Consider the following 103,892-nt stretch of genomic DNA (forward strand, 5'->3'; position numbering starts at 1 on the left):
TGGGGGTGCGCTCCTCGGGGAGCTGGGCGAGGGCGTCGCGGATCGTGGCCAGGGGAATGCCGACGCGCTGTGCGGCCCGGATGAAGGCGACGCGGCGCAGGGTGTCGCGGGTGTAGCGGCGCTGGTTGCCGGAGGTGCGTCGGCTGCTGATCAGGCCCTTGGCCTCGTAGAAGTGCAGTGCGGAGACGGCGGCTCCGCTGCGCGCGGACAACTGGCCGACGGTCAGCTCGTGGATCTTCTCGGGAATCTGGGGCACCCCTCCGAGCCTACCGATGCGCGTCGGCGCACTCCTGCCCCGGTCCGTTGACATCGCCCTCCCGCCCGACCATGCTAAGCAGTTGCTTAGACACGCGAGTGGCACACGAGTGACACGCGAGCGAGAGGCCGGGAACATGGCAGAACCGAGGACCTTCACCTCCGCCGACGAGCTGAAGGCGGCCGTGGGCGAGCAGCTGGGGTACACCGACTGGTTGGAGGTCGACCAGAAGCGGATCGACCTCTTCGCGGAGGCCACCGGCGATCACCAGTGGATCCACATCGATCCTGAGAAGGCGGCCGCGGGACCGTTCGGGACGACCATCGCGCACGGCTATCTGACCCTGTCGCTGCTGCCCCTGTTCGGCCCGCAGCTGATCGCGGTCGAGGGGGTGCGGATGGGCGTCAACTACGGCACCAACAAGGTCCGTTTCCCCTCCCCCGTCCCGGTCGGCTCGCGACTGCGCGCCACGGCGCGGATCACCGGCGTCGAGGACGTCGCGGGCGGTGTGCAGCTGACGCTCGCCTTCACCGTGGAGCGCGAGGGCGGCGACAAGCCGGTGTGCGTGGCGGAGTCGGTGTCCCGGTACTACCTGTGACCGTGAGGACGGCCGGCACCGCGCCTCGCCCGTGACCGCGAGGGCGGCCGGCACCGCGCCTCGCCCGTGACCGCGAGGGCGGCCGGCACCGCGCGCCGCCCATGACCGCGAGGGCGGTCCGCACCGCGCGCCGCCCGTGACCGTGAGGACGGCCGGCACCGCGCCTCGCCCGTGACCGCGAGGGCGGTCCGCACCGCGCGCCACCCGTGACCGCAGGCGCGGCCTACTTCGCGCCCACCATCCGCAGTACGAGGTCGGCGTAGAGCGCGCCGACCTCCTCGGGCGTACGGGGGCCGTCCACGTTGAACCAGCGGGCGACGTCGATGCACAGGGACAGCACGGCGACCGTCGTGCCCTGCACGTCCAGGACGTCGAACTCGCCGTCGGCCACGCCCTCCTCGATGATCCCGCGCACCTCGGCGTCGACCTGGCGGCGCAGCGCGAGGATCTCGGCGCGTGCGTCCGGGCCGAGCGCGTCCAGTTCGTACTGCACGACCCGCGCGGTGGTCCGCCGCCCGGCGTGCCAGCGGACGAAGGAGCTGACGGCGTCGGCGAGCCGTTCCTTCGCGCTGCCGTCGCCCCGGGCCGCGGTCTGGAGGATCTCCAGCGCCCGGTCGTGGCCGATCCGGCTGATGCGGTGGAGCAGCTCTTCCTTGGTCTTGTAGTGGATGTAGAGCGCGGCGGGGCTCATGCCCGCGCGGCCCGCGATGTCGCGGGTCGTGGTGGCGTGGTAGCCGCGTTCGGCGAAGGCCTCCACGGCGGCCACCAGCAGCCGCCGGGCCGCGTCAGGGGTGACCTCCTCCCACGGCTCGACCTCGCCGCCGGCCGTCTCCTCCGCCGTACTCATCGCTCGCTCGCCCCTCTCGGTGACAGGAACACCACCATACCGCCGAAGGTGAGCGGGCGCTTAGTCTCGCCGCTCGACGGGGTACGCCGCTCAGTCCCGGCGCTCGACGGGGTACGCCGGTCCGGCCTCCTGGCGGTCCCGGACCACCTTGGCCAGGGTGAAGGCGGAGGTGACGAGGTAGAGGGCCGCGATGGCGAGGAAAGCGCGCACCCAGGCGTCGGCGCTGAGGCGGTAGATGCCGATGGCGGTCGCCGCCATGGCGACGGAGAAGGACGCGACGGCCTGGCCGTAGAAGGCGCCCGTGTTCTGCTGCTTGAGACGTGTCTCGCTCATGGGACCAGCTTCGGCGGACGTGACTGCGGCCACATCCGCCGAACTACTCAGGCGCCTACTCAGAACGCCGGCGCGCCCGTGCTCAGAACGCCGAGACCCCGGTCAGCGCCCGCCCGATGAGCAGCTTCTGGATCTGGCTGGTGCCCTCGTAGAGGGTCATCACACGGGCGTCGCGCAGGAGTTTGCCCGCCGGGTACTCGTCGATGTAGCCGTAACCGCCGTAGACCTGGAGGGCGTTGTTGGCGGCGCGGACGGCGGCCTCGGAGGCGAAGAGCTTGGCCTTGGAGGACTCGGTGGCGAACGGCAGTCCGCGGTCGATCAGGTCGGCGACCCGCCAGGTCAGCAGCCGGGCCGCGTCCACGTCGACCGCGATGTCGCTGAGCAGTTCCTGGACGAGCTGGTGGTGGGCGATGGACTTGCCGAACTGCTCGCGCTCGCCCGCGTACCCGACGGCCGCGTCGAGTGCGGCCTGGGCTATGCCGACGCAGCCCGCCGCCACCGACATCCGCCCCTTGGCGAGCGCGGACATGGCGACGGAGAAGCCCTTGCCCTCCGGCCCGAGCATCGCCGAGGCCGGGACGCGTACATCCTGAAGGGCCAGCTCGGCCGTCGCCTGGCCGCGCAGGCCGAGCTTGCCGTGGACGGTGCGGCGGGTGAGACCGGGGGTGTCGGTGGGGACGAGGAAGGCGGAGACGCCGTGGTGGCCCGGGGCGTCGGTGGAGCGGGCGAACAGCAGGACCACGTCGGCCCAGGTGCCGTTGGTGATGAACATCTTGGCGCCGTTGATGACGTAGTCGTCGCCGTCGCGCACGGCCCGGGTGGTGAGGTTGCCGGCATCCGATCCGGTGCCCGGTTCGGTGAGGCCGAAGCAGCCGACGTACTCGCCGGAGGTCAGCCGCGGCAGCCAGTGCCGCTTCTGCCGCTCGTCGCCCCATGCGGCGATGGTCTTGGCGACGAGGCCGAGGGAGACGGACACGATCCCGCGCACCGAGGAGTCACCGCGCCCGAGTTCCTCGGTGACGAGGCAGTACGCGAGATGGTCGCCGCCGGAGCCGCCGTACTCCTCGTCGACGGTGAGCCCGAGGAAGCCGACCTCGCCGAGCTTCTTCACGATGCCCCGGTCCACTTCCTCCGCGCGGTCCCAGGCGATGACGTTCGGGGCGATCTCGCGTTCCACGAAGTCCCGGGCGAGCTGCCGGACGGCGGCCTGCTCCTCGCTGAGCCCCAGGTTCACGACGAGATCACCTCACACCAGATAGACCTTGAAAGCCGGGCATTTAAATTAGCACTGCTAGTTTCCATTCGGCAGCCCTACTATGTGCGCCATGGCCCGACCGCGCAAGCCCCTCCTCAGTACCGACCGCATCGTCAGGGCGGCGCGGGAACTCGTGGACGCCGAGGGCCTCGCCGCGGTCTCGACGCGCCGGCTCGCCGCCGAGCTGGGCGTGAGCGGGCCCTCGCTGTACAACCACTTCCGCACCAAGGACGAGATCCTGGAGGCGGTCGCCGACTCGGTCAGCGCCCGGGTCGACCTGTCGATGTTCGACGGCGGCCGCGACTGGCGGACCGCGCTGCACGACTGGGCCGTCTCCTACCGGACGGCCCTGCGCGCCCACCCCAACATCGTCCCGGTCCTCGCGCGCGGCCCGGGGCGCCGCCCCGCCGCGCTGCGCCTGGCCGACGCGGTCTACGGCGCGATGGTGGACGCGGGCTGGCCGCCGGCGCAGGCCACGTCCATCGGCGCGCTGATGCGGTACTTCATCATGGGCTCGGCGCTCGGCTCGTTCGCCGGAGGCTTCGTGGACGACGCGAGCGCCTACGACCCCGCCGACTACCCCCACCTCGGCCAGGCCCACCTCCTCGCCGAGCAGCAGGAGAAGATCGACGAGCGGGCGTTCGAGACGGGACTGAGGGCGCTCCTGGACGGCCTGTCGCAGCAGTACGAGCAGATGGCGCGGCCCGCCTAGCATCGACGCCGACCCTTCGGCCGCGACCGAAGTGTCCGTGCTCCATCCTGGAACGCATGAGGAGCACCAAGAACCCTCAGGCCGCGGGCCTCGCCTCGCTCGCCGGTCTGGTCGCCGACGAGACGCGTGCCGCGTGTCTGCTGGCGCTGCTCGACGGGCGGGCGTGGACCGCCGGTGAGCTGGCCCGGCACGCCGGGGTCGCCGCGTCGACGCTGAGCGAGCACCTGGGCAAGCTGGTGGCGGGCGGGCTGCTCGCCGAGGAGCGGCAGGGGCGGCACCGGTACGTCCGGCTGGCGAACACCCAGGTCGCCCAGCTGATCGAGGACCTCGCCGGGCAGGTCGCCCCGGGCGGCGGGACCGGACGCCCGCGCTCCTTGCGGGAGTCGAGCGCCGGGTCCGCCATGGCCCGCGGCCGCACCTGCTACGACCATCTCGCCGGGCGGCTCGGGATCGCGGTCACGGACGCGCTGACCGAGCGTGAACTGCTCCGTCAGGACACGGGGTTCGCGCTCACGGACGCGGGGCTGGAGTGGTTCGCCGCCCAGGGGATCGCCCTCGCCCGCACCGGCCGGCGCCCACTCGCCCGAGCCTGCCTCGACTGGACCGAACGCCGTCCCCACCTCGCGGGGATCGCGGGTGCGGCACTGTGCCGCCACGCCCTGGACACGGGCTGGTGCGTGCGTATCGGTTCCGAGCGCGCCGTGAAGGTGACACCGGCGGGCGAGCGGGCGCTGTCCGAACTGCTGGGCATCGGAGCCGGTTCGCTGCGCTGACGCGCGCGGGACCGGCGTACGGCGTCTCGATCACCCCGTCCGAAATCCGCGAGCCCCGGGCCCCCTTCCCCTCCTAACCTCAGGAGCATGATGAACGCCTCCCCGTCCCGACCCGAGCCGCGTGCCGCCGCCGCGGCCTGCGTCACCGTGGTGCTGTGGGCCTCCGCCTTCGTGTCCATCCGCAGCGCGGGAAGCGCCTACTCGCCCGGTGCGCTGGCGCTCGGCCGGCTGCTGGCGGGGGTGCTGGCACTGGGGGTGATCTGGCTCGTACGGCGCGAGGGGTGGCCGCCGCGGGGGGCCTGGCGCGGGATCGCGATATCCGGGGTGCTGTGGTTCGGGTTCTACATGGTCGCGCTCAACTGGGGCGAGCAGCAGGTGGACGCGGGGACGGCCGCCCTCGTCGTGAACGTGGGCCCGCTGCTGATCGCCCTGCTCGGGGCCCGGCTGCTCGGTGATCCGATGCCGCCGCGGCTGCTGGCGGGGATGGCGGTGTCGTTCGCCGGCGCGGTGACCGTGGGGCTGTCGATGTCGGCCGGAGGCGGTGGCTCCTCGGTGCTCGGGGTGGTGCTGTGCCTGCTCGCGGCGGGCGCCTACGCGGGCGGGGTCGTCGCGCAGAAGCCCGCCCTCGCCCGGGGCAGCGCGCTCCAAGTGACGACGTTCGGCTGCCTCGTGGGCGCCGTGGCCTGTCTGCCGTTCGCCGGTCAGCTGGTCCACGAGGCCACCCGGGCACCTCTGTCCGCGACGCTCAACATGGTGTACCTCGGCGTCTTCCCGACCGCGCTCGCGTTCACCACCTGGGCCTACGCCCTCGCCCGGACGACCGCGAGCCGCATGGGCGCGACCACCTACGCCGTGCCCGCGCTGGTCGTCCTGATGTCGTGGCTGGCGCTCGGCGAGGTGCCGGGGCTGCTCACGCTGGCGGGCGGTGCGCTGTGCCTGGCGGGGGTGGCGGTGTCGCGGTCCCGGGCGCGGGCCTCCCAGGCCGCGGCGCCGGAGGCCGTGGTCGACGTGGCTCCGGAGCCGCGGGCCGAGAAGGCGGCCGACTCAGCGTGAACGGGCCCTGTTCGACAGGACCTTGATGGACGCCAGGGCGATGACCGAGAGCACGAGGATGTAGCCGGACACCGCCATCGAGGTGCCCGTCGCCTCCAGCAGCAGCACCATCACGAAGGGCGCGAGGCCGCCGCCGAACACGGCCGCGATCTGGTAGCCGAGGGAGGCGCCGGTGTAGCGCATCTCCGGCGTGAACAGCTCGGCGAACAGGGCGGCTTGGGGGCCGTACATGATGCTGAGGAAGGCGCTGGCGACGAACGTGGCGACCGCCAGCCACAGCAGCGAGCCTGTGTCGATCAGCAGGAACATCGGTACGGCCCACACCGCGATCCCGGTCGCGCCGAGGGCGTAGATCCGGATGCGGCCGATGCGGTCGGACAGGGCGGCCGCCGCCGGGATGAGGGCGAGCTGGGTGATGCTGACGCACAGCGAGACGGTGAGGACGGCGCTACGCTCCATCCCGAGGTCGCGGGTCGTGTAGTCCAGCACGCCGGTGATGAGGATGTAGAACGTCGCCGTGTTCACGGCGAAGGACCCGCCCGCGAGGAACACCGTGCCGAGGTGATCGCGCAGGATCGTGCGCAGCGGTGAGGTCTGCTCGCTCTTCTCCTGTTCAGCCAACGCCCGTTCGGCTGCCCGGAATTCGGGGGTCTCCTCGACGCGGGTGTGGATGTAGCGGGCGAGCGCGAGGACGAACAGGCCGACGACGAACGGGATGCGCCAGCCCCAGACGGCGAACGCGGAGTCGCTGGTGAACGCCCCGGCCAGCAGGAAGACCGAGTTCGCGGTCACCACGCCGATGGGGACGCCGAGTTGGACGAGGCTGCCGTAGACACCGCGCTTGCCCTCGGGGGCGTACTCGGTGGCCAGCAGCATGGCGCCGCCCCACTGGGCCCCGACCGCGATGCCCTGCACGACGCGCAGGACGACGAGCAGGACCGGCGCGGCGACACCGATCGTGGCGTACGTCGGCAGCAGGCCGATGCCGGTGGTGGCCAGGCCCATGAGCGTGAGCGCGAGGACCAGCATGGGCTTGCGGCCGTGCTTGTCGCCGAGGTGACCGGCGATGATGCCGCCGATCGGACGGGCGAGGAAGCCGACGGCGAAGGTGGCGAAGGAGGCCAGGACCCCGGCGGCGGGGCTGCCGGACGGGAAGTAGAGGCCGCCGAGAACGAGGGCGGCGGCGATGCCGAAGACGAAGTAGTCGTACCACTCGACGGCCGAGGCGAGCGCGGCGGCGGTGGCGACCCGGCGGCGGTTGCGGTCGGCCGGGGAGGAGGGGGTGGCGAGCGGCTGAGCGGAAGGTGCCGTGTCCATGCGTGCACACTCCGGGGGTCCGGGGACGGGCGGGGACGGGAGCGGGGGGCGGCTCGGGTTCCGGGAACGTACTGACCGGACGGTATGAGCGTCAACGGGTTGCGCAGCAGCAGTTTTTACCTGTACGTGGCATCGAAAAGGCGTGGGCGGGCATGCCGAGGGCCCCGGCCGCGCGGGGGCGACCGGGGTGAGTCGGGGGACGGGGTTAGAACACCACCAGCGCGCGGCCGCCCTTGCCCGCCAGCATGTTGTCGAAGGCCGCCGGGATGCCGTCCAGGGCGATGCGTTCGGTGACCATGGCGCCGAGGTCGAGGCGGCCGGAGCGCACGTGGTCGGCCAGGACGGGGAGGTCCCTCGCCGGGTCGGAGTTGCCGTACACGCAGCCGGACAGGGTGCGGCCCCAGTGGAAGATCTCCAGGGCGTTGAAGGTGACCTGCTGGTCCTTGCCACCGATGCCGACGACCGTGGTGCGGCCGCCGCGCCGGGTGGACTCCCAGGCCGTACGGATGGTGACGGCGCGGCCCACGCACTCGACGGCCACGTCGACGCCCTGCTTGCCGGTGAGGCCGCGGATCTCGCGGGCCGTGTCCTCGGAGGCGATCACGAAGTCGGTGGCGCCCGCTCCGCGCGCCAGCTCCTCCTTCTCCGGGGAGACATCGACCGCGACGATCTTCGAGGCGCCCGCGATCCGAGCGGACTGGAGGGCGGCGAGCCCGACGCCGCCGACGCCGAACACGGCCACCGTCTCCCCGGGCTGGACCCGCGCCGAGTGGTGGACGGCGCCGTAGCCGGTGAGGACGGCGCAGCCGAGGAGGGCGGCGTCGGTCAGCGGGACGCCCGAGGGGGCGGGGAGCACGCAGGACGCGGCGACGACCGTCTCCTCGGCGAACGCGGCGACGTTCAGGCCGGGGTGGAGGTCAGCGCCGTCGGAGCTGCGGTGGGCGTAGACGTCGGCGGCTCCGTTGAGCGCGTTGGCGCAGAGCCAGACCTCGCCGAGCTCGCAGGCGTGGCAACGCCCGCATGCGGGAGCCCAGTTGAGGACGACCTCGTCGCCGGGCGCGACGTGGGTGACGCCCTCGCCGACGGCGACGACGGTGCCGGCGCCCTCGTGGCCGAGGACGGCCGGGACGGGCACCCGCATGGTGCCGTTGGACAGGGACAGGTCGGAGTGGCAGACCCCGGCGGCGGCGAGGCGCACCCGGACCTGGCCCGGGCCCGGCTCGGGCAGGTCGATCGCGGTGATCTCCAGGGGAGCGCCGATGGCGGGCAGGACGGCGGCACGTACGGCCATGACTCGGAACTCCCTTAGAACTGGAGGGACTTGGTCTGGAGGTACTCGGCGAGTCCGTGCGCGCCGAGCTCGCGGCCGACGCCGGACTGCTTGTAACCGCCGAAGGGGGCGAGGGGGTTGAAGCGGCCGCCGTTGATGTCGACCTGGCCGGTGTCCATACGGCGGGCGAAGGCCACGGCCTCCGCCTCGTCGCCCGCCCAGACGGCGCCCGCGAGGCCGTAGACGGTGCCGTTGGCGATGCGCAGGGCGTCCTCCTCGTCCTCGTAGCGGAGGATCGTGAGGACCGGGCCGAAGATCTCCTCCTGCGCGATCGTCATCTCGGGGGTGACGTCGGCGAAGACGGTGGGGCTGACGAACCAGCCCTTGTCGCGCGGGGATTCGGGGCCGCCCGCCACCAGGCGCGCACCTTCCTCGACGCCCTTCTCGATGTAGCCGCGCACCCGCTCCTGCTGCCGGGCGCTGACCACCGGTCCGATGCGCTCGCCGTACTTCGCGGCGGCCGCGACGGCCAGCTCCACGGCCTCGTCGTACTGGTCGGTGTGCACGAGCATGCGCGTCCAGGCGCTGCACGTCTGACCGGAGTTGGACATCACGTTGGCCACGCCGACGCCCACCGCCTTGGCGAGGTCGGCGCTCGGCAGGATGACGTTGGCGGACTTGCCGCCGAGTTCGAGGGCGACCCGCTTGACGGCACCGCCCGCGACGGCGCCGATCCGCTTGCCGACGGCGGTCGAGCCGGTGAAGGAGACCAGGTCGACGTCCGGGTGCTCGGCGAGCGCCTGGCCCGCGACCGGTCCGAGACCGGTGACCAGGTTGAACACACCGGCGGGCAGGCCCGCTTCGTCGGCCGCCTCCGCGAACAGCTGGGCCGTGAGCGGGGTGTTCTCGGCCGGCTTCAGCACGACCGTGCAGCCCGCGGCCAGCGCCGGGGCGACCTTGGCGACGATCTGGTGGAGCGGGTAGTTCCAGGGGGTGATCGCGCCGACCACGCCGACCGGCTCCTGGTGGACGACCGAGTTGCCGACCTTCTCCTCGAAGGGGAGGGTCGCGGCGAGTTCGGCGTACGAGCCCGCGACGGCGATCGGCACACCGGCGTGGACCAGCTGCGAGAACGGCAGCGGCGAGCCGAGTTCGGCGGTGACCGTCTCGGCGATCTCGTCCTTGCGGGCGGCGAGGACGTCCCGCAGGGCCGCCAGGCGTGCGGCCCGTGCGGCGGGCGGGGTGGCGGCCCAGGCCGGGAGGGCGGCACGGGCGGCGCGTACGGCGGTGTCGACGTCGGCCGCGTCACCGGCTGGGACCCGGCCGATGACCTGCTCGTCGACCGGGTTCACGACCTCGATCACGCCCTCGCCTGCGGCGGGGCGCCAGGCGCCGTCGATGTACAGGCCGTCGTGTGCCTTCATGGTGCTTCCTCCCGGCGGGGCTGCGTCGTCCGGCTCACAAACTAGCGACGTTAGTTTTCTCGCGCCAGGGGTGTCCGGGGCCGGGTGGCGAGGTCAGGGCACCCAGGTCTCAGAAGTCGGCCTGCGCCTGCTCGTCCACCCGGCCCACCGCCTCCTGGGCGAAGGCCGTCCGGTACGCGGCGCGGATCTCCTCGATCCTCCGGTCGCTGACGTCCGCTGCCGCCACCGGATACAGCAGGATCAGCTCGTAGGACCGCTCCTTCTCGATGACGCCGTGCGCGTCCCGCCACTGCCCGCGCCCGCTCTGCACGGTGAGCCCGTCGGGGAAGCCCGGCGTGACCTCCCGGTCGACGAAGTTCGTGAACTGCCGCTCGCTGACGGCCGGTCCGCCGTCCGGGCGGGCGGTTCCGAAGAACAGATGCGTCTCGACGTACGGGTTCCCGCGCCGCGGGACGTCGCCGCCGAGGGTGCCGTACGCGGCGGGCGCGGCGGCCAGCAGCAGCCCGGCGGCGGCGAACGCGACGCGAGCGGGGGTGAGGTGTGTGCGCATACGTCCTGCCTAGCGGGCCGGGATCGCCGGCCACGGCAGCCGCGCCGCGTGCGTCACCGGGTGCGCTCAAGAGTGCGCGTGAGGTGGGCGAAGACGACGACATTGCCCGTGTAGCCGGTTCTGCGGTCGTAGGCGCCACCGCAGGTGATCAGTCTCAGCTCCGGCCGCCCGCGTGCGCCGTAGACCTCGCGGTCGGGGAAGTGCGCCTTGTCGTACGTACGGACCGCGTCCACCGTGTAGACGGCGCCGCGTCCGTCGGCGCGCCTGGCCTCGACCAGGTGGCCGGGCCCCAGGGCGGGGAGACCGGCGAAGACGGCGGGGCCGGTCTTCGTGTCGAGGTGCCCGACGGCGACGGCCGTACCCCTCTCGCCCGGGGAGGGCCCGTCGGCGTACCAGCCCACGAGCCTCGGGGCGTCGTCCGGCGGGGCGGTCATCCGCCGGTCGCGGTCGAGACGGAGGGTGCCGACCGGGGCGTCGACGCCGAGGTAGGGGATGGCGAGGCGGACCGCGCGGGAGCGCGGCAGGGGGCGCGGCGGGGCGGGCGGGTGCGCGGAGCCGCGCGCCGGACGGGCCGCGAGCGGCTGCTGCCCTCCGCGCGCGTCGGCACGCGTCCCGCCGGCTCCCGGATCCGCCGGGTCCGCGGCGGATCCGTCCGCTCCCCCGGCGCAGCGGACGCCCCCCACCACCAGGACGACGGTCAGGGCGACCGTCCTCGTCAGGCGGTAGGCGCGCGTCCGGTGCCAGGGCCTGCGGGGCCGGCGTCTTCGTGCCCCGCGGTGGGCGGCGGCCCGAGGGGAGGCCGACGGCCTGCGCGCCTGGTTACGCGGCGCCATACGGGCGGCGGCGGAGCCGGAACCAGACCGATCCCCCCACCGCGGCCAGCCCCACGGCGGCGGCACCGGCGACCGGGGTGAAGGCCTCGCCGCGGGCCAGCCCGCCGCCACCGGCCGGCGGCCCGCCGTTCGGGCCGCCGTGATGCCCGCCGCCCGGACCGCCCGGTGCGCCGCTCGGGCCGCCGCCGGGCTTCTCCGGGCAGTCGACCTTGAAGACCTTGTGCTTGCCCGCTCCGTTGCCTCCCTCGATGACCCAGGTCAGCTTGTACTGCCCGTCGGGCAGGGTGAGATGGGCCGTCGTCCCGGTGCCGGTGGGCAGGTCGAGGGAGCCTTCGAGTCGGGCGGAGCCCTTCTGCGCGGGCTGGGGCTCGATGGTCCAGTCGATCGCCTGGCCCGCGTCGAAGTTGAAGGCGTCGAGGTAGAACTCGCAGACCTTCGGCTGGTTGAGGTGCGCCTCGGCGGCCGTACCCACCACATGGACCTTGACGTCCCCGTTGTCACCGGGGGCGGCCACGGCCGGTGCGCCGAGGAGCACGGATCCCGTGAGGGTGAGCGCCGCCCATGCGGCGGCTTGGCGGGGCAGGGACGGGGTCGGCATGAACAGGCCTCCGAATCAGGTAATTATTCGTACAATCTGCTTTTCCTGACTCTGTGTCATGCCGGCCCCGCACGGCTCGGAAGCAACGCCGCGCGCCGCTCAGATATCGCTCTTCCGGCTCAACGAGGGGCGCACGCGACGGGCGCCCCCTGCGTCCTCCCGTCCGGCCACCGGCCCCGTCAGCGAGCGCCACGCGACTCCCGCCGAGAGCAGCAGCAACCCGCCCAGCATCACGAATGGCGCGGCCACGCCCGCGAGTCCGGCGACCAGGCCGGCCGCGGCGGGGGCGGCGACCTGGCCGAGGCGGTTGCCGGTGAGGCGCAGGGCGAGGGCGGTGGAGCGGGCGTCGTCCGGCGCGGCCTGGACGACCGTCGTCATGGACAGCGGCTGGCCGACACCGAGGCAGAAGCCGAGCACCGCGAGGACCAGGCCGAGCGCCCACACCGGCACCGGCAGGGCGATCGCCGCGCACAGCAGCGCCGCCAGCAGACAGGTCACCGTGAGCAGTACGGTCCGGCCGAGCAGCCGCAGCAGGGGCGTGAGGACGAGGCGGCAGGCGATGCTGGCCCCGGCGCGCAGGCTGAGCAGGACGCCGATCACCGCCGGCGCGATACCCCGGTGCTCGCCGACCACGGGGAGATAGGCGGTGAGGATGTCCGTGGCGGACAGCACGGACAGGCTGATGAGCATGCCCGCGGGCACGCCCCGGGCGCGCAGGATGCGGCCGACCGGGACGCGGTCGCCGTACGGGGCAGGGGACTTGGCGGTCGTACGGACCTCGATGCGCCACAGCGAGGTGCACGCCGCCGCCGCGCCCGCGCCCGCGACGACCAGGGCGAGCGCGCTGGTGGCGGCCATGTCGGGGCCGCCGATCAGGGCGCCGGCCGCGACCGGGCCGACGAGCTGGCCGAGCGAGGCGCCGATGGTGAAGTGGCCGAAGTTGCGGTCCTGTTCGTGCGGGGCGGACTGACGGGCCACGAGCGACTGGGCGCCGATCACGAAGCAGAGGTGACCGAGCCCCATCACCCCGCTCCACAGGGCCATCGCCCAAAGGGAGTTCGCGAGGCCGCTGAGCGCGCAGCCACCGGAGATGAGGACGACGCCGACCGGCAGCAGGGGCGCACAGCGGCCGCGGTCGGTACGGCGGCCGAGCGGTACGGCGGCCAGCAGCGGCAGCAGCGCGTACACGCCCGCGATGACGCCGACCGCCCGCCCGTCGGCGCCCAGCGCGAGGGCCCGGTAGGACACGGCGGGCCGCGCCATCGACACCGCCCCCTGCGCGAAGCCGAAGGCGATGACGAGCCGGAGCAGCCAGCCGCGGTGCCCACCGGGCCTCATGAGTACGTCCTCCCGCAAGGTCAGATGATGCCGAGGAGCAGTCCCGCGCCGAGCACGATCAGCGAGGTGAGGACGGCCCACTTCACGACGAACCGGGTGTGGTCGCCGAACTCCACCTTGGCCATGCCGACCAGGACGTACACGGCTGGGACGAGTGGGCTCGACATGTGCAGGGGCTGGCCGACGATCGAGGCGCGGGCGATCTCCAGCGAGGAGACGCCGTGCGCGTGGCCCGCCTCGGCGAGCACGGGCAGGATGCCGAAGTAGAAGCCGTCGTTGGACATGAAGTACGTGAGCGGGATGCTCAGGACGCCGGTGACGAGGGCCATGTGCGGGCCCATGGCGTCGGGGACGTGGCCCACCAGCCACTTGGCCATGTGGTCGACCATGCCGGTGCCCTGGAGGACGCCGGTGAAGACGGCGGCGGCGAAGACCATGCCGGAGACGTTGAGCACGTTCTCGGCGTGAGCGGCGATGCGGGCCTTCTGGTCGGGCATGTGCGGGAAGTTGACGGTGAGCGCGAGCGCGGCGCCGATCAGGAACAGCACCGGGATCGGCAGCAGTTCCATGATCATGGCGGTGAGCAGGGCCACCGTGAGCAGCGCGTTGAACCAGTACAGCTTGGGGCGCAGGGTGGGGCGGTCGGGGTCGAGGCCCTGGAAGCCCTCGTCCGCCGCGTCCTCGGAAGCGCCGGCCTCCCCGGAACCGCCCGCGTCCACGTCCGTACCCGTTCCCGCGTCCGCTCCCGCGCCCGAACCGCCGCTGTCCGCAGGCCCCTTGACCGCGCCACCGGAACCGGTACCCACCAGCACCGTCTCCGACTGCTCCACCAGCGCCTCGTCCAGCGTCAGAACGCCGAGCCGCTGCCGCTCGCGGCGGCCGAGGACGTACGCGAGGACGAGGACGCCCAGCAGGCCGACGGCGAGGGCCGGGATCATCGGGACGAAGATGTCGCCGGCGTCGACCTTCAGTGCGGTCGCGGCGCGGGCGGTCGGGCCGCCCCACGGCAGGGTGTTCATCACACCGTTGGCCATGGCGGCGACGCCGGTCAGCACGACCAGGGACATCTTCAGCCGCTTGTACAGCGGGTACATCGCCGAGACCGTGATCATGAAGGTGGTCGAGCCGTCTCCGTCGAGCGAGACGATCGCGGCGAGGACCGCGGTGCCGACGACGATCCGCAGCGGATCGGCCTTGCAGAAGCGCAGGATGCCCCGCACGATCGGGTCGAACAGGCCGACGTCGATCATCACACCGAAGTAGACGATCGCGAACATGAGCATCGCCGCGGTGGGCGCGAGGTCGGTGACGCCGTCGATGACGTAGTCGCCGAGTCCGGCGCCCTTGCCGACGAACACGCAGAACAGCGCGGGGATCAGCACGAGCGCCGCGATCGGCGACATCTTCTTCAGCATGATCAGGACCAGGAAGGTCGCGATCATGGCGAAGCCGAGGATGGTCAGCATGAGTGGATACCTAACGTTCGCCCTTGAACACGGCCCCTGAAGTGCGTCAGAGGCCGGCGGTGCGACGACGTTAGGTCCCGCAGAACGGCGTTAACAAGACGTTGACACGTGAGCAATAAGCGCGAAACTCCAGGTCACAACGTTGCCGTGAGCTCGACGGGTACGCCGTTGAGCACCGCGTTGCCCGACAGCGGGTCGAGCAGGGTGCCGTCGAGGAGCTGGTTGACGTTGACGCCGGGGTCTGCGGCGGCGTGGGTCAGCCGGGTCCCGGGGCGGTCGTGGCCCCAGCCGTGCGGCAGGCTGACGACGCCGGGCCGGACGGCGTCGGTGACCTCGGCGGGGGCGACCACCTCTCCCCCGGCGCCCTTCACCCGTACCTGTCCCCCGTCGCGCACGCCGAGGCGGTCGGCGTCGTCGGGGTGGATGTGCAGGGTGCAGCGGTTGGTGCCGCCGGTGAGGGCGGGGACGTTGTGCATCCAGCTGTTGTTGGAGCGCAGATGGCGGCGGCCGACGAGGACGAGACCGGCCGGGCGGTCCGCGAGCGCGGCGCGCAGCCGGGGCAGGTCCTCGGCGATCGGCCGCGGCAGCAGCTCCACCTTGCCGCTGCGGGTCTTCAGCGGCTGCGGCAGGCGCGGGCGCAGCGGCCCGAGGTCGATGCCGTGCGGATGGGCGAGCAGCTTCTCCAGGCTGAGCCCGTCGGGATCTGCGCCGAAGCCGTCGCCGTAGGGGCCGAGGCGCAGCATCATGTCGAGCCGTCGCTCGGGGCCGTTGTCGCCGGTGAGTTCTGCGGCGAGTTCCTGGGGGTCGCGGCCGTGCACCGGGGAGTGCGCGTCGGCGACCGCCTTGCCGAGGGTCTGGTCGATCACCATCTGGTCGACGGCCGCCGGCTCGGCCCCGTGCTTCCCCAAGCTCTCGGCTTCGCTCGAGCAGGGGAGACCCCAATCGGAGGCGGCGAGGATCAGCCGGGCCAGGATCTCGGACTCGGCCATCCGGCCCGCCTCCAGGGGCACGGCTGGGCGGGTGTAGCGGACCTGGTTGCGTACGGCGAGGGTGTTGAAGGCGAAGTCGTGGTGCGGGCTCTGCGAGGGCGGCGGCGGTGGCAGCACGACGTGGGCGTGGCGCGAGGTCTCGTTGAGGTACGGGTCGACGCTGACCATGAAGTCCAGTGATTCCAGGGCCTTGTCGAGCCGGTTGCCGTCGGGTGCGGAGAGCACGGGGTTGGCGGCGACGGTGATGACGGCGCGCACCGGCTCGCCCGCGTCGGTCGCGGTGTCGATCTCCTCGGCGAGGGCGGCGAGCGGCAGTTCGCCCTTGGCCTCGGGGTGCCGGCTCACCCGGGAGTGCCAGCGGCCGAGCGCGAAGCCGTGGCCGGCGCCGGCCGGGCGGGGCGTCCGGTCGGTGGCCGCCTGCGGGAAGAGGGCGCCGCCGGGCCGGTCGAGGTTGCCGGTGAGGATGTTGAGGACGTCCACCAGCCAGCTGGCGAGGGTGCCGTGCGGGACGGTGCAGGTGCCGATGCGGGCGTACACGGCGGCGGTGGGGGCGGCGGCCAGGTCGCGGACGAGGGCGCGGGTGACATCAGCGGGCACGTCACAGCCCTCGGCGACGGCCTCGGGGGTGAAATCCCGTACGGCCTCACGGAGTTCCTCGAGGTCCTGGACGTGCGGCGCGAGGTCCCCCAGGTCGGCCAGGCCCTCCTCGAAGAGGACGTACGTCATCGCCGCGAGCAGCAGGGCGTCGGTGCCGGGGCGGATCGCTATGTGCCGGTCGGCGAGGCGGGCGGTGCGGGTGCGGCGCGGGTCGATGACGGTGAGGGTGCCGCCGCGGGTGCGCAGGGCCTTGAGCTTGCCGGGGAAGTCGGGGGCGGTGCACAGACTCCCGTTGGACTCCAGGGGGTTGGCGCCGATGAGGAGCAGGTGGTCGGTGCGGTCCAGGTCGGGTACGGGGATGGCATTGGCGTCGCCGTACAGGAGCCCGCTGGAGACGTGCTTGGGCATCTGGTCGAGCGTGGAGGCCGTGAACAGGCTGCGGGTACGCAGGGCGCCGAGCAGCACCGTCGGGTAGAGGCCGCCGGCCACGGTGTGCACGTTGGGATTGCCGAGGACGACGCCCACGGAGTCGGCGCCGCAGCGCTCGACGACCGCGCGCAGGCCCGCGGCCACGGCGTCGAACGCCTCCTCCCAGGTGGCCTCGCGCAGTTCGCCGTCCTTGCGGACGAGCGGGGCGCGCAGCCGGTCGGTGTCGCCGTCGACGGCGCCGAAGACGGCGCCCTTGGGACAGATGAACCCCTTGCTGAACACGTCGTCGCGGTCGCCGCGGGCGCCGGTGACCCGGGTTCCCTCGACGGTGAGCGTCAGCCCGCAGGTGGCCTCGCACAGGGGGCAGATTCGCAGGGCGGTGCGGGACACGGGTCCTCCCGGAGGGCGGCGGCTTCGATGGCGCACGTTCGACGGTGAGCATACCGACCGGTATGCACGGTGGGGAGGGGTGCCGCGGATCCCGTGGGCGCGGACGCTTGCCGGTGGGGTCAGTCCAGCACGCGGGCGAGATAGGCCCGCAGCAGTTCACGGGCCTCGGCGATGATCGCCTCGTCGCCCTGCGGGGCTGCCCGGAACGCCAGGTGGATGAGCGTGTCGGCGGTCTCCACGGCGACCAGGAAGACGCGCCTCAGGTCCTCGTCGGGGGTGCGGCCGAGATAGCCGGAGAGCAGTTCGGTCAGGCGGGCGGCGACGCGGTAATTGGGCTGGCCATGGCGGGCGCCGACCGGTATCTGGTTGCCGAAGTCCACGAGGGCGAAGCCGGGGGCGGTGCTCTTCATCGCGAGGTACTCGTCGAGGACGGCGTCCAGGGCCGCGCGCCAGTCACCCGGCCGCGCGTCCCGCAGCCGCTGGGTGACGCGCTCGGAGTAGCGCTCCAGATTGCGCTGCGCGAGTGCGCCGACCATCTGCCGTTTGTTGCCGAAGAAGCGGTAGACCGAGCCGATGGGGACGTCCGCGCGCAGCGCCACCGCACGGGTGCTGAGACCGTCGTAACCGACCTCGCCGAGGAGGTCGGCGCAGGCGTCGAGGATCCTGGCCAGCCGTTCGGCGCTGCGCCGCTGGACCGGCGCGCGGCGAAGCGATGTCGCGTGGGGGACGGGCTTCATGATGCCTTTCCGGCGGGATCCGGTGAACGTCGTCCCACTGTACGAAGGCGGGCCTCCCGTGCACTCACCGCATCCGGCTTGCGGACGGCGCTCCCGGACAGCGCCCACGGACTGCGCTTCACGGAATGTGCGCCCACGGGCCGCGTCCCGTGCACCGCGCGGATCCGGCCGGAGCGCCGGGGACCTCTTGCGCCGGGGAACGCGCAATCCTACGGTTCTCCAGAGGAATCGGGTGCGCAAGGGAGCGACCATGAGCGGGGACGCGCGGAAGACCGCCGAGCAGCTGGACCATCTCTCCGGGTTCGGCAACGAGCACGCTTCGGAGGCGGTGCCGGGCGCCCTGCCTGAGGGCCGCAACTCGCCGCAGCGCGCACCGCTCGGGCTGTACGCGGAGCAGCTCAGCGGGACGGCGTTCACCGAGCCCCGCGCGCACAACCGCCGCTCGTGGCTGTACCGCATCCGCCCCTCGGCCGCGCATCCCGCGTTCACCCGCACCGGCAACGGCGCGATCCGCACGGCGCCCTTCACGGAGACGGTGCCGGACCCGAACCGGCTGCGCTGGAACCCGCTGCCCGAGCCCCCGGCCGGGACGGACTTCCTGGCGGGCCTGTGGACGCTCGGCGGCAACGGCGACGCGACGCAGCGCACCGGCATGGCCGTGCACCTGTACCAGGCCAACTCCTCGATGCAGCGCTTCTTCAGCGACGCCGACGGGGAGCTGCTGATCGTGCCGGAGAGCGGGGGGTTGCTGCTGCGTACGGAGTTCGGGCTGCTGCATGTGGAGCCGGGACATGTGGCGCTGATTCCTCGTGGGGTGCGCTTCCGTGTGGAGCTGCTGGATGACTTTGCGCGCGGCTATGTGTGCGAGAACTATGGGGCGCCGTTCCAGCTGCCTGACCTGGGCCCCATCGGCGCCAACGGGCTGGCGAACGCCCGGGACTTCCTGGCACCGGTCGCCGCGTACGAGGACGTCGAGGGGCCGGTGGAGGTGGTGAACAAGTTCGGCGGCAACCTCTGGACGGCGACGTACGACCACTCCCCGCTGGACGTGGTCGCCTGGCACGGCAACCATGTGCCGTACGTCTATGACCTGCGCCGGTTCAATGTGATCGGCACCATCTCGTACGACCACCCGGACCCGTCGATCTTCACGGTGCTGACGTCGCCGTCGGACACCCCCGGGCTCGCGGGCGTCGACTTCGTCGTGTTCGCGCCGCGCTGGCTGGTGGGCGAGGACACGTTCCGGCCGCCGTACTTCCACCGGAACGTAATGAGCGAGTACATGGGCCTGATCGAGGGCGCGTACGACGCGAAGGCGGAGGGCTTCGTGCCGGGCGGCGGCTCGCTGCACAACATGATGTCGGCGCACGGACCGGACCGGGAGACGTTCGAGCGGGCGAGCGCCGCCGAGCTGAAGCCGCACAAGGTGGACGACGGGCTGGCGTTCATGTTCGAGACGCGCTGGCCGGTGACGCTCACCCCGCAGGCGGCCGGGGCCGGACATCTCCAGCAGCGGTACGACGACGTGTGGCAGGGCCTGGAGCGCCACTTCCGCCCGTCGCACTGAACGACCTCGCACTGAACGGCACGGACTGGTACGGATACTCCGGTGACTCCCTTCGCCCCTGACTCGGTCGTCCTGAACCGCAAGCTGCCGCTCTGGTACCAGGTGTCGCAGTCCCTGCGCGCCTCGATACTCGGCCGCACTCCGCGGGACCAGCTGCGCCTGCCGACCGAGCAGCAACTGGCCGGGCACTACGGCGTGAGCGTGCTGACCATGCGGCAGGCGCTCAAGGAGCTGGAGGACGAGGGCCTGATCAGCCGGCACCGCAGGCGCGGCACGTTCATCGAGCCCGGTGCGCAACGCGGCGCGCCGGTACGGCTCCTGGGCTCGGTGGACGCGATCGTGGCCCAGCAGTCCGGCATGACGACGGAACTGCTGGACCGGGGGCGGACGCCGGTACCGGCGGAACTCGCCGAGTACTTCCCGGACGTGGCCGAGGTGGCGACGTACCACCGGCTGCGCTGCGACGAGAGGTCCGGTGAGCCGACCAACCACGCCCGCAACCACATCCGCCCGGAGCTGGGCGACCGCATCGACGCCGAGGACCTGATCCGCTGGCCGATGACGAAGGTGCTGCGGGACGTGGCCGGGGCGGCCATCAGCCGCATCACGGACACGGTGGAGGCACGGCTGGCGGACCCCGAGACGGCCCGGCTCCTCCAAGTCCCGTTGCTCAGCCCGATCCTGCACTACACCGGGGTGACGTACGACGGCGACGGTCGGGTGCTGGACGTCGCGCTGATCCACTACCGCGGCGACCGCTTCTCCTTCACGGTGACCTTGGACGCCACCTGACCCGACCGCCGCCGACGGCCCGTACGATGCCGAGCGTGACGCCCGACGACGCTCTCCCGCTCGCGGACCTCATGCCGTGGTCCGTGGAACCCCCGCGCCTGGGCCGCGCCTGGCCGACGGCCCCCGATCCGGCCTCGCTGAGGGCCCGCTGGGACGCCCTCCTGAAGACCGAAGGCCCGGACCAGGACGCCCTGTTCGAGCCGACCCGCGCACGCACGCCGCACTCGGCCGTCGGCCAACTCCCGGGCCGGTTGGGCGGGACGGAGAAGCTGGCCCGCGCCTCGGGTCCGTGCCCGGAGCCGGTCCGTGTGCTGGCGGCCCCGTTCGACGAGCAGTGGCTGATCCCGGACCACCGGCTGATCGACACGGCCCGCCCCGAGTTGTGGCGGGTGGCGGACTCCCACCAGGTGTTCGTCGTGGAGACGGCCACGGAGGCCTCGGCCCCACCGCTCCTGGCGACCTCGCTGCTCCCCCTCGTCCGTCCGGGCCGCGTCCGCCCGCTGTACCGCCGGCCCGGCGGCACCGAACCCAACCTGGCGCCGGGCCTGTTGACGTACGTCGGCTCGCGGCTGGGCCTCTCCCCCACCCCGCCGGACCTGCTCGCCTGGACGCTGACGGCGGTCCGCCCCGACCTCACGGTCCCGCTCCCGGCGGACCCCGGGCTCTGGTCCGAGGGCGTCCGCCTGGGCCACCGGATGCTGTGGCTGCTGCGCCGCGACGGCACCCGCCCCAAACTCCCCGGCGGCCGCCGCCCGTACGTACGCGCACCTCTCCCGCCCCGCCCGCGGACCCTCCACTACGACCGCGCCGGGGAGACGCTCCACCTCGACGAGGGCCGCGTCTCCCCGGTACCGCCCGAGGCCTGGGACTTCACGGTGGCCGGCACTCGCGTCCTGGAGTCCTGGTTCACCACCCGCACCACGGACCCCGAACCGCACACCCTCGCCGCGATCCGCCCGACGACCTGGCCCCGGCCCTGGACCTCGGAGCTCCTGGAACTGATCACGATCCTCACCCTCCTGACGGAACTCCGCCCACAACAGGCGTCGTTGAAGGTCACGAACCCCATCACCCCCACCGACCTCCACAAGGCAGGCGTCCTCCCCCTCCCTCGCGCGACCCGAGGCCCCGCCACGGTCCTGGACCACCACGAGGAGGGCCGGAGGGCCAGTTCGCGCTCATCTAGCGCGGGCAGCACTGACCGGCTAATGAGGTACTGAGCTACTGACAAAGGGGGCAGGTCCGGGTCATGATCGGTTCCATGGACCGGCTCCCCCTGCCCCTGGAGGGCATCACCGTCGTCGCCGTCGAACAGGCCGTGGCCGCGCCGTTTGCGACCCGGCAACTCGCCGACCTGGGGGCGCGGGTCATCAAGGTCGAGCGTGTCGACGGGGGCGACTTCGCGCGCGGGTACGACACCGCGGCCCGCGGCCTGGCCTCGCACTTCGTGTGGTGCAACCGCGGGAAGGAGTCGATCGCGCTCGACCTGAAGGATCCGCGCGGTCTGGAGGTCGTACGGAGACTGGTCGCCGGTGCGGACGTGTTCGTGCAGAACCTCGCCCACGGCGCCGCCGCCCGGCTGGGCCTGGACGCCGCCACGCTGTGCGCCGCGCACCCGCGGCTGGTCGCCGTGGACATCTCGGGGTACGGCGCGTCCGGTCCGTACGCGGACAAGCGGGCGTACGACATGCTCGTGCAGTGCGAGGCGGGGCTCGTGTCGGTCACCGGGACGCCGGAGCAGCCGGTGAAGGCGGGCGTCCCGGCGGCGGACATCGCGGCGGCCATGTACGCCTTCTCCGGAGTGCTCGCGGCGCTGGTACGGCGCGGGACCACCGGGCGGGGCGGGCCCGTCGAGGTGTCGATGCTGGAGGCGCTCGCGGAGTGGATGGGGCACCCGCTGCACTCCGCGCTCCACGGCGGAACTCCCCCGGCGCGCACCGGACTCGCGCACGCCGTCATCGCGCCGTACGACGCCTATCCGACCGCGGACGGCGGCCGGGTGCTGGTGTCCGTGCAGAACGACCGGGAGTGGCGGCGGCTGGCCGAACAGGTGCTGGAGCGGCCCGAGTTGGGGGTGGATCCGGACTTCGCGACGAACACGGCGCGGGTCGCGCGCCGGGAGCGGACGGACGAGCTGGTCGCGAAGGCACTGGGCGCGCTGGACGCCGACGAGGCGCTGGCGCGGCTGGAGGGCGCGGGCATCGCGTGCGCGCGCCTGAGGGACCTGGACGACCTGGCGGAGCATCCGCAGCTGGCGGCCCGGGAGCGGTGGCGGGAGGTGGGGTCGCCGGTCGGGCCGCTGAAGGCGTTGCTGCCGCCCATCACGCTGCCGGGCGGGGACGAGGCACGGATGGGGGACGTGCCCGCGCTCGGGCAGCACACCGAGGCACTGCTGCGAGCCGTGGGGATGACGGACGGCGAGATCGCAGCGCTGCGCCGGGACGGCGTCGCGGCCTGAACGCGGGCTGGTCGGTACAGGCGGGCGCTCCGTGCACGTGAGTTCCCAGGTACATCTCACACACACGCGGGCCTTCGGCGCACGCGAGCCGAGCGTGCGCGCGGGTGTTTCAGTGCTTGTTGCCGCCGAACAGCGAGCGGCGCAGTCGGCGCAGCGGCGCGAACAGCGAGACGCGGCTCACACGCGTGCCCCGGGCGCTGCGTTCCTGTGTGGGCGGACGCGAGGTCAGCTCACGCATCAGCAGCGTCGCCTCGGCCGTCTTCTGCTGCGGTATGGCGGGTCCCGCCAGCACCGAGAGGTGGCGGTCGAGGCGCGAACTGCTCGCGCTGCTCCCGCAGGTGATCGCAGGGACCCTCGCCCTGCTGCGCACTGTTATCTGCTCCATGTCACTCCCCACCCGTACGAGTCCACCCGGCCCGGGCAGGGTAACCCTATCGTCCCAAACGGGCACCCGTGTATCGCGGTCGCAGGATTCACCTTCCCCACAAGGAGGTTGACGATTACTCTCCGAATCCGACCGATTTCAGGGCGAGTTGCGCCAACGGCTGGCCAGTGGGGTGCGTTGATCCACCGTCCGGTTCGACGGTCACGGCGAGTGACGTCGCGGACGTGGTCAGCCCGGTCGCGACCAAGGGCGTGTCGCCCTCGAACACACCGAGGGAGCGCGGTGGCACATGGGGGCGCATCAGCCACAGCTGGTGGACGCGTCCGCCGGGCGGTGCGCCGTATCCGCCGAGGGTGACGACCGCCCTCCCCTCGGAGACGGAGGCGATCACGGCGATACTGCCGCCCCGGGCGCCCTTCCCGCTGCTCGCCCGGGCGTCGGGCGCCGCGAGCACGTGGGCGATCTCACGCGCCCGGGCCCGCTCGGCGTCCAGCCCGTCCTGCGTCCTGTGGGCCTGCACCGCGAACAGTCCGGCGACGACGAGCGCCGCCGCGGCGGTGGCCGTGGCGAACGGGACGAACAGGGGGCGCGTCCTTGGCGCACGAGTGCGGGCCGGCACGGGCTGCGTGCCCCAGACGTGCGGCGGGAGTTGTGTCCCGCGCGCCCGTGCGGCGGCCGGTCCCAGCGACGGGGCGCGCACGCCCGCCGGTTCCCGCCATGCGGCGCGGGCGCCCGCCGGTTCCTGCGGCAGCGTCCGTACGGCGGCCAGCACCCGGTCGCGCAACGCGGGCGGTGCCGGGGCGGCCGTCGACCAGGCCAGGCGCACCGCGTCCTCGGAGAGGGCGCGGACCTCGGCGGGGCAGCGGTCGCAGGCGCGCAGGTGCTGCTCGAAGCGGTGGCGTTCGGCGGGGCCGAGGGCGTCGAGCGCGTAGGGGGCGGCGAGCGAGTGGGGGTCCTCGCGGGGGAACAGCCGGGCCAGGATGCTCATGCGGCGCCTCCCAGGCACTGGCGCAGCCGGGTCAGCCCGTCGCGCATCCGCGTCTTCACGGTGCCCAGCGGCAGCGACAGCCGCTCGGCGACCTCACGGTAGGTGTACCCGTCGTAGTAGGCCAGCGTCACCGACTGGCGCTGGAGCGCGGTCAGCCGGTCCAGGCAGCGGCGCACCCACTCGCGCTCCAGGCCCGCCTCGACCTCCTCCGAGACCTGGTCGAAGGCGGGTGCCCCGGAGCGCAGGGCCTCGCGCTGCTCGCGCTCGCCAGCCGCGCGGGCGCTGCGCACCCGGTCGACGGCGCGGCGGTGGGCGAGGGTGAGGATCCAGGACAGGGCACTGCCCCGGGCGGGGTCGAACCGGGCGGCGCAGCGCCAGAGTTCGAGCAGCACCTCCTGGGCGACCTCCTCCGACTGGGCGGGGTCGCGCACCACGCGGCGCACGAGTCCGAACACGGGCCCGGACACCAGTCCGTACAGCTGCTCGAAGGCCGTGTGGTCACCGCCGGCCACGAGCAGCAGAAGCTCGTCCGCCTCCACTCGGTCCCCCTCTCCGCGGCCGCACCCCGGCCGTCCCGTCACACCAGGCATTCGCAACGAAGGCACCTCCGGACGGGGTTACGGATCCGGGCGGCGAAAACGCGGGTCGGGGACGGGGAAAAGAATTTCCGCGGTCGGCCAATCCGGGGCGCGCACCGCTTCGAATGCCCGGGTGTCAGGCAAGTTGACACCGAGGACGGACGGCATGACACCTCTACTTTCCAGGAGCGGTGCGGGACGCGCAGGCCTGGTCCAACTCATCTGTGGTGGGCTGGCCGCCGGGGGGGCTCGCGGCCGCCTCAGTGGCCACGCTGGAACCGGGGGCGGCCTCCGCCTCCTCGCACCGGGAGGCCCCGCTGATCTCGGGGACCCCGCAGTACGACAACACGGACGTGTACGCGTTCGTCAGCCCCGACAAGCCCGACACCACGACGATCGTGGCGAACTGGATCCCGTTCGAGGAACCGGCGGGCGGCCCGAACTTCCACATCTTCGCGGACGACGCCCAGTACGACCTCCATATCGACAACAACGGCGACGCGCAAGGTGAGTTGCTCTTCCGCTACACCTTCAGGACCCATCGCAAGAACGGCGACACCTTCCTCTACAACACAGGCCCGGTCACCAGCCTCGACGACCCGGACCTCAACATCACGCAGACGTTCGACATCGACCTCGTCAAGCTGAAGAACCAGCACGTGGTGTCGAGGACGAAGCTCGCGGACGACATCCCCGTGGCGCCGTCGAACGTCGGCAAGGCGTCGATGCCGGACTACGGCAAGCTGCGCTCGCAGGCTGTGTACAAGACGGCGGCCGGTGCCACGGCCTTCGCCGGGCAGGCCGACGACCCGTTCTTCCTGGACCTGCGCGTCTTCGACCTGCTGTACGGCGGGAACCTCTCCGAGGTCGGCCGGGACACGCTCAAGGGCTACAACGTCAACACGATCGCCCTGCAGGTGCCGAACGACATGATCCGCCAGTCTGCGCACCAGCCGGTCGTCGGCATCTGGTCGACCACGCAGCGCCGGAACGCCCGGGGCTCCTACACACAGGTCTCGCGCCTCGGCAGCCCCCTGGTCAACGAGGTCGTCAACCCGCAGAAGGACAAGGACAAGTTCAACGCGTCCGCGCCCTGGGACGACGCCCAGTTCCTGAAGAACGTCACCAACCCCGAACTGCCCAAGCTCATCGAGGGGATCTACAAGATCAAGGCCCCCGCCGAGCCCCGCAACGACCTGGTCGACGTCTTCCTCAAGGGCGTCAAGGGACTCAACCAGCCGCCGAACGTGCGCCCGGCGGAGGAGCTGCGCCTCAACACGTCGATCGAGCCGAGCGCCCACCCCAAGCGGCTGGGCGTGCTCGACGGCGACAACGCGGGCTTCCCCAACGGCCGCCGGCTGACGGACGACGTGATCGACGTCTCCCTCCAGGTGGTCGAGGGCGAACTGGTCGGCGCCAAGAACGACTTGGGCGACGCGGTCGACAAGAACGACAAGAAGTTCGAGAAGAGCTTCCCGTACGTCGCCCAGCCGACGTCCGGTTCGCGCGGCGCGCTCGCCCAGGGCACGACCAAGGGTGCCGACGTACGCAGCCAGCTCGGCGACGCCCTGAAGCCGGCGGGCTCGTCGGCCGGCGGCTCCGGGGACACCGTTGTGATCGCCGCCTCGGCGGCCTCGGGCGCGGCCGGGATCCTGCTGATCGGCACCGCCCTCGCCTGGTGGCGGCGCCGGCTGCAGCGCCCGTACTGACCCGGCCCGGCCCCACCGACCGGCGCGGCCCGCGTCCCCCACATCCCCCACGGCGCGGGCCGCGCCACCCCGCACGCGATCCCTCAGGCGACCGAGGAGTACAGGGCATGACCCCGCGCACGACCGGCAATGAGCCAGCAGAACCAGTCGAGTTGGCGGGCCCGGCGGCGATCCCGCCGTCGGAGGACCTGCCGCCCGCAGAGGAGCGGCACGCTCCTGCGAGCCGTCGCCCGCGGGCCGCCCGGCTGGCCGGGTGTGCGGTCCTGCTGGCCGTCGCGCTCACGGGCGGGGCCGTCGCCGTCGGGGCGGCACGGGACGACCGGCCGGCGGCGACCGTGGCGGCCGCGTCCGACGCCGTGCCGCCCGGGCTCACGGCCGGCGGCGACCTCGAATCCGCCATCGCCGCCCTCCAGGCCCACCTGCGCGGCCAGCCGAGGGACTCGGGAGCCTGGGCCACGCTCGGGCTCGCCTACGTCGAACAGGCACGGGCCAAGGGCGACCCGGCCCGCTACCCGCAGGCGGAGAAGGCCCTGGCCCGTTCGCTCCGCCTCGCCCCGGACAACGACCAGGCCCTGGCCGACCGCGCCGCCCTCGCCGCCGCCCGGCACGACTTCCCGTACGCCCTCACCGCCGCGGACCGGGCCCTGGGCCAGAACCCGTACAGCGAACGCGCCCTGTCCTCCCGCATCGACGCCCTGGTCGAACTCGGCCGCTACGACGAGGCCTCCCAGGCCGCCGACACCGCCGACGAACGCCGTCCGGGCATCCCGGTCTTCACGCGGTACGCCTACGTCCACGAGCTGCGCGGCGACGTACGGACCGCCCGCCGCGTACTGAAGCAGGCTCTGGCCGGCGCCACCTCCCCCGGGGACGTCGCGTACGTCGCCGCCCAGCTCGGTCAACTCGCCTGGAACCAGGGCGACTACGAGAGCGCCCTCTCCTTTCACGCCCGCGCTCTCGCCGCCGACGATCACTACCTCCCCGCCCTCGAGGGGCGGGCCCGCGCCCAGGCCGCGAGTGGTCAACGGGGCGCCGCCATCAAGGGGTTGGAGCTCGTCGTCGCGCGGTATCCGCTGCCCGGCCCGCTCGTGGAGCTCGGCGAGCTGTACGAGGCCCGAGGGGCGGACGGCGACCGGGCGAGGGCCCGCGAGCAGTACGCCCTCGTCGACGCCTGGATCGCGCTGGCCCGCGCGGGCGGCGTCAACGCCGATCTCGACACCGCGCTCGCCGCCGCCGACCACGGTGACAGGGCGGCCGCCCTGAAGGCCGCCCGCGCCGAGTGGGCCCGCCGCCGCACCGTGCACACGGCGGACGCCCTCGCCTGGGCGCTGCACGTCAACGGCGAGGACCGGCAGGCCCTCCCCTACGCCCGCCGCGCCACGGCCACCGGCTACCGCAACGCGTCGTTCCTCTACCACCGCGGCACCATCGAACTCGCCGCCGGTCACCGCGCGGACGGCCGCGCGTCTCTCACATCGGCTCTGAAGCTGAACCCCGGCTTCTCGCCGCTGGGTGCGCGCAACGCCCGTACGGCGCTGAAGAGTTCGGAGGCGGCCCGGTGAAGCCCCGTCGGCTGTTCGCCTCGGCGGCGGCGGTCCTCACGACCGCCTGCGCACTCGTGCTCGGCCCCACCACGAGCGCGAGCGCTCACCCCCTCGGCAACTTCACCGTCAACCGCTACGACGGTCTCGTCGCCGCTCCCGGCCGGCTCCGCGTCAACCACGTCGAGGACCTCGCCGAGATCCCGGCGACCCAGGCCAGGCCCGGCATCGAACGCCTCGGCCTGGCCGAGTGGGCGCGGCGGCGGTGCGCGGCGGCCGCCGAGGGCAGCACGCTCACGGTCGACGGCCGCAGGACCGACCTGACCGTCGGCGACAGCACCGCGCGGCTGCGCCCGGGGCAGGCCGGGCTCGACACCCTGCGCGTGGAGTGCCGGCTCACCGCGCGGCTCCCCGAGGCCGGCACCGTCACGCTCGGCTTCCACAGCGCGGGCGCCTCCACCGGCCCCGGCTGGCGGGAGATCACCGCACGCGGCGACCGGACGACGCTCACCGCCTCGGACGTCCCCGCTGGTTCGCGCTCGCGAGAACTCACCCACTACCCAACGGAGTTGCTGACGTCGCCGGACGACACCACCAGCGCCACCGTACGCGTGCGCGCGGGCGGACCGGCCCTCGGGGAGCAGCGGCAGGACTCCCCCGCCGCCTCCGTCCTGCCGCGTGGCGTCGACCGCTGGACGCGCGCCCTGGACGACCTCGTCGCGCGCCACGACCGCACCCTCGGCTTCGCCGCCCTCGCGCTGGTCATCGCGACCGGTCTGGGCGCGCTGCACGCGCTCGCCCCAGGCCACGGCAAGACGCTGATGGCCGCGACGGCCGCCGCCCGCGGTGGCCGGGCCCGGTTGAAGGACGTACTGCCGCTGGCCGCGTCGGTCACGGTCACCCACACCCTGGGCGTCGTCGCGCTGGGGCTGCTGGTCACAGCCGGTTCGGCGGCCACACCGTCGGTGATCGCCTGGCTCGGCATCGCGAGCGGGATGCTGGTGACGGGCGCGGGCGTGACCCTCGTACGACGGGCCTGGCCCCACCGGTCCCCCACGGACGCGCCTCACCAGCACGTCCACCATGCCGTTCCAGAACGCCAGTTGGCCCTGGTCGGAGCGCACGCCGGAGCTGCTCCACCGCTCCACACGCACACGCACGGCGGCCATACCCACACCCACCCCGTCGCGCCGACCCTGCGGGGCACGATCCTGCTCGGCTTCGCGGGCGGGCTCGTGCCCAGCCCGTCCGCCGTGGTGGTCCTGGTCGGTGCGGCGGCGCTGGGTCAGGCCTGGTTCGGGCTGCTGCTCGTCGTCGCGTACGGCGCCGGACTCGCGCTGACTCTGACCGCGGCCGGGTTCGCCGTCGTCAGGCTGGGTACGGGAATGACCCGGGTGATGGAGAGGCGCCCCCGCTGGACCACCCACCCCGTGGCCGCACTCGTACGCCGGACGACGCCCCTGGCGTCCGCGTGCGTCGTCGTGGCCCTGGGCGTCGGACTGGTGCTCAAGGGGGCGGCTTCCGCGTTCGGGTGAGCTACTTTGTCGAGAAATCGCGCGCGATGCCGTGGGGGGCTCCCGTGACCGAAGTGCCGGGCAGTGAACGTGTGATCGGTGGCCGCTACCGTCTCCTGTCCCCGCTCGGCGAGGGCGGCATGGGAACCGTGTGGCGCGCCCGTGACGAGGTGCTGCACCGCGAGGTCGCCGTCAAGGAGGTGCGGGCCCCGGCCGGGCTGCCCGCCCCGGACGTCGAGCGGATGTACGCCCGTCTGGAGCGCGAGGCGTGGGCCGCGGCCCGGGTCGCGAACCGCAACGTGGTGATGGTGTACGACGTGGCGCTGGAGGGCGGAAGGCCCTGGGTCGTCATGGAGTTGGTCCGCGGGCTGTCCCTCGCCGACGTGCTGGAGGCGGAGGGTCCGCTGTCCCCGCAGCGGGCCGCGGACGTCGGCGCGCAGGTGGTGTCCGCGCTGCGGGCCGCGCACGCCGCCGGGGTGCTGCACCGGGACGTGAAGCCGGGCAACGTGCTCCTGGCCAACGACGGCCGGGTGGTGCTCACCGACTTCGGCATCGCCATGGTCGAGGGCAGCTCACAGCTGACGATGACCGGCGAGGTGATCGGCTCGCCCGAATTCGTGTCCCCCGAGCGGGCGTTGGGGCGCACACCGGGCCCCGAGTCGGACCTGTGGTCGCTGGGCGTGCTGCTGTACGCGGCCGTCGAGGGCAGTTCGCCGTTCCGGCAGGACACCCCGCTCGGCACGCTGCGGGCCGTCGTCGACGAGGAGTTCCCGCCGCCGCGCCACGCCGGACCACTGACCCCGGTCATCGAGGGCCTGTTGCGCAAGGATCCGGCCGAGCGGCTGCCCGCCGACGTGGCCGAACGGGACCTGCGGCTCGTCGCGGCTGGGGGTGCCCCCTCTGGGGGAGGTACGCCGCGCGCGGGCGCCGGGTACGCGGCGGCACCGGAGGCCACGACGGTCGCGGCGTCGCCGCAGCCGCAGTCCCCGACCCCGCCGATGCCCCTGCCTGCCGGACCGGCGGACGCCTGGACCACGGGTTCCGAGCCGCGCCGCGACCGCCGGTCCGTCGCCGTCCTGGTCGCGGGGCTGCTCGCCCTCGCGCTCGCGCTGGGCGGGCTGACGTACGCGCTGCTGAACCGCGACGACAACCGCGGCGACGGGCGTGCGACCGGGGGCGATCCGAGCGTGAGCGTCAACACGCCCGCGCCCACTCATAGTTCCGAGTCATCGACGAGCGACGCGCCATCGAAGTCCCCGAGCAGCGATCCGCCGAGCAGCCGCCCCGCGCAGACGGTGCGCGTCACGCTGACGGGCGAGAACACCTCGTACTCCGGGCCCTGTCCGCCGCCGGCCGCGCACGCGCCGGCCTTCACGGCGACGTTCACGGTTGGCCGGCTGCCCGCGAGGGTGGAGTACCGGTGGGTGGCGAAGCACGGGACGGTGTCCGACCCGGGCTGGAAGACGCTGGCGTTCCCGGAGGGGGGCGGCGCGTCCAAGCGGGACAAGGTGGTCGTCACGACGTACGACGCGTTGGGGACCGTCGAGAACGAGATCCATGTGGAGGTGCGCGGTCCGGTGCGGACGGCGTCCGAGGCCGTCCCGTTCTCGGTGCGCTGCGAGACGACGGAGACCCCGACGGACGGGGCCTCCGCCTCACCTACGGCATCACCCTGAGGTTCGGGCGCCGCAGGTCTGACGTGACGGTTCAGCCCGCCGCGTTGGTGAGCACCGGCAGGTAGCCGTTGTTCTGACCGAGAGCGGTCGGGTGGTAGGACTGGCCGAAGTCGCCCCAGTCGACGCTGTGCAGCCAGTCGTCGCCGGTGCAGAGCTCGTGGCCGGCGAAGGTGGTGCGGACGTCACCGAAGACGAAGCCGTAGGCAGCGGCGCGGTTCTGTATGACGCCGTCTATGGTGTCGGCCGCACTGTTGATCGCGGAGCGCTTGGTCTCGGACAGGCCGACGCACCCTGCCACGTTGAGCTTGTAGAAGCGGGGGTAGCCGAGCACGACCACGCGAGCCGACGGGGCACGGCCGCGGACGGCCGAGTAGACGGTGTTGAGTTTGCCGGGCAGCGTGTTGTTGATGTACGCCTTCGCTGTGTTGATCCGGTTGACGCAGTCGCTGTCGGATCCGACCACGCAGGTCATCATGACGTCGGAGAAGCCCGCGTCATTGCCTCCGACGGTGACGGAGACGAGGCCGGTCGAGGAGTTGAGCGAGCCGAGCTGGTTGGCCATCACGTCGTCCGTCGTGGCGCCGGAGCAGGCGTTGAAGGCGAACGACGCGGGGTGGTGCGCCGCGTTCCAGGTGTACGGGTGCGCGTTCGTGCTGCGGTCGCACGAGCCGCTGGTGCTGATGTAGTTGCCCGCTCCGACACCGGACGCGTAGGAGTCACCCAGGGACACATAGCCGCCGGTGATGGCGAGTTGGGGGGACGCCTGCGCCTCGGCCGCCCCGGTGAGGGCGAAGCCGGCGGCGAGGAGGAGCGCGCTCACGTAAGCCGAAAGTCGGAAACGTCTCATGGAACCTCCCATTAGCAGGATCTCTGCCTCAACTGTGGTACCAACTACGCGCGTTGACGGGAAGTGTCCATGCCAAGACTTTTTTCAGGACTCAACAGCTTCCGTTACGAACCGGCCGCCTTGTCCGATTCCCTACGCTGCCAAATCCGGATGAGTCACCAACTGTGCTTCTTGACGGGCTCGTTGGCGCTGCGCGACATTGAAGCCCGGCATCCGGCACTTCGGGGGGCAAAGTCGGCCATGCAGACGTCGCGCATCAGGACACCTTCGGAAGTCGGTGCCGGGCGGCCATCGACGGGTCCGGGGAGGGTCCTGTCTCCGCTGCTCGCGGGGGCCGTGACGGCCACCTGCGCGGTGGGCGCGTTCCTCGCGCTCACCGACTCGGACGCGCCGTCACGGGTCCAACCGGCGTGAGCTGCGCCGCCGCGAGCGGCAGTCGCCGCTGCCGGGCGCGGCCGGCCTGGACGCCGTGCGGCTCGACGCGGTCGCGCTCGACTCGGCCGCGCTCGACTCGGCCGCGGGAGAGGTGTCTTGAGAGAGCCCGGCATCTCCGTCGTGATCTGCGTGTACACCGAGGACCGCTGGGACGACATCCTCGCGGCGGTCTCCTCGGTGCGCGCGCAGTCGTACCCGGCCGGAGTCGGCGCCGCCCTTGGCCATGGCGATCATCCCGGCGGCCTGGACGGCGTCGCGGTGGGGCTCGGACCAGCCCTTGCGCTCGTCGTCGGCGTCGGCGGGCTCGACGTAGCACTCGGCCCACCACAGCGGCAGGTCCCGGGTCCTGCGGCGCACCCAGTCGCCGACGGCCGTGAGCTTGTCGGTGGCCGCGAACTCGTCGAGCAGCAGTTCGTCGTCGTTGGTGTAGCTGGAGCCGTCGACGACCACGAAGTCGGCGCCCGCCTTGTGGGTGTTCCAGTAGTCGAAGGCGTCGAGGACCCGCTGGTCCATGGCGCCCCAGGGCCCCTTGAAGGTCTTCGAGGCGTCGCCCTGGCGCGGGTCGACGCTGTCCATGACGAGGTAGGGGCCGCCGACCATGATGTCTCGGTCGACCTTCTTCAGCGCCTTGTACACGAGGTTGTACATCGCGGTGTACCCCTCGTAGTCCCAGCGGCCCCTGACGTCGTTCCAGAAGCCCTTGAACTCGTTCCAGACGATGAAGTGGCGTACGTCCGGATAGCGCCTGGCGACCGTCGCCGCGAGGTCGGCGAAGTCCTGGTAGTGGGCGGGGGGCGGCGCGGTCTCCAGGGCAGCCTGGCTCCAGTCGGTGTCGCCGGCACCGGACCTGCCGCCCTTCATCCAGTCCGGCGAACAGCACAGGGTGATGACCGGGGTGCCCTTGGAGCGACGGACGAAGTCGATACGGCGGTCCAGCGCGCCGAAGTCGTAACGCCCCTTCACCGGCTCGGGGTTGTCGGCACCCCAGCCCATGATGGCCTGGTTCTGCGGCAGCCCCGCGCTCGCCGCCAGCCGCTCGGCGACACGCCCGGTGGCCGCCGCGCCGCCCTCGTCGGCGCTGTACTGGGTGTGGGTGAATCCCCAGCCCACGTACGGCTCCGCCCGGGTCGGCGGGGTCGCCGGCGTGCCGTGCGCCTTGTCGCCCTCGCGCGAGGTTCCGGCGGTGCTGCCGCCGTCCCCGGGAAGCGTGGCGATCAGGGTCACCATCAGGGCCAGTACGGCCGCGCCCACGCCGAGCAGAGCGGTGAGCCGCCACCGCCGCGTCGTCCCCGTACCCGCATTCCCCCCATGACGTGTCATCAAGGACAACAGTGTCGGCGGGAGCCGGGCGCCGGGCAGGTCTCGGCGACGCACGGCTTCGTCACGGCCGAAGGGGCGGCCGGCCGGTGCCGCGGCGACGCCACATCCGCCGCACGGAGCACACGACACTCAACGCGCCCTGGGGGAAACGGGGTGCATGCGCCGCCTGTGTGCCGGATCATGGCGGCATGTCTGCCAACCCGCACGACGCCCTGCCGATCCGGCTCCACGTCGACGACTCCGACTCGCCGTCCGACGTCGTCGACGCGCTGTTCCTCGGCCGGTTCGCGACGGGCGAGCAGCCGTACTCGCACGCGGTCACCATCGACCGGGTCCGCTCCGGGGCGACGCTGCTGCCGCACGGCGCCCGTGTGCTGCGTGTGGCCCGCGACGACGACCGCAGCGCGACCCTCGCGGAGGGCGACGACTGGACCCTGCTGATCTCGCGCTGGAACCGCGGCGCCGACGTCACGGTGACCGCGACCACCGCGGAGCTCGCGGCCCAGATGCTCGACGAGGCGACGGACGGCGCGGCGGACGAGCCGGAACCGCAGCCCGAGAACGTGACGATGGGCTTCTGGTACGTCTCCCCGAGGCGCGGCCCGCACCGTACGACCCGCCAGATCTCGGCGGGCACCTGGGACGAGGTGCGCCCCAACTACACGGCCCCGGTGGCCGAGGCGATGGACCGCCTGATGAAGACGACGCCCGAGGACATCGCGGGCCGGCTCCTGCTGCTGCACGGACCGCCGGGCACCGGCAAGACCTCGGCGCTGCGCACGCTCGCCCGTTCCTGGCGCGACTGGTGCCAGGTGGACTGCGTCCTCGACCCCGAGCGCCTGTTCTCCGACGTCGGCTATCTGATGGACATCGCGATCGGCGAGGACGACGCGACGGGAAAGGGCCGCTGGCGGCTGCTGCTCCTGGAGGACTGCGACGAGCTGATCCGGGGCGAGGCCAAGCACACGGCGGGCCAGGCCCTGTCCCGGCTGCTCAACCTCACCGACGGCCTGCTCGGCCAGGGCCGCAACGTCCTGGTCGGTGTCACCACCAACGAGGACCTGGAGCGCCTGCATCCCGCCGTGGTGCGCCCCGGCCGCTGCCTGGCCCGTATCGAGGTGGGGCCGCTGACCCGCCGCGAGGCCGTGAACTGGCTGGGCACGGAGGAGGGCGTGGCCCGCGAGGGGGCGACGCTGGCCGAGCTGTACGCGCTGCGCCGGGGCGCCTCCCCGACCTCGGTGCCGGGAGCCCGGGACGAGGCGGACGCGGGGCTGTATCTTTGACTTGCACCTCGGGCTGAAGCCCGAGGATTCTGGCCTTCCGTTCCATTCCCGTGCCGCTACGCGGCACGGGCTTGGGTCGGGAATCCGTGGCTTCCTGTTTCTTCGCGCTGTGCCAGAGCGAGTTCTGGTCTCATCGGCGCTCCGCAGGCCGATACCGCCAGTCCGGCGGCCGTCTTCACGTTGATCGCGGCATTGATGTCCCGGTCGTGGACCGCGCCGCAGGCGGCGCACGTCCACTCCCGGACATCGAGGGGCTTGGGTCCGTCTGGTAGGCACTGTGCGCATGGAGGAGATCATGCGATCCGTGTGCACGGACTTCGAGTGCGAGCTGGTGGAGTTCAACGGCGAGGACAACCACGTTCACCTGCTGGTGAATTTCCCGCCCAAGGTCGCCGTGACCAAGCTGGTCAACTCCCTCAAGGGCGTCTCCTCGCGCCGTCTGCGCCAGGAGTTCCCCGACCTGGTACGCCACTACTGGCGGGCCAACAAGCTGTGGTCCGGCTCCTACTTCGCCGGAACCGTCGGCGGCGCCCCGCTCACCGTGGTCAAGCAGTACATCGAACAGCAGAACCGGCCGGTGTGAGCACCGCCCGGCTCCGCCGGGACCAGCCCTCGCGACACTCCGCACCGCAGACGAAGAACTGCGGTGTCCGGCTCCGCCGGACCTTAAATCCGCGACGCTCCGCGTCGCCACCATCAGATTCGCTTCACCCCCGGCGTGAACGCCGGGGCACTGCGAATAAATCCCGGTAGCGCGCCCGGCGCATACGAGGGTGCTTTGATGGACGTATGACCCTGTACGTCGGGACGTCGGGGTGGCAGTACAAGTCCTGGCGGGGCGTCCTCTACCCCGCCGGCTGCCCGATGCGCCTGTGGCTGGAGGAGTACACCCGGCACTTCGACACGGTGGAGCTGAACAACGCGTTCTACCGGCTGCCGACGCGGGAGAACTTCGAGGGCTGGCGCAGCCGGCTGCCCGAGGGCTTCGTGGTGGCGGTGAAGGCGAGCCGCTATCTCACGCACATCAAACGGCTGCGCGATCCCGAGGAGCCGGTGCACCGGCTGATGAGCCACGCGGCGGGCCTCGGCCCCCATCTGGGCCCGATCCTCCTCCAGCTCCCGCCGAACCTGCAGGCCGACCCGCCCCTGCTGGACGCCTGCCTCGCCTGCTTCCCGTCCGGGACCCGGGTCGCGGTGGAGCCCCGCAACGACACCTGGTGGACACGGGAGACCCGGGACGTCCTTCAGGCGCGGGGCGCGGCCCTGTGCTGGGCCGACGTCCAGGCCCACCCCGTCACCCCACTGTGGCGCACCACGGACTGGGGCTATCTGCGCCTGCACGAAGGACGCGCCCGCCCGCGGCCGCGCTACGGCGCCCAGGCGCTGGAGACGTGGGTCGACCGGATCGCGACCACCTGGTCCGACGCCGACGACGTGTTCACCTACTTCAACAACGACTCGCGCGGGGCGGCGGTGAAGGACGCGGCGGCCTTCGCGCGGACGGCGGAGAAGGCGGGCCTGACGGTGACACGCACCCCCGCGGAACTCGCGGCGCGCTCCTGAGGCGTCGCTGCGCTGCCGGACGCAGCAGGTTCAGTCCTCGTAGGCGGCGCGCAGGGCGTCCCGTACGGCGGCGAGGGCGTCGGCCTCGCCCAGTCCGAGGCGCCGTACGCGCTCGGCGTAGGCCTGCGCGGCCGTCGCCGCCTCCCGGTCCGCGGCCTGGCCGGCGGCCGCGACGAACGTGCCGTTGCGCCCCCGCGTCTCGATCACGCCGTCCGTCTCCAGGGCCCGGTAGGCCTTGGCGACCGTGTTCGCGGCCAGCCCCAGCGACTCGGCCAGCCCGCGCACGGTCGGCAGCCGGTATCCCACGGGCAGCGCCCCGGACCGGGCCTGCTCGGAGATCTGGGCCCGCACCTGCTCGTACGGCGCTGCGCTGTCGTCGATGTGGATCTTCAAGGTCACGCAGCGATTGTCCCGCACCCGCCGGAAAATGGGAGGCATACCCGTTTGCCCGCGCCGTAACGTGCGTCTCCATGACAGTGACCGTGCGCGACCTCCGCCAGGAGGACCCCGCCGACGTAGGGGACTTCGCCCATGTCCGCCATCTCGCCCTTCCGTTCATCCTGTGGACGCCGGCCGCCATCCTCCACCGCCTCGTCCACACGTCCCCGAAGGCCCGCTTCCGGTCCCTCGTCGCGCAGGAGGACGGCGAGGTGATCGGCACGGCCCAGACCAGCCTCGCCCATGACAGCCCGGAGCCCGGCCAGGGCTTCCTCAACATCTACGTCCATCCGGGTCGCACCGGGCGGGGCGCCGGCACCGCCCTGGTCCGCGCCGCCGAGGAGCACCTGGCGGCGCACGGCGCGACCAAGCTGTTCGCCTGGGTCCTGGACGGGCCCGGCAACCGCGCCTTCGCCGAGCGGCACGGATACCGGAGCAGCCGCTCCGCCCACTTCCTGCGCCGCGACCTGACCAAGGACACGCTGCCGCCCCGGCAGCCCCTCCCGCCCGGCGTCGAACTGCGCACGGCCGCCGACTACGCGGACGACCCGCGCCCGCTGTTCACCCTGGACGCGGAGACGATGGCGGACGAACCGAGCGATGTCGACTCCGAGTTCACCGACTTCGAGGCGTGGGTCGAGGAGAGCTGGCAGCACCCGCTGCTCGACCGGGAGCTGACCTCGGTCGCCGTCGTCGACGGCCGCCCCGCCGCGTTCAGCGTGGCGTGGACCGACGGCGGCACCCTCCCCCACTCTCGACTCCGCTCGAGCGGGGGGACCCCCATCGCCACCGCCATGACCGGCACCGCCCGCGCCTTCCGCGGCCGCGGTCTGGCCAAGCTCGTGAAGAACGACTCCCTGCACCGCGCCCGCGCCGCCGGGTACACCGAGGCGCTCACGGGCAACGACACCGGCAACGACCCGATGCTCGTGGTGAACCGCTGGCTCGGCTACGAGATCTGTGGAACGGAGGTGCGCTATGTCCGCGAACTCGGCTGATCCCGCACGCCTTGTGGACGTCGTCCTCGTCAAGGGCGGCCGTACGAAGATCCGTTACGCGAGCGAGCTGCTCGACGACGACGGCACCCGGATCACCGTACGCGCCGCCTGGGCGGGGGCCGGCACCCGTGACTTCGGCTTCGTGCGCTTCGAACCCGGTGACGTCTTCACCGAGTACTACTGGCGCGACCGCTGGTACGCGGTGAAGGAGGTCCGCGCCGCCGACGGCTCCCTCAAGGGCTGGTACTGCGACATCACCCGCCCGGCCACCCTCACCGGCGCGGACCTGGTCGTCGAGGACCTCGACCTGGACCTGTGGCGCTCCGCCGACGGCAAGGACGTACGGCGCCTGGACGAGGACGAGTTCGCGGAGAGCGGCCTCGCGGACCGGGACCCCCAGGCGGCGGCCGCCGCCGTCGCCGCGCTGGACGAGCTGGAGTCCCTGGCCCGCACGGACGACTTCACGACGCTGCTGGCCTGACCGGCCGGCCGGGCTCACACCGTCGCCACCACCGCGTACCGCTCGTCGTCCACGTCCTTCCCCCACAGCCGGGCGTCGTCCGACAGCCGCTCCACACGCACGGACGCGGCGAGCGGTTCCAGCAGCCGGGTGAGCCGGCCGGCGGATATCCCGACCGGTGCGATCGTCCCCCACACCCCCTCGACCAGCACGAAACGCCCTCCGGGCCGCAGCAGTTCCCGCCAGTGCGCCAGCACGCGGTCGGGCAGCGTCCACAGCACATGCCGTACGAGAACGACGTCGAACCGCCGCTCCCCCACCGGCGGCGCGGCCGCGTCACCGTCGAGGAACACCGCCTGCCGGCCGGCCTGTCCGAACTTGGCGCGGGCCAGCTCCGTCATGCGCGCGGACCGGTCGACGCCGGTGATCCGGTGCCCCTGCTCGGCGGCGAGGAGCGACAGACTGCCGGTGCCGCACCCGAGGTCGAGCACATCGGCGGCCGGTGCGGGCAGCCACGCCGCGAGCCGCTCGGCCCATGCCGCACGGACCTCGGGGTCGCGCAGCCCGTGATCCGGCTCCTCGTCGAAGCCGCGCGCCTCGGCGTCCCAGTCGACGTCCACCCCTGCCACAGCCATGCGATCGCTCCCGTTCGTCGTCATGACCCAAGCGTGGCACCCGCCACTGACAATCGGCCCCGGCCGGTCAGTCGAGCCGCTTGCGGTAGTGGATGCGGTCGCAGGGACCGTCCACCCGCCGCTCCACCACCTCGTAGCCGTACCGCGGATAGATCTTCTGGTTCTCCCACATCAGGGCATTGGTGTAGAGCCGCACCTCGCTCAGCCCCAACTCCCGCGCGCGGACGTCCACGAAGCGCAGCAACCGCCCGCCGACGCCGGTGCCGTGCGCGTCGGGGCGGACGGCGATGCTGTCGAGAAACAGGTGGTCCGAAAACGCCTCGACCACGACGAGACCGATCACGGGCGACCCGGTGACGAACACCTTTCCGCCCGCCACGTTCGCCATGTGGTCCGCCTCCATGGGTTGTGGCACTACTCCGATGCGCTCGATGTAGTGGTGGTACGCCATGTCGGTCACGGCCTTCACGGCCGGCACGTCGGCGGCGACGGCCGCGCGGACCCCCGCGCTCTGGACCCCTTCATGTGTCATGCCGCGCACAGTACCCATCAAAGCCCGGGGCCTGACCGGCGGTTCGGCCGGTCAGGCCCCGGGGATGCGCACGACCTCGGAGTCGGCCTCAGCTGAAGACCGACGCGCAGGTGGTGGGGGTGGCGTGCGCGGGGTCGAGGGCGTTGGCGACCTCGTGGAAGGCGATCCGGTCGGTGGTGCCGATCGCCACGTGCTCGGAGAGGTCGAGCGAGCACAGGTCCTGGAGCAGGACGTTCTTGACGTCCGTTCCGCTCAGGAACTGGCTGCGCCAGGGGGTGACCACCTCGTCGTACTTGGTGGCGATGACGGTGTAGTGGACGCCGGGGACGGTGTCGCCGCCCGCGTTGAGCTTGGTGAGGAGGTCGGACCCGGTGATCTGGTCGGCCATGGCGGGGGTGGTGGCCTTGATCAGGTCCTCGGCGCCGGGGAAGTACGGCAGCAGGCTGGTGAGGCCGTTGAGGTCGGTGCCGTGGTTGCTGGGGGCGATGCCGACGAGGGCGTTCACCTTGGCGGCGCCGCCGAGGAACTTCAGGTAGTAGCGGGGCATCATGCCGCCCTGGGAGTGACCGACCAGGTCGGCCTTGGCGGCTCCGGTGGCACCGAGCACCTTGTCGACGTAGACCGACAGCTGCTCTGCCGACTTGTCGACGGGCCCGAGGCCGTAGAAGACGGGGACGCCGGACAGTTGCCCGTAGTCGAGGGAGAAGACGCAGTATCCGCGGTCCTTCAGATACGGCGCCAGTGACACCCAGTTGTCGACGGAGTTCCCCAGCGTGCCGTGGACCAGCACGACGGGACGGGGGTGGGCCGCGGACGGCCTGCAAGAGAAGTCGTTCCAACCACTGCTGGGCCCCGTGGATTCCGCGTTGGCGGTGGCGGCGGGTACGACGGCGACGGCAGCGGTCAGCAGGAGTGCGGTGAGGGGTCTGACCACTCGCTTCCAGGGCAGCATCGTGTGATCTCCTTGCGGCTCAAGGGAGGTGCGACGGCCGTACTCCCTGTGATCCGGATCACGAGGATGCTGTTCATTCGTCAAGTTACGAGCGAGTAGCCCCACTGTGAAGCTACGTGTCAGTAAAAACTTCCATCAAACCCGGAACACAGCCACCTGCCTACGGACCGTCACCAGACAGGCCTGACCGGACCGTAAGCCGCAATCCCCTCCAGACACTCCCGCAACACGCGTACCGAGTCCTCACCGAGGATGACGCCCCACGCCCCCACGACCTCGGCGGCCGCCTCCTCCGCCGCCCGGGTACACGCCCACCCCCGCTCGGTGAGCACGACCAGCCGCGCCCGGGCATCCTCGGGATGCGGTCGCCGCTCGGCGTACCCCTTCCGCACGATCTCGTCGACGAGTTGACTGGCCGCCTGCTTCGTCACCCCGAGATGCCCGGCGAGCTCGGTGACCGTGGCCCCGTCGGGCGCGAGCCGCGCGATCGTGACCCACGAGATCCATGGCCCCCGCTTCATCTCGCACGCCACCCCGCTCAGCGGCAGCAAGGAACTGTGCTCGACGGCCGCACCGAGCGCATCTCCGCGGGCGACACCGTGATCATCAACCCGGGCGCGACCCTCGCCGTCGAGAACCCGACCGAGCAGACCGCGATCTCATGGGTCACGACGTCCATCGGGCTGGAGGCCGAGCTGGCCGACGGGACGCGCATCACGCCGCCCTGGGCCAACTGACCACGGAATCACCGGCGTCACGCCGCCAACGTCCCCGGCATCACAGCCCGCGGCCCGAACTTCGCGCGGGCCCGGTCCGCGACCTCCTCGATGCGGCGGACCTTTTCGTCGACGGGGTCGAAGGAGAGCTGGCGGGAGGCCTGTTCCGCGGGGGCGAGGCCCTCGGCGCGGAGGGTGAGGGCGCGGACGCGGGCGCGTTGCAGGCCGAGGGCCTCGTACATGCCGTACGCCTCCCTCGTCAGCGCGGCGGAGTGCGCGGTCGGTTCGCCGAGGGTGCGGGTGCGGGTGGTCGAGGTGGGGGTCCCCCCGCTCGAGCCGGTTCGAGAGCGGGGGAGGTCGGCGTAGCGCACGGTGAGGGTCAGGGTGCGACAGACCTTCTCCAGGGAACGCAGTCGGGCACCCAGCTCGTCGGCGGACGAGAGCAGGGCGCGGCGATGCCGGAACGAGTCCACCTCGTCACGGGAGAAGGAGCGTTCGGCCGACACCGAACGGGACACCGCGTTCGGGGTCACCCGGTCACGGTCGATGCCGTTCGCCTTCTCGTGCAGCTCGCGGCCGGCCTTCGCGCCGACCAGCCGCTGGAGCGTGGACAGCGGCGCGCCGGCGACCCGGCCGAGGGTGTCGAGCCCGTACTCGCACAGGGTGCGGGCGGTCGCGGGCCCGACGCCGGGAAGCGCGATGACGGGCCGCCTGGCGAGGAACTCCGCGAGGGCGTCCGGCCCTTCGGGAACGACACAGGTCACCCCGGGCCGGGCGTCGCGCAGCGCCATGCGGGCCAGCATCGGCCCCGGCCCGGCGCCGATCACGCAGTCGACGCCGTACAGCGCGAGCGCCCGCACCCGCAGCACAGCCGCCAACTCGACGGCGCTGCGCCCGAAGTAGCGCTCGGCGCCCCGCAGATCGAGCAGCGCACCGTCGGGCGGCAGGGCCTCGACGACCGGCGTGAACTCCTCCAGCAGCCCGAGCAGCCCCGGCAGGGCGGCCTCGTACATCGGAGGCAGCTGGAAACGTACGCAGAGGATGGTCATCCCGCACTCCCCGGACTCTGGTGCCACAACTTCCGTACCTGTGAAGGGTCCTGGCCCGCCGGTCGCAGATCGGCCCACGGGTGCATCGCGTATCCGGTGGACATACGGATACGACGGCCATGGGTCGGGTCCCGGTCCCCGTCGGCCTCCTCCCCCACCGGCTCCGCCAGCCGCGCGGCCACCTCGCTCAGGCCGCCCTCGGCGCGCAGCTCGGTCAGCTCGGCGAGGTTCCAGGCGGCGGCGCCGACCACACTGAGACTGCGCGGACCACGCCGCTGCACCACTCCGCGCACCAGCAGCAGCCAGGAATGGAAGACGGTGTGCGCACACGCGTCATGGGAGTCGTCGAAGAAGGCAAGGTCGACCAGTCCCGTCCCGTCGTCCAGCGTGGTGAAGATGACGCGCTTGCCGGACCGGATCGGCGGCGTCTGGGTGGCCACCTTGGTTCCGGCGACCAGCACCGTCTCCCCGTGCCGCGCCTCCCGCAGCCGCCGCGCCGACACCACGCCCAACTCCCGCAGGAACTCCTGGTGGTCGTCCATCAGGTTGCGCGAGGCGTCCATGGACAGCACACCCAGCTCGGCACTGAGCCGCTCCGCCGCGGACAGATCGGGCAGCCCTGCAGAGGCAGCCTCCCGCCCTCCGCTCAAGGGCAGTTGACCACCACCGACACCTCGTGCCCCCCGATGCAACTCGGTCAAGTGAAGTTGCAGATCACGCCGATTGGCGCCGAAGGCATCCAACGCCCCCACCTGCGCGAGCCGTCCGGCCAGGGGCCGACTCGGCCGGGCCCGCTCCCAGAAGTCCAGCAGCGAGACATAGGGCTGCCCCTCCGCGATCCGAGCCGCCTCGGCCTCACTGATGCCATACACATCGGAAAGAGCCAGCCGAAGCCCCCACACCACAGGCGAATCAGACACCAGTTCGACCCGATAATCGACCGCCGACCGGTTCACGTCCAACGGCAGGATCGGCACCCCACGCCGCCGCGCGTCCGCCAGCAGCAGCCGCTTCGGATACATCCCGGGGTCATGCGTGAGCAGCCCGGCATAGAAGGCGGCCGGATGATGCGCCTTCAGCCACGCCGACTGATACGTCGGCACGGCAAAAGCGACCGCATGTGCCTTGCAGAACCCATAACTGCCGAACGCCTCGATGATCTCCCACGTCCGCCGAATCGTTTCTGCGTCGTACCCGCGCTCCTCCGCCCGCTGTGCGAACCACACCCGGATCCGCCCCTGCGACTCCGCGTCGGACAACCCCCGCCGCACCCGGTCCGCCTCACCGCGCCCACACCCGGTCATGATGGCGACGATGTCGATGATCTGCTCGTGAAAGACGACGACCCCGTACGTGTCCCGCAGCGGCCCCTCCAGATCCGGATGCGGACAACGCACCGGCGCCCGCCCGTGCCGCGCCTCGATGAAGGGCCGCACCATGTCGGCGGCCACCGGCCCCGGCCGGAACAGCGAGATGTCGACGACCAGGTCATGGAAAGTGGCCGGCTGAAGCCGCCCGACCAGATCCCGCTGCCCCGGCGACTCGATCTGGAAGCACCCCAGCGTCTCGGTGGACCGAATCAGCCGATACGTCTCGGCATCCCCGTCCTTCAGGGAATCCAGATCGATCCGCTCCCCGGTGGCCCGCTCCACCTCGCCCACCGCATGCGCCATGGCCGACTGCATCCGCACCCCGAGCACATCGAGCTTGAGCAGCCCGAGATCCTCGACGTCCTCCTTGTCGAACTGCGACATGGGAAACCCCTCCCCACTGGTCGGCACGACCGGCGTACGCGACAGCAGAGAGGCATCGGAAAGGATCACTCCGCACGGATGCATGGCCACACCGCGCGGCAGAGCGTCCAGAGCCTCGACCAGCTCCCACAACCTGCCGTACCGCTCCTTCTCCCCCGCGAGCCGCTTCAGCTCGGGCAGCTCCTCCAATGCGGCGCGAGCATCGCGCGCCCGGATATGCGGAAAGGACTTGGCGATGCGATCGATATCGGCCGGATCCATGGACAAGGCAGCGCCCACGTCCCGAATGGCATGCCGCACCCGATACGTCTCGGGCATGGAAACCGTGGCCACCCGCTCGGCACCGAACCGCTCGATGATCGCCCGATAGACCTCCAGCCGGCGAGCGGACTCCACGTCGATGTCGATATCGGGCAGGACAACACGCTCCCTCGACAGGAAGCGCTCCATCAACAACCCGTGCTCCATGGGATCGGCATGCGCGATACCCAGAAGATGATTGACCAACGACCCGGCCCCGGACCCCCGAGCGGCAACCCGAATCCCCATCTCCCGTACGTCATCGACCACCTGAGCGACCGTCAGGAAATAAGAAGCGAACCCATGATGGGCGATGATCCCCAACTCGTCATGCATCCGCTCCCAGTACTGCCTCCGCCCCTCATATCCCCGCGACACCATCCCCGCAGCCGCCCGTGAGGCCAGCGCCCGCTGGGCACTGCGCCGCCCGGCCCCCACCAGACGCGCCTCAGGGAAATGAACAGCCCCCATGCCCAGATCGTCCTCGGGATCGACCACACACATGGCGGCAACAGCCTCCACCTCCGCCAGCAGCCGAGGGGCGAGGTCACGCCGGTACCCCGCAGCCTCCACAACCCGCTCGGCGATCTCCAGCATGGCCCCGCCCCCCTTCAGCCAGGCCTCGCCGGAGTCCAGCTCCTTCCCGGGGTCGATCGGAACCAGCCGACGCGCGGCGTCCAGAACATCGGCCACGCCCCCCAGCCCCTGGTCGGCGTACCGCACGGCGTTGCTGAGCACAGGCCGGATCCCCTGCTCGACCGCGAACCCCACCGTACGAGCGGCAAGCCGCAGAGAACCGCTCCCGGTCCCCGCCCGCCCATGCCAGACGACCTCCAACCGCAGACCGTCCCCATAGACATCCCTCCAGGGCCCCACCAACCTGGCGGCACGATCCGGCCGCCCCGCGGCCAGAGCACGCCCCACGTCGGACTCAGGCCCCAGCAGCACCACCAGCCCGTCACCACGGTTGTCACCCCAGTCAAGCCGAGGCGCCCCGTCGCCGCCCCCATGAGCAGCGCTGACCAGCCGGCACAGATCGGCCCACCCCCGAGCCCCGTCACGGGCAAGGAAGGTCACGCGAGGAACGGACTCATCGACAAAGGCACCCCCACGCACAGGGGTACGACGCCGCTCCCGGCGCACAGGCTCCCCGACCGCCAGATCCACCCCGAACAAAGGACGAACACCGACCCGCGCACAGGCCTTGGCGAAACGAACCGCGCCCGCGAGGGTGTCCCGGTCAGTGAGGGCGAGGGCATCCATCCCCCGCTCCGAGGCGCGCTCGGCCAGCCGCTCCGGGTGCGAGGCGCCGTAGCGCAAGGAGAACCCGGAGACGGTGTGCAGATGCGTGAAGCCCGGCACCCACACCTCCCGTACTCATGAGCCCCAATCGGCTATCGAACATCAGTTCCACCTCCACCATACCCCCATTCCCGAACACCTGTACGATCCAACTCGACGCGCCCCTGACCTGCACAAACACGGACGGAGACCCGCGTACGGCGGGCAGGGGACGCGGCGGGGGTGTCCGCCCGCAGCGGCCGGCGAAACCCAGGGCTCCACCAAAGAGACAGCCCGCCGGACCGAGGACGGGGCCCCCGGTGCGGCCCGCCCCAGAACGGCCGAGAGCCGACCACAGGCAGACAGAGGCAGGCAGAGAACGACGAAGCCCGCCCCTCGCGCAAGGGGCGGGACTCCAGGTACCGCAGAGCGATACGTCAGCCGATCGAGGACCCCGTGGCCGACAGCGCCTCGGTGACCGGCTGGAAGAACGTCTCCCCGCCGGAGGTGCAGTCACCACTGCCACCGGACGTCAGCCCGATCGCCTTGTCACCCGAGAACAGCGAACCGCCACTGTCACCGGGCTCGGCGCACACGTCGGTCTGGATCAGCCCGCTCACCGTGCCCTCCGAGTAGTTCACGGTGGCGTTCAGACCGGTGACCGTGCCGTCGTGCACCTGGGTCGTCGAGCCGCTGCGGGTGACCTTCATACCCACGGTGGCCTCGGCCGCCCCGCTGATCGCTTGCGAGGACCCGTTGTACAGGTTGACCTCGCTCGGGTGGTCGACGCTCCCGGTGTACTTGACCAGACCGAAGTCGTTGCCCGGGAAGCTGGACTGCTCGTTCTGCCCGACCACGTTGCCGGACGAGTCCGACCAGCTGGAGATGGCATCGGTGCAGTGCCCGGCGGTCAGGAAGTACGGCTGACCGTCCTTGACCACGTTGAAGCCGAGCGAGCAGCGCCCGCCCGAGCCGGTGATGGCGTCACCGCCGGCGAGGAAGGGCTTGAACTCCCCCTTCGACCGCTGGAGTTCGACCTTCGCGCCGAGCCCGTCGGTCACCTTGCCGAGCTTGGCCCACGCGGCCTTGGAGACCGTGCGGTCCGCGGTGACGACGACCTTGTTGGTGACCGGGTCGGTCGCCCACGAGGTACCGGGGATGGTCGCGTCCTTGCTCAACGTGGCACGCGCGCCGTCGAGTTCGGCGAGGGAGTTCGCCACGACTCTGGCCTTGGCGCCAGCCGCCTCGACCGTACCGGCGGCCGACTCGTCGAGCACGTTCACGACGAGGCTCTTCGCCTGGGCGTCGTAGTACGCGCCCGCCGCGTCGGCGCCGAGGTCCCGTACGAGCGTCGAGGCGAGCTTTCCGGCCGCCGGCGCCGACAGGATCTGGGGCGCCGCGGCCTTCGCGGGCTCACTGGCGTTCGCACTCTGGAAGGTGACGCCCGCTGCGACGAGTGCGGCGACGGCTGCACCTGCCACGGCGGCCCGCCGCCTGGTTATGCGTCGATGCTTCAACTCACGTCCTCCTGTGGGGGGTCGGCCCAGGAGGTTATGGGGACCTCGTGAGCCGGAAGGATGGTTGACGGGCGCCTACTATTCCGAGGCCCACAGGGGGCACACAAGGTCGACTTCAGGACGCGCGTGCGACCCCACCGCACGCCCCCTCAACCCCCGCGCCACCACAACCGTTCGCAGTCGCCCCAGGAAGATTCGCACTGCAAACACATGCTCCACACAAGAAAGTGACATCCACGCTGGCTTGATTGCGCCCCCCAACAACCGAACCGGCACCCGAACAACGGCCGATCCCTCCCCAAACCGGCAGCCACACGAACAACAGATGGCCCCCGCACGCGAATTGCGCGCGGGGGCCATCTCGAATCAGACCCGACTGGACCTGAACCGGATCGTCAGGCCCGGCTAGACCTGGACCGGGTCAGTAGACGTGAACCCCATAGGCGTTCAGCGCCTCGGTGACCGGCTGGAAGAACGTCGTACCGCCGGAGGTGCAGTTGCCACTGCCGCCGGAGGTCAGACCGTACGCCCGGGTACCGCCGTACAGCGGACCACCGGAGTCACCGGGCTCGGCGCAGACGTTGGTCTGGATGAGCCCGTAGACGATGTCACCGCCGCCGTAGTTCACCGTCGCGTTGAGCGCCTGGACGGTCCCGCTGTGGATACCCGTCGTGGAACCGCGCCGGGTGACAGACGTACCCACGGACGGCGTGGACGCGCTGGTGATGTCCTGGCTGCCGACGGTGCCCGACTTGGTCACCGAGCTGTTGGTGTAGCTCACGATGCCGTAGTCGTTGCCCGGGAAGGAGGAGCCGGCGGTGGAACCGAGCGTCGTCGTGTGCGAGGAGTTCGACCACCAGGTGCCCGCACCGTCGGTGCAGTGACCGGCGGTCAGGAAGTAGTAGTTGCCCGCGGAGTCCTGGACGTTGAAGCCGAGTGAGCAACGCCAGCTACTCGCATAGATGGCGTCGCCGCCGGAGATCAGCTTCTGGAACTTGCCGGGCGTGTGCTTGATGGTCAGGGCCTCGGAGTTGCCACCCGCCTGCCGCTTGATCTTGGCGATCTCGGCCTGGGAGACGGTGCTGTCGACGGTGACGACGACGCGGTTGGTCTTGCTGTCGACCGCCCACGCCGTACCGGCGATGTCGGCCGCACCAACGGCGTCGCTCGCCTTGGTGAGCTGGGTGGCGCTGAACGTGTGGGCGTCGCTCGCGCTCGCGGTCGGCACGGCGAGCGCGGCCGCGGCCACGAATCCGGTGGCCACGGCGACGAGCCGGGTCCGTCTGGCGAGGCCGGTACGGGGAGTGGTGCGCTTGATCCTCACGTTTCGTTCCCTCCCGGGAAGTCGGGGGCCCGCGGGGGGTCGGGGCCCGTGAGGCGCAGTCAGGACACACGAAACGTCCGGAGTCCGGACACGCCGTGCCCCTGACAAGCGCTGAGGGGGAGTATTCGGCCGAACGGACGGTCGGCGCAAGGGGGCCTTTCGGTCGCCCGCCTGTGCGCGAGCTGTGTTGACGCTGTGTCACCCGGCGAAAGATCCCGAAATGCAGAGCTGACCGCCCGTCAAGTCCTCATGCACCCCAGGTCCGCACCTGGACCACACACCCCTCTCCCACCACCTCATATGTTCGGATAGTCGGCTTAGGTACACCGGACGGACCCCTGTACACGCCGTACGTCACCCATCCGCCGCGAAGAATCATATTTCACTCTCAGTCAGCAGCCGTACCCGCTAAGTCCCTTGGGGGGCCAGGGCTCTCGACGTACGGGTCGCGCACCAGTACCGTCACAAACCCCCCGCTCGGCGTCTATTCACTTGGCGCGCCATCCGCATCATGGAAGACCATAGGTGCGGAAAGGATGAAAGACCGCTGTGAGAGGAGGCGTCCATGGGATCGGTACGCAAGGCGAGTGCCTGGCTGGGCCTCGTCGACGACAACGATGACGAGCGTTACTACGACGACGACTACTCCGAGGGGACCGAGCCCGGGGATGCCTGGGTGACGGACCCGCGGGTCAAGGTGGCCGCGGACACCGCGGAGGAGAAGGGGCGCCGGATCGGCACGGTCACCCCGGACGGCTTCCGGGACGCCCGCGCCATCGGCGAGCTGTTCCGGGAGGGCGTCCCGGTCATCATGAACCTCACGGCCCTGGAGCCCACCGACGCCAAGCGCGTCGTCGACTTCGCGGCCGGACTCATCTTCGGACTGCGCGGTTCGATCGAGCGCGTGTCCACCCGGGTGTTCCTGCTGAGCCCGGCCGACACCGAGATCGTCAGCGGCGAGCCGGCCGGCCACCGCTCCGACGGCTTCTTCAACCAGAGCTGAGGCAGGGCCGCTCACCGGCCCTGCCTCCGCAGGTTCCCCCGGCCCGACCGGCGACCGGCGGACCGCCGTCTACCGGAAGGCGTCGAGCCCGGTGAGCGCCTTGCCCAGCACGAGCTGGTGCATCTCGACGGTGCCCTCGTAGGTGAGCACCGATTCCAGATTGGTCGCGTGCCGCATCACGGGGTACTCCAGCGAAATCCCGTTGGCCCCGAGAATCGTCCGCGCCGTACGGCAGATCTCGATGGCCTCCCGTACGTTGTTGAGCTTGCCGAAGCTGACCTGCTCGGGACGCAGGCGGCCGGCGTCCATGCGCCGCCCCAGATGGTGGGCGAGCAGAATTCCCTTGTGCAGTTCGACCGCCATGTCGGCGAGCTTGGCCTGGGTGAGCTGGAATCCCCCGATGGGCCGCCCGAACTGCTCCCGCGTCTTCGCGTAGTCGACCGCCGCCTGGAAAGAGCTGCGGGCCGCACCCATGGCGCCCCACACGATGCCGTACCGGGCGTGCGAGAGACAGCTCAGCGGACCGCGCAACCCCGTGCCCTCGGGCAGTACGGCGTCGGCGGGCAGCCGTACGTCGTCGAGGACGAGCTCGCTGGTGACGCTGGCCCGAAGCGACCACTTGTGCTTGATCTCGGGCGCGGAGAAGCCAGGCACGTCCGTGGGGACGACGAACCCCCGGATCCCGTCCTCCGTCTGCGCCCACACGACGGCGACGCCCGCGACGGACCCGTTGGTGATCCACATCTTGCGCCCGTTCAGCAGCCAGTCACCGCCCTCGCGCTTGGCGTAGGTGCGCATGGACGCCGGGTCGGAGCCGTGGTCGGGCTCGGTGAGTCCGAAGCAGCCGATGACCTCGCCCGCGGCCATGCGCGGCAGCCACTGAAGCTTCTGCTCCTCGCTGCCGAAGCGGTGGATGGCGTACATGGCGAGGGAGCCCTGCACCGACACCAGCGACCGGATGCCGGAGTCGGCCGCCTCGAGTTCGAGGCAGGCGAGTCCGTACTGGACGGCGGAGGCCCCGGCGCAGCCGTACCCGGTGAGGGACATGCCGAGGGCTCCCATGCCGCCGAGTTCGCGGGCCAGCTCCCGGATGCCGGGCAGCTCGCCGCGCTCGTACCACTCGGCGACGTACGGCAGCACGCGGTCGGCGGCCCAGGCGCGCACGGTGTCGCGGACGGCCAGGTCCTCGGGATCGAGCAGGTCGTCGATCCCGAGCGGATCGGTGGGATCGAACGGGGGCAGCGTCGAGGACGCGGACATACGGACCACCCTCCGGCAGCACACGGGGAAGCAGCAAAACTAGCAGCGCTAGTCACGAGGTCGCGGCTGACGTTACGTCGCCGGGTGCCGCACGTCCAGCCCCACCGGAGCGGGGCGCTCAGGCCGGGTCACGCGGAGACGCGCGACTCCGTGACCTCGACCTCCCGCGGCGAGGGCAGTTCCACGACCGCCGACTCCTCGCACTGCATGACCCGCGGCAGCCGCAGCGACATGACGGCACCGAGCAGCAGCAGTCCCGCGCTCACGAGCAGCGTCACATGGAGCCCGTGCACGAAGGAGTCGCGGGCGGCCTGGCGCAGGGCCTCTCCGGCCGCTCCGCCGAGCCAGCCGGCGACCTCGTAGGCCTCGCCGAGCGAGTGGCCCGCGGACGCGGAGGCCGAGGCGGGCACGCCGGGCACGGAGGCGAGCCGGGGTGCGTAGCTGGCGTTCATCACGGTGCCGAGCAGCGCGATGCCGATGCCGGCGCCGAGCTGGTACGCCGTCTCGCCGATCGCGGCGGCGCCGCCGGCGCGGTCGGAGGACGCCTCGCTGAGCATCGACTCGTACGCCCCGAAGAGCGTGCTCTCCAGGCCGAAGCCGAGCAGGACGAAGCCGAACAGCATGAGGGGCACGTTGTCGGTGCCGCCCAGCGCGGTGAGCGTCACCACGGCCGCGGCGGTCAGACAGAACCCGAAGCACACCATCCGCCGGGGTCCGAGGCGGCGCAGCATGCGCGCGCCCGCGAGGCCGGACGCCATCGCGGCGAGGGTCAGGGGCAGCAGCCGCAGACCCGTCCGCAGCGGGGAGAGCCCGAGGACCAGCTGGAGGTACTGGGCGGCGATCAGCTCCAGTCCGACCAGGGCGAGCATCGCCAGGACGATGCAGCCCACGGAGGTGCTGAACGCGGGGCGCGCGAACATGCCGAGGTCGATGAGGGGGTAGGGGCGGCGCCGCTGCCGGCGTACGAAGAGCACGATGAGGACCGCGCCCACCACCAGGGGCAGCAGCGTGAGGACGCTGGCCACGGGTTCCCCGCCGCCGAGCCGCTTGACGCCGAGGATCAGGCCGAACAGGCCGACCGCCGCCATCAGCGCGCCGACGACGTCCCAGGGGCCGTCGCGGTCGCCCGTCGACTCGGGCAGCAGCAGGCGGCCGACGGGCAGGCTCACCAGCATCAGCGGGATGTTGACCAGGAAGACCGAGCCCCACCAGAAGTGCTCGACGAGGAAGCCGCCGAGCAGCGGGCCGACGGCGGCGCCGACCGCGGCGACCGCGCTCCAGAGGCCGATCGCGAGCGCCCGCTCGCGCCGGTCGGGGAAGACCTGGCGCAGGATCGACAGGGTCGCGGGCATGATCATCGCGCCGCCGACGCCGAGCAGCGCGCGGGCCAGGATCAGTACCTCGGCGCTCGGCGCGAGGGCCGCGATCGCGGAGGCGGCGCCGAACAGGGCGTAACCGAGCAGCAGGATGCGTCTGCGGCCCACGCGGTCGCCGAGCGTGCCGAAGAGGATCATCAGCGACGCGCAGACGAGCGGGTAGACGTCGACGATCCAGAGCAGTTCCATGGCGCCGGGCTTGAGGTCCTCGGTGACCGCGGGCACGGCGACGTGCAGCACGGTCGCGTCGACGGCGACGAGCAGCAGGCTCACGCAGAGGACGACGAGGACGATCCAGCGGTTGGCACCGGCCCCGGCCGCCCGGCGGCGCAGCCGAACGGCAGCCGCGGTCGTCCCGGACATGTACGTACCTCCCAGAGTTCCCTCGCGTGCGGCGACCCGGCGGAATGGGGACTTACCGCCGTACGGCCGGAGGAGAGCGGGTCCTCTCCGGCCCGCGCCTACCAGCGCGAGTGACTCGTCAGCGTACGCGAGTTCGTACCCAGGTCACGTGGCGGACCTCTCAGACTCCCCACGGAAGTCATGTGGCGTACACCACTCCTTCTCGCCTTGATCACATCCGCGCGGACGGGCGGCTTCCGGGGCCGGTCGATAATCGAGCCCGTGACTCTGCTTGCGACCCGCGTGACTCCGTTCCGCGCCGGCTTCCTGAGCCGCGCCGCCCCGGCGCTGCTCGGGTACGCGGCCGTGCGGGTCCTCGGGCTCGTCGTGCTGGCGGTGTGGAGCGCGGCGCGCGGGCACGACGCCCACACGCTGCTGACCGCCCGCTGGGACTCGCTGTGGTACACCCGGGTCGCCGAGCTGGGTTACGGCTACCAGGTGGCCCTGCCGAACGGCGACGTCCACTCCAACCTCGCCTTCTTTCCGCTGCTGCCCTGGCTGGAGCGGCTGCTGCACGCGCTGACCCCGCTGTCGTACGCCGACGCCGGTTTCGCGGTCAGCCTGCTCGCCTCGCTCGCGGCGGCCTGGGGGATCTTCGCGGTCGCGGACCACGTCCACGACCGACGGGCCGGGGTGTGCGCCGTCCTGCTGTGGGCCGTGCTGCCCGTCGGGATCGTGCAGTCGATGGCGTACAGCGAGTCGCTGTTCACGGCGCTGGCGGCCTGGTCGCTGTACGCCGTGCTGACCGGGCGCTGGGTGACGGCGGGGCTGCTGGCGTCGCTGGCCGGGCTGACCCGGCCGGTGGGGATCGCCGTCGTCGCCGCGGTGTGGGCGGTGGGCGTTGCCCCGATCGTGCGAGATCGGCGCGCGGCCCTGGCGCACGGCGCGCGGCGCGGCGAACGCGCCCCCGATCCGGCCGACGAGAGCCCCGCCCGGCGCGTTCCGGCATGGGCAGGCGCGCAAGAAACGACGCGCGCCCCCGCTCCCGGCGCATCGCTCTGGCGCCGCGCCCTCGGTCTGCTGCTCGCCCCCGTCGGCGCCGCCGCCTACGTCCTGTGGGTCGGCCACCGCACCGGCCGGGGCCCGCTCGGCTATCTGGACGTGCAGGCGGGCTGGCGCAACGGCTTCGACGGCGGATACGCCTTCGCCTGCTTCATCGCCGGCAAGTTCACCTCACTCCCTTCGGCCCTGGCCGGGATCGGGCTGATCATCGGGATCGGCCTGGTGATCCTGCTGTACGTGACCTGCGTACGGCAGCGGCAGCCGCTCGCGCTGCTGGTGTACACGGGTGTCGTCACCGCGCTCGCCCTGTGCGCGTCGAGCTACTTCGGCTCCAAGCCCCGCCTGCTGCTGCCGGCCTTCCCTCTGCTGCTGCCGGCCGCGCCGGCCCTCGCCCGGCTGCGCACGTCGCGATCGGCGCTGGTCACGGCCGGGATCGCGGTGGTCTCGGCGCTCTACGGCGCGTTCTGGCTCAATGGAACCGGCCCGCCATGATCATCCCGGGCGGCCGGTGAGCGCACGGCGAATTGCGGCCCATGCCACGGTTAACGAATTCATAAGTGCCATAAAATCGCCGGCCGACCTGATCAAAGGAATTGACGGGCGCGATCACCCGGGATTGTTGATTACCGGTGAATTCGAGCCCGCCTGAGAGGTTTCCCACATCACATCGTCATCACAAAGCCCCTGATTCGACCGGGGCCGCAGCTCACTCGCTGTAACGTCCATTGGGTGCGTACCGAACGAAACCTCACCCGTCTGGACCGGGTGTTCGCCAGACTCGACCGTGAGCCGGAACGACCGGCCCACATCGATGTGCCGAAGATGAGCCGGCACCGGGTCGTGCTGTTCTCCGCGACCCTGGCTTTCTACGTGGCGATCGTGTGGGCCGTGGTGACCACCTCCTGGCTGGTCCGGCTCGACTGGCAGGTCATGTTCTTCCGGCCGTACCAGCAGTGGCCGCAGATCCACGCCTTCCTCGACTACTACGTGGTGCTCGGCCAGCGCGGCCCCACCGCGGTCATGGTCGCGGCGTGGCTGGGCTGGCGCTCCTGGCGGCAGCACACCATCCGCCCGCTGCTGACGCTCGGCGCCTCGCTGCTGCTGCTGAACATCACCGTCGGTGCCGCGAAGCTCGGCATGGGCCGGCTCGGACCGCACTACGCCACCACGATCGGCGCGAACGAGATGGTCCTGGGCGGCGATATATTCCCCAGCGGCCACACCGCCAACGCGGTCGTGACCTGGGGCATCCTGGCGTACCTCGCCACCGCCCCGCGCGCCCGCCGCTGGCTGTCCGCGCTGTCGGCGGTCACCTCGCTCGGCGTCGGCCTCACCACCGTCTACCTCGGTACGCACTGGCTGAGCGACGTGCTGCTGGGCTGGGCCGCGGGTCTGCTGATCCTGCTGGCGCTGCCCTGGTTCGAGCCGCTGATCGCCCGCGCCGAGACCGCGCTCTTCGCCCTGCGCGACCGCTGGCGCGCCCGCCTCGGCCGTACGGCTCCGGCACCCGCGCTCGACCCCGTTCCGGCGGGCGGAGCCGCCGTCCCGGTCACGGCGGTGGCGCTCCGGCCGCGTACCACGGCCGCCGAGCACCCGGCCCCCGCGCGCGAGCCCGCCGCCTCGGCGCGCTCACCCCGGGCCGCGATCCATCTCGCGCCCGGCCCGCACACGACCCGCTCGGAGCGCACCCCGGTCACTCCGGCGGGCAGCCGCCGCCCGCCGCACGCGGACCGCGTCCCGCGTGGCACCGCCCCGGCGGCCCGCCCCTGACGGCGCCCACCAGCGGCGGGAACGGTACGCACAACTTCGCGCACGACGAGGGCGAGATACGACGAGGGCCCCGGCTCCTGGATCCCCAAGGGATCGGAGCCGGGGCCCTCGTCGTATCTCGCGCCCGTAGAGGTACGGGGTGTCCGCTCAGCCCTTCCAGGCGCGCACCACCTGGCCGTCCTTCACCTCGAAGTTCAGCCGCCCGAAGCGGTACTCCATGGTGATGATCGCGCCCGGCGGCAGGGAGCGCACCGTTGACCAGCCGCGCTCGCGCGCGCGGCGCTCGGCCGAGGCCGCGTCGAGGCCGACGTACCCGTCCGGACTGTCCTGGGGCTCCGCCGGCGGAGGGGGAATCGATGCCATGCGGCCACGCTAGGCCCCATCCCGCGGCCAGGGAAGTGGGTTGCCGACGCGGGGTTCCGATCCGTTCGGATCCCTCCACGGTCACACTTCTGTCACAGGACGACAGCGCGTGTTTCGACCGAACTCCGTCACACGTACGAAGGGATCCGTACGCCTTACCGGCGCATTCGAACGTAATTCCCGCGTGTCGGCCGCGAGCCGCGAATTACCCCGAGGGAAAGGCCGGGGGTGCACGGATCGAGAACGTTTTCCGGACATCCTTTCTTTTCGAATCCGACAGAGTGCCGTGAAAGTCGGCAGCGTGCGGCGTATTCACGACTTCAGCACACGACCCCCGTATGCCCATGCCAGGGCGTACGGGGGTCGGAGCCTGGTGCCGCACCCGCGCTGTGGGGCGCGGAGGGTCAGAGTTCGAGGCGCTGGCCGGGGACGATCATGTCGGGATCGCCGCCGATGACCGCCTTGTTGGCGGCGTAGACGCGCTGCCAGGTGGTGCCGTGGCGGGAGGCGATGCCGCTCAGAGTGTCGCCGGTGCGGACGGTGTAGTCGCCGCGGGAGGCGCCCCGGTCGGCGTGGGCCGCCGGGCGTTCCGGCGCCTTCGCCGGGGTCGACGCGGCCTTGGGGCGCGCCGGAGCGGACGGGGCCCGCTTCGTGGCCGCCGTTCCGGAGCCGGAGGAGGCCGCCGCGGGCGCGGCGCCTAAGGCTCCGGCCCGCGTCGAGCAGACGGGCCACGCGCCCCAGCCCTGGGCGCGCTGGACCTGACCGGCGATGGCGATCTGCTGGCTCCTGGAGGCCTGGTCGGCCGTCGGGGCGTAGGCGGCACCGCCGTACGCCCGCCAGGTCCCGGCGGAGAACTGGAGCCCGCCGTAGTAGCCGTTGCCGGTGTTGATGTGCCAGTCGCCGCCGCTCTCGCACTGGGCGATGCGGTCCCACACCCCGCTGCCCGCCGCCGCGGCGCTGCCGGTCATGGCCAGCAGTCCGAGCGGGGCCAGCAATGCCGCACCCGCCAGCACCGCCGTCGTCCGCGCACGGCGACCGCCGCCCTCACGGGCGCTGTCGTCGCGAGCGGTCTCGTGACGGACGGTGTCGCGGGTGGTATCGGCACATTCGGACATGTAATTCCCTCTCCACTGACCCGGACTCCCCCGGACGAGGCGCGACCCCGCGCATGGACGCGGGTCTCACGCTCCGCCCCGTCCGCCTGAGCCGATGCTGCGTCGTGCTCTGCCTGGTGCGGCCGGCGGACGTTCCCGAGCGGTGCTCGTTGCACACGGCGGAGGAATGTAGGGAGCGAAGGGCACTCGTTTCAACCAATTACCTGTCACTCCAGGCCAGTTCGCGGTTACCGCTGGTATCGGCATTTTCCGGTCACCCACTTCATCCGGCGATTTCGCGATTTGTCGACCAACCGGGCGGGTGGGACGTGATGTACCTCACCGGAGTAAACGCCTTTACAGGCAAGGTAGTTGACGGTCCGTGAGGGAATCCGTCATGGAAGTCACCCTGTGCGATGGACGGTTCGATTCTGTGCTGTTCGAAGCGTGACTCCCGCCACAGGTCGCCCGTTGTCTCTTCATGAGCCCGGAACCCCGGGGCTCAGGGGCCGGGAGCCGCCCGGTCGCACCGCACCGCATCCCGAGGGAGCCACCGTGCCGCGCATGCTCGACGTCAGTGACGCCGTACGCGCCGAGATCGGCGACGAAGAAGCCGACCGGCTGCTCGCCGGAGAGAACGCCCCGGGCAGTTACGACTGCACCTCGTGCCGCACCCCGGGCGACTCCGAGCAGGAGCGCACCAGCACCGTCCTGTTCATCGGCGACGAGACCGCCGTCCTCGCCTTCGCCCACGCCGGCTGTCTGCCCTCGCAGGTCGTCCAGGTCACCGAGGAGCAGCTCCAGGGCGCCGTCCGCTCCATCAGCGGCGACGCGGCCCACGCCGGTGTGCCGCAGGCGGACCCCGCACAGGCCGCGCCGGGGCAGACCGGGCAGTCCATGCCGACGCAGGCCCCGCCCGAGCAGGCCGTGCTCGGGGTGACCAGCGGACTCGTGCTGATCGCCGGGGAGTTGCACCCGGCGCTCGTGGTGGAACCGACCGCGCCCATCGCGCGCCCCGGCTCGTTCGGGACGACCGGCGACGACTTCCTCCCGCTGCTCATCGAGCAGGGGTTCCTGCCGGTGGCCGAGCTGTCCTCGGTACCCCCGGTGCTGCACGGCTGGTCGGTGCTGCTGGCGGTCGGTCAGCTGCACGCGGTCCTGCAGCCGTCGGTCAGTGGCGGTCAGCCGGTGGCCTGGTGGCAGGCCCACCAGCCGCTCCAGGTCACGGACAGTTGGCGGGCGGCCGCCAACAAGCACCAGCAGGTGCTCTTGTTCGCGGCGCCGGTCGGCTCCATCGGGCGCCAGCCGCGCGAGGACCTGCTGCGCGACGCGCTGGACAGGGCTGCGGTGGCGGGGCGGCTCGTCGCGGCCACGCTGCCGCTCGCGGGCACCTGAGGGCACGGGAGTCGCGTCCCCCCGGGACGCCGCGCGGCCGCATCCCTTTGCCGACAGGGTCGTTTGGACATACGTGCACCCATACGACGTTCCTCCCCGGCGCCCGTCCTTCTCCTCCTCCGTCCCGCCCGCCCGGGTCGGCCAGGAGTCCGCAGGCCGCCCCTCGGCCACGCCGATCTACGACTCGCTCTACGCGGAGTGGGTCAGGACCTTCCGGACGCTGCCGTTCGACCGCAGCGGCGAGGAGAACCTGGAGTTCGTCGCCTTCGGGGACGCCCCGCACAGCACCGGGGCGTACGGCTCGAACTCGTACAGCGCGTACAGCGCGGGTGCCTACAGCGCCCGCCACGGCACGGGGCTCTCGCAGTGGCAGCGGGTCGGGACGCTCGGGCGGCAGGACACCGGCGTGCACCACGTCCGCCCGGCGCTGCCGCCCGCCCCGCGCCGGGGAGCGTGACGTACGACGGAGCGCGGAACGTGAAAGGGCGGACCCTGCCGACAGGGTCCGCCCTTTCACACGCTCTCAGGCGCTACTTCTTCTTCGCGCCGCGCTTCTCGCGCACCCGCACCGAGATGTGGATCGGGGTGCCCTCGAAGCCGAACTCCTCGCGCAGGCGGCGCTCGATGAAGCGCCGGTAGCCCGCCTCGATGAAGCCGGAGGCGAACAGGACGAAGCGCGGGGGCTTGGTGCCGGCCTGGGTGCCGAACAGGATGCGCGGCTGCTTGCCGCCCCGGACCGGGTGCGGATGGGCGGCGACCAGCTCACCGAGGAAGGCGTTCAGCCGGCCGGTGGGAACGCGGGTCTCCCAGCCCTGAAGGGCCTTCTCGATCGCCGGGACCAGCTTCTCCATGTGGCGGCCGGTGCGCGCCGAGACGTTGACTCGGGGCGCCCACGCGACCTGGCCGAGCTCGGTCTCGATCTCCCGCTCCAGGTAGTAGCGGCGCTCCTCGTCGAGGTTGTCCCACTTGTTGTAGGCGATGACGACCGCGCGGCCCGCCTCGACGGCCATGGTGATGATGCGCTGGTCCTGCACCGAGATGTTCTCGGAGGCGTCCAGCAGGATGACGGCGACCTCGGCCTTCTCGACCGCGGCCGCGGTGCGCAGGGAGGCGTAGTAGTCGGCGCCCTGCTGGAGGTGGACGCGCTTGCGGATGCCTGCGGTGTCGACGAACTTCCAGGTCGTGCCGCCCAGTTCGATGAGCTCGTCGACCGGGTCGCGGGTGGTGCCCGCCATCTCGTTGACGACGACGCGCTCCTCGCCGGCCACCTTGTTCAGCAGCGAGGACTTGCCGACGTTCGGGCGGCCGATCAGGGCGATGCGGCGCGGGCCGCCGACGGCGGTACCGAAGGTCTGCGCCGGGGCCTCCGGCAGCGCCTCCAGGACGGCGTCCAGCATGTCGCCGGTGCCGCGGCCGTGCAGGGCGGAGACCGGGTGGGGCTCGCCGAGGCCCAGCGCCCACAGGTAGGAGGCGTCGGCCTCGCCGCTCGGGCCGTCGACCTTGTTGGCGGCCAGCACGACCGGCTTGCCGGCCTTGCGCAGCAGGCGGACGACCGCCTCGTCGGTGTCGGTCGCGCCGACCTTGGCGTCCACGACGAAGACGACCGCGTCGGCCGCGTCGATCGCGTACTCGGCCTGGGCCGCCACGGAGGCGTCGATGCCGAGGACGTCCTGCTCCCAGCCGCCGGTGTCGACGACCTTGAAGCGGCGGCCCGCCCACTCGGCCTCGTAGGTGACGCGGTCGCGGGTGACGCCCGGCTTGTCCTCGACGACCGCCTCACGACGGCCGATGATGCGGTTCACCAGGGTCGACTTGCCGACATTGGGGCGGCCGACGACGGCGAGCACGGGGAGCGGACCATGGCCCGCCGCCTCGATGGCGCCCTCGACCTCTTCGATGTCGAAGCCCTCTTCGGCGGCGAGCTCCATGAACTGCGCGTACTCGGCGTCGCCGAGCGCCCCGTGGTCGTACTCGTGCTCGGCCGAGCCCTCGGGCTGAATCTGCTCGTTCATGAAGTCCGTACCTCGTCGTTGATCGTGGTGATCGGTGGAGCACCGCCGGTGCGGTGATCCACTACTCAAGTGTGGCCTAACGCCCGGTAAGGCGCCTGGCGTCTTCCAGGTGGGCGGTGAGCTGCTTCTGTATACGCACCGTGGCCTCGTCCAGCGCCTTACGCGTACGCCGTCCGCTGCCGGCGCCCGCCTGGAACGGGTCGCCGAAGACGACGTCGACGCGCGAGCGCAGCGGCGGCAGTGCCTTTATCAACCGGCCCGGCCGCTCAGAGCTTCCCAGCACCGCCACCGGGACGATGGGCGCACCGCTGCGTACCGCGAAGTACGCGAGCCCCGCGCGCAGCGAGGCGAAGTCGCCGTCGCCCCGGGTGCCCTCGGGGAAGATCCCGAGGACGCCGCCGCCGTCCAGGACGCCGAGCGCCCGTGTGATGGCGGTGCGGTCGGTGCCCTCGCGGTCCACCTTCAGCTGGCCGATGCCGGTCAGGAAGGCGTCGAGCGGCCCGACGAACGCCTCCTTCTTGATCAGGAAGTGCGTCGGCCGGGGTGCCACGCCCATGACCATCGGGCCGTCGATGTTGTGCGCGTGGTTGACGGCGAGGATCGCGGGTCCCGTCGCGGGGACCCTCCAGGCGCCGAGCACGCGCGGCCGCCACAGGCCGTACATCAGACCGACGCCGATGCGTCGCCCGACGTCGGCGCCCCTCTCGGAGGGAACGGGCGGCTGGGTCACCTGGCCGCCCGCTTCTCCTCGACGAGGGTGACGACGCACTCTATGACCTGCGTCAGCGTGAGCTCGGTGGTGTCCACCTCGACCGCGTCGCCCGCCTTGGCGAGCGGGGAGGTCTTGCGGCTGGAGTCGGCCGCGTCGCGCTTGATCAGCGCCTCGCGGGTGGCCTGGACGTCGGCGCCCTTCAGCTCACCGCTGCGGCGGGCCGCGCGGGCCTCCGGCGAGGCGGTGAGGAAGATCTTCAGGTCGGCGTCGGGCAGCACGGTGGTGCCGATGTCACGGCCCTCGACGACGATGCCGTCCTCGGCCGAGAGCGCGATCGTGCGCTGGAGCTCGGTGATCCGGCTGCGCACCTCGGGCACCGCGCTGACGGCGCTGACCTGCGAGGTGACCTCCTGCGTGCGGATCGGACCGGCCACGTCGGTGCCGTCGACGGTGATCGTCGGGGCGGACGGGTCGGTGCCGGAGACGATCTCCGGCTTGCCCGCGACGGCGGCGATCGCGCTGGGGTCGTCGAGGTCGATGCCGTTGTTCACCATCCACCAGGTGATGGCCCGGTACTGGGCCCCGGTGTCCAGGTAGCTCAGGCCGAGCTGAGCGGCGACGGCCTTCGACGTGCTCGACTTGCCCGTGCCGGACGGGCCGTCGATCGCGACAATCACGGGCGGGGCGGTCCGGGCGGCGCCGTTTTCCACGGAGGACACCTTCCTGGTGAAGGGTGGTGGGTCGGGTTGCGGGACGCGCATGCGCCCCCGCACAAGGTTACTGGCTCGCGGGAGGCCCGATGACGGGCGTTCCCCGGGGCCCCAGCGGCGGGCTCGGCCCGCCTCTCTGCGGCTCCGCGGCTCCGCGGCTCCGCGGCTCCGCGCGCCCACGCTACCGGGCACCGGACTTCGCTCGCGGGCGCCGACCTCCGGCTCCGCGCCCCCTTAGGGGGTGTCTCGTCGATCAGGCCGGGCTCGCGACGCCTGGCACCGCACCTCGCCGCGGGACCGGCCGCCTCGCCGCGGGACCGGCCGCCTCGCCGCCGCTGCCGGCCCCCTGGCACGGTCACGGTCCGGGCGCAGCCCCCTACGGGCCCAGGCGCCCAGCCGCGCTCACTGGCGCAGGGCCCAGCCCCGCTCGCGCAGCGCGGCGCCGAGGGCCGGCGCCGCCTTCGGTTCCACCATCAGCTGCACCAGACCGGCCTGCTGCCCGGTCGCGTGCTCGATACGGACGTCCTCGACGTTGACCCCGGCCCGTCCGGCGTCGGCGAAGATGCGGGCCAGCTGCCCGGGCTGGTCGTCGATGAGCACGGCGACGGTCTCGTACGCGCGCGGGGCGCTGCCGTGCTTGCCCGGGACGCGGACCTGCCCCGCGTTGCCCCGGCGCAGCACGTCCTCGATCCCGGCGCCGCCCTCGCCGCGCTCGGTCTCGTCGGCGGACTGCAGGGCGCGCAGGGCGCGGACGGTCTCGTCGAGGTCGGCGGAGAGTTCGGCGAGCAGGTCGGCGACCGGTCCGGGGTTCGCGGACAGGATGTCGATCCACATGCGGGGGTCGGAGGCGGCGATCCGGGTCACGTCCCGGATGCCCTGGCCGCACAGCCGTACGGCCGCCTCCTCGGCGTGCTCCAGGCGGGCGGCGACCATGCTGGAGACCAGGTGGGGCATGTGCGAGACGAGGGCGACGGCGCGGTCGTGGGCGTCGGCGTCCATGACGACCGGGACGGCCCGGCAGTGCGAGACCAGTTCCAGGGCGAGGTTCAGCACCTCGGTGTCGGTGTCGCGGGTGGGGGTGAGCACCCAGGGGCGCCCCTCGAACAGGTCGGCGGTCGCGGCCAGCGGGCCGGACTTCTCGCGGCCCGACATGGGGTGCGTGCCGATGTACGCCGACAGGTCCAGGCCGAGCGCCTCCAGCTCGCGGCGCGGGCCTCCCTTGACGCTGGCGACGTCGATGTAGCCGCGGGCGGCGCCCCGGCGCATGGCGTCCGCGAGGACGCCGGCGACGTGGGCGGGCGGGGCGGCGACGATCGCCAGGTCGACGGGGCCCCGCGGCGGCTCGTCCGTACCGGCGTCGAGCGCGGCGGCCGTACGGGCCTGCTCGGGGTCGTGGTCGGCGAGGTGGACGGTGACGCCCCGCTGGGACAGGGCGAGGGCGGCGGACGTGCCGATGAGGCCGGTGCCGATGACGAGTGCGGTTCTCACTGGGCGATGTCCTTGCGCAGGGCGGCGGCGGCGCCGAGGTAGACGTGGGCCATGTCGGCGCGCGGCCGGTCCGTCTCGACATGGGCGAGGACGCGGACGACGCGCGGCATGGCGCCCTCGATGTCCAGCTCCTGGGCGCAGATCAGCGGTACGTCGACGATGCCCAGCGCCCGCGCGGCGGCCGCCGGGAAGTCGCTGTGCAGGTCCGGCGTGGCCGTGAACCAGATGCTGATCAGGTCGTCCGCGGTCAGCTCGTTCCGCTCCAGGACGGCGGTGAGCAGGGCCCCCACCTTTTCGTCCATGTGGCCGGCGTCGTCCCGTTCCAGTTGGACGGCCCCCCGGACCGCTCGTACCGCCACGGCGCTGCTCCTTGCTGAGTCACGTGTCTGATCTCGGACCGTCCAGCCTAGTCAGCCCGGCGGGGAACCGATCACCGTGACCGCCGTACGAGACAGCACGGGACGTCAGAAGGTACCCGTTTCATGGCACTCCCTCCCGGTTCCTTCGTCTTCGATGGCTTCAGTGCCAGGATGCTGCGCACCCGGCAGGGAAGCCTGCCTCCCGTTCTCCCGGTACTTCCGCACGCTTCGGAGTGACGACATGACTCACAGCTCGACGCGTCGTACGGCGCTCGCGACGGGTGCCGCGGCGCTCGCCGCGGGCTGCGTGGGATGCAGCAGCAACGGCAACGGCTCCGCGTCGGCGGCGTCCACGCCCGCGTCCGGCCCCGCCTCCACGCCCGTCTCCCAGACCTCGGCCGCGACCTCGGCCGCGTCGTCGGACACCGCCGCCGGCCACGCCCTGACGACGACGGCCGACATCCCGGTCGGCGGCGGCAGGATCTTCGAGAAACAGAAGGTCGTGGTCACCCAGCCGAAGAAGGGCGAGTTCAAGGCCTTCTCGGCGATCTGCACCCACCAGGGCTGCACGGTGACCAAGGTGGCGGACGGCACCATCGACTGCCCCTGCCACGGCAGCAAGTTCGAGATCACGGACGGCGCGGTGGCCCATGGCCCGGCGACCCGGCCGCTGCCCGAGGAGAAGATCATGGTGGAGGGAAATTCGATCCACCTCGCCTGATCCGCCGCGTACGCTCCCGGGCACGCGGCCCGAGACCCTTGCGACCACACGGTCTACGCCTGTGTGACGGGTTCGCGCGCCTTCGGCCTGGCGACGGACGACAGCGACACCGACCGCCGGGGCGTCTTCCTCGCCCCCACTCCCCCTGTTCTGGCGCTTCGAGAAGCCGCCGACGCACGTGGAGGGGCCGGCGCAGGAGCAGTTCAGCTGGGAGCTGGAGCGCTTCTGCGAGCTGGCCCTGCGCGCGAACCCGAACGTCCTGGAGTGCCTGCATTCCCCCCTGGTGGAGCACCTGCACGCCACGGGCCGCGAACTGCTCTCCCTGCGCGAGGCGTTCCTCTCCCTCCAGGTGTACGACACGCTCACCCGCTACGCCCTGAGCCAGCGCAAGAAGCTGGAATCCGACGTCCAGCGTCACGGCGCCCCGCGCTGGAAGCACGCGATGCACCTCCTGCGCCTGCTCATGAGCGCCCGCGACCTGCTGCGCACCGGCGAGCTGAACGTCGACGTCGGCGACCAGCGCGACCCCCTGCTCGCGGTGAAGCGCGGCGAGGTCCCCTGGTCCCGCGTCGAGACCTGGATGACCGACCTGTCAGCCGAAACGGAGCGGGCCGCCCACCAGACCCCCCTCCCATCCGAACCGGATCGCCGCCGCGTGGAGGACTTCCTGATCCGCGTACGGCGCGACTCAGCCGCCCAGGCCTTCTAGGCGGGCCCTACGCATCCCAGAGCGCCCCCAGCGCCATCAGGTCCCCGCGGTATTCGATGCGGTCCGCCCAGGCGGCGGGCCAGGCGTCCTCGCCGAGGTGGGCGCCGGCGAAGGCGCCGGTGAGGCAGGCGATGGAGTCCGAGTCGCCCGCGGTGCAGGCGGCGCGGCGCAGGGCGGTGACGGGGTCGTCGGGGAAGAGCAGGAAGCACAGCAGGCCGGTGGCGAGGGCCTCTTCGGCGATCCAGCCCTCGCCGGTGGCCAGGCACGGGTCGGTCTCGGGGGAGCCGGTGTCCAGGGCCGCCTGGAGGCGGTCGAGGATGCGCAGGCACTCGTCCCAGCCGTGCGCGATGAAGAGCTCGGGTGACGAGGACTCGGAGCGGGTCCACAGGTCGCCGAGCCAGGTGTGGTGGTAGTGGGTGCGGTTGTCCTGGGCGTACGTGCGCAGGGCGGCGACGAGGGCGGCAGGGGCGGTGCCCTGGGCGAGCAGCCGTACGGCACGGGCGGTGAGGTCGGAGGCGGCGAGGGCCGTGGGGTGGCCGTGGGTGAGGACGGACTGCAACTGGGCGGCGCCGGCGCGCTGTTCGTCGCTCAGGCCGGGAGCGAGACCGAGGGGGGCGACGCGCATGTTGGCGCCGCAGCCCTTGGAGTTGATCTGGCTGGCGTCCTGCCACACACGGTCGTCCCGGAGGCGGCGGCACGCGACCATGCAGGTGTGTCCGGGCGCCCGGTTGTTCTCGGGCGAGCCGAACCAGTCGACGAACTCCTCGCGCAGCGGCCGCTCCAGGCGCTTCGGGGTGAGCACCCCGCGGTTCATGGCCGTCCGCAGGGCACGCCCCACGGCCAGCGTCATCTGCGTGTCGTCGGACACGCGCGCGGGCTCGGCCAGTTCCATCGTCCGCCAGGGCCCGTGCCGCTCCTCGATCCGCCGCACGTCGATGAACTCGGTGGGGTAGCCGAGCGCGTCCCCGAGCGCGAGCCCCAGCAGGGACCCGGTGGCGGCGCGTTTCCTGACGCTGGTCGTGGTGGTGGTCATGCGGGGCGTCCTTCCCGGGTCGGCCGGAGCAGGGGCGGGTGCAGGGCGGCGGCGGTCCCCGCGCGGTAGAGCGCGGCGGGTTTGCCACGGCCGCCGGTGAGCCGGGCGGCGCCCGGGACCGGCTCGACGAAGCCGGGTGCGGCGAGCACCTTGCGGCGGAAGTTGGGCCGGTCCAGCGCGGTGTCCCACACCGCCTCGTAGACCCGCTGGAGCTCGCCGAGCGTGAACTCGGGCGGGCAGAAGGCGGTGGCGAGGCAGGTGTTCTCCAACTGGGCGCCGATCCGGTCGCGGGCGTCGGCCAGGATCCGGTCGTGGTCGAAGGCGAGCGGCACCGCGCTCGCGTACGGCACCCAGCACGCCTGCGCCGCGTCACCGCCGCCGCGCGGCTCGGGAGGGTCGGGCAGCAGCGCGGTGAACGCGACGGACACGACGCGCATCCTGGGGTCGCGGCCCGGCTCGCTGTAGGTGCGCAGCTGCTCCAGGTGCAGCCCGGAGACGTCCGACAGGCCGGTCTCCTCGGCGAGTTCACGCCGGGCCGCCGTCTCGGCGGACTCGTCGGGCAGCACGAAGCCGCCGGGCAGCGCCCAGTGACCGGCGTACGGCTCCTGGCCCCGCTCGACGAGCAGCACGTGCAGCGCGCCCTCGCGCAGCGTCAGCACGGCGAGGTCGACGGTGACGGCGAAGGGCTCGTAGGCGTACTTGTCGTAGCCGTCCACGAACTCCACCCCCCTTTATGGTCGCTCTGACTATAAAGGGGGGTGGAGTTCGCTACAAGGCCTGCTACAAGGTCTACCGCAAGGCTTAGAGGTCGACTTCCTTCATCAGCATCCCGACCTCCGTGTTCGACAGGCGGCGCAGCCAGCCCGACTTCTGGTCGCCCAGGGTGATCGGCCCGAAGGACGTGCGCACGAGCTTCTCGACCGGGAAGCCGGCCTCGGCCAGCATGCGCCGGACGATGTGCTTGCGGCCCTCGTGCAGGGTCACCTCGACCAGGTAGTTCTTGCCGGTCTGCTCGATGACCCGGAAGTGGTCAGCGCGCGCGTAGCCGTCCTCCAGCTGGATGCCGTCCTTCAGGCGCTTGCCCAGGTCGCGCGGGATCGGGCCGACGATGGCCGCGACGTACGTCTTCTGCACGCCGTACCGCGGGTGGGTGAGTCGGTGCGCCAGCTCGCCGTGGTTGGTGAGCAGGATGATGCCCTCGGTCTCGGTGTCGAGCCGGCCGACGTGGAACAGGCGCGTCTCGCGGTTGGTGACGTAGTCGCCGAGGCACTGGCGTCCCTCGGGGTCCTCCATCGTCGAGACGACACCGGCGGGCTTGTTCAGCGCGAAGAACTGGTACGACTGCGTGGCGACGGTCAGACCGTCGACCTTGACCTCGTCCTTCTCCGGGTCGACCCGCATGCCCTGTTCGAGCACGATCTCGCCGTTGACCTCGACCCGCGCCTGCTCGATCAGCTCCTCGCAGGAACGCCGGGAGCCGTAGCCCGCGCGCGCGAGGACCTTCTGCAGCCGCTCGCCCTCCTGCTCGGCGCCCGGGAAGGTCTTGGGCGGCTTGACGTCCTTCTTGCCCGCGTACCGCTCCCTGTTCCGCTCCTCGGCCCGGGTCTCGTACTCACGCGAGCGGCCGGGAGCCGTACGCCCACCGCTCTGCTGGGCCCGCTTGGGGCCGCCCTTGGCGCCACCACGGGCCGCGCCGCCGCGGCCGGCCTTGGGGCCGTCCTTCGTGGCGCCGGGGCCCACGTCGTAGCGGCGCTCCTCGGGGCGGGGCTTGCTGGGACGGCCCTGCCCCTGCTGGCGCTCGTCCCTGTTGTTGCCCGCGCCGCGGTGGTTACCGCGCCCGCCGCTCTTGCCGCTGCCGCTGCTTCGCATCAAAGTTCCGTCTTAGTCGTCTGCGTCCTGACCGCCGGGCGCGTCGGGCGCGTCCGGGTCGAACGACGGTACGCCCTCCTGGGTCTCGGCCTCGATCGCCTCCGCCTCCGGGAGGAAGGGCGCGAGCTCCGGGAGTTCGTCCAGGCCGCGCAGGCCCATCCGCTCCAGGAAGTAGTTCGTCGTCCTGTACAGGATCGCACCTGTTTCGGGTTCCGCGCCTGCTTCCTCGACCAGACCGCGCTGGAGGAGGGTGCGCATCACGCCGTCGCAGTTCACTCCGCGCACGGCGGAGACGCGGCTGCGGCTCACCGGCTGGCGGTAGGCGACGACGGCCAGGGTCTCCAGGGCCGCCTGGGTGAGGCGGGCCTGCTGGCCGTCCAGGACGAAGCGTTCGACGGCGGGAGCGTAGGCCGGACGCGTGTAGAAGCGCCAGCCGCCGGCGATGAGGCGCAGCTCGAATCCCCGGTCCTGGACGGTGTACTCGTCGGCCAGCTCGCGCAGGGCGTCGCCGATCTGCCGCCTCGGGCGGTGAAGGATCCTGGCGAGGTGCTCCTCGGTCGCGGGTTCGTCCACGACCATGAGCACGGCCTCCAGGGCGGGCTTGAGGTCCAGCCCGGCGACGCCGCGCAGGCCCTCCGGAAGCTCGGTGGTCTCCTCGCTCACGCGATGCTCTCCTCCTCGGTGTCGTCCGTCTCCTCGGTCTTCTCGGCGGGCGGCCGGTCGAACTCGTCCGTCACCCTGGGCGCCTCGTCCCCGTCCCCGCCGGTCCAGCGCACGGTGAGCTCGCCGAGGGCGGCCTCCTGGTCGAGGGCGACGGCCTTCTCGCGGTACAGCTCCAGCAGGGCGAGGAAGCGGGCGACGACGGTCAGGGTGTCGTCGGTGTCCTCGACCAGGGCCCGGAAGCTGGCCTCGCCCAGGTCCCGGATCCGGGCCACGACGATCCGAGCCTGCTCCTGCACGCTGACCAGCGGCGCGTGGATGTGGTCGACGTACACCTGCGGCTTGGGCCGGGGCTGCATCGCCTTGACCGCGAGCTTGGCGAACCCCTCCGGACCGATGCTGATGACGACCTCGGGCAGCAGGTCGGCGTGGTGCGGTTCGAGTCCGACGGTACGAGGGTGACGCAGGGCCTCGTCGTCCAGGCGCCGGTTGAAGATCTCGGCGATCTGTTTGTACGCCCGGTACTGGAGCAGCCGCGCGAAGAGCAGGTCCCGCGCCTCGAGCAGCGCCAGGTCGGCCTCGTCCTCGATCTCGGCGGCGGGCAGCAGCCGGGCCGCCTTGAGATCGAGCAGCGTGGCGGCGACGACGAGGAACTCCGTCGTCTGATCCAGGCTCCAGTCGGCCCCCATCGCCCGGATGTGCGCCATGAACTCATCGGTGACCTTGGACAGCGCCACCTCGGTGACATCGAGCTTGTGCCGCGAGATCAACTGCAGCAACAGATCGAACGGCCCCTCGAAATTCGCAAGCCGAACCTTGAAGACACCGCCGCCGGCACGGTCTTCGCCACTGTCCTGACCCACGTCCGTGGTGGCTGAAGGAGACTCGGGACCGGCTTGCTGCGACTCGGCCGCAAGCAGTCCATGCCCGGGAGCGTCTTCGGGCTCACGCCCAGCCCCAGCCACCGCCTCGGACTCGCCTTCCGGCCCTGAACCGGGCGCCAGATCGCGCCGGCGCTCGGACGACTGCTCCACGATGGCCTGCGACGCCTCCCCCGTAAGCGAACCGCCCCGGGAGGCAACCTCGGCCGTATCCCCGCCGCCCGGCTCCGCCTCCAGCCCCGACGGGGGCAGCTCGACCGTCGGCGGCTGCTGCTTCGCAGGCGGCGGCGTCTCGTCGGCGGGAGCCGTGGGTGAGGGGGGCTGGACCCGTGGAGCGGTGGTGCGGGGGCCCTGCCCCAGGGGACGGCGGCGAGGGGCGTCGGTCATGGCCGTCGCAGGGTATCGTCTGGGCCCCCGCGGAGGCGGCTAGTGCCTGTCCAACGCGGATCAGGCGTCTAACTGCAAGGCGGAGGAGCGCGTCGGCAACCGACGGCAACGCCGCAGATGGGCGTTGCCAGACCCCACGTCCGCGGCCTGATCCGCCGGACAGGCCCTATAGGGGGTGTCTCGTCGATCAGGCCGGACCAGGGAGCGGCGTCTGGTGCCGTGCATCGCAAGGCGGAGGAGGGAGTCGATGCGGAGCGATGAGGGTGCCCCCTGCTCGAACGAAGCCGAGAGCTTGGGGGAGACCGACGACAACGCGGCTGGGGGTGCCCCCTGCTCGAAGAGCTTGGGGGAGGTGCCAGACGCCGCGAGCCCGGCCTGATCGACGAGGCACCCCCTAGCGGCCGCGCAGTCGGCGTACGAGGATGCTCGCGTCTCCGCGGGACTCCAGGTCGGCCAGGACCACGGCGACCGCCTCGCGCACGATGCGGCCCCGGTCGACCGCGAGGCCGTGCTCACCGCGGAGCACGAGGCGGGCGTGCTCCAGGTCCATCAGTTCCTCGGCGGACACGTACACGGTGATCTTCTCGTCGTGCCGCTCGCGCCCGCTCGGGCGGCGGGCCGCCGCGCGCCCCCGCTTGCGCGGCTGCGCGGCGGACGCGTCCTGCGTCCCCGAGCGCCGTGGGGGGCGGCTGCGGGACTCGCCGGCCTCGGCCGGGTCGGCCTCCGCCGCCGCGTGCTCCGCGCCCCCGCCGTCGCCGCCCTGCGCGGGCACCGACTGCGGCGCGTCCTCACCGGCGGCGGCGCCGTCGCTCTCCCCGGCGGGAGCCGGCACCCGGGCCTCGCCGCCGCCCTGGCGCCGGGGAGTGGACGCCTGGAGCGCCATCCCCCCTGTCGTACGGAACAGTTCGTCGGCTCCGGGCAGACTCACTCGGCGTGACACCGGGCGAGCACCTCCCTGGCGAGCTGGCGGTAGGCGGCGGCACCGACGGAGTTGGAGGCGTACGTGGTGATCGGCTCACCGGCGACCGTGGTCTCCGGGAAGCGGACCGTACGGCCGATGACCGTGTGGTAGACGTGATCGTCGAACGCCTCGACGACGCGCGCCAGGACCTCGCGGCTGTGGACCGTGCGCGAGTCGTACATCGTGGCGAGGATGCCGTCGAGCTCCAGCTCGGGGTTGAGCCGCTCCTGGACCTTCTCGATCGTCTCGGTCAGCAGCGCCACACCACGCAGCGCGAAGAACTCGCACTCCAGCGGCACGATCACCTTGTGAGCGGCCGTCAGCGCGTTGACCGTGAGCAGACCGAGCGAGGGCTGACAGTCGATCACGATGTAGTCGTAGTCGCTCATCAGCGGCTTCAGTGCCCGCTGGAGCGTCGACTCGCGGGCGACCTCCGAGACCAGCTGGACCTCGGCGGCCGACAGGTCGATGTTGGAGGGCAGCAGGTCCATGTTGGGGACCGCCGTCTTCAGCAGGACCTCGTCCGCGGACATGCCCCGCTCCATGAGCAGGTTGTAGACCGTCAGATCGAGTTCCATCGGGTTGACGCCGAGACCCACCGACAGCGCGCCCTGCGGGTCGAAGTCCACGAGCAGCACGCGCCGGCCGTACTCCGCGAGCGCGGCACCCAGATTGATGGTCGACGTCGTCTTGCCGACGCCGCCCTTCTGGTTGCACATCGCGATGATCTTCGCGGGCCCGTGGTCGGTCAGCGGGCCCGGGATCGGGAAGTACGGCAGCGGGCGCCCGGTCGGGCCGATGCGCTCGCGGCGCTGACGCGCGGCGTCGGGCGCGAGCGTGGCCGCGTACTCGGGGTCGGGCTCGTACTCGGCGTCCGGGTCGTAGAAGTGCCCGTCGGGCAGTTCCTCGTAGTCGGCGAATTGGTTGTGGGGCGCGCCACTCCCGTCGCCGGCCATGGCGTTCACGTGATGGCCATCCATGCTCTGGTGTGCTGGGTGAGTCACCCCTGAGGTCCGGTGACTCTGTTGGGCTGCGAAGGTGCGCACCGCGACGGAGCCGACAGCCTCGAACCCCGTGGGTCCCTGACCCCGTACCGGCGTTCCTGGGTGACCACCCCCGGGAGAAAATGTCGACTCATTCACAAGTCGTCTTACCTCCTTGGTGACCAGGAAACTTCTAGACAGGTCAGCGTGGCACCATGCCGACGATTGGCGACTCTATGGCGTGTCGGCGGTCCGCAGCAACACAATCCGCCGGACCCGGCAGGATGTGTCGACAATGAAACATCTCGCTGTCAAGGGCGTACGGCCGCGGTACAGCAGCTTTCACTGATGCGCGAATCGGTCGAAGCGTTGCGTTCGAGGCGAGTTGACCGAGCGTCGCAAAGTGACCATACACACATCCGGCCGGACCTTGTCGGGCAAGGTCCGGCCGGGTGCGCGAGGTTGACGAACCGTGTTGACGAATCGCCTTGTCACCGACGGCGACTTGGCCGCGGTGCGGGCGGCGGGTCAGCCGATCAGGGTCTCCAGCTCGATGGAGTCCAGGCCGTGGGCCTCGGCGACCTCCTTGTAAACCACCTTGCCGTCATGGGTGTTGAGGCCCTTGGCCAGCGCGGCGTCCCGGCGCAGGGCCTCGGCCCAGCCGTTGTTGGCCAGCGACACGATGTACGGCAGCGTCGCGTTGGTCAGCGCGTAGGTGGAGGTGTTGGGCACCGCGCCGGGCATGTTGGCGACGCAGTAGAAGATCGAGTTGTGCACCTGGAAGGTGGGCTCGGCGTGCGTGGTCGGACGCGAGTCCTCGAAGCAGCCGCCCTGGTCGATCGCGATGTCGACAAGGACACTTCCCGGCTTCATCCGGGACACCAGCTCGTTGGTGACCAGCTTCGGGGCCTTGGCGCCCGGGATGAGGACGGCACCGATGACCAGGTCGGCGTCGAGGACGGCCTTCTCCAGCTCGAAGGCGTTGGACATGACGGCCTTGACCTTCGTGCCGAAGATCCGGTCGGCCTCACGCAGCTTGTTGATGTCGCGGTCGAGCAGGGTCACCTCGAAGCCCATGCCGATGGCGATCTGCGCGGCGTTCCAGCCGGAGACACCGCCGCCGATGACGACCGCCTTGGCGGGCAGCGTGCCGGGGACACCGCCGGGCAGCACACCGCGGCCGCCGGCCGCGCGCATCAGGTGGTAGGCGCCGACCTGCGGGGCCAGCCGGCCCGCGACCTCGGACATCGGGGCGAGCAGCGGCAGGGCGCGGCTGGGGAGCTCGACAGTCTCGTACGCGATCGCCGTGGTGCCGGACTCCAGGAGGGCGTCGGTGCACTCCTTGGAGGCGGCCAGGTGCAGGTAGGTGAAGAGCGTCTGGTCCTTGCGGAGGCGGTGGTACTCCTCCGCGACGGGCTCCTTGACCTTCAGCAGCAGGTCCGCGGTGGCCCACACCTCGTCGGCCGTGTCCAGGATCTCGGCACCGGCGGAGACGTACTCGTGGTCCGGGATGGAGGAGCCGAGGCCGGCGCCCCGCTCGACGACGACCTGGTGGCCGTTGCGCACCAGCTCGTGCACACCGGCGGGGGTGATGGCCACCCGGAACTCGTTGTTCTTGACCTCGCGGGGGATGCCGACCTTCACGTCGATCACGGTCCTTGGCTCAGAGAGTGTGGGGGCATTACAAGACAAACCCAGGCATGCGGGCGCACACCGGGAGGCACCGCGGAAGAAGGTGCGGCAGGGCCAGTTTAATGAAGGCGTTCCGCCTGTCTAGCCTTTCATTGCATCAATCTCTGTCGGATGCGCTACGGATTTCGCAGGTGCTTGCACCGTGCTGCAGGGCAGGTTCCCGCTCCGGTCGCGGATCGGAGCCCGGCCCGGGGTCGACTCCGGTCTCCGGCCCGGCTTCACCTTCGGTTCCGGAACCGGCCTCCTGATGTTCCTGAGGCACCGGGAGCCCGGGAAACTCCTGGGGCTCCTCCTCCCCCAGCATGCGCTCGCCGGCGCTCCGGTGCAGTCGGGCGGCGGCCGGGTCGCCCAGGCGGTCGAGGGTGTCGGCGAGCCGGAGATGCAGGGCGGCCTGGAGCCGTACGTCGTCGGCGCGGCGCGCCCACTCGACCGCCTCCTGGCAGGAGTACAGGGACTCCTCGGGGCGTCCGGCGTACTCCTGGACACGCGCCAGCTCGCTCAGCGCCCGTGCCTGGGCCGCGACATCGCCCGTCCTGCGGTGTCCGGCGATGGCCGCGCGCCAGCCGCGCAGCGCCTCGCCGTAACGGCCCGCGTAGGTCTGGGCGGTGGCGATACGGCCGTAGAGCCGGGCGGCGTCGGCGCGCTCGTCGCGGGCCAGCCGCTGGGCGAGGGCGCGGCCGAACCAGTCGGCGGCCCGGTCGTAGTCACCCAGTTCCTGGTAGGCGCCGCCCACGGATTCCATGGCGCGGCCGGTCGCGTACGGGTCGCCGGCCGCGCGTCCGGCGTCGAGGGCGGCCCGGTAGCGGACCAGCGCCTTGGCCGTGCGGCCGGTCCGGACGTCCAGGTCGGCGAGGTTCAGCAGGGCGGCGGCCTTCTCGCGGTGCAGCTCGTGGCGCTCGGCCACGTCGAGGACGAGACGGTGGATGCCGTACAGGTCGGGGGCGGCCGCCTGGGTGCCGATGTGCGCCACCATGGCCCGCACCAGCTGCGACATCAGCCGGCGAGCCAGCGTGTCCAGGCCTCCGTCGGCGACCGCGAGGCGGGCCGAGGCGAGCAGGGCGGGCCGGCGGACCCGCAGCCAGTCGGCCGCGGCACGGGGGCTGGAGAAGCGCAGCGCGCGCGGCAGTCCCTGGACCTTCTCGCGGGCCTCGGCGCCGTCCGTCTCGGTGATCGCCCGGCAGGACTGGAGCAGCCGTACGGTCCGCTCCAGCATCCGGGCGCGGGCCAGCTGGAGTTCGCCGGGCCGGTCCTGGGTGTCGGCGAGGGCGCGCAGCAGGGGATGCAGACAGGCGGGAACCTCGTACTGCGGCAGCGGGGCGGGCACGGCCCGCAGCAGGCCGAGGGCGACGAACTGGTCCAGGGTGCCGCGAGCGCTGTCGACCGAGCAGCCGGCGAGAGCGGAGGCGGTGTGCGGGTCGACGAGGCCGGCCGGGGCCAGGCAGAGCAGGCGCAGCATCCGGGCGGACGAGGCGGGCAGGTGGTCGTAGACCAGCCGGAAGACGCGGGACAGGGGCGCGGTCTCGTCCAGCTCCGCGTGCAGGCGCTTGGCCAGGTGGGAGACGGCGGCCTGGGGACAGGAGGCGAGCCAGCCGCCGGCCAGGGTGAGGGCGGCGGGGTGCGCCTGGCAGATCTCGACCAGGCTCTCGGCGGCGCGCGGGTCGACGGTGATGCGGACCGATCCGGTGTACCGGGTGAGCAGTTCGATCGCCGACTTGGTGTCGAGGCCGCCCAGGGTGCACGGGCGGACGTCCGTGATGCCGGTGAGCGGGCCCTTGGACACGGCGACGACCAGGCAGTCGGGGGTGTCCGGCAGCAGGGCGTCGACCTGTTCGGGCGAGGCAGCGTCGTCCAGCAGGAGCAGCATCCGCCGCCCGGCGAGAGCCGTCCGCAGTACCTCGGTGAGGTCGTCGGCGGCGGCTCCCGGCGGGATGGGCAGGTCGAGGGCGGCGAGCAGGTCGGCGGCGGCGCGCTCGACCGGTACGGGTGTGCCGTCGGGTTCACCGAGCCGGGCGCGCAGTACCCCGTCGGGGTAACGGCCGGCGACCTGCTCCACGAGCTCCTCGGCGAGGGCCGTACGGCCGGAACCCGGTCTGCCCGCGATCAGCAGCACGCGCGCGCGTGGGGCCTTGCGGCCGGCGAGGGTGTCGAGGCCGGCGCGCTCGATGTCGGCGCGCAGCTCCTTCAACTCCCTTGTACGGCCCAGGAACTGACGCTCCACGTCCGCTTCGCCGGACAGCTTCACGCCGCCTGTGTTCACCGCCTCGTCCGCCACGGGCCACACTCCCGTTCCACCGCACCGCGAGCCCGCCGGGACTCCGGTACGGGCGCGTCAGAGCCTAGTTCACGCTCTGCGACGTTCCCTGCGGAGCGCGGCGGGCACGTCCCCCGATCGGATCAGGCGATCGTCACACCGGAGGCATCGCGGCGTGCGGGGCGCGAGGCGGAGGCGCGTGGCGGTCGCGTCAGGCTTCGAAGGGGCGCGCGGGCCACGGGGCCGCGGCCGGGCGCAGCTGCTCGACGCCGTCACCGGCGCGCGCCGCGACCAGCGACAGGACGCCCACGACGAGGCAGTTGTTGTGCAGCTCCCCGGCGAGCACGCCGCGGACGAGCTCGTCGAGCGGCACGCGCGCGAGCTCCATGTCGGCCTCTTCGTCCTCGACCTCGAAGCGCTCCCCCTCGGCCTCGGACAGACCCCGGGCCAGGAAGATCCGTACAGCCTCGTCGCAGCCGCCGGGCGTGGTGTACACGTCGGTCAGCACCCGCCAGTCCTCGGCCTTGACGTGCGCCTCCTCGTACAGCTCGCGCTGGGCGGCGTGCAGCGGGTTCTCGCCGGGCACGTCGAGCAGGCCGGCCGGGATCTCCCACAGCTTCTGCCGCACCGGGTGGCGGTACTGGCGGATGACCACCACACGGTCCTGGTCGTCGATGGCGAGCACGGCCACGGAGCCGGGGTGGACCTGGTAGTCGCGGCGCGCCACCGAGCCGTCGGGCATGACCAGGTCGTCCGTGCGGACGGAGGTCTTGTTGCCGACGAAGGGAGTCCCGGTCGCCCGGACCTCCCACTCCTCCGGGGTGTCCTTGATGGTCATGCCCTGTCCTTCCGCACGCTTTCAAAAAAGACCGGCCAAAAGAGAAAACCGGGATGCTCGCCTCCGGAAGGCGGGCACCCCGGTCACGGTACAACTCGTGGGTTACTCGGCGGTCTTCCGCTCGACCGCGGCCTTCACCAGGCCGGCGAAGAGCGGGTGCGGGCGCGTCGGCCGCGAGCGCAGCTCCGGGTGCGCCTGGGTGGCGACCAGGTAGGGGTGGACGTCGCGCGGGTACTCGACGTACTCGACGAGCTTGCCGTCCGGCGAGGTGCCCGAGAAGACGATGCCGGCCTTCTTCTCCAGCTCGGCGCGGTAGGCGTTGTTCACCTCGTAGCGGTGGCGGTGGCGCTCCTCGACGTACTCCTTGTCGTCGTACACCTCGCGCACGATCGAGCCCTCGGCCAGCTTGGCCGGGTACATGCCGAGTCGCATGGTGCCGCCCATGTCGCCCTCGCCGGCGACGATGTCCATCTGCTCGGCCATGGTGGAGATGACCGGGTGGTTGGTGGCGGCGTCGAACTCGGTGGAGTTGGCGTCCGGGATGTCGGCCAGGTTGCGCGCGGCCTCGATCACGATGCACTGCAGGCCGAGGCAGAGGCCGAGCAGCGGGATCTTGTTCTCGCGGGCGTAGCGGATGGCGCCGACCTTGCCGAGCACACCGCGGTCGCCGAAGCCGCCGGGGATGCAGATGCCGTCGACGTCGCCGAGGACGGCCGCGGCGCCGGCCGGGGTCTTGCAGTCGTCCGAGGTGACCCACTTGATCTTGACGCGGGCCTTGTTGGCGAAGCCGCCGGCGCGCAGCGCCTCGGTGACCGAGAGGTAGGCATCGGGCAGGTCGATGTACTTGCCGACCAGGGCGAGGGTGATCTCGTGGTCGGGGTTGTGGACGCGGTCGAGCAGGTCCTCCCACGTCGTCCAGTCGACGTCGCGGAAGGGCAGGTCGAGCTTGCGCACGACGTAGGCGTCCAGGCCCTCGGCGTGGACGACCTTCGGGATGTCGTAGATCGAGCGGGCGTCGGGGCAGGCCACGACGGCGTCCTCGTCGACGTCGCACATCAGCGAGATCTTGCGCTTGATGGCGGTGGGGACCTCGCGGTCGCAGCGCAGCACGATCGCGTCGGGCTGGATACCGATGTTGCGCAGCGCGGCGACGGAGTGCTGGGTCGGCTTGGTCTTCAGCTCGCCGGAGGGGCCGATGTAGGGCAGCAGCGAGATGTGCACGACGAAGACGTTGTCGCGGCCGACCTCGTGGCGGACCTGGCGGACGGTCTCCAGGAACGGCAGCGACTCGATGTCGCCGACGGTGCCACCGACCTCGGTGATGACGACGTCCACCTCGTCGGTGGCCATGCGGCGGATGCGGTGCTTGATCTCGTTGGTGATGTGGGGGATCACCTGCACGGTGTCGCCCAGGTACTCGCCGCGCCGCTCCTTGGCGATGACGGTGTTGTACACCTGGCCGGTGGTGACGTTGGCGGAGCCGTCGAGGTCGCGGTCGAGGAAGCGCTCGTAGTGGCCGATGTCCAGGTCGGTCTCGGCGCCGTCGTTGGTGACGAAGACCTCACCGTGCTGGAAGGGGTTCATCGTGCCGGGGTCGACGTTCAGGTACGGGTCGAGCTTCTGCATGACGACGCGCAGGCCACGGGCCTTGAGCAGCATGCCCAGGCTGGAGGCGGTGAGGCCCTTGCCGAGCGAGGAGGCGACACCCCCGGTGACGAAGATGTGCTTGGTCGTCGTGGATTTCGGCGGCATGGCCAAGAGGGGGCTCCCGTGGTCGCGATCTGGAGGGCGGTGCGGCTGCCGGCCCGGAGATCTCCGGGGGTGCCGTCGCTGCGGTTCGGGGGTCCCCGGTCGTCATTTCTGTCCGTCGGGGGCCCACCGGTCCACGGGCTACCAGGGTATCAGCGCCTCGGAGAGATGGCTTCCGGCCACGCTCCGCGCACGCGCCGACACGGGCGGCAGGCCATCACCCCTTGCTCACTCGTTCGGCCCACACAGGTTGCCCCGAGCGGCACGCAGATCATCTACGTGCGTCGTATCCTGCTCGGACACTCGCTGCCGAGCCCGGCCGGCATCTCGGCACACCCCCGCCGAATGCACCGGAGACAACGCGAGCTCGTCAGTCCGCTTGGCCTCGCTGAGCCAGGACCGCCGCTTCGCCCCAGGGCCGCGCGGCTGCTTCACTGGACCGTTCAACGAGGCACAACAACAACGACCCCTTGACCGCACCAGCGACAGCCCCCTTCCCCCGGGGGCGACGTGGCCGTTCGACTGGAGTTGCACGTGGCCGGGCGCATCGAAGACTACGCACTCATCGGAGACATGCAGACCGCGGCGCTGGTCTGCCGGGACGGCACAGTCGACTGGCTGTGCCTGCCCCGCTTCGACTCGCATGCCATCTTCGCCGGTCTGCTGGGCACCGAGGAGCACGGCTTCTGGCGGATCGGCCCGGCCCACGCGGACGACGCGAAGCCGCCGGTCGCGGCCCGGCGCACCTACCACGGCGACTCGCTGATCCTGGAGTCGGAGTGGGACACCCCGCGCGGCACGGTCCGCGTGACCGACTTCATGCCGCCGCGTGACGGCGCCCCCCAGCTGATCCGCATCGTCGAGGGCGTCACCGGCCGCGTGCCCATGCGTTCCGCCCTGAGGATGCGTTTCTCCTACGGCCGGATCGTGCCGTGGGTGCGCAAGGAGGACGGCCGTACGGTCGCCGTCGCGGGACCGGACTCGGTGTGGTTCGACACCTCCGCCGACACCTACGGCGAGGACCTGACGACGTACTCGGACTTCACGGTCGCGCCCGGCGACCGGATCGCGTTCACCATCTCCTGGCAGCCCTCGCACAAGGAGCCGCCCCCGCTGCCGGAGCCCGAGGAGTCGCTCCAGGCGACGGAGGAGTTCTGGCGCGAGTGGGTCGACCAGTGCACCTACCACGGGCCGTACCGCGAGGCGGTGATCCGCTCGCTGATCACGCTGAAGGCGCTGACGTACGCCCCCACCGGCGGCATCGTCGCCGCGCCCACCACCTCCCTGCCGGAGGACATCGGCGGCGTCCGCAACTGGGACTACCGCTACACCTGGCTGCGCGACGCCGCGATCACCCTGTCCTCGCTGCTGCGCACCGGCTACCGCGAGGAGGCCCGCGCCTGGCGCGAGTGGCTGCTGCGCGCGGTCGCCGGTGACCCGGAGAACCTCCAGATCATGTACGGCATCGCGGGCGAGCGCGAGCTCGGCGAGGCGGAGCTGGACTGGCTGCCCGGCTACGAGAACTCCGCGCCGGTACGGGTCGGCAACGGCGCCGCGCACCAGCTCCAGCTGGACGTGTACGGCGAGGTCACCGAGGCCCTGCACCTGGCCCATATGACGGGCCTGGCCCGCAGCGACTACGCCTCGCTGCTCCAGATGCGGCTGATCCGCTACCTGGAGGACCACTGGCGTGAGCCCGACGAGGGCATCTGGGAGGTGCGCGGACCGCGCCGCCAGTTCGTGCACTCCAAGGTGATGGCCTGGGTCGCGGTGGACCGCGCCGTGAAGCTGATCGAGTCCGGTGACGCCGACGGTCCCCTGGACCGGTGGCGCGAGCTGCGCGACGAGATCCACCGCGAGGTCTGTGAGAAGGGTTACGACAAGGAGCGCAACACCTTCACGCAGTACTACGGCTCCAAGGAGCTGGACGCCTCGCTGCTGCTGATCCCGCAGATGGGCTTTCTGCCGCCGGACGACAAGCGGGTCATCGGCACCATCGAGGCGATCCAGCGCGAGCTGTCCACGTCGGACGGCTTCATCCTGCGCTACCCGACCGAGGGCGACGACGAGGGCGTCGACGGCCTGCCCGGCGACGAGGGCGCCTTCCTCGCCTGTTCGTTCTGGATGGCGGACGACCTGGCGATGATCGGCCGCGTGGACGAGGCCCGCCAGCTGTTCGAGAAGCTGCTCTCGCTGCGCAACGACCTCGGTCTGCTCGCCGAGGAGTGGGACCCGCGTCTCAAGCGCCAGGTCGGCAACTTCCCGCAGGCGTTCAGCCACGTCCCGCTGATCGACACGGCCCTGCGGCTGACGGCTTCGGGGGCGTACGGCGGCTGATCTGTAGGGTCCCGTTTTCCGTGTCGTATTCCGCGACGTGATGTCGTCGCCATGTCGGATACGACACGGCAGCGGGATTCATGCCTCCAGCGCCGATAGTTCCACCCTTTGTGTATCGGATCACCCCGGTCGTCATCAATGCGTACGACCGGGGCATGCCAGCAGCGTCCGGCGGTGATCAAGCCGCCCTGAAGGACGGCGTGGCTTGGGGGTGCGATGAGCAGGGCGAATCCGGCGGGGTCGGTACAGCTGAGCGTGCGGCTGGCTGACCAGGGCCTGGACGAAGATCTGGAGCGGATTCTCCCCGAGCACGGTCAGTGCCCTGTTCGTGGCTTTCGGTGTTGCGTGTCTGGCCGGGGTGAGCATCACCGGGGCGCTTCTGGACCGCTTCCCTCAGGCCGCGCTGACCACTGCCGTTGCCACGCAGGCGGTGGGCACGCTCGGTCTGTACGCGGCCGGCACCCATCCAGTGGCGGCAGTGGTGTTCCTGGTGCTGATGGGCAGTGCACTCGGGCCAGTGTTCATGACCACCCAGAACGCGATGCTGCACTGCGCACCGGGCCGCACGGACATGGCCCTCGCGGCGAACTCCGGCTTATACAACGCCGGTATCGCGGCGGGCGCCGCGCTCGGAGGACTGATTCTCCCGCTCGCCGACGTGCGGGGCACCTTCCTCGCCGGCGGGCTGCTGACCGTCGGGGCGTGCGTGGTGCTACTCGGCGAGCGGCTTGGTTTTGTTCACGAGTAGTGGTTCTGGCACAACTTCTGTGAAGCGACGCCGCGCGTGCTCGTCCGCACGGCTGGCCCACCCCCTGACGTGCCCGTTCTCCGCCGTCACCGGACTGATCCGCCGAGCAGCGACGGTTCACCACGGAAGTTGAGCCAGAACCCGAGTAGTGACGGCGTTTGTACACGGGTTTGGGAGTCAGGCAAGCCTCCCGAGCATCGCCTGGGACTCGATGAGGCCGTCGTCGCTCGGTGCCTGATGCTCGTCGAAGACACGCGCCGCCTGGCGGGCCCGGATCTCGAGATGCGCTTCGGCAGGCCTGGTGTAGCCGTAGCGGTCACGGGCCTCCGTGGGCGTCAGGACCACCGGGTTCACGGGCTCCAGACCCTGCCAGTGCGGCTCGACGATGGGCAGTGTCTTGGGTGCCACGATGCCGAGGTACCAGCGCATGAGCGGGACGTTCCTGGCGACGAAAGCCATGTTGAGGCGCATGGCGAAGGTCACCAGTACGTCGGTGAGGCGGGACTGGCGGATGTCGGCCAGCTTGCGCATGTGGCGCGGCAGCGTGGCGATGGTGGCCCGTCGGATCATCGCGTTGGCGATCGGGCGCATCAGTCCCGGGACGCCCTTGCGTGGCATGACCTCCTTCGCACCGTTGAGGAGGTGGTGCATCATCCGCTGGGTGGCCTCGCTCGCGGCGAGCTTGGGCCGCCACTTCTCAAAGTACGCGCGCACCTCCTCGCGGTTGCGGGGGACGGCGGCCGGGTCACAGGTCTGGAACTCGGCGGCGATCGCGCACTCGGCCCAGAACTGCTCCACCTCGGCGTCGCTGAGCTTTCCGGGGCCGAACGTCTCGTAGGTCTTGAGCACCGAGTGCCAGCCCGTGATGAGGATCCAGAGCTGGGAGTCCGGGTCGTTGGCGTCGTAGCGGTTGCCGCTGACCGGTTCGATGCCGATCGCCTTCGAGTGGATCTTGACCAGGACGTCGGCCATCTTCGAGATGGTCCGGCTGTCGGAGAACGCGACCGCGGCGAAGTACTGGACGGTGCGGGCGTAGCGCGTCGGGAGCCGGTCGTAGTTCGCGCCCGTGTTGTGGACCGCGGCGAGGAGGTTGGAGTCCAGCTCCTCGATCGTCGTTGCGCGGACGATGCCCATCAGCGGCGCTGTGGGATATCCCCAGACTTTTCGGGTGACGGAGCCCGGGGCGAAAAAGCCGTAGTCCTCGTGCGGCTTGATCGCTGTCGTCGACTTCTTCATGTGAGCCTCACAGCTTCATTGCGTAGGTGTCGGCGGTTGCTCGTGCTTCGGCCCAGACCCGGGCGGAGCGCTCGGCGTCGTAGGCGGGGCGGCGCAGGCAGGCCAGTGCGGTCTTCTGCTGGTCGGGGGTGACCGAAGGCTTGTTGCTCAGGGTGAGCGCGTGCCCGGAGACGTCGCGGACAAGGACCTCGAAGATGCTGTCCAGGATGTCGTCACCGGCACCGGTGATCGAGGCCTGCTGCAGGATGAGTTCGGCGTACGGGACCGCGGTGAAGATGTCGCCGACGACCAGCAGGAGGTCGAGGTCCCGCATCTGTGCCTTGCTGAGCGGTGTGGTGCCGAGGAACGCCTGGAACGCATCGACCTGCTCCAGGAAGATCTTCACGTTGGGCAGCCGGGCGAAGTCGGCGAAGGTTGCGCGCCAGTCGTGGAAGGACACCGCGTCGAGGCCCTGTGCCGGGCCCTGGTGGAACAGGAACGCGTCGTCGACAGCGTCCCGGCGACGCGGCGGGATCACCGGGCCCTGGTCGGTCGGGCTGAAGAGGTAGCTCACCAGGAACTTCAGGGCCAGCGCCATGTTGACGTGGACGGTGCCCTCCAGACGGGGCAGGCCCATCATCGAGGTCGCGCCCATCGGGAAGTACATGTCGTTCTCGAAGCCCTTGGCCGAGATCGCATCGGCCATCAGCTCGTAGCACTTGGCGGCCTGGCGGGTGACGTTCATCTTCTCGATGGCGTCGACGAGCAGGTAGCGGCGGTCCTCGGCGGTGCCGGAGCGCATGTAGTCGACGGCACGCTCGCTGTAGAGGTCCATGGCGGCGAGCCGCACCCAGGTCTCGAGGAACAGCGCGCGTACCTGGGCGAAGTCGGTGACCCTGGTGTCGAAGAGCACCCGGCCCTCGTCGTGGGTGATCGCCTCGTGCCAGCCGTGCTGGACGGCGCCGATGGCGCCGAAGCCGAGGTTGAACTTGCCGACGTTGACGGTGTTGATCGCGGCGTCGAAGGCCTCCGAGCCGAGGTGGAGGATGTCGTCCTCGCGGACGGGGTAGTCCTCCAGGTCGAAGGCCGCGACGTACATCTGGCCGTCGACCACGTTCCTGTGCAGCTTGTACGCCGGGTGCCGGCTGTCGACGACGAAGAAGACGTAGCCGTCCTGCGTCTTGGGGCCGGTGGGGAGGCCCTCGACGCGGCCGAAGACCGAGACCATGCCGGCCTGGTTGCCGTTGCCGATGTAGTACTTGCCGCCGTTGGCCCGGTATCCGCCGTTGCCGTCGGGAGTCAGCACCATGTCGGTGGTGTAGACGTCGGCGCCGTGGGCGCGCTCGGACAGGCCGAAGGCGAAGATCGCGCCGGAGTCGAGCAGGCCGGCCGCCTTGCGCTTGGCCGCCTCGTTCCCGCTCTGCCAGATCGGGCCGAGACCGAGGATGCTGACCTGCCAGACGTACCAGTACGCCATTCCGTAGAAGCCGAGGATCTGGCTGTACTTGGTCACCCGCGCGGTGTCCCACCGCTTGTCCGGGTCGCCGTCGGCCTGTGCGGCCGGGGTCAGCAGAGTGGCGAACACCCGCTCCCGCTTCACGAAGTCGAGGAAGTCGGCGTACCAGACGTGGCCGCGGTCCTGCTCTTTGAGTACCCGCTTCCCGCGGTCCTCGAAGAACTCGATCGTCGCCTCGAAGATGCGACGTGTCTCGGCGTCGAACTCGCCGAAGTCAGGCTGGTGCGGATTGAACAGCGGCATGGGCCTCTCTCGTCTCTAAGGCGGCCCGCGCAGATTACTTCGCCGGTGTAGGAATTTGCTACAGCCGTGCAGGAACTTTCTCGAGCGCCTAGGATCGGGCCATGACCTCCAGCACAACCACGCGGACCACGCGACAGCGCGCCCCCCACCTGGGACCTGAACGCCGACGCCCGCAGGCGCTCGACGCCGCGCTGGCGATCGCCGTCCGCGACGGGATCGGCGCGGTGACCGTGGGCTCGGTGGCCACCGAGATGGGCGTGACCCGGCCCGTGGTCTATGCCTGCTTCTCGGACCGGATCGAGATGGTCGAGGCACTCCTCGATCGCGAGACGTCATCCCTGCTCGACATGCTCGTCTCCGCCCTGCACAGCACGGGCGGAATCGAGGACTCCGAACTGGCCTTCGTCAGTGGTTTCAAAGCGCTACTCACAGCAGCGGCCGGCGCTCCCGACACCTGGCGCCTCGTCTTCGCGGGCGACCCCGACCCGTCTGTCGCCGAACGCTTCCGCGCCGCACGTGCGCACCTCCAGGCCGAGGCAACCCGGTGGATCGCACCGGCAATGGAGGCTTGGTGGCACACGGCCGACCTGAAGCGGAAGCTGCCAGTCCTCATCGAATTGTTCATGGGGGCCTGCGAGTCTGCGGTGCACTCCCTACTCGACGAGAGCAACACCTGGAGTCCTGAGGACCTCGGCACCTTCGTCGGCAAGGCCGTGCACCGGGCGTTCAAGGACGCCTGAGCAGGCGTGAGTCCAACACGGAGCTCGGCGACCAGGCCCGGCAGGCGGCAGCGCGCGGCCGCTCGGACGGCTGGAGCCAGCTCGCTGTATGCGAGCAGATTCGGAGCATCGAACGCCGCGAAGGTCGCCGCGGACGTACGGAACAATTTCATGTGAGGGATGCTCTGCCGATCCTGCTGCATGGAAGCGTAGGAACTCCCATCGTTGCAGGTCAGCGAGCACCTCTTGCGGTTTTCCCGTCCACAGGGCCTGGAGGGTGGCGTCCGTCTAGGCTGGAAGCCGACACGTGCCCCTGTCCGAAAGGGGGCTGCCATGGCTTCCTTCTCGAAGGCGGGCTCGGCACTCGCCGCGCTGCGCGAGGATCTGGCCGGTGACGTGTTCGCCCCCGGGGACCCCGGCTACGACGAGGCCCGCTCGGTGTTCAACGCCATGATCGACCGTCGGCCGGCGGTGATCGCGCAGTGCATCGACGAGGACGACGTGATCCGCGCGGTGCTCTTCGCCAGGGAGCTGGACCTGCCGATCGCGGTGCGCGGCGGCGGCCACAGCGTGGCGGGCATGGCCCTGGGCGACGGGGCGGTGGTGATCGACCTGCGCCGGATGCACCAGGTGACCGTCGATCCCGCCGCCGAGGCGGCACGGGTCCAGGGCGGCGCCACGATGAGCCATCTGGACCGCGCCGCCCAGCCGTTCGGCCTCGCGACCACCGGCGGCCGGGCCTCGACCACCGGGGTGGGCGGCTTCGTCCTGGGCGGCGGCACCGGCTGGCTGGACCGCGTCTTCGGGCTCGCCGTCGACAACCTGCTCGGCGTGGAGCTCGTCACCGCCGACGGCGAGCGGACGCACGCGAGCGCGGACGAGAATCCCGAGCTGTTCTGGGCCCTGCACGGCGGCGGCGGCAACTTCGGCGTCGCCACCGCGCTCACCCTGGGGCTGCACGAACTCCCGGAGTTCTCGATCGCCTTCCTGTTCTTCCTGCCCGAGCGGGGCCCGGCGGCCATCCGCGCCTTCCGCGAGCTGATCCGCACCGGCCCTGACGAGGTGAGCGGCGCCGCGCTGTACGTCACCGCGCCGCCCGAGGATTTCCTGCCCGAGCACCTGGTGGGCAAGCTGGTATGCGCCGTGCTGGTGACATACGCGGGCGGCGAGGGGGACCTGCGGGAGCTCGTCGAGCCGCTGCTGGCGCTGCCGCACGAGGCGGAGATCGTCGGCGCCATGCCGTACGCCGACGTGCAGTGCATGATCGACGCCCCGCCCGGTCTGCGGAACTACTGGTCGGCGGAGTTCCTGACCGGCCTGCCCGACGATCTCGTGGACGTCTTCGCGGCCGCCGCGGACACCATGCCCGTGCCGAGCAACTCGCAGCACCTGCTGTTCCCGCAGGGCGGGGCGATCGCCGCCGCTCCGGACGACTTCCCGGTGCCCTACCGGAACGCGCCGTGGGCCGCGCACCCCTTCGGGATCTGGGAGCACCCGGCCGACGACGAGCGGGCGAAGGCCTGGGTCCGGGAGGTCCGCGCCGGTGTACGTCCGTGGAGCACCGGCGCGGTCTACCTCAACTTCGTCGGCGACGAGGGCCCCGAGCGCGTGGTCGCCGGTCTGGGCGCCGGGAACACCCTGCGTCTGGCGAAGGTGAAGCGGCGCTACGACCCCGACAACGTGTTCCGCTTCAACCACAACATCCCGCCCGTGTAGCGCGGGACCGAAGATGCGTACCTGTCGTCGAGGGGGTTCACGCGGGTAGCGTCCGCCGCATGGACAGCCGTACGGACAGCGGGCCGAGCAGCGGGCTCCCGGAGAGCGGGCCGGACAGCGGGCCGGGCAGCGGGATCGGTACTCAGGGCGCCGGGATCACCGTGGCCAGGGCGCTCGAACTGCCCGGGCTGCGCAGCGGGCTCCCGGAGATCCTGGCCGGCGCCGACCGGCTGGGGCGCACCGTCCGCTGGGTGCACGCGGGCGAGGTGCCGAACATCGCCTCGCTGCTGAAGGGCGGCGAGCTGCTGCTGACCACCGGCTACGGTCTCGGCGCCCGCCCCGCCGAGCAGCGGGCGTTCGTGCGCACCCTCGCCGAACGCGGCATCGCCGCGTTGGTCGTCGAGCTCGGCCCGCGCTTCTCCCGGCTGCCCGCGGCCCTGGTGGACACCGCTCGCGCCGCCGGGCTCCCGCTGGTCCAGCTGCACCGCGAGGTGCCGTTCGTGACGGTCACCGAGGAGATCCACACCGAGATCGTCAACGGTCACTACGCCCTGCTCCAGCGGGCGGAGGAGGTGCACCGGCGCTGCACCGAGGCGCTGCTGGGCGGCGGCGGGGTGCCGCAGGTGCTGGGCATCCTGGCGGACTTCGGCGGCAACCCGGTGTTCCTGGAGACGGCGGACGGCCGGCTGCTGTACGCCGCCGGGCCGGGGCCCGAGGGCGCGGACCCCTTGCAGGTGTGGGAGGGGTTGCGCGGACCGCACAAGGACGCGCCGCCGCCCGCCGGTTCGGTACTGGTGGACGTGCCGGGCGGCGGGCCGGGCACCGCTCCGGTGCGGGCCCGGCTGGTGCTGCTGCCGGTGCGCGGAGCGCTGGCGCCGGTCCACCGGATCGCGGCCGAGCGGGCCGCGGGGATCCTGGCGGTCGTGCTGATGCAGGCCCGGCAGGAGGAGGAGCTGGCGGCGCGCGGCCGCGGCGACTTCCTCACCGATCTCGCCGAAGGGCGCGTCACGGCCGGCGACGCCCCCGCGCAGGCCCGGGTCCTCGGCTTCAGGCCGGGCGACAGCCCGCTGCTGCCCGTGGTCATGCGGATCGACGACGCCCCCTCCCCCGGCGCGGTCGGCAGCGGCGGCGGCTGGGCGGTGCTGGCCCGCGCGGTCGGCGAGGAACTGGCGGCGGTGGGGGTGCCGGTGCTGCTGGGGGTGCGTCCGGTCGAGGGCCGCGTCCCGGTCCTCGTGGGCCTGCGCGCGGAGGCGGAGCGGCGGGCGGTCGCGGACCGGGTCGCGGCGGCGCTGCGGGCCGGGGTGGAGCGGGCCGGAATGCACCGGCCCGGCGTCCGGCCGCCCGTCGTGGTGGTCGGGGTGGCCGGCGGCTGGGCGGCGGCGTCGGCGGGCCTGCGGCACGCGGCGGAGACGGCGAGCGCGGCGCAGGGCCTGGACGACCGCCCCTGGTACGACGCCCGCCGCCTGGACATCGACCTGCTGCTGTGGCGGCTGCGCGACCACCCGGACCTGGCGGCCTTCGTGGACCGCGCCATCGGCCCGCTGCGCGCGCACGACCAGCGCTCCCGGCCGCCGCTGCTGCCCACGCTGGAGACGTACCTGGCGCACGCGGGCCGCAAGGCCGAGACCGCGCGCGAGCTGCATCTCAACCGCCAGACGCTCTACAACCGCCTCGCCCGCATCGGGGAGTTGCTGGGCACCGACCTCGACGACCCGCAGACCGTCCTGGCGTTGAGTCTGGCCCTGCGGGCACGCCGGCACGTCGCCTAGCCGCGCGTTCAGGGCAGCGGCAGGGGCTGGGTCAACTCGTCATACACGCTCAGGACTTGGGCGACGGTCTGGTCTTCCGTCGGCCAACTGGCCGCTTGTCGCGCGCCCTTCTCCTTGAGCAGCCGGCACCGCTCGGGGTCGTCGAGCAGTCGCATGACGGCGTCGGCGAATGCCTCCGGGTCGCCGTACGGGACGAGTTCGGCCGCGTCGCCCACGAGGTCGGGGATGCCGCCGACGGCGGTGGCGACGAGCGGCACGCGCGCGTGCAGTGCCTCCTGGGCGAGGACGGAGCGGGACTCCCACCGGCTCGGCAGTAGCGCGAGATCGGCCGCCGCGAGCAGGTCCGTCACGTCGTCGCGGCGCCCGAGGAGCCGGACGGGCAGTTCCTCGTCCTCGATCCGCCGTTGCAGCGCCGCACGCAGCGGGCCCTCTCCGGCGATGACGAGCAGGGGTGCGGGATCGAGCCGGCGCCAGGCGCGGGCCGCGTCGAGCAGGAGGCCGTAGCCGCGGCACCGGTCGAGGGAGCCGACGGCGAGGAGCAACGGGCGGTCGGTGGCCCCGAGTTCGGCCCGGAGCTTGGGGCTCAGCCGGTCGGGGTCGTCCGGGTCGTGGCCGGCGGGCGGCCGCGCGACGGGCAGGCCGACCCCGGCGAGCCGGGCGTCGCGCGCGCCGATCCCGCGGGCGCGGTCCACCAGGTCCGCGCTCGTGCCGAACACCACCGTGGCGGCCTTCGCGACGCGCCGCTCCAGCAGGCGCAGCAGGTGCGCGCGGGCCCCCTCGGCGCGGGCCCGGTTGTGCCAGGTGACGACGAGCGGGGTGCTGCGGCCGCTGAGCGCGAGCACGGCGCGGAAGGAGGCGTGCAGGCCGTGCGCGTGCACCAGGTCGGCGTCCGCGCAGACCGCCCGCAGTACGGCCACGGACGCCGGGTCGCTGCTGCGCGGCACGTGGACGTGGGCGGCTCCGACTCCCGTGAAGTCGTAGGCGCGGTCGGCCTCGCCGGGGGCGCACACGGTGACCCGCACGCCCCGCGCGACGAGCCCGGCGGCCAGGGAGCGTACGTGCGCACAGCTTCCGGCGTTGCCTCCGCCCACCACCTGCACGGTGCGCAAGGGCGACTGACCGTGCGGTGCGTTGCTGCTCAGGGGGCTCACGCGGCCGGGGCTCCTGGTTTCGGGGTCGGGCGGTCACGAAGAAACGTACAGAAGGTATCGGGCCCGGATACGCACCGCGCGCGCTTTCCGCACGGACCGCCTTCCCCCTCAAGGATGCCAGGGCGCAAGGGCGTTGCGAGCATCGCGGGTGGGCGCCACGCGCGGCGGCCGAAGGCAATGCGCCGGAGCGCGTCACCCACACGGGTGGTTCAAAGACCGCTCCGGGCGAACGGCGCCGAGGTGGAGGACAGCACGGAACCCGCCGACGATCCGGCCGACCTGCGCCGTCGCACGGACACCGACCGGGCCCGACGACGCGACGAACCGACGCCCCAGACGTACGCCCCCCCGAAGCGCCCAGGTCGCGCCGCGCACGCTCGCGTACGCCGCTCGGCACCGCGCCTCGATGCGACGGTGCGCCCGCCCCGGCGCACGGGCCGGTCCGCCTGCGCCCCGCCCGGTCGAGCCCGCGGCAGCCGCCCCCTACCCGACCGCTACCCGTCCGCTCTCGCCGCGGCGAGCAGTTCCTCCGCGTGAGCCCGTGCCGTCTCCGAGTCCTCCTGGCCGGCCAGCATCCGCGACAGCTCACGCACCCGGTCCTCGCCCTCCAGCACCTTGACGCCGGAGCGGGTGACCGAGCCGTCGTCGGTCTTCTCGACGAGCAGCTGCCGGTCGGCGAAGGCGGCGACCTGGGGCAGATGGGTCACGACGACGACCTGCGCGGTCTTCGCGAGCCGCGCGAGGCGCCGCCCGATCTCGACCGCGGCCTTGCCGCCGACACCGGCGTCGACCTCGTCGAAGAGGTACGTCGGCACCGGGTCCGTACCCGCGAACACGACCTCCACGGCCAGCATCACGCGCGACAGCTCACCGCCGGAGGCCCCCTTGGCGATCGGCCGCGGCGGAGCACCCGGGTGCGGGGCGAGCAGCAGCTCGACCTCGTCGGCGCCGGCCGGGCCGTACGCCACGGTCCGCCCGCCGACCTCGACGCCCTCGGGGTCCTCGGTCTGCCGGATGTCGAAGGACACGCGCGCGTGAGGCATCGCCAGCGAGGCCAGCTCGGCGGTCACGGCGGCCGCGAACCGCTCGGCGGCCTCGGTGCGGGCGTCCGTCAACGCCTGTGCGAGGACTCCCAGTTCGCCGCGGAGCGCGTCGCGTTCGGCGGTCAGCTCGCCGATCCGCTCGTCGTCGCCGTCGAGTTCGGTCAGCCGGGCCGCGCCCTGCTCGGCCCAGGCGAGTACGGCGTCGATGTCCTGGCCGTACTTGCGGGTGAGCGCGGTGAGGGCGGCGCGCCGCTCCTCCACGGCCGCCAGCCGCAGCGGGTCGGCGTCCAGGTCGTCGGCGTACCCGGCCAGTTCGCCCGCCACGTCGCCGAGCAGGATGCCGATCTCGCCGATCCGGTCGGCGAGCGCGGCCAGGGCCGGGTCGTGGGAGCGGACGGCCTCCAGGGCGCGGTGGGCGCCCGCGACGAGGGTCGCGGCATCGATGCCCTCGGGGTCCTCGGGGTTGCCCGCGAGCGCGGCGTGCGCGGCGGTCGCGGCGGACGACAGCGACTCGGCGTGCCCGAGCCGCTCCGCCTCCTCGGCGAGCTCCGCGTCCTCACCGGCGCTCGGCTCGACCCCGGCGATCTCGTCGAGGCCGTAGCGCAGCATGTCGGCCTCCTGGGCCCGCTCACGCGCGCGCGTGACGATCTCGTCCAGTTCGGCGGACAGGGCGCGCAGCCGGCGGTAGGCCTCGGTGTACTTCGCGAGCGGTACGGCGACCGCGTCGCCCGCGTACCGGTCGAGCGCCTGCCGCTGCCGGCCGAGCTTCAGCAGGCCCTGCTGGTCGGTCTGCCCGTGCACGGCCACCAGTTCGTCGGCCAGCTCGGCGAGCAGTCCCACCGGGACGCTGCGGCCGCCCAGGTGCGCCCGCGAGCGCCCCTCGGCGGAGACGGTACGGCTGATCAGCAGCGCCCCGTCGTCGAGGTCGGCCCCGGCCTCCTCCGCTCGTACGACGACGGACCCGCCCCCGGGTACGGCGACGCGCCCCTCGACCACCGCCTTGTCCGCGCCGATCCGCACGAGCGCCGGATCCGCGCGCCCGCCCAGCAGCAGCCCCAGGCTGGTGACCACCATGGTCTTGCCCGCACCCGTCTCACCGGTGACGGCGGTGAATCCTGGTGACAGCTCGACAACGGCATCGTCGATGACCCCGAGCGACCGTATCCGCATCTCCTCCAACACGGAACAGACCATACGAGGTCCAGGGCGGGGAACGCACATGGCCCGCCTTTGTCACCCCGGCGAGTGGTCCCGCCTACAGCCGGTCAGTGAGGCGCCCCACGCCATCCGGACACCGGAAGCGCGAACTTCGCGACCAGCCGGTCGGTGAACGAGGCGTGGTGCAGCCGGGCGAGGCGCACCGGCACGGCCCCTCGCCGCACCTCCACCCGCGCCCCGGGCGGCAGCTCGACCGTCCGCCGCCCGTCGCACCACAGCACGCCCGGCGGGATGTGCGGCAGCACCTCCACGGCGAGCACCGAATCCGGCGATGTCACCAGCGGCTTCGCGAACAGCGCGTGGGCGCTGATCGGCACCATCAGCAGGGCCTCCACCTCGGGCCAGACCACGGGCCCGCCCGCGGAGAAGGCGTACGCCGTGGAGCCGGTCGGCGTGGACAGCACGATGCCGTCGCAGCCGAAGCCCGTCACCGGCCGCCCGTCGATTTCCAGCACCACCTCCAGGAGCTTCTCGGCGCCGGCCTTCTGCACCGCCGCCTCGTTCAGCGCCCAGTCGGTGTGCACGATGTCGCCGTTGCTGTGCACGACGACGTCGACGGTCATCCGCTCCTCGACCTCGTACGCCTTGTTGACCACCCGGTCGACGACCTTGTCGAGGTCGTCCCGCTCGGCCTCCGCGAGGAACCCGACGCGGCCCAGGTTGACGCCGAGCATCGGCACCCCGGAGGCGCGGGCGAACTCGGCGCCGCGCAGCAGCGTGCCGTCACCGCCCAGGACGATCAGCAGCTCGCAGCCGTCGAGGCACTCGGGAGTCGCCTCCTTGACGAGCTCGACCTCGTCGGGCAGCGGCAGATCGCGGGCCTCCTCCTCCAGCACGCGTACCCCGATACCGGACCGCAGCAGCCCTTTGACCACCAGCTCGGCGCTGCGTACCGCCGCCGGCCGCCCGGTGTGGGCGAGCAGGAAGACGGTACGAGCTGGGTTCTGTGCTGGATTCTGTGTCAACGCGGCCCCTCCGCCACTGCGCGGTCAACATCGGCCGGGTCCAGTTCCGGCGCACCGGCCCGCAGCCACAGGAAGTATTCGACATTGCCCGAAGGTCCGGGCAACGGACTGGCCGTCACGCCCTTCACTCCGAGGCCGAGTTCCCAGGCCCTCTGGGCCACCCCCCGCACGGCCTCGGCCCGCAGCTGCGGGCTGCGTACGACGCCGCCGCTGCCGAGCCGTTCCTTGCCCACCTCGAACTGCGGCTTGACCATCATCACCAGATCCGCGTCCGGCTGTACACAGCGCGCGAGCGCCGGCAGCACGAGCCCGAGCGGGATGAAGGACAGGTCGCCCACGACGAGGTCCACCGGTTCCCCGTCGATCGCGTCGAGCGTCAGCTCGCGTACGTTCGTACGGTCCTTGACGGTGACGCGTTCATCGCTCTGCAGCGACCAGGCCAGCTGGCCGTAGCCGACGTCCACGGCGACCACGTGCGCGGCGCCCGCGCGCAGCAGGACGTCGGTGAAGCCACCGGTCGAGGCGCCGGCGTCCAGTGCCCGGCGCCCCTCGACGACGAGCCCCTGCGGCACGAAGGCCGCGAGGGCGCCCGCGAGCTTGTGGCCGCCGCGGGAGACGTAGTCGGGATCGCTCTCGTCGGTCTGGACCACGATCGCGGCGGCCGTCTCCACCTGGGTGGCGGCCTTGGTCGCGACGGTCTTGCCGACGGAGACCCGCCCTGCGGCGATCAGCTGGCCGGCGTGTTCGCGCGAGCGCGCCAGCTTCCGGCGGACCAGCTCCGCGTCCAGACGACGGCGTGCGACTCCTGCCACGTTCGGTTCAGCTCCTGCTTTCGTACGGCAATGGGAAGGTGTGACCCGAAGGGTCTCATTGAGGGGTGGTGGTCGGGCGACGGGTGGGAACCGGAGGTCCCGGGCGGGCGTCGAGCGCGGTGAGCGCGTCGCGCAGCCCCCGGTGAACATCCTCGTACACCTCGAGGTGTCCGTCGGCCCCGAGGTGGTCGGCGTCGGCCAGCCGCTCCAGGCGGGCGTCGACGCCGGGGTCACCGGTGGGGGTGCGCGGGACGTTCAGCGGAGCGTGCGCGGCGGGCTCGTCCTGCGGGATTCCCGGCTCCGGCACTGTGTCGCTCATGCCCAGACGCTACCCCGAAGTGCTGCGGTACCGTCAGCGCGATGGCCACGATCGAGGAGTGCCGCACCGCACTGGAGAAACTCTCGGACAACATGCAGGGCGCCGAGGGCGACGTCCGCACGGCCGCCGCCCTGGATCGCACGGTGAGCTGTCACATCACCGACCTCGACGTCAGCTTCGCCGGACATCTCACCGGCGGCCGGATCGAGGTGCGCGAGACCTATACCGGGCCGCCCCGCGAGCGGGCGCAGATCCGGCTCGCCATGGCGGGCGACGACCTGGTGGCCCTGGTCGGGGGCGGCCTGCACTTCGCGAAGGCCTGGGGCTCGGGCCGGGTGCGGCTGGAGGCCTCGCTGTTCGACCTGTTCCGGCTCAGGAAACTGCTGTAGCCGTCCGTGCCTTGCGGGCGGCCGGCACCACCAGGGGCGTGCCCGTCTCGGGGTCGTCGATGACCTGGCAGCGCAGCCCGAAGACCTCCTCGACCAGGTCGGCGGTGACGATGTCGGCAGGGGCGCCCTCGGCGACGACCCGGCCGCCGCGCAGGGCGATGAGGTGGGTGGCGTACCGGGCGGCGTGGTTGAGGTCGTGCAGGACGGCGACCAGGGTGCGGCCGTGCTCCTCGTGCAGCTCGGCGCACAGGTCGAGGACGTCGATCTGGTGCTGGATGTCCAGATAGGTGGTCGGCTCGTCGAGCAGCAGCAGCGGGGTCTGCTGGGCGAGCGCCATCGCGATCCACACCCGCTGGCGCTGGCCGCCGGACAGCTCGTCGACGTACCGGTCGGCGAGCTCGGCGACGCCGGTGCGGGCCATGGATTCCTGGACGATCCGCTCGTCCTCGGGGGACCACTGGCGCAGGATGCCCTGGTGCGGGTAGCGGCCGCGGCCCACCAGGTCGCCGACGGTGATCCCGTCGGGGGCGACCGCCGACTGCGGCAGCAGGCCGAGGGTGCGCGCGACCTTCTTGGCGGGCATCGACTGGATGACCTGCCCGTCGAGCAGGACCTGGCCCTGGCTCGGCCTGAGCATCCGTGACAGCGCCCGCAGGAGCGTCGACTTGCCGCACGCGTTCGGGCCGACGATCACCGTGAAGGAGTGGTCGGGTATCTCCACCGACAGCTGCTCGGCGATGACGCGCTGGTCGTAGGCGAGGGTGACGTTGTCGGCCGACAGGCGGTTCACGGTGCTCCTCTTGCTGTCTGACACGGGGGTGGCGCTCATATCCGGCCCGCCTTGCGCTCGGTGACCAGGAGCCACAGCAGGTAGACGCCGCCGAGGACTCCGGTGACCACGCCGACGGGCAGCTGGTCGGCGCCGAAGGCGCGCTGGGAGGCCCAGTCGGCGGTGACCAGCAGGGCGGCGCCCATGCAGAGGGAGGCGACCAGGTTGGGGCCGGGTGAGCAGGTCAGCCGCCGGGCGAGCTGCGGCGCGGTGAGCGCCACGAAGCTGACGGGTCCTGCGGCGGCGGTCGCGGTCGCGGTGAGCAGGACGGCCGCGACCATCAGCAGCAGCCGTACGCGCTCGACGCGCACTCCGAGGGCGTACGCGACGTCGTCGCCCATCTCCAGCATCCGCAGCCCGCGGGCCTGGCCGAGAACGAGCGGGACGAGCACGGCGCACAGGGCGAGCAGGGGCCAGACCTGGCTCCAGTCCCGGCCGTTGAGGGAGCCGGTCATCCACACGACCGCACGGGCCGCGTCGACGAGGTCGGCCTTGGTGAGCAGATAGCCGTTGATCGCCGTGACGACGGCGGAGACGCCTATGCCGACGAGGACCAGCCGGTACCCGTGCACGCCGCGCTTCCAGGCGAGCAGGTAGATGGCGAGCCCGGTGGCCAGGCCGCCGACGAGCGCGCCGGCGGTGACCTCGGCGGCGGAGCCGGACAGCAGCACGATCACGACGAGCGCGCCGGCCGTCGAGCCCTGCGCGAGGCCGAGCACGTCCGGGCTGCCCAGCGGGTTACGGGAGACGGCCTGGAACAGCGCGCCGCCGAGGCCGAGCGAGGCGCCGACGAGCAGGCCGACCAGGACGCGCGGCAGCCGGAGCTCGTTCACGATGAAGTTCTGGAAGGGCGTTCCGTCCCCGGCCAGCGCCCTGAGGACGTCGGCGGCCGGGATCTTGGCGTCGCCGGTGCCGATCAGCGCGACGCTCGCGACGCACGCGGCGACCAGCAGCAGGGCGACGACGGTCAGCGTGCGCACGTCCAGCCGGACGGCGAGGCCGCCGGGGCCGCGCAGGGCGCGGACGGCGGGCGCGGGGCGGCTCTTCGCGAGGCGGCTCATCCGGGGAGTCTTCACAGCTGGGCCGTCCTCCGTCGCCGTACGAGATAGATGAAGAGCGGGCCGCCGATGACCGCGGTGACGATGCCGACCTGGAGCTCGGCGGGCCGGGCGACGATCCGGCCGACGACGTCGGCGCCGAGCAGCAGCACGGGTGCCAGGATCGTCGCGTAGGGCAGGATCCAGCGCAGGTCGGGTCCGGTGAAGGAGCGCACGACGTGCGGGACCATCAGGCCGACGAACATGATCGGGCCGCAGGCCGCGGTGGCGGCGCCGCACAGCAGGGTCGCGGCGAGCATGGCCAGTGCCCGGGTGCGGCCGAGGTGGGCGCCGAGGGCGCGGGCGGTGTCGTCGCCCATCGCCACGGCGTTCAGCGGGCGGGCGAGCAGGAGGGCGAGGACGGTGCCGATCGCGAGGAACGGCAGCACCTGCGTGATCGTCGCGTCGGTCGCCGAGGAGAGCGAACCGACCGTCCAGAAGCGCATCTTGCCGAGCGCCGCGTCGTCCGTGATCATCACGGCCTGGAGATAGCCGTAGAGCGCGGCGCTGATCGCCGTACCGGCGAGCGCGAGCCGGACCGGGGTGGCGCCGCGGCCGCCGCCGAGGAACCAGACCAGTGCGCCGACGATGGCCGCGCCGGCGAACGCGAACCAGACGTAGCCGCTCAGCGACGTGACGCCGAAGAAGGTGAGGGCGGTGACGACCGCGGCGGAGGCGCCCGCGTTGATGCCGAGCAGGCCGGGGTCGGCCAGCGGGTTGCGGGTGAGCGCCTGGAGCACCGCGCCGGACAGGCCGAGCGCGGCGCCGACGAGCAGCCCGAGGAGGGTGCGCGAGAGCCGCTCGTCGACGACGACGTCGCCGTACGCCCCCGAGGCGTGGAACAGGCCGTGCCAGACCTGTGCCGACGACAGCTCTTTCGCTCCGATCGCGATGCTCGCCAGGGCGACGAGCACCAGGATCGCGACGGCGACGAGCAGCCCGAAGGCCCGTATCGCCCGGCGGCTCGGGGGCGCGGCGGTGATGTCCGCGCGCTGTTCGGGAGGACTGTCGACCAACACGGGGTTAGGTTAGCCTACCCTCGCATCTGATCTCGATACGGAGTCCCACAGTCCGTAACCGCTCACAGCCCGAGACCCGTCTACAGCCCGAGCCGCGCGAGCGCCTTGCCTCCGTCCAGCTCGCAGACGCCGTCACCGGCCGCCGTCCAGGCCGCCGCGCACAGGGCGCGCAGCCCGTCCAGGGCCTCGCCGTCGCCGGACAGCTCCAGCTCGCCTGCCCCGGCCGCCGCCGTCCACCCGCCACAACGGAAACCGTCATCCGTCCGGGTGATCTCCGGCTGGCCGGTGAGCAGCCCGCGCAGATCGGCGTCGACGTACGTCGGACGGTGCTGCGGCGGGGCGGCGAGCAGCTGTGCGCCGTCGGTCACACCCGTCAGGACGAGCAGCGAATCGACACCGCCGTTGAACGCGCCCTCGATGTCCGTGTCCAGCCGGTCCCCGATCACCAGGGGCCGCTCGGCACCCGTCCGCAGGATCGTCTCGCGGTGCATGGGGGGCAGCGGCTTGCCCGCCACCTGCGGCTCGGCGCCGGTCGCGATCCGCACGACCTGCACCGCCGCGCCGTTGCCCGGCGCGATCCCGCGTCCGCTGGGGATCGTCAGATCGTTGTTGGACGCGAACCAGGGCACCCCGCGCTGGATCGCGAAGCTCGCCTCGGCGAACCGGCCCCAGGCCAGGTCGGGCCCGCCGTAACCCTGCACGACCGCCGCCGGGTCGTCGTCCGCCGACTCCACCGGCTCCAGCCCGCGCTCGCGCAGCGCGACCCGCAGCCCCTCGCCGCCGATCACCAGCACGCGTGCGCCCGCCGGCACCTGCTCGCTGATCAGCCGCGCGACCGCCTGCGCGGACGTGATGACGTCACCGGCCTCCGTCGGTATCCCCAGCTCGGTCAGATGCCCGGCCACGGTGTCCGGCGTGCGCAGCGCGTTGTTGGTGACGTAGGCCAGGTGCATCCCGCCCGCGCGGGCCGCGGCCAGCGAGTCGACCGCGTGGTCGATCGCGTCACCGCCCGCGTACACCACCCCGTCCAGATCGAGCAGCGCCGTGTCGTACACCTCGCTCAGGGGCTGCCCACTGCCTTCGGGCACGGTCCTGACGACGCCCTGACTCATTCCGCATCGCTCCTCGTTTCGACGGCTTTTCCCCGATCATGCCGTACGCCACCGACACACGTACGATGCCGGGATGAACACTGCAGGTCACTCGGAAGCGGCGGTGCCGGACTACACGGGAGCGGCGGCGTCGTCCCGGGGTCTGGAACTCGCGCCGTTCCGGGGCCTCCGTTACGACCCCGACCGGGTCGGCAGTCTGGCCGCCGTGACGTCACCGCCGTACGACGTCGTCGTACGCCCCGACGGCCTGCACCACCTCCAGTCGGCGGATCCCTACAACATCGTCCGGCTGATCCTTCCCGAGGCCGGCACCCCGAGCGCCCGCAACGAGCAGGCGGCCGACACTCTGCGCCGCTGGCTCGCCGAGGGCGTGCTGGCCGCCGACCCCGAGCCGCGCCTGTACGTGTACGAGCAGCGCGACGGCAACGGCATGCTCCAGCGCGGCGTCATCGGCGCCCTGCGCGTCTCGGACCCCTCGGAGGGCGTCGTCCTGCCGCACGAGGACGTCATGCCCCCGGTCGTCGCCGACCGCGCGGCCCTGATGCGCGCCACGTCCGCGAACCTGGAGCCGCTGCTCCTCACCTACCACGGCAACGGCACCACCGCCGAGGTCATCGAACGCACCGCCGCCGGGCCCCCGCTGATCGACACCACCACCGAGGACGGCTTCCACCATCGCCTCTGGTCGATCACGGACCCGGTCGACATGATGGACGTCCAGACGGACCTGTTCCACCGCCAGGCCCTGATCGCCGACGGCCACCACCGCTGGGCGACGTATCTGCGGCTGTGCGCGGAGCACCCCTCCCCCAGCCCCTGGGACTACGGCCTGGTCCTCCTCGTCGACACGCTCCGCTACCCGCTGCGCGTCCGCGCCATCCACCGCCTTCTGCACGCCCTGCCGGTCGCGGACGCGCTGGCCGCCGTGGAGGGCCTGTTCCGGGTACGCCGCCTGGAGACGTCCCTCGCCGAGGCCATGCGGGCGCTGGCCGACGCGGTCTGTGCGGGCAACGCGTTCCTGCTCGCGGGGGACGGCGCCTTCCACCTGATCGACCGCCCGGACGCGGACCTCCTGGCCCGCACGGTCCCCGCCGACCACCCGGCCGCCTGGCGCACCCTGGACGCGACCGTCCTGCACGCCACGCTCCTGGACCACGTCTGGCGCATCCCCGAGGACTCGCCCGCCCACATCGCCTACATCCATGACACGGCCGCCACAGTGGCCAAGGCGGAACGCGACGGAGGTACGGCGGTGCTGATGCACCCGGTCCGCGAGGAGGTCGTCCGCGAACTGGCCCGCCAGGGCGTGAAGATGCCCCGCAAGTCGACGTCGTTCGGCCCGAAGCCGGCGTCGGGACTGGTGCTGCGCGCGCTGGAGTTCTGACCACACCCCGGACATGCGAAAGGGCGGGCCCCCGAGGGAGTCCCGCCCTTTGTCATCGGCCGATGTCAGATCCTGTCGTCGCCCTGGTCACGGACCTCGTCGCGGTCTTCGTCGCGCGCCTTGTCGACGTCCTGGCCGGCGCCCTGGCCGGCGTCGTCCTGGCCGGCCTCGGCGGCGTCGTCCGCCGCGGGGGCGGCCTCGGCCTCGTCCACCACCAGGGCGTCCATGAACTCGACACCGTCCAGCTCGGCCAGCCGGTCGGAGGCGTCCGTGCTGCCGTCGCGGTCGGCCTCGACGGCCTTGGCGAACCACTCACGGGCCTCGGTCTCACGACCGGCGGCGAGCAGCGCGTCCGCGTACGCGTAGCGCAGGCGCGCGGTCCACGGCTGCACGGAGTTGGAGGCCAGCTCGGGGCTCTGCAGCGTCACGATGGCCGCGTCCAGCTGCCCCATGTCACGCCGAGCACCGGCCGCGACGAGCCGCATCTCGACCTGACCGGCCTTGTCGAGCTTGTGCGTCTCGGGGGCGCCGGCCATGTCGAGCGCCTTCTCCGGCCGCCCCAGCCCACGCTCGCAGTCGGCCATCACGGGCCACAGCTCCGTGTTGCCGGTCATGCGCCGCGCGGCCCGGAACTCGGCCAGCGCCTCGGAGTACTTCTGGTTCGCGTACGCGGCGAACCCGGCGGCCTCCCGTACGGCGGCGACGCGCGACGCCAGACGCAGGGCCACCTTGGAGTAGCCGTACGCACCCTCGGGGTCCTCGTCGATGAGCCGGGCGACCATCACCAGGTTCTTGGCGACGTCCTCCGCGAGCCCCTTGGGCAGGCTCTGCAGCTCCTGTCGTACGTCCTTGTCGATCTCGTCGCCCGTGACGTCCTCCGGGATCGGCAGCCGCTTGATCGGCTCCCGGTCGCGGTCACGGTCCCGGTCGTCACGCCGACCGTAGCCGCCGCCACCGCCGCGCCGGTCGTCGCGGCCGCGGTAGCCGCCACGGTCGTCACGGCGGTCATCGCGACGGCCGTAGCTGCCACCGCGGTCACCGCGGTCGTCGCGACGGGGGCCACGACCCCGGTCGTCCCGCCCGCGGAAGCCACCGCGGTCGCCGCGGTCGCCGCCCCGGCTGTCCTCGCGGCCGCCACGGTAGCCACCACGGTCATCACGGCGGTCACCGCGGAAATCACCGCGGTCATCGCGTCGGTCGTCCCGACGGTCGTCACGGCGGAAGTCGGGGCGCTCGCCACCCCGGCGGTCATCGCGGCGGAAGTCGGGGCGCTCGCCACCCCGGCGGTCGTCACGGCGGTCATCGCGGCGGAAGTCGGGGCGCTCGCCGCCCCGGCGGTCGTCACGCCTGTCGTCACGCCGGAAGTCGCCCCGGTCGTCGCGCCCACGGTAGCCGCCACGGTCATCACGGCGGTCGCCGCGGTAGTCACCTCGGCTGTCGTCACGGCGGAAACCGCCGCGATCGGCACGCTCGCCACGCTCACCGCGGTCGTCACGACGGTCATCGCGACGGAAACCGCGATCGCGGTCATCGCCGCGGCGGTCGTCACGCCTGTCGTCACGCCGGAAGTCGCCCCGGTCGTCACGGCCGCGGTAGCCGCCACGGTCGCCACCGCGGTCTCCACCACGGTCATCACGGCGGCCATAGCTGCCACGGTCACCGCGGTCGTCGTCGCGACGGAAGCTGCGGCGGTCGTCGTCACGACGCTCGCCGCGGGAGTCACGGTCGTCCCGGCGGTAGGGGGGCCGGTCCCCGTCACGGCGGAAGCCGCGGTCCCGGTCGTCGTCGCGACGGGGGCCACGGTCACCGCGGTCGTCACGGCCGCGGTAGCCACCGCCGGCGCGATCGTCGCGACGGCCGTAACCGCCGCGGTCGCCACCGCGGTCTCCACCACGGTCGTCACGGCGGCCGTAGCCGCCACCACGGTCACCGCGGTCGTCGCGACGGGGAGCACTACCCCGGTCGTCCCGCCCGCGGAAGCCACCGCGGTCACCACTGTCCCGTCGCCGCTGGTCGCGCTCTGATCGATCGTCGGGAGAGTTGGTGGACATCGGTCACTCCTGTCTTCGGTACCGCAAGTCATTCTCGCGCAGCCGGGTACCCAGCGCGCTCCGAGCGGTGCTTGATTCAAAAAAACAAAAGGACCCCTGGTCCCAGCGTGAACGCTGGGACCAGGGGTCCTCCAAAGATTGTTCGGCGGCGTCCTACTCTCCCACAGGGTCCCCCCTGCAGTACCATCGGCGCTTTGAGGCTTAGCTTCCGGGTTCGGAATGTAACCGGGCGTTTCCCTCACGCTATGACCACCGAAACCCTAATGGTTTCGAGCGAACAAGCACACTTTTTACTTGTGAGTTCAGCTCTGAACCGGCAACTGTTCGTTGCCTCAGAACTTACACAGTGGACGCGAGCAACTGAGGACAAGCCCTCGGCCTATTAGTACCAGTCAACTCCACCCGTTACCGGGCTTCCATATCTGGCCTATCAACCCAGTCGTCTACTGGGAGCCTTACCCTCTCAAGGAGGTGGGAATACTCATCTCGAAGCAGGCTTCCCGCTTAGATGCTTTCAGCGGTTATCCCTCCCGAACGTAGCCAACCAGCCATGCCCTTGGCAGGACAACTGGCACACCAGAGGTTCGTCCGTCCCGGTCCTCTCGTACTAGGGACAGCCCTTCTCAATATTCCTACGCGCACAGCGGATAGGGACCGAACTGTCTCACGACGTTCTAAACCCAGCTCGCGTACCGCTTTAATGGGCGAACAGCCCAACCCTTGGGACCGACTCCAGCCCCAGGATGCGACGAGCCGACATCGAGGTGCCAAACCATCCCGTCGATATGGACTCTTGGGGAAGATCAGCCTGTTATCCCCGGGGTACCTTTTATCCGTTGAGCGACGGCGCTTCCACAAGCCACCGCCGGATCACTAGTCCCGACTTTCGTCCCTGCTCGACCCGTCGGTCTCACAGTCAAGCTCCCTTGTGCACTTACACTCAACACCTGATTACCAACCAGGCTGAGGGAACCTTTGGGCGCCTCCGTTACTCTTTAGGAGGCAACCGCCCCAGTTAAACTACCCATCAGACACTGTCCCTGATCCGGATCACGGACCCAGGTTAGACATCCAGCACGACCAGACTGGTATTTCAACGACGACTCCCACGACACTGGCGTGCCGTGCTCAAAGTCTCCCAGCTATCCTACACAAGCCGAACCGAACACCAATATCAAACTGTAGTAAAGGTCCCGGGGTCTTTCCGTCCTGCTGCGCGAAACGAGCATCTTTACTCGTAGTGCAATTTCACCGGGCCTATGGTTGAGACAGTCGAGAAGTCGTTACGCCATTCGTGCAGGTCGGAACTTACCCGACAAGGAATTTCGCTACCTTAGGATGGTTATAGTTACCACCGCCGTTTACTGGCGCTTAAGTTCTCAGCTTCGCACGCCCGAAAGCGCACTAACCGGTCCCCTTAACGTTCCAGCACCGGGCAGGCGTCAGTCCGTATACATCGCCTTACGGCTTCGCACGGACCTGTGTTTTTAGTAAACAGTCGCTTCTCGCTGGTCTCTGCGGCCACCCCCAGCTCGAGCAGCAAGTGCTCTCACCAGTGATGGCCCCCCTTCTCCCGAAGTTACGGGGGCATTTTGCCGAGTTCCTTAACCATAGTTCACCCGAACGCCTCGGTATTCTCTACCTGACCACCTGAGTCGGTTTAGGGTACGGGCCGCCATGAAACTCGCTAGAGGCTTTTCTCGACAGCATAGGATCATCCACTTCGCCACAATCGGCTCGGCATCAGGTCTCAGACTCATGGTGTGCGGATTTGCCTACACACCGTCCTACACCCTTACCCCGGGACTACCATCGCCCGGGCTGGACTACCTTCCTGCGTCACCCCATCACTCACCTACTAACCGCTTGGGCCGGCGGCTCCACCACTTTCCTTTCCCCGAAGGGTCCGGAACGGCTTCACGGCCTTAGCATCACGATGCTCGATGTTTGACGCTTCACAGCGGGTACCGGAATATCAACCGGTTATCCATCGACTACGCCTGTCGGCCTCGCCTTAGGTCCCGACTTACCCTGGGCAGATCAGCTTGACCCAGGAACCCTTAGTCAATCGGCGCACACGTTTCTCACGTGTGTATCGCTACTCATGCCTGCATTCTCACTCGTGAACCGTCCACAACTCGCTTCCGCGGCTGCTTCACCCGGCACACGACGCTCCCCTACCC

Annotated in this window: 86 protein-coding genes, 2 rRNA genes and 7 pseudogenes (2 of these 95 only partly in view); 32 read left to right on the plus strand and 63 right to left on the minus strand. The window is 71.7% G+C overall.

The features are described from left to right. A protein-coding gene (gene soxR, locus QFZ74_RS06200; protein ID WP_307619768.1) for a redox-sensitive transcriptional activator SoxR crosses the window boundary here: on the minus strand, nt 1–256 show its 5' portion. Its footprint begins 233 nt before the window's first position; 256 of the gene's 489 nt are visible here — the first part of the coding sequence; its start codon is at nt 254–256; the stop codon falls past the left edge of the window. Between the two features lie 136 nt (nt 257–392). Between soxR and QFZ74_RS06205 the strand changes: the two genes are divergently transcribed. Further along, a complete protein-coding gene (locus tag QFZ74_RS06205; protein ID WP_307619769.1) occupies nt 393–854 on the plus strand; it encodes a MaoC family dehydratase in 462 nt (153 codons plus the stop codon). A 223-nt stretch (nt 855–1,077) separates the two neighbouring features. Here the strand turns inward: QFZ74_RS06205 and QFZ74_RS06210 are convergent, their stop codons facing one another. From QFZ74_RS06210 to QFZ74_RS06220, 3 genes are all read right to left on the minus strand, one after another. After that, a complete protein-coding gene (locus QFZ74_RS06210) occupies nt 1,078–1,701 on the minus strand; it encodes a TetR/AcrR family transcriptional regulator (protein WP_307619770.1) in 624 nt (207 codons plus the stop codon). 90 nt (nt 1,702–1,791) lie between these two features. Further along, nucleotides 1,792–2,034 carry a YiaA/YiaB family inner membrane protein gene (locus QFZ74_RS06215; protein ID WP_307619771.1) on the minus strand — a complete coding sequence of 81 codons (243 nt, stop codon included), beginning with the start codon at nt 2,032–2,034 and terminating at the stop codon, nt 1,792–1,794. An 82-nt stretch (nt 2,035–2,116) separates the two neighbouring features. Further along, nucleotides 2,117–3,268, minus strand: a complete 1,152-nt coding sequence (locus QFZ74_RS06220; protein ID WP_307619772.1) for an acyl-CoA dehydrogenase family protein — start codon at nt 3,266–3,268, stop codon at nt 2,117–2,119. A gap of 91 nt (nt 3,269–3,359) precedes the next feature. Here QFZ74_RS06220 and QFZ74_RS06225 point away from each other — a divergent pair, with 91 nt between their 5' ends. The 3 genes from QFZ74_RS06225 to QFZ74_RS06235 all read left to right on the plus strand — a co-directional run bounded on the left by QFZ74_RS06225 (nt 3,360) and on the right by QFZ74_RS06235 (nt 5,827). Beyond that, nucleotides 3,360–4,001, plus strand: coding sequence for a TetR/AcrR family transcriptional regulator (locus QFZ74_RS06225; protein ID WP_307619773.1), 642 nt, complete (start codon nt 3,360–3,362; stop codon nt 3,999–4,001). 56 nt (nt 4,002–4,057) lie between these two features. Continuing rightward, the gene (locus QFZ74_RS06230) at nt 4,058–4,774 is read left to right on the plus strand and encodes a helix-turn-helix transcriptional regulator (protein ID WP_307619774.1); all 717 of its coding nucleotides are present in this window, start codon (nt 4,058–4,060) and stop codon (nt 4,772–4,774) included. 90 nt (nt 4,775–4,864) lie between these two features. Beyond that, nucleotides 4,865–5,827: a DMT family transporter gene (locus tag QFZ74_RS06235; protein ID WP_307624056.1), complete on the plus strand. Its 963-nt coding sequence runs from the start codon at nt 4,865–4,867 to the stop codon at nt 5,825–5,827. On the opposite strand, the gene QFZ74_RS06240 is transcribed toward QFZ74_RS06235, so the two are convergent. From QFZ74_RS06240 to QFZ74_RS06285, 10 genes are all read right to left on the minus strand, one after another. Continuing rightward, entirely contained in the window at nt 5,819–7,144 is a 1,326-nt protein-coding gene (locus QFZ74_RS06240; protein ID WP_307619775.1) for an MFS transporter, read from the minus strand. The genes QFZ74_RS06235 and QFZ74_RS06240 overlap by 9 nt on opposite strands. A gap of 205 nt (nt 7,145–7,349) precedes the next feature. After that, a complete protein-coding gene (locus tag QFZ74_RS06245) occupies nt 7,350–8,435 on the minus strand; it encodes a Zn-dependent alcohol dehydrogenase (RefSeq protein WP_307619776.1) in 1,086 nt (361 codons plus the stop codon). 14 nt (nt 8,436–8,449) lie between these two features. Then, a complete protein-coding gene (locus QFZ74_RS06250; protein WP_307619777.1) occupies nt 8,450–9,838 on the minus strand; it encodes an aldehyde dehydrogenase family protein in 1,389 nt (462 codons plus the stop codon). A gap of 109 nt (nt 9,839–9,947) precedes the next feature. Further along, nucleotides 9,948–10,388, minus strand: coding sequence for a DUF3574 domain-containing protein (locus QFZ74_RS06255; RefSeq protein WP_307619778.1), 441 nt, complete (start codon nt 10,386–10,388; stop codon nt 9,948–9,950). A gap of 53 nt (nt 10,389–10,441) precedes the next feature. After that, entirely contained in the window at nt 10,442–11,221 is a 780-nt protein-coding gene (locus QFZ74_RS06260) for a class F sortase (RefSeq protein WP_307619779.1), read from the minus strand. Beyond that, entirely contained in the window at nt 11,208–11,819 is a 612-nt protein-coding gene (locus QFZ74_RS06265; RefSeq protein ID WP_307619780.1) for a hypothetical protein, read from the minus strand. Before QFZ74_RS06265 ends, QFZ74_RS06260 begins: the two co-directional genes overlap by 14 nt. A 99-nt stretch (nt 11,820–11,918) precedes the next feature. Then, nucleotides 11,919–13,157, minus strand: a complete 1,239-nt coding sequence (locus QFZ74_RS06270; protein WP_307619781.1) for an MFS transporter — start codon at nt 13,155–13,157, stop codon at nt 11,919–11,921. A 20-nt stretch (nt 13,158–13,177) separates the two neighbouring features. After that, nucleotides 13,178–14,623, minus strand: a complete 1,446-nt coding sequence (locus tag QFZ74_RS06275; RefSeq protein WP_307619782.1) for a CitMHS family transporter — start codon at nt 14,621–14,623, stop codon at nt 13,178–13,180. 134 nt (nt 14,624–14,757) lie between these two features. Further along, nucleotides 14,758–17,028 (minus strand): molybdopterin oxidoreductase family protein, encoded by a 2,271-nt coding sequence (locus QFZ74_RS06280; protein WP_307619783.1) that lies wholly within the window; start codon nt 17,026–17,028, stop codon nt 14,758–14,760. A gap of 119 nt (nt 17,029–17,147) precedes the next feature. Next, complete coding sequence (locus tag QFZ74_RS06285) at nt 17,148–17,765, minus strand: TetR/AcrR family transcriptional regulator (RefSeq protein WP_307619784.1); 618 nt, start codon at nt 17,763–17,765, stop codon at nt 17,148–17,150. A 250-nt stretch (nt 17,766–18,015) separates the two neighbouring features. Here QFZ74_RS06285 and hmgA point away from each other — a divergent pair, with 250 nt between their 5' ends. From hmgA to QFZ74_RS06305, 4 genes and pseudogenes are all read left to right on the plus strand, one after another. Next, the gene (gene hmgA, locus QFZ74_RS06290) at nt 18,016–19,332 is read left to right on the plus strand and encodes a homogentisate 1,2-dioxygenase (RefSeq protein ID WP_307619785.1); all 1,317 of its coding nucleotides are present in this window, start codon (nt 18,016–18,018) and stop codon (nt 19,330–19,332) included. Between the two features lie 42 nt (nt 19,333–19,374). Next, nucleotides 19,375–20,124: a GntR family transcriptional regulator gene (locus QFZ74_RS06295; RefSeq protein ID WP_307619786.1), complete on the plus strand. Its 750-nt coding sequence runs from the start codon at nt 19,375–19,377 to the stop codon at nt 20,122–20,124. 26 nt (nt 20,125–20,150) lie between these two features. Further along, a pseudogene (locus QFZ74_RS06300) lies at nt 20,151–21,310 on the plus strand (type ISP restriction/modification enzyme). Between the two features lie 75 nt (nt 21,311–21,385). Then, nucleotides 21,386–22,582: a CaiB/BaiF CoA transferase family protein gene (locus QFZ74_RS06305; RefSeq protein WP_373462351.1), complete on the plus strand. Its 1,197-nt coding sequence runs from the start codon at nt 21,386–21,388 to the stop codon at nt 22,580–22,582. A gap of 109 nt (nt 22,583–22,691) precedes the next feature. On the opposite strand, the gene QFZ74_RS06310 is transcribed toward QFZ74_RS06305, so the two are convergent. The 3 genes from QFZ74_RS06310 to QFZ74_RS06320 all read right to left on the minus strand — a co-directional run bounded on the left by QFZ74_RS06310 (nt 22,692) and on the right by QFZ74_RS06320 (nt 24,494). Beyond that, on the minus strand, nt 22,692–22,967 hold the full coding sequence (locus tag QFZ74_RS06310) for a hypothetical protein (RefSeq protein ID WP_307619788.1): 276 nt from the start codon (nt 22,965–22,967) through the stop codon (nt 22,692–22,694). A 115-nt stretch (nt 22,968–23,082) separates the two neighbouring features. Beyond that, nucleotides 23,083–23,955 carry an anti-sigma factor gene (locus tag QFZ74_RS06315; protein ID WP_307619789.1) on the minus strand — a complete coding sequence of 291 codons (873 nt, stop codon included), beginning with the start codon at nt 23,953–23,955 and terminating at the stop codon, nt 23,083–23,085. Continuing rightward, the gene (locus tag QFZ74_RS06320; protein ID WP_307619790.1) at nt 23,952–24,494 is read right to left on the minus strand and encodes a sigma-70 family RNA polymerase sigma factor; all 543 of its coding nucleotides are present in this window, start codon (nt 24,492–24,494) and stop codon (nt 23,952–23,954) included. Before QFZ74_RS06320 ends, QFZ74_RS06315 begins: the two co-directional genes overlap by 4 nt. Nucleotides 24,495–24,699: 205 nt before the next feature. Here QFZ74_RS06320 and QFZ74_RS06325 point away from each other — a divergent pair. The 4 genes and pseudogenes from QFZ74_RS06325 to QFZ74_RS06340 all read left to right on the plus strand — a co-directional run bounded on the left by QFZ74_RS06325 (nt 24,700) and on the right by QFZ74_RS06340 (nt 30,973). Beyond that, nucleotides 24,700–26,242, plus strand: a pseudogene (locus QFZ74_RS06325) (DUF4331 domain-containing protein). A gap of 107 nt (nt 26,243–26,349) precedes the next feature. Beyond that, complete coding sequence (locus tag QFZ74_RS06330; protein WP_307619791.1) at nt 26,350–27,804, plus strand: lipopolysaccharide assembly protein LapB; 1,455 nt, start codon at nt 26,350–26,352, stop codon at nt 27,802–27,804. After that, a complete protein-coding gene (locus QFZ74_RS06335) occupies nt 27,801–29,318 on the plus strand; it encodes a nickel transporter (RefSeq protein ID WP_307619792.1) in 1,518 nt (505 codons plus the stop codon). The genes QFZ74_RS06330 and QFZ74_RS06335 overlap by 4 nt, the downstream gene beginning before the upstream one ends. 26 nt (nt 29,319–29,344) lie before the next feature. Then, nucleotides 29,345–30,973: a serine/threonine-protein kinase gene (locus tag QFZ74_RS06340; RefSeq protein WP_307619793.1), complete on the plus strand. Its 1,629-nt coding sequence runs from the start codon at nt 29,345–29,347 to the stop codon at nt 30,971–30,973. A 31-nt stretch (nt 30,974–31,004) separates the two neighbouring features. Here the strand turns inward: QFZ74_RS06340 and QFZ74_RS06345 are convergent, their stop codons facing one another. Continuing rightward, nucleotides 31,005–31,820, minus strand: a complete 816-nt coding sequence (locus tag QFZ74_RS06345; protein ID WP_307619794.1) for an SGNH/GDSL hydrolase family protein — start codon at nt 31,818–31,820, stop codon at nt 31,005–31,007. 393 nt (nt 31,821–32,213) lie between these two features. Beyond that, nucleotides 32,214–33,575 (minus strand): xylan 1,4-beta-xylosidase, encoded by a 1,362-nt coding sequence (locus QFZ74_RS06350; RefSeq protein WP_307619795.1) that lies wholly within the window; start codon nt 33,573–33,575, stop codon nt 32,214–32,216. A gap of 188 nt (nt 33,576–33,763) precedes the next feature. On the opposite strand from QFZ74_RS06350, the gene QFZ74_RS06355 reads away from it, so the two are divergent. Then, a complete protein-coding gene (locus tag QFZ74_RS06355; RefSeq protein WP_307619796.1) occupies nt 33,764–34,858 on the plus strand; it encodes a DUF5925 domain-containing protein in 1,095 nt (364 codons plus the stop codon). Nucleotides 34,859–34,914: 56 nt separating this feature from the next. On the opposite strand, the pseudogene QFZ74_RS06360 reads toward QFZ74_RS06355, so the two are convergent. After that, nucleotides 34,915–35,142 (minus strand): annotated as a pseudogene (locus tag QFZ74_RS06360) (zinc ribbon domain-containing protein); the annotation flags it as partial. On the opposite strand from QFZ74_RS06360, the pseudogene tnpA reads away from it, so the two are divergent. Together tnpA and QFZ74_RS06370 are read left to right on the plus strand one after the other, a co-directional pair. Continuing rightward, nucleotides 35,139–35,441: pseudogene (tnpA, locus tag QFZ74_RS06365) on the plus strand (IS200/IS605 family transposase); the annotation flags it as partial. The pseudogenes QFZ74_RS06360 and tnpA sit on opposite strands and share 4 nt — an antisense overlap. 206 nt (nt 35,442–35,647) lie before the next feature. Further along, nucleotides 35,648–36,421, plus strand: coding sequence for a DUF72 domain-containing protein (locus QFZ74_RS06370; protein ID WP_307619797.1), 774 nt, complete (start codon nt 35,648–35,650; stop codon nt 36,419–36,421). A gap of 30 nt (nt 36,422–36,451) precedes the next feature. Here QFZ74_RS06370 and QFZ74_RS06375 read toward each other — a convergent pair whose 3' ends face one another. Beyond that, nucleotides 36,452–36,820 (minus strand): GntR family transcriptional regulator, encoded by a 369-nt coding sequence (locus tag QFZ74_RS06375; RefSeq protein WP_307619798.1) that lies wholly within the window; start codon nt 36,818–36,820, stop codon nt 36,452–36,454. Nucleotides 36,821–36,891: 71 nt separating this feature from the next. Here QFZ74_RS06375 and QFZ74_RS06380 point away from each other — a divergent pair, with 71 nt between their 5' ends. Both QFZ74_RS06380 and QFZ74_RS06385 read left to right on the plus strand, forming a co-directional pair. After that, nucleotides 36,892–37,857, plus strand: a complete 966-nt coding sequence (locus tag QFZ74_RS06380; protein WP_307619799.1) for a GNAT family N-acetyltransferase — start codon at nt 36,892–36,894, stop codon at nt 37,855–37,857. After that, on the plus strand, nt 37,838–38,338 hold the full coding sequence (locus QFZ74_RS06385; protein ID WP_307619800.1) for a DUF402 domain-containing protein: 501 nt from the start codon (nt 37,838–37,840) through the stop codon (nt 38,336–38,338). Before QFZ74_RS06380 ends, QFZ74_RS06385 begins: the two co-directional genes overlap by 20 nt. 14 nt (nt 38,339–38,352) lie before the next feature. On the opposite strand, the gene QFZ74_RS06390 is transcribed toward QFZ74_RS06385, so the two are convergent. The 4 genes from QFZ74_RS06390 to QFZ74_RS06405 all read right to left on the minus strand — a co-directional run bounded on the left by QFZ74_RS06390 (nt 38,353) and on the right by QFZ74_RS06405 (nt 40,957). Continuing rightward, nucleotides 38,353–38,952: a class I SAM-dependent methyltransferase gene (locus tag QFZ74_RS06390; protein ID WP_307619801.1), complete on the minus strand. Its 600-nt coding sequence runs from the start codon at nt 38,950–38,952 to the stop codon at nt 38,353–38,355. Nucleotides 38,953–39,019: 67 nt separating this feature from the next. Further along, nucleotides 39,020–39,484 carry a GNAT family N-acetyltransferase gene (locus QFZ74_RS06395; protein ID WP_307619802.1) on the minus strand — a complete coding sequence of 155 codons (465 nt, stop codon included), beginning with the start codon at nt 39,482–39,484 and terminating at the stop codon, nt 39,020–39,022. Nucleotides 39,485–39,572: 88 nt separating this feature from the next. Continuing rightward, nucleotides 39,573–40,436 carry a triacylglycerol lipase gene (locus tag QFZ74_RS06400; RefSeq protein ID WP_307619803.1) on the minus strand — a complete coding sequence of 288 codons (864 nt, stop codon included), beginning with the start codon at nt 40,434–40,436 and terminating at the stop codon, nt 39,573–39,575. A 170-nt stretch (nt 40,437–40,606) separates the two neighbouring features. Beyond that, nucleotides 40,607–40,957: a MarR family winged helix-turn-helix transcriptional regulator gene (locus tag QFZ74_RS06405; RefSeq protein WP_307619804.1), complete on the minus strand. Its 351-nt coding sequence runs from the start codon at nt 40,955–40,957 to the stop codon at nt 40,607–40,609. Between QFZ74_RS06405 and QFZ74_RS06410 the strand changes: the two are divergent. After that, nucleotides 40,890–41,173, plus strand: a pseudogene (locus QFZ74_RS06410) (cupin domain-containing protein). The gene QFZ74_RS06405 and the pseudogene QFZ74_RS06410 overlap by 68 nt on opposite strands. 17 nt (nt 41,174–41,190) lie before the next feature. On the opposite strand, the gene QFZ74_RS06415 reads toward QFZ74_RS06410, so the two are convergent. The 4 genes from QFZ74_RS06415 to QFZ74_RS06430 form a co-directional block, all read right to left on the minus strand. Then, the gene (locus QFZ74_RS06415) at nt 41,191–42,201 is read right to left on the minus strand and encodes a hypothetical protein (protein ID WP_307619805.1); all 1,011 of its coding nucleotides are present in this window, start codon (nt 42,199–42,201) and stop codon (nt 41,191–41,193) included. Beyond that, nucleotides 42,198–45,617, minus strand: a complete 3,420-nt coding sequence (locus QFZ74_RS06420; protein ID WP_307619806.1) for a DNA polymerase III subunit alpha — start codon at nt 45,615–45,617, stop codon at nt 42,198–42,200. Before QFZ74_RS06420 ends, QFZ74_RS06415 begins: the two co-directional genes overlap by 4 nt. A gap of 356 nt (nt 45,618–45,973) precedes the next feature. Beyond that, nucleotides 45,974–47,053, minus strand: a complete 1,080-nt coding sequence (locus QFZ74_RS06425) for a S1 family peptidase (RefSeq protein ID WP_307619807.1) — start codon at nt 47,051–47,053, stop codon at nt 45,974–45,976. 421 nt (nt 47,054–47,474) lie between these two features. Then, on the minus strand, nt 47,475–48,377 hold the full coding sequence (locus QFZ74_RS06430; RefSeq protein WP_307619808.1) for a S1 family peptidase: 903 nt from the start codon (nt 48,375–48,377) through the stop codon (nt 47,475–47,477). Between the two features lie 565 nt (nt 48,378–48,942). Here QFZ74_RS06430 and QFZ74_RS06435 point away from each other — a divergent pair. Continuing rightward, entirely contained in the window at nt 48,943–49,380 is a 438-nt protein-coding gene (locus tag QFZ74_RS06435; protein ID WP_307619809.1) for a cell division protein SepF, read from the plus strand. Between the two features lie 69 nt (nt 49,381–49,449). On the opposite strand, the gene QFZ74_RS06440 is transcribed toward QFZ74_RS06435, so the two are convergent. Continuing rightward, nucleotides 49,450–50,640: an acyl-CoA dehydrogenase family protein gene (locus tag QFZ74_RS06440; protein WP_307619810.1), complete on the minus strand. Its 1,191-nt coding sequence runs from the start codon at nt 50,638–50,640 to the stop codon at nt 49,450–49,452. 128 nt (nt 50,641–50,768) lie between these two features. Next, nucleotides 50,769–52,379 (minus strand): MFS transporter, encoded by a 1,611-nt coding sequence (locus QFZ74_RS06445; RefSeq protein WP_307619811.1) that lies wholly within the window; start codon nt 52,377–52,379, stop codon nt 50,769–50,771. Nucleotides 52,380–52,640: 261 nt separating this feature from the next. On the opposite strand from QFZ74_RS06445, the gene QFZ74_RS06450 reads away from it, so the two are divergent. After that, entirely contained in the window at nt 52,641–53,912 is a 1,272-nt protein-coding gene (locus tag QFZ74_RS06450) for a mannosyltransferase family protein (RefSeq protein WP_307619812.1), read from the plus strand. Between the two features lie 237 nt (nt 53,913–54,149). Continuing rightward, complete coding sequence (locus QFZ74_RS06455) at nt 54,150–55,190, plus strand: phosphatase PAP2 family protein (RefSeq protein ID WP_307619813.1); 1,041 nt, start codon at nt 54,150–54,152, stop codon at nt 55,188–55,190. Between the two features lie 147 nt (nt 55,191–55,337). On the opposite strand, the gene QFZ74_RS06460 is transcribed toward QFZ74_RS06455, so the two are convergent. Beyond that, entirely contained in the window at nt 55,338–55,553 is a 216-nt protein-coding gene (locus QFZ74_RS06460) for an I78 family peptidase inhibitor (protein WP_307619814.1), read from the minus strand. Nucleotides 55,554–55,957: 404 nt separating this feature from the next. Next, entirely contained in the window at nt 55,958–56,668 is a 711-nt protein-coding gene (locus QFZ74_RS06465) for a transglycosylase family protein (RefSeq protein ID WP_307619815.1), read from the minus strand. A gap of 534 nt (nt 56,669–57,202) precedes the next feature. On the opposite strand from QFZ74_RS06465, the gene QFZ74_RS06470 reads away from it, so the two are divergent. Both QFZ74_RS06470 and QFZ74_RS06475 read left to right on the plus strand, forming a co-directional pair. Continuing rightward, nucleotides 57,203–58,042 carry a hypothetical protein gene (locus QFZ74_RS06470; RefSeq protein ID WP_307619816.1) on the plus strand — a complete coding sequence of 280 codons (840 nt, stop codon included), beginning with the start codon at nt 57,203–57,205 and terminating at the stop codon, nt 58,040–58,042. 73 nt (nt 58,043–58,115) lie between these two features. Beyond that, nucleotides 58,116–58,499, plus strand: coding sequence for a hypothetical protein (locus QFZ74_RS06475; RefSeq protein ID WP_307619817.1), 384 nt, complete (start codon nt 58,116–58,118; stop codon nt 58,497–58,499). 73 nt (nt 58,500–58,572) lie between these two features. On the opposite strand, the gene der is transcribed toward QFZ74_RS06475, so the two are convergent. From der to aroH, 5 genes are all read right to left on the minus strand, one after another. Further along, nucleotides 58,573–60,054 carry a ribosome biogenesis GTPase Der gene (gene der / locus QFZ74_RS06480; protein WP_307619818.1) on the minus strand — a complete coding sequence of 494 codons (1,482 nt, stop codon included), beginning with the start codon at nt 60,052–60,054 and terminating at the stop codon, nt 58,573–58,575. A gap of 76 nt (nt 60,055–60,130) precedes the next feature. Beyond that, complete coding sequence (locus QFZ74_RS06485; RefSeq protein WP_307624057.1) at nt 60,131–60,718, minus strand: 1-acyl-sn-glycerol-3-phosphate acyltransferase; 588 nt, start codon at nt 60,716–60,718, stop codon at nt 60,131–60,133. Between the two features lie 62 nt (nt 60,719–60,780). Beyond that, nucleotides 60,781–61,476, minus strand: coding sequence for a (d)CMP kinase (gene cmk, locus QFZ74_RS06490; RefSeq protein ID WP_307619819.1), 696 nt, complete (start codon nt 61,474–61,476; stop codon nt 60,781–60,783). A gap of 402 nt (nt 61,477–61,878) precedes the next feature. Beyond that, nucleotides 61,879–62,964 (minus strand): prephenate dehydrogenase, encoded by a 1,086-nt coding sequence (locus QFZ74_RS06495; protein ID WP_307619820.1) that lies wholly within the window; start codon nt 62,962–62,964, stop codon nt 61,879–61,881. Further along, the gene (gene aroH, locus QFZ74_RS06500; RefSeq protein ID WP_307619821.1) at nt 62,961–63,323 is read right to left on the minus strand and encodes a chorismate mutase; all 363 of its coding nucleotides are present in this window, start codon (nt 63,321–63,323) and stop codon (nt 62,961–62,963) included. The genes QFZ74_RS06495 and aroH overlap by 4 nt, the downstream gene beginning before the upstream one ends. Before the next feature lie 241 nt (nt 63,324–63,564). On the opposite strand from aroH, the gene QFZ74_RS06505 reads away from it, so the two are divergent. Both QFZ74_RS06505 and QFZ74_RS06510 read left to right on the plus strand, forming a co-directional pair. After that, nucleotides 63,565–64,044 (plus strand): Rieske (2Fe-2S) protein, encoded by a 480-nt coding sequence (locus QFZ74_RS06505; RefSeq protein ID WP_307619822.1) that lies wholly within the window; start codon nt 63,565–63,567, stop codon nt 64,042–64,044. A gap of 63 nt (nt 64,045–64,107) precedes the next feature. After that, nucleotides 64,108–64,753: pseudogene (locus QFZ74_RS06510) on the plus strand (DNA polymerase beta superfamily protein). Between the two features lie 7 nt (nt 64,754–64,760). Here QFZ74_RS06510 and QFZ74_RS06515 read toward each other — a convergent pair. From QFZ74_RS06515 to QFZ74_RS06565, 11 genes are all read right to left on the minus strand, one after another. Further along, nucleotides 64,761–65,786 carry an ADP-ribosylglycohydrolase family protein gene (locus QFZ74_RS06515; protein ID WP_307619823.1) on the minus strand — a complete coding sequence of 342 codons (1,026 nt, stop codon included), beginning with the start codon at nt 65,784–65,786 and terminating at the stop codon, nt 64,761–64,763. Then, a complete protein-coding gene (locus QFZ74_RS06520) occupies nt 65,783–66,511 on the minus strand; it encodes an NUDIX domain-containing protein (protein WP_307619825.1) in 729 nt (242 codons plus the stop codon). Before QFZ74_RS06520 ends, QFZ74_RS06515 begins: the two co-directional genes overlap by 4 nt. A 76-nt stretch (nt 66,512–66,587) precedes the next feature. After that, nucleotides 66,588–67,655, minus strand: coding sequence for a pseudouridine synthase (locus QFZ74_RS06525; protein WP_307619826.1), 1,068 nt, complete (start codon nt 67,653–67,655; stop codon nt 66,588–66,590). Nucleotides 67,656–67,667: 12 nt separating this feature from the next. Then, nucleotides 67,668–68,318: an SMC-Scp complex subunit ScpB gene (scpB, locus tag QFZ74_RS06530; protein ID WP_307619827.1), complete on the minus strand. Its 651-nt coding sequence runs from the start codon at nt 68,316–68,318 to the stop codon at nt 67,668–67,670. Then, nucleotides 68,315–69,583, minus strand: a complete 1,269-nt coding sequence (locus QFZ74_RS06535) for a segregation/condensation protein A (RefSeq protein WP_373462352.1) — start codon at nt 69,581–69,583, stop codon at nt 68,315–68,317. Before QFZ74_RS06535 ends, scpB begins: the two co-directional genes overlap by 4 nt. A 394-nt stretch (nt 69,584–69,977) precedes the next feature. Next, nucleotides 69,978–70,523: a hypothetical protein gene (locus QFZ74_RS06540; RefSeq protein ID WP_307619828.1), complete on the minus strand. Its 546-nt coding sequence runs from the start codon at nt 70,521–70,523 to the stop codon at nt 69,978–69,980. Further along, entirely contained in the window at nt 70,508–71,686 is a 1,179-nt protein-coding gene (locus QFZ74_RS06545) for a ParA family protein (RefSeq protein WP_307619829.1), read from the minus strand. The genes QFZ74_RS06540 and QFZ74_RS06545 overlap by 16 nt, the downstream gene beginning before the upstream one ends. Before the next feature lie 369 nt (nt 71,687–72,055). After that, the gene (ald, locus tag QFZ74_RS06550; protein ID WP_307619830.1) at nt 72,056–73,180 is read right to left on the minus strand and encodes an alanine dehydrogenase; all 1,125 of its coding nucleotides are present in this window, start codon (nt 73,178–73,180) and stop codon (nt 72,056–72,058) included. Nucleotides 73,181–73,316: 136 nt separating this feature from the next. Further along, nucleotides 73,317–75,491 carry a tetratricopeptide repeat protein gene (locus tag QFZ74_RS06555; protein WP_307619831.1) on the minus strand — a complete coding sequence of 725 codons (2,175 nt, stop codon included), beginning with the start codon at nt 75,489–75,491 and terminating at the stop codon, nt 73,317–73,319. A 190-nt stretch (nt 75,492–75,681) separates the two neighbouring features. Next, complete coding sequence (locus QFZ74_RS06560; protein WP_307619832.1) at nt 75,682–76,308, minus strand: NUDIX hydrolase; 627 nt, start codon at nt 76,306–76,308, stop codon at nt 75,682–75,684. 102 nt (nt 76,309–76,410) lie between these two features. Beyond that, entirely contained in the window at nt 76,411–78,060 is a 1,650-nt protein-coding gene (locus QFZ74_RS06565; protein ID WP_307619833.1) for a CTP synthase, read from the minus strand. A 531-nt stretch (nt 78,061–78,591) separates the two neighbouring features. On the opposite strand from QFZ74_RS06565, the gene QFZ74_RS06570 reads away from it, so the two are divergent. Together QFZ74_RS06570 and QFZ74_RS06575 are read left to right on the plus strand one after the other, a co-directional pair. After that, entirely contained in the window at nt 78,592–80,394 is a 1,803-nt protein-coding gene (locus QFZ74_RS06570) for a glycoside hydrolase family 15 protein (RefSeq protein ID WP_307624059.1), read from the plus strand. Between the two features lie 292 nt (nt 80,395–80,686). Beyond that, nucleotides 80,687–81,142: pseudogene (locus tag QFZ74_RS06575) on the plus strand (MFS transporter); the annotation flags it as partial. A 177-nt stretch (nt 81,143–81,319) separates the two neighbouring features. Here QFZ74_RS06575 and QFZ74_RS06580 read toward each other — a convergent pair. Both QFZ74_RS06580 and QFZ74_RS06585 read right to left on the minus strand, forming a co-directional pair. Next, nucleotides 81,320–82,378 carry an oxygenase MpaB family protein gene (locus QFZ74_RS06580; RefSeq protein WP_307619834.1) on the minus strand — a complete coding sequence of 353 codons (1,059 nt, stop codon included), beginning with the start codon at nt 82,376–82,378 and terminating at the stop codon, nt 81,320–81,322. 7 nt (nt 82,379–82,385) lie between these two features. After that, nucleotides 82,386–84,116 (minus strand): acyl-CoA dehydrogenase family protein, encoded by a 1,731-nt coding sequence (locus tag QFZ74_RS06585; RefSeq protein WP_307619835.1) that lies wholly within the window; start codon nt 84,114–84,116, stop codon nt 82,386–82,388. Between the two features lie 101 nt (nt 84,117–84,217). Here QFZ74_RS06585 and QFZ74_RS06590 point away from each other — a divergent pair, with 101 nt between their 5' ends. The 3 genes from QFZ74_RS06590 (at nt 84,218) to QFZ74_RS06600 (ending at nt 88,320) form a co-directional block, all read left to right on the plus strand. Further along, nucleotides 84,218–84,856, plus strand: a complete 639-nt coding sequence (locus QFZ74_RS06590; RefSeq protein ID WP_307619836.1) for a TetR/AcrR family transcriptional regulator — start codon at nt 84,218–84,220, stop codon at nt 84,854–84,856. 312 nt (nt 84,857–85,168) lie between these two features. Beyond that, nucleotides 85,169–86,551 (plus strand): FAD-binding oxidoreductase, encoded by a 1,383-nt coding sequence (locus QFZ74_RS06595; protein ID WP_307619837.1) that lies wholly within the window; start codon nt 85,169–85,171, stop codon nt 86,549–86,551. 59 nt (nt 86,552–86,610) lie between these two features. Beyond that, nucleotides 86,611–88,320 carry a PucR family transcriptional regulator gene (locus QFZ74_RS06600; RefSeq protein ID WP_307619838.1) on the plus strand — a complete coding sequence of 570 codons (1,710 nt, stop codon included), beginning with the start codon at nt 86,611–86,613 and terminating at the stop codon, nt 88,318–88,320. Between the two features lie 8 nt (nt 88,321–88,328). Here the strand turns inward: QFZ74_RS06600 and QFZ74_RS06605 are convergent, their stop codons facing one another. From QFZ74_RS06605 to QFZ74_RS06625, 5 genes are all read right to left on the minus strand, one after another. Continuing rightward, the gene (locus QFZ74_RS06605) at nt 88,329–89,471 is read right to left on the minus strand and encodes a glycosyltransferase family 4 protein (protein WP_307619839.1); all 1,143 of its coding nucleotides are present in this window, start codon (nt 89,469–89,471) and stop codon (nt 88,329–88,331) included. A 494-nt stretch (nt 89,472–89,965) separates the two neighbouring features. Next, complete coding sequence (gene recN, locus QFZ74_RS06610; RefSeq protein WP_307619840.1) at nt 89,966–91,708, minus strand: DNA repair protein RecN; 1,743 nt, start codon at nt 91,706–91,708, stop codon at nt 89,966–89,968. A 71-nt stretch (nt 91,709–91,779) separates the two neighbouring features. Next, on the minus strand, nt 91,780–92,697 hold the full coding sequence (locus QFZ74_RS06615) for an NAD kinase (RefSeq protein WP_307619841.1): 918 nt from the start codon (nt 92,695–92,697) through the stop codon (nt 91,780–91,782). Continuing rightward, nucleotides 92,694–93,509: a TlyA family RNA methyltransferase gene (locus QFZ74_RS06620; protein WP_307619842.1), complete on the minus strand. Its 816-nt coding sequence runs from the start codon at nt 93,507–93,509 to the stop codon at nt 92,694–92,696. Before QFZ74_RS06620 ends, QFZ74_RS06615 begins: the two co-directional genes overlap by 4 nt. A gap of 55 nt (nt 93,510–93,564) precedes the next feature. Then, on the minus strand, nt 93,565–93,828 hold the full coding sequence (locus QFZ74_RS06625) for a hypothetical protein (RefSeq protein ID WP_307619843.1): 264 nt from the start codon (nt 93,826–93,828) through the stop codon (nt 93,565–93,567). A 41-nt stretch (nt 93,829–93,869) separates the two neighbouring features. Here QFZ74_RS06625 and QFZ74_RS06630 point away from each other — a divergent pair, with 41 nt between their 5' ends. Continuing rightward, on the plus strand, nt 93,870–94,217 hold the full coding sequence (locus QFZ74_RS06630) for a sterol-binding protein (RefSeq protein ID WP_307619844.1): 348 nt from the start codon (nt 93,870–93,872) through the stop codon (nt 94,215–94,217). On the opposite strand, the gene QFZ74_RS06635 is transcribed toward QFZ74_RS06630, so the two are convergent. From QFZ74_RS06635 to QFZ74_RS06650, 4 genes are all read right to left on the minus strand, one after another. Further along, nucleotides 94,201–95,046 carry an ABC transporter ATP-binding protein gene (locus tag QFZ74_RS06635; RefSeq protein WP_307619845.1) on the minus strand — a complete coding sequence of 282 codons (846 nt, stop codon included), beginning with the start codon at nt 95,044–95,046 and terminating at the stop codon, nt 94,201–94,203. The two genes, QFZ74_RS06630 and QFZ74_RS06635, sit on opposite strands and share 17 nt — an antisense overlap. After that, a complete protein-coding gene (locus QFZ74_RS06640) occupies nt 95,043–96,107 on the minus strand; it encodes an iron chelate uptake ABC transporter family permease subunit (RefSeq protein ID WP_307619846.1) in 1,065 nt (354 codons plus the stop codon). Before QFZ74_RS06640 ends, QFZ74_RS06635 begins: the two co-directional genes overlap by 4 nt. A gap of 11 nt (nt 96,108–96,118) precedes the next feature. Continuing rightward, complete coding sequence (locus QFZ74_RS06645) at nt 96,119–97,162, minus strand: iron ABC transporter permease (RefSeq protein ID WP_307619847.1); 1,044 nt, start codon at nt 97,160–97,162, stop codon at nt 96,119–96,121. Nucleotides 97,163–97,242: 80 nt separating this feature from the next. After that, nucleotides 97,243–98,274 (minus strand): HAD hydrolase-like protein, encoded by a 1,032-nt coding sequence (locus tag QFZ74_RS06650; protein ID WP_307619848.1) that lies wholly within the window; start codon nt 98,272–98,274, stop codon nt 97,243–97,245. A gap of 73 nt (nt 98,275–98,347) precedes the next feature. On the opposite strand from QFZ74_RS06650, the gene QFZ74_RS06655 reads away from it, so the two are divergent. Next, the gene (locus QFZ74_RS06655; protein ID WP_307619849.1) at nt 98,348–99,658 is read left to right on the plus strand and encodes a DUF1015 domain-containing protein; all 1,311 of its coding nucleotides are present in this window, start codon (nt 98,348–98,350) and stop codon (nt 99,656–99,658) included. 65 nt (nt 99,659–99,723) lie between these two features. On the opposite strand, the gene QFZ74_RS06660 is transcribed toward QFZ74_RS06655, so the two are convergent. The 3 genes from QFZ74_RS06660 to QFZ74_RS06670 all read right to left on the minus strand — a co-directional run. Continuing rightward, entirely contained in the window at nt 99,724–100,548 is an 825-nt protein-coding gene (locus tag QFZ74_RS06660; RefSeq protein ID WP_307624060.1) for a tetratricopeptide repeat protein, read from the minus strand. Nucleotides 100,549–101,849: 1,301 nt separating this feature from the next. Then, a 5S ribosomal RNA gene (rrf, locus tag QFZ74_RS06665) occupies nt 101,850–101,966 on the minus strand. A gap of 105 nt (nt 101,967–102,071) precedes the next feature. Beyond that, a 23S ribosomal RNA gene (locus QFZ74_RS06670) occupies nt 102,072–103,892 on the minus strand; it runs 1,298 nt beyond the window's last position.

This window comes from Streptomyces sp. V3I7 (genome assembly GCF_030817495.1).
Taxonomy (GTDB): domain Bacteria; phylum Actinomycetota; class Actinomycetes; order Streptomycetales; family Streptomycetaceae; genus Streptomyces.

What these genes read in the sequence shown, in the direction of transcription:
- QFZ74_RS06225 (WP_307619773.1), top strand. Translation starts at nt 3,360, where the DNA reads ATGGCCCGACCGCGCAAGCCCCTCCTCAGTACCGACCGCATCGTCAGG.
- QFZ74_RS06585 (WP_307619835.1), bottom strand. Translation starts at nt 84,116, where the DNA reads ATGCCGCTGTTCAATCCGCACCAGCCTGACTTCGGCGAGTTCGACGCC.
- QFZ74_RS06205 (WP_307619769.1), top strand. Translation starts at nt 393, where the DNA reads ATGGCAGAACCGAGGACCTTCACCTCCGCCGACGAGCTGAAGGCGGCC.
- QFZ74_RS06240 (WP_307619775.1), bottom strand. Translation starts at nt 7,144, where the DNA reads ATGGACACGGCACCTTCCGCTCAGCCGCTCGCCACCCCCTCCTCCCCG.
- QFZ74_RS06250 (WP_307619777.1), bottom strand. Translation starts at nt 9,838, where the DNA reads ATGAAGGCACACGACGGCCTGTACATCGACGGCGCCTGGCGCCCCGCC.
- QFZ74_RS06395 (WP_307619802.1), bottom strand. Translation starts at nt 39,484, where the DNA reads ATGACACATGAAGGGGTCCAGAGCGCGGGGGTCCGCGCGGCCGTCGCC.
- QFZ74_RS06625 (WP_307619843.1), bottom strand. Translation starts at nt 93,828, where the DNA reads ATGAGCGACACAGTGCCGGAGCCGGGAATCCCGCAGGACGAGCCCGCC.
- QFZ74_RS06370 (WP_307619797.1), top strand. Translation starts at nt 35,648, where the DNA reads ATGACCCTGTACGTCGGGACGTCGGGGTGGCAGTACAAGTCCTGGCGG.
- QFZ74_RS06525 (WP_307619826.1), bottom strand. Translation starts at nt 67,655, where the DNA reads ATGCGAAGCAGCGGCAGCGGCAAGAGCGGCGGGCGCGGTAACCACCGC.
- QFZ74_RS06245 (WP_307619776.1), bottom strand. Translation starts at nt 8,435, where the DNA reads ATGGCCGTACGTGCCGCCGTCCTGCCCGCCATCGGCGCTCCCCTGGAG.
- QFZ74_RS06655 (WP_307619849.1), top strand. Translation starts at nt 98,348, where the DNA reads ATGAACACTGCAGGTCACTCGGAAGCGGCGGTGCCGGACTACACGGGA.
- QFZ74_RS06380 (WP_307619799.1), top strand. Translation starts at nt 36,892, where the DNA reads ATGACAGTGACCGTGCGCGACCTCCGCCAGGAGGACCCCGCCGACGTA.
- QFZ74_RS06630 (WP_307619844.1), top strand. Translation starts at nt 93,870, where the DNA reads ATGGCCACGATCGAGGAGTGCCGCACCGCACTGGAGAAACTCTCGGAC.
- QFZ74_RS06560 (WP_307619832.1), bottom strand. Translation starts at nt 76,308, where the DNA reads ATGACCATCAAGGACACCCCGGAGGAGTGGGAGGTCCGGGCGACCGGG.
- QFZ74_RS06230 (WP_307619774.1), top strand. Translation starts at nt 4,058, where the DNA reads ATGAGGAGCACCAAGAACCCTCAGGCCGCGGGCCTCGCCTCGCTCGCC.
- QFZ74_RS06310 (WP_307619788.1), bottom strand. Translation starts at nt 22,967, where the DNA reads ATGGAGCAGATAACAGTGCGCAGCAGGGCGAGGGTCCCTGCGATCACC.
- QFZ74_RS06255 (WP_307619778.1), bottom strand. Translation starts at nt 10,388, where the DNA reads ATGCGCACACACCTCACCCCCGCTCGCGTCGCGTTCGCCGCCGCCGGG.
- QFZ74_RS06435 (WP_307619809.1), top strand. Translation starts at nt 48,943, where the DNA reads ATGGGATCGGTACGCAAGGCGAGTGCCTGGCTGGGCCTCGTCGACGAC.
- QFZ74_RS06445 (WP_307619811.1), bottom strand. Translation starts at nt 52,379, where the DNA reads ATGTCCGGGACGACCGCGGCTGCCGTTCGGCTGCGCCGCCGGGCGGCC.
- QFZ74_RS06215 (WP_307619771.1), bottom strand. Translation starts at nt 2,034, where the DNA reads ATGAGCGAGACACGTCTCAAGCAGCAGAACACGGGCGCCTTCTACGGC.
- QFZ74_RS06590 (WP_307619836.1), top strand. Translation starts at nt 84,218, where the DNA reads ATGACCTCCAGCACAACCACGCGGACCACGCGACAGCGCGCCCCCCAC.
- hmgA (WP_307619785.1), top strand. Translation starts at nt 18,016, where the DNA reads ATGAGCGGGGACGCGCGGAAGACCGCCGAGCAGCTGGACCATCTCTCC.
- recN (WP_307619840.1), bottom strand. Translation starts at nt 91,708, where the DNA reads ATGGTCTGTTCCGTGTTGGAGGAGATGCGGATACGGTCGCTCGGGGTC.
- der (WP_307619818.1), bottom strand. Translation starts at nt 60,054, where the DNA reads ATGAACGAGCAGATTCAGCCCGAGGGCTCGGCCGAGCACGAGTACGAC.
- QFZ74_RS06485 (WP_307624057.1), bottom strand. Translation starts at nt 60,718, where the DNA reads ATGTACGGCCTGTGGCGGCCGCGCGTGCTCGGCGCCTGGAGGGTCCCC.
- QFZ74_RS06390 (WP_307619801.1), bottom strand. Translation starts at nt 38,952, where the DNA reads ATGGCTGTGGCAGGGGTGGACGTCGACTGGGACGCCGAGGCGCGCGGC.
- QFZ74_RS06330 (WP_307619791.1), top strand. Translation starts at nt 26,350, where the DNA reads ATGACCCCGCGCACGACCGGCAATGAGCCAGCAGAACCAGTCGAGTTG.
- QFZ74_RS06440 (WP_307619810.1), bottom strand. Translation starts at nt 50,640, where the DNA reads ATGTCCGCGTCCTCGACGCTGCCCCCGTTCGATCCCACCGATCCGCTC.
- QFZ74_RS06260 (WP_307619779.1), bottom strand. Translation starts at nt 11,221, where the DNA reads ATGGCGCCGCGTAACCAGGCGCGCAGGCCGTCGGCCTCCCCTCGGGCC.
- QFZ74_RS06505 (WP_307619822.1), top strand. Translation starts at nt 63,565, where the DNA reads ATGACTCACAGCTCGACGCGTCGTACGGCGCTCGCGACGGGTGCCGCG.
- QFZ74_RS06460 (WP_307619814.1), bottom strand. Translation starts at nt 55,553, where the DNA reads ATGGCATCGATTCCCCCTCCGCCGGCGGAGCCCCAGGACAGTCCGGAC.
- QFZ74_RS06635 (WP_307619845.1), bottom strand. Translation starts at nt 95,046, where the DNA reads ATGAGCGCCACCCCCGTGTCAGACAGCAAGAGGAGCACCGTGAACCGC.
- QFZ74_RS06235 (WP_307624056.1), top strand. Translation starts at nt 4,865, where the DNA reads ATGAACGCCTCCCCGTCCCGACCCGAGCCGCGTGCCGCCGCCGCGGCC.
- QFZ74_RS06415 (WP_307619805.1), bottom strand. Translation starts at nt 42,201, where the DNA reads ATGACCATCCTCTGCGTACGTTTCCAGCTGCCTCCGATGTACGAGGCC.
- QFZ74_RS06285 (WP_307619784.1), bottom strand. Translation starts at nt 17,765, where the DNA reads ATGAAGCCCGTCCCCCACGCGACATCGCTTCGCCGCGCGCCGGTCCAG.
- QFZ74_RS06405 (WP_307619804.1), bottom strand. Translation starts at nt 40,957, where the DNA reads ATGAAGCGGGGGCCATGGATCTCGTGGGTCACGATCGCGCGGCTCGCG.
- QFZ74_RS06515 (WP_307619823.1), bottom strand. Translation starts at nt 65,786, where the DNA reads ATGACCACCACCACGACCAGCGTCAGGAAACGCGCCGCCACCGGGTCC.
- QFZ74_RS06400 (WP_307619803.1), bottom strand. Translation starts at nt 40,436, where the DNA reads ATGCTGCCCTGGAAGCGAGTGGTCAGACCCCTCACCGCACTCCTGCTG.
- QFZ74_RS06355 (WP_307619796.1), top strand. Translation starts at nt 33,764, where the DNA reads ATGTCTGCCAACCCGCACGACGCCCTGCCGATCCGGCTCCACGTCGAC.
- QFZ74_RS06385 (WP_307619800.1), top strand. Translation starts at nt 37,838, where the DNA reads ATGTCCGCGAACTCGGCTGATCCCGCACGCCTTGTGGACGTCGTCCTC.
- QFZ74_RS06210 (WP_307619770.1), bottom strand. Translation starts at nt 1,701, where the DNA reads ATGAGTACGGCGGAGGAGACGGCCGGCGGCGAGGTCGAGCCGTGGGAG.
- QFZ74_RS06350 (WP_307619795.1), bottom strand. Translation starts at nt 33,575, where the DNA reads ATGACACGTCATGGGGGGAATGCGGGTACGGGGACGACGCGGCGGTGG.
- QFZ74_RS06465 (WP_307619815.1), bottom strand. Translation starts at nt 56,668, where the DNA reads ATGTCCGAATGTGCCGATACCACCCGCGACACCGTCCGTCACGAGACC.
- QFZ74_RS06535 (WP_373462352.1), bottom strand. Translation starts at nt 69,583, where the DNA reads ATGACCGACGCCCCTCGCCGCCGTCCCCTGGGGCAGGGCCCCCGCACC.
- QFZ74_RS06315 (WP_307619789.1), bottom strand. Translation starts at nt 23,955, where the DNA reads ATGAGCATCCTGGCCCGGCTGTTCCCCCGCGAGGACCCCCACTCGCTC.
- QFZ74_RS06265 (WP_307619780.1), bottom strand. Translation starts at nt 11,819, where the DNA reads ATGCCGACCCCGTCCCTGCCCCGCCAAGCCGCCGCATGGGCGGCGCTC.
- QFZ74_RS06305 (WP_373462351.1), top strand. Translation starts at nt 21,386, where the DNA reads ATGGACCGGCTCCCCCTGCCCCTGGAGGGCATCACCGTCGTCGCCGTC.
- QFZ74_RS06345 (WP_307619794.1), bottom strand. Translation starts at nt 31,820, where the DNA reads ATGAGACGTTTCCGACTTTCGGCTTACGTGAGCGCGCTCCTCCTCGCC.
- QFZ74_RS06275 (WP_307619782.1), bottom strand. Translation starts at nt 14,623, where the DNA reads ATGCTGACCATCCTCGGCTTCGCCATGATCGCGACCTTCCTGGTCCTG.
- QFZ74_RS06580 (WP_307619834.1), bottom strand. Translation starts at nt 82,378, where the DNA reads ATGAAGAAGTCGACGACAGCGATCAAGCCGCACGAGGACTACGGCTTT.
- QFZ74_RS06340 (WP_307619793.1), top strand. Translation starts at nt 29,345, where the DNA reads ATGCCGTGGGGGGCTCCCGTGACCGAAGTGCCGGGCAGTGAACGTGTG.
- QFZ74_RS06600 (WP_307619838.1), top strand. Translation starts at nt 86,611, where the DNA reads ATGGACAGCCGTACGGACAGCGGGCCGAGCAGCGGGCTCCCGGAGAGC.
- QFZ74_RS06640 (WP_307619846.1), bottom strand. Translation starts at nt 96,107, where the DNA reads ATGAGCCGCCTCGCGAAGAGCCGCCCCGCGCCCGCCGTCCGCGCCCTG.
- QFZ74_RS06595 (WP_307619837.1), top strand. Translation starts at nt 85,169, where the DNA reads ATGGCTTCCTTCTCGAAGGCGGGCTCGGCACTCGCCGCGCTGCGCGAG.
- QFZ74_RS06650 (WP_307619848.1), bottom strand. Translation starts at nt 98,274, where the DNA reads ATGAGTCAGGGCGTCGTCAGGACCGTGCCCGAAGGCAGTGGGCAGCCC.
- QFZ74_RS06270 (WP_307619781.1), bottom strand. Translation starts at nt 13,157, where the DNA reads ATGAGGCCCGGTGGGCACCGCGGCTGGCTGCTCCGGCTCGTCATCGCC.
- QFZ74_RS06565 (WP_307619833.1), bottom strand. Translation starts at nt 78,060, where the DNA reads ATGCCGCCGAAATCCACGACGACCAAGCACATCTTCGTCACCGGGGGT.